This is a genomic window from Vulgatibacter sp. (assembly GCF_041687135.1).
GTDB lineage: Bacteria > Myxococcota > Myxococcia > Myxococcales > Vulgatibacteraceae > JAWLCN01.
Genome location: NZ_JAWLCN010000001.1, coordinates 788799 through 877739 on the forward strand (window position 1 = coordinate 788799; position 88941 = coordinate 877739).

Sequence of the window (88941 nt, forward strand, 5' to 3'; positions counted from 1 at the left end):
CGCCGCGAAGATGGTGAGCAGGTCGAGGCTGTGCTCCTCGAAGAGGTTCACCACGCTGTCGTTGCCCACGTAGATCAGGCCGAAGAGGTTGCCCTTCTCCATCAGAGGCGCGCACATCACGCTGCAGAGCTTGAGGTTGACCACGCTGGCGGCGGAGTTGAACTCGGCGTCGTGCAGGGCGTCGGAGACGATGAGCGGCCTTCTGCTCTTCACCACCTTGGCGACGATCGAGTCGGAGACGCGCTCGATCGCGTCCTCGATGTTCTGCTTGCCGAGGTTGCGGGCCACCTTCACCCGGAGCTCGCTCCCCTCGAAGAGGATGAGGAAGCCCTTGTCGGCGTTCACCACCTCGATCGCCGCGTCCATCAGGTTCTCGAGGACCTGCTCGATCTCGTAGTCGCCGAGGAGCCGCTCGGAGAAGGCGTGGATCTGCCGGAATGCAGCGAGGGCCTCGGCGGAGAAGCCCTTCGCCGGCGCGAGCTGCGCCGCCGCCTCGTCCTCGAGGAGGAGCTCGGCGCCGCCGACGCCGAGCACGTCGCCGCTGCGGAGCACCGCCTCGTTCTTCTTCCTGCCGTTGAAGAAGAAGTCGGCGTCGAGGGCCACCACGTTGCAGGCGTCGCCTGCCATCTGCAGGTGGAGCGCCGACGCGGGGACGGAGGGATCGGCGATCACCACGTCGTTGTCGGCGGAGCGGCCCACGGTGGTGATCCGCTTGATCAGCTGCACCGTGCGCGTGGTGCCGTCCGGAAGTCGCAGGGTGAGGGAAGGCATCGGGAAGCTCCGCAACTAGAAATCGAGGCCGAGGCCGAGGAAGCCGCCGTCGGGGTGGACGGAGACCTGCGGCGAGAGGGTGGTCGAGCCGGTGGCTGCAGGGGCGCGGGGCCGCGCCTGTCCGAGGGGCCGCACCGAGGGGCGGACCACCTCCGACTCGTAGTGGATCAAGGCGTCGGCGATGCCGTAGCCCCAGGCGCCGTAGAAGACCGCGGCGGAGGCCCACTTCACCGCGTCGAGGGTCTGGGCGGTGCCCACCTCGTTGCCGGAGAAGCCGCCGTCGTCCCGCATGTTCTCGATGGCGAGGTAGCTCAGGCCCGAGGTGAGGCCCGCCACGATCTGCACCGCGGCGAGCGCGATACCGGTGGCGTCGTCGCCGTTCTGGAACTGGCCGGCGCCCAGGGGAAGGAAGACGAGGGCGAAGTTGTGCCGCTCCACGTGGGCGCCGGCGAGGCCGCCGCTGCCGCCGCGCTGCTGCTCCTCGAGGAAGCGGCGCCGCGCCTCCTCCTCCGCCCGGCGCGCCTCCTTGGCGAGGCGGCGCTGCTCCCGGATCGGCGCGAGCTGTGCCTCGTGGACCGCCTTCACCTCTTCGAAGAATTGGACCGCAGCAGGCGGGGTGAAGAAGGGATCGAGCCGGTATTCGGGCTCGATCGAGAGGAGCTGGAGGAAATAGCGCTCCGCCTTCGCGAGGCGCTCGGTGCTGTCGCCGTAGAACCAGGCGAGGCCCGCCACGCGGTTCGCCTCGATCAGCTGATCGTCGCTGGCGAGCACGTTCTGTTCGAGGAGCTCCTCGACGATGTCCCGGGCCCGATCGTACGCGCCGTATTCGAAGTAGTCCTTGGCCCGGCGCAGATCCGCGTCGGAATCGGCGGATGCCGCCAGCGGCAGGGCGAGAAGGACGAGCAGGGTGAGGATGAAAGCCTTCAAGGATCCCGGGCCTCCAACGACACCCGCTGCGTGCGCGCCTTCTGGCCCGCCCGCACCACCACTTCGCCGCTCGCGGCAGCGAGCCCGGTCCGGCCCCGGGGCGGCAGCACCTGGAAGCGCACCGTCTTCACGTAGCGGTCGCGGCCGGGGTCGTCCTTCGAGAAGGCGACGGGCACGCCGCCCCGTGCATTCACCTGCGCCACCGTACCCTTGAACGTGCCCTCGAACCAGACCTCGGCCTCGGGCTCCTCGCACTCGATCTCGAACCAGCCGCTCTCCAGCGGCGCGAGGGCGACGCTGCGGCGCAGGGTCTCGTCGCCCGGGCGCAGCACCACCATCTCCTCCCAGGGCTGGCAGCAGGCGGGGTGGGCGAGGGCGAAGGTGTGCTCGCCGGCGGGGAGCTCGCCGCTCCAGGCAGGGGCGACGGTCTCGATCCGGTTGCCGTCGATGTAGAGGCTCGCGCCCTGGGGGACCCAGCGCAGCTGCACCCGCTGCATCACCACCGGGGCGGGGGCCGGGCGCTCGGCAGGCTGCTGCTTCGGCTCGGGCCGGGGCTCCGTTTCCGTCTTCGGCGCGCTCGGCTTCGGGGCCGGGGCCGCCGGCGCCTCGACCTCCGGCGGCGGCGCGGGGACCGCCGGCTCCGGCGGCGCGGCGGCGACCGGCTCGGCGGGAAGAGGTGCCGGTGCCGGTTCCGGGGGCGGCGCTGGAGCAGGCGCAGCTTCCTCCACGTCGAGGGAGCGAAGCGCGAAGGCCCCGCCGCCGACGGCGAGGAGTCCCGAGAGCGCGAGGGCGCCGATCCGCAGGCGCTTCTGCAGCTGCCGCCGCCTTCGCATCGCGCCGAGGTGCCGGTGCACCCGAGCGTTCCCCTCGTCGAGGGCGAGCACCCGGTTGAAGAGCGAAAGGGCCCTCGCGGGACGCTTCTCCGCCAGCGCCGCCTCACCCTCCGCCACCAGCCGCTCCACCAGGCGGCGCCGGGCCGCCTCGGCGAATGCCGCCGGATCGAGGAAGAAGGCCCGCAGCGTCTCGTCGATCCGCTCCCCGCCGAGCGGGGCCACGATCGGCTCCAGCGCCGCGTGGAGCTCCGCCATGCTCGCCGGCCGCGCCGCGGGCTCACGCTGCAGGCAGCGTTCGATCAGGGCGGCGATCTCGTCGGAGCACGCAGGCGCCACCAGCCGCGGGTCGACGTATTGCCCCTCGAGGATCTGCCGCAGGGTCTGGGTGGTGTTGTTGCCGGCGAAGGCCATCTTCCCGGTGACCATCCAGTAGAGGATCGTCCCCAGGGCGAAGACGTCGGCTGCCTCGCCAGCCTCGCGCCCCTCGATGATCTCCGGCGCCATGTGGAGCGGCGAACCCACCAGGGCGCCGGTCATGGTCATCTTCTCGTCGCCGGAGGTCATCCGGGCGATGCCGAAGTCCATGAGCTTGAGGGCGCCGTCCGCCCGCACCATCACGTTCTCGGGCTTGAGATCCCGGTGGACGATCCCCGCCTCGTGCGCATGGGTGAGGGCCTCGGCGAGGCGGGCCACCACCAGCGCCGCGATCTCCGGGAGGAAGAACCCGACCTCGTCGCCGAAGACCCGCAGCGTGCGGCCGGCGACGAACTCGGTGACGATGAAGGCCTCGCGGGCCTCGTCGCCGGAGAAGTCGTAGATCTCCACGATGCTCGGGTGGCGCAGCCGCGCCACCGCCCGGGCCTCCCGGGAGAAGCGCCGCCGGCTCTCCTCGCGGCTGGCCAGGTGCGGGTGGAGGACCTTGATCGCCACCTCGCGCTGCAGCGAGGTGTCGAGCCCCTTGTAGACGACGGCCATGCCGCCGCTGCCGACCTCTTCGAGGATCTGGTACCGGTCGATGCGGCGGGCGACCAAGGTCTACCTCTCGTCGCCGAAGACGATGCCGAGCTTGCGTGCGTCGCGCACCAGCTGGCCCTGCACGTCGACGAAGCGGGTGACCGAGGCGGAGGAGAGCGGCCTGGCGACGATGTCGTTGCCCTGCAGCGCCACCATGTGATCGAACTGCCCCCGCTCGATCAGCTCCACCGCGCCACAGCCGAAGCGGCTGCCGAGGAGGCGATCGTAGGCGGTGGGCATGCCGCCCCGGGCCAGGTGCCCGAGGACGGTGACGCGGATCTCGTGGTCGGTGACGTGCTGCGAGAGCAGATCCGCGGCGACCTTGCCGGCGCCGCCGAGGCGGACCACGCCGCGCCCCGGGATCGCCGCAGCCGATTCGGCGACGGCCTGCGTGCCGCCCGCCGGCGCCGCGCCCTCCGCCACCACCACGATCGAGAAGGTCTGCCCGCGGGCGCTGCGCCTGCGGATCATCTCGCAGACCGGCTCGATCCGGTAGGGCACCTCGGGGATGAGCACCGCGTCGGCGCCGCCGGCGATCGCCGCGTGGAGGGCGAGGTGGCCGGTGTCGCGCCCCATCACCTCGAGGACCATCACCCGGTCGTGCGACTCGGCGGTGGTGTGGAGCTTGCCCACGGCGTCGGTGGCGGTGGAGCGGGCGGTGTCGAAGCCGAAGGTGACGTCGGTGTCGGAGAGGTCGTTGTCGATGGTCTTCGGGCAGCCCACCACCGGGAAGCCCTTCTGCGCGAGCTGGTGGGCGATCTTGAGCGTGCCGTCGCCGCCGATGCAGACGAGGCAGTCGACGCCCAGGCGATGCAGCCGCTCGATCGTCTGGTCGGAGAGATCGGCCTCGACGAAGCTGTCGCCGCGGTGGACCGCGTAGCGAAAGGGATTGGCCTTGTTCGAGGTGCCGAGGATGGTGCCGCCGCGATCGAGGATCCCGCGGACGGCGGCGAGATCGAGGACCCGGGGCGTGAGTCGCTCCTCCACCACGCCGGTGAAGCCGTCCTCGAAGCCGACGACCTCCCAGCCCAGGCCGCAGGCCGACTTGACCACCGCCCGGATCACGGCGTTGAGGCCGGGGCAATCGCCGCCGCCCGTGAGCACTCCGATGCGCTTCGCCATGAGCCCGCCCCTGGGTGGATGAACCACCGCCCCCGGTGCCAGCGCCGGGGGGCCCGCGAAAGAAGGCCGCATTCTAGGCCCGGCGGGAAGGCTGGGGCAATGGGAACCGTGACATTCGCGTCAGGGTGCCTCCCGGCCATTCCGCTTCCGGGGGCAGCCGTGTTTCCATGGCTCCATGCACCTGCGGCTCCTTCCCCTCGCGCTCCTCCTCGCTGCGGCGCTGCCTGCGGCAGCGGGCGCGGACGTGCTCCGTCCCGCCCTCGGGGAGGCGGCGCTGCTCGGGCCCAGGCTCGAGCTGCCGGGGCTGGCGGTGCGGCCGCCGGCGGGGTTCGCGCCGCTGGATCTGGTGGGCGAGGAGACCGGGGCGCTGGCGCCCGGGGTGCCCGGGGCGCCGCGGACCCTGCTCCTCTCCCTGCTGCGGGAGCCCGACGCGACCTTCACCCTCTCGCGGATCGCCGCCCCCTTCGACGACCGGGCGGGATCCCGCGACCGGCTCGCCAGGGCGGCGCTCGATCACGCCAGCCAGGCCCTCGGCGTGGACCTGCGCCTGCTCTGGGCTGAGGCCGCGGGCGGGGGGGTCGAGCTCGCAGCGCGCTACAAGCTCGCGGGGCAGGAGCGGGGCCTGCTCCTCGCCTTCCTGCCGCTGCACGGAGAGACGCTGGTGGTCGCCCTCTCTGCACCGACCGAGGGGCTGGGAGCCCTGGAGCCCGCCTTCGCCGCGGTGGTGCGGAGCGTCGAGTCGATCGGGCCGCCGCTGGAGCCGCCGGGCCCGGAGCTCTGGCTCCTCGCCGCCGCCTCGCTGGTGGGCGGGGCGGCGGCGGCGCACGTGGCGCGGCGGAACGCTGCCCCGCGGAGCAAGCGGGGCCCGCGGGGCGCTTAACCGAACTCGATGCAGGTGCAGCTGGTGCGGTTGCAGACGCCGGTGGGGCAGCCGCCGCAGTCGGCGGGGCATTCGCAGGCGCAGGTGTCCGCATTCACGGTGCGGTTGCCGGTGCATTCGACAGCGCCGGCGTCGCAGACGCAGCTGCAGGAGGCGTCGTCCCAGGCGAAGCCGGGCGCGCAGCTCTGGGCCTGTTGGCATTCGCAGGCGCAGGCGTCCGGGTTGCACGTGGTGTTGCCGGTGCAGGCGCCGCCGCAATCCGGCGCGCAGCCCAGGGTGCAGGTGAGCCTGTCGCAGTACTGGCGGTTGTCGCCGGTGAAGGGCTGGCCGCAGTCCACCGGGCAGGTCCAGGTGCAGCTCTGCCTGTCGCAGACGAAGTTCTCACCGGGGCTGGGCTGGCCACCGCACGTCTCGTCGCAGGTCCAGCTGCAGCTCGCCTGGTCGCAGACGAAGCCGGGACCTGGCGAGGGACCGCCGCAATCCGCCGGGCACTCGCAGCCGCAGGCCGAGGGGTCGCAGCTCCGCTGTCCGCCGCAGCCGCCGCCGCAATCCGCCGGGCAGGCGAAGGTGCAGGTGGCGGTGTCGCAGGTCCAGTTCGGGCCCGGCGGGTTGCCACCGCAATCGGCGGGGCATTCGCAGAGGTCGGTGACCGGGTTGCAGATCTCCGGCGCCTCGCAGCCGCCGCAGGGCTCGGGGGTACCGTCCGGATCCGGCGAGCGATCGAGCCAGGTCCGGTAGCTCACGGCTACCGGCGCAACCACCGCGCTCTCGGTCCGGCAATCGCCGTAGAAGCTGATCCGGTTGAAGGCGCCGTCGTAGTCGAAGCCGTGGCTGCGGCTGCGGGGCACGTCGCCGGCGTTGCAGCCCGGGCCGCTCGCTGCGATGAGGCCCGCGGCGTCGACGGCGACCTTGAGGGAGGCGGAGATCGGGGGGCGCGAGAGCTCGAGCCGCGAGGTGGAGCCGATCACCGCGTTCACCAGCGTGTTGATGGTGGCGGAGATCTCCTGGAGGTTGGCGAGGTCGCCGATGATCCCGCCCATGCCGTTGATCACGCGGTGGTAACGCTCCGCCTGCGCCACGTCGTTGCAGCCGGCGTTGTGCTGCGCCTGGCAGGTGAGGATGCCGGTGAGGATCGCGGTCTGGTCGCCTGCGCGCGAAGCGTCCCAGTCGGTGAAGTACTGGGTCCAGGAGGACTCGGTGCCGCCGGACTGCTCCGGCTCGTCGGAGACGAAGACCACCACCAGCGTCGCGTCGGGACGGAGCTTGTCCGCCCGGCCCGCGGTCGCCGGCAGGAAGTAGCCGCTCCGCACCGAGGTGTGGCAGTTCGAGCCGCCCTCCAGCGCACACCGCACCGGGGCGAAGCCGTTCTCGCTGCCGCTCCCGCTGGTGCCGGGCGAGGCCGCCTGCCGGAAGGTGGCGATGTCGGTGGTGAAGTCGGCGAGCCGGCCCGAGCCGGTGCCGCGCTCGTCGAGGTCGGTGGTGATCACCGCGATGCGCCAGTCGACGGCGGCGCCGTCGAGCTGCTGGCCCATGGCGGTGGCTGCGTCGGAGAGCGCCGCCTGGTCGTCGTCCATCGAGCCCGAGTTGTCGATGACCCAGAGGAAGTCGATCTTCGGCCAGGGGGCGGTCTGGAAGCGGTCACAGGCGACGTTGGTGCCGTCCGGCGCCTGCCCCAGCGCGGATCCGTTGGCCACGTCGTCGAGGCGCCAGACGTTGTCGCCGGTGAAGGCGCTCGCCCGCACCAGCGAGGCGACCACCACCGCGCGGTTCGGCGAGCGGACCACGTACTCGACCTGGAGCTTGAACGGGCCGTTCGCGCCGGCGGTGCCGGTGAGGAGGCCGGTGGCACCGGGGACGATCGATCCGATCAGGCTGCGGGCTTTCGCCTTGAGATCGCCGGTGCCGGAGAGATCGTAGAGCGCACGCACCGCCGGGTAGCCGTCCCAGGTGGTGAAGGGCTGCAGCACCGGCGAGGAGATCCCGCCGAAGAGGGCGCGGACCGCCTGCTCCTCGGCGATGGCGTCGGCGCCTGCAGGCGCCTTCACCACCGCGAAGGCCGCCATCGGATCGGGCTGGCCGGCGCCCGCAGGGGCGAAGACCATCTTGCCCACGGCGGCGCCGCCGCTCTGCACGGTGGCCACCTCGGTGTAGCTGGGGCGCGTGGCGAGGAGCACGTCGGCCGCCGCCTCCACGTGGAGGGTCACCGGCGCGAGATTCTGGGTGCTGCAGGCCGCGACGGTGGTGGGGGTCGCATCCGCCGGGTTGCGGGGATCGAGCTCGCCGGCGTCGACCCTGCCGTTGCGGTTCGCATCCTCGGCGCCGTCGAGGATCCCGTCGCCGTCGGTGTCGGGATCGAGCGCGTCGCTGGTGGTGGTGGGATCGGCGTCGCCAGCGAAGGCGCAGGCGGGATCGGGCGAGGTGGTGCGCCCGAGCTCGACGCCGTCGAGGAGGCCGTCGCCGTCGCTGTCGGCGCGGGTGGGATCCGTCTCGGTGGCGTCGACGACGCCGTTGCGGTTCGCGTCCTCCTGCCCGTCGGAGATCCCGTCGCAGTCGGTGTCGGCGGAGAGGGCCGAGGTCTCGCCGAGGTTCACCCGCCCGTCCTGGTTGCGATCCTCGAGGCCGTCGGGCAGCCCGTCGCCGTCGGTGTCGGCACGGTTCGGATCGGTACCGGTGACGCCGGTCTCGACCGGGTCGGTGATCCCGTCGCCATCGCTGTCCACGTCCGGCACGAGGGGATCGGTCTCACCGGTGTCGACTCGGTGGTTGTGGTTGCGATCCTCCGCGCCGTCGAGGAGGCCGTCGCCGTCGGTGTCGGGGTTGCGCGGATCGGTGTCGCGATCGGCGGCGTCGATCCTGCCGTTGCGGTCCAGATCCTCGATGCCGTCGTTGATCCCGTCGCCGTCCGTATCGACCAGCAGGGGATCGGTGGTGGTGGAGGGATCCGCGTCGCCGACGAAGCTGCAGGCCGCGTGGGGCGACGTGGTGCGCCCACGTTCGAGGCCGTCGGAGAGGAGGTCGCCGTCGGTGTCGCGGGCGCGGGGATCGGTCTCGCCGGCGTCGATGCGGCCGTTGCGGTTCGCGTCCTCCTCGCCGTCGCCGAGGCCGTCGCAATCGGTGTCGGGCGAGAGCGGATCGGTCTCGCCGGCGTTGACGGTGCCGTCGCCGTTCCGTTCCTCGGTGCCGTCGAGGATGCCGTCGCCGTCCGTGTCCGCGTCGTCGGGATCGGTGCCGATGCGGACCTCGTCCGCGTCGAGGAGGCCGTCGCCGTCGCGATCCGGCTCGGCGGTGAGGGGATCGGTCTCCCCCGGGTCGACGACGCCGTTCCAGTTGAGGTCCTCGTCGCCGTCCTTCTTGCCGTCGCCGTCGGTGTCCGGGTTGCGGGGATCGGTCTCGCCGGCATCCACATTGCCGTTGCGGTTCCGGTCCTCGACGCCGTCGGGGATACCGTCGCCGTCGGTGTCCCGGCGCGCGGCGCTGGTCTCACCCGGATCCTGCTCGCCGTCGGTGTCGAGGTCCTCGAGGGCGTCGGGGAGGCCGTCGCCGTCCGAGTCGAGGGAGAGGGGATCGGTCTCGCCGGCATCGAGCCTGCCGTTGCCGTTGCGATCCTCGGCACCGTCGACGATCCCGTCGCCGTCGGTGTCGGGGCGGGAGGGATCGGTCACCGTCTGCGGATCGGCGTCGCCTGCGAAGCCGTCGCAGCGATCGTCCACGCTCGCGGTGCGGCCGGCTTCGATGCCGTCGAGGATGCCGTCGCCGTCGGAGTCGGGGTTCTGCGGCGAGGTGGTGCCACCCTGCGGGTAGACGGTGCCGAACTCCTCGGCGTCGGTGAGGCCGTCGCAATCCCAGTCGCTGGTCTCGCTCGCGGGATCGGACGGGTTCGGGGGCGGCCGCTGGGTGCCGCCGCTGCCACCGGCGCCGCCGCTGCCTCCCGTGCCACCGCTCCCGCCGGCGCCGCCGGGCCCACCGACGGCCCCGGTGCCGCCGGCGCCGCTGCCTGCGCCTCCGCTGCCAGTGCCGCCGCACCCGACCGCCGCGAGCAGCAGCGCGAGCGCCAGAACCGAAACGTGTCGTGCCATGGTTCCCTCACGCCCGGTGTGGCACCGGACGCCTCCTCGGCGCAAACCTGACACGGCGGATCGAAATGCTGCAATGGAGGCATTTGGCGCCGCTGTGGGGATTCCGGCGCCCGTGTGCGGCGGCGGGCCGGGGCAGCACGACGGGCGCTTCCGCGGCAGCCCAGGAACGCGAAAGGCCCCCGGCGCTGCCGGAGGCCTTTCGTTTCAGCCGCAGGGCGGGGCGCTTACGCCCGCACCTCGGGGGTCACGTTGCCGCCCACCTCGGGAACCGCCGGTGCCGGGTTCTCCACGAAGGGCGTCTTCTCGAGGGTGAGCTCGAGGACCTCGTCCAGGTTGGAGACGAAGTGGAACTCGACCTCCTGCTTCGCCTGCTCGGGGATGTCGATGGTGTCCTTCCGGTTGCGCTCCGGGAGGACGACCCGCTTGATCCCGGCGCGGTGGGCCGCGAGCACCTTCTCCTTGATGCCACCCACCGGCAGCACGTTGCCGCGGAGGGTGATCTCGCCGGTCATCGCCGTGTCGCCGCGGCAGTGGATGCCGGTGAGCAGCGAGACCAGCGCGGTGACGATGGTCACGCCGGCGGAGGGGCCATCCTTGGGGATGGCGCCTGCGGGGAAGTGGATGTGCACGTCGGCCTTCTCGAGGAAGTTGCCCTCGATGCCGAGGAAGCGGCTCTTGCCCCGGACCCAGGAGAGCGCAGCCTGCGCCGACTCCTTCATCACGTCGCCGAGCTGGCCGGTGAGCGTGAGGCTCCCCTTGCCGGGCATGCGCGTCGCCTCGATGAAGAGGATGTCGCCGCCAGCAGCGGTCCAGGCCAGGCCCGTCGCCACACCGGAGACCTCGGTGCGCTCCGCCACCTCGTTGTAGAACTTCTCGGGCCCGAGCATGTCGGGCACGTCGTTCTCGTCGACGAGGCGCTTCTCGGTGCGGCCCGAAGCGACCTCCACCGCCACCGAGCGGGCAACGTCGGCGATGCGCCGCTCGAGGTTGCGGACGCCGGCCTCCCGCGTGTAGCCGGTGATGATCTTCGCCAGCGCCGCGTCGGTGACCTCCGCCTGCTCCTCGGTGATCCCGTGCTCCTTGAGCTGCTTGCGGATCAGGTGGCGGCGGGCGATGTGCTCCTTCTCGTCGAAGGTGTAGCCCGGCAGCTCGATGATCTCCATGCGGTCGCGGAGCGGCGCAGGGATGGGCTCGAGCTGGTTGGCGGTGGCGATGAAGAGGATCCTCGACAGGTCGTAGGGCACGTCCAGGTAGTGGTCGCTGAAGGTGTTGTTCTGCTCGGGGTCGAGGACCTCGAGGAGCGCCGCGCTCGGATCGCCGCGGAAGTCAGCGCCGAGCTTGTCCACCTCGTCGAGGAGCATCACCGGGTTGACGGTGCCGGCCTTCTTCATCGACTGGATGATCCGGCCCGGCAGCGCGCCGACGTAGGTGCGGCGGTGGCCCCGGATCTCGGCCTCGTCCCGCACGCCGCCCAGCGAGAGGCGCACGAACTTCCTGCCGATGGCCCTGGCGATCGACTGGCCGAGCGAGGTCTTGCCCACGCCGGGAGGCCCGACGAGGCAGAGGATCGGCCCGCGCATGTCGTTCTTGAGCTTGCGCACCGCGAGGTACTCGAGGATGCGCTTCTTCACCTTCTGGATGTCGTAGTGGTCGGCATCCAGCACCTGCCGGGCGTTCTCGATGTCGAGGTTGTCCTCGGTCTTCTTCGCCCACGGCAGATCGGCGAGCCACTCGAGGTAGGTCCGCGCGACGGTGTACTCGGAGGAGGCGGCGGGGATGGACCGCAGGCGGTTCATCTCCTTGTGGGCCACCTTCTCGACCTCCGGCGGCAGGCCGACCTTCTTCAGGCGCTCCGCCAGCTCGTCGAGATCCTCCTCCTCCTCGTCGGTGAGATCGCCGAGCTCCTCCTTGATCGCCTTGAGCTGCTGGCGGAGGTAGTACTCGCGCTGGGTCTTGGACATCTCGCCCTTGACCTGGCTGTCGATCTTGCTCGAGAGCTTGAGGATCTCCCGCTTGCGGTTGAGGAGCTCGAGGACGAGCTTCATCCGCTGCTTGAGGTCGACGGTCTCGAGGACCTGCTGCTTCTCCTCGATGGAGACGTCGACGTTCGCCGCAATCAGGTCGGCGAGATGGCCCGGGTGGGTGATCGACTCGACGAGCTCGGTGGCCGCCGCGGGCAGCTCCGGCATCAGCTCGATCACCTCGCGGGCGAGCTTCTTCAGGTTGATGGAGAGGGCCTCCACCTCCACGTCCTCGCCGAGGGGCTGATCCTCCACCGGCTCGATCCGTGCCTTGAGGTAGGGGGCCTCCTGCACCAGCTCGGTGATCTTGAACCGCGAGAGCCCCTGGACGACGAGCGAGTAGTTGTCCTCGCCCATCTTCAGCAGCTTCACGATCCGCGCCACCGTACCCATCGGGTGCAGGTCACTGGCGCCCGGATCCTCTTCCTCGGCACGGCGCTGGGTCACCACACCGATGACCTGGTCATCCCGCACCGCGTCCTTGATCAGGGCGATGGTCTTCTGGCGGCCCACCGCGAGCGGGAGCACGCCACCCGGGAAGAACACGGAATTCCGGAGCGGAAGAATCGGGAGGACCTGCGGCAGCTCCTCCGTCGTCCCCGGCGGAATGCCCGCGATACCGGGCGTGGGGTTCTTCTTGTTTTCATCCGACATGCAGGTCTCGCTCCGTGAAGGGTTTTTCGCCCTTACCCCGAAACCGGGGGCTGGCCCGTCCTCATTCCGCTGCTGGCCGGTGGACATCGTCGGCTTCTCCGAGGAGATCCGGCGAGGAGAAACCGACCTTCTGCCCAGCTGATCCGAAAAATGGCCACGGTTCGCAGCTTGGCAACCAGACAGGGGGGCGGGCGCTGCTCTTTTGCGCCGCGCCTTCGACGAGATCGTCGGATGCGCGGCTTCGACGGTGGTCGCGGGGGCTGCGGGAAGCAGGCGGTAGCGCTGCAGCCCTCCGGGTCGGGCCCGGGAGCAGGAAGGGAGGCCGCGAGGCGTCGTCGGACCAACGTGTGTCCGCCGAACGACTTGTCAATGTCGCTTCGTTGCCGGGGCATTGGGGCCATGGTACGGCTCGGGATCTCCATGACCCACCGTTTTCCGCTGCTGGCCACGCTGGTGGTCGTCCATGCACTTCTGGCCCCGGTCGCCGCGGTCGCGGCGGAGCCTGCTGCCGAGGCTCCACCGGCGCAGCCTGCCGCTCCCACACCACCCGCACCGGAAGAGGACGTCGAGGCCCGGCTGGCCGCCCTCTGGAAGGAGGCGGACGCGCTCTACGCCGCCCGCCACCAGGCCGGGAATCTCGACCGCTCCGACGACGCCCTCGCCACCGCCGAGAAGCTGGCGGCGGGGCGCTACGAAACCCTCTGGCGCAAGAGCCGCAGCCTCTTCTGGCGCGGCGAGATCGCCTCGGAGGACGACGACCGAGAGCGCTTCGCGAAGCAGGGCTGGGACGTCGCCGAGGAGGCCTTGCAGGCAAAGCCGGGCGGCGCCGAGGGGCATTACTACGCCGCGATCAACGCCGGCACCTACGGGCAGGCCATCGGCATCCTCAAGGCGCTCACCCAGGGCGTGGAGGGGCCTTTCGTCGACCACCTGCGGGTCGCGATGAAGAAGGCGCCGAACCTCGACGATGGCGGGCCCGCCACGGCGATGGGGCGTTACCATTACGAGCTGCCGTGGCCGAAATACGATGGCGAGGAGTCGGAGCGCATCCTCCGCCAGGTGGTGGAGAAGCACCCGCGCAACCTGCGGGCGAAGCTCTACCTCGCCGAAACCTTGTTGAAAGAGGGCAATCCGCAGGAGAGCCTTGCTCTCCTCGAAGCGATCGAGGCGACGAAGGGCAGCGGGGACCCCGCGGAGACGCAGCTCGTGCGCAAGCGTGCGAAGCGGCTCGTGCCCAAAGTGAAGGACGAACTCGAGTGAGACCGATCCGCGTCGCATCACGGGATGCAGGCGCGATGGGGGCGAACGTGGTGACTGCCGAGGCAAAGAGCACGGGACTCGTGGTGAATCCTCCCTTTCCGATCCCCGCGAACCTGGTCCAGATGTTCCTCGATCAGGTGAAGCGGAATCCGGAGAGCACCGCGGCGGAATACAAGGCGGGCGGCAGCTGGCAGAAGATGAGCTGGCGCGCCATGGCCGAGCGGGTCCGGCGGATCGCCGACGGACTCGTCGCGCTGGGGCTGCAGTCCGGCGACCGGGTGGGCGTCCTCAGCTCGACGCGGGTGGAGTACCCGCTGGTCGATCTCGGGATCGTCGGGGCCTGCGGGATCTCGGTGGCCATCTACCACTCCAATACGCCGGCGGAGGTGCAGTACGTCGTCGAGGACAGCGGCCTCGCGGTGCTCTTCGCCGAGGACGAGACCCAGCTCGCCAAGCTTCGCCACGAGAAGGCGAAGATGCCGGCGTTGCGGAAGGTCATCCTCTTCACGGGCAGGCCCGGGCCGTCGGACGGCGATTGGGTGATGACGCTCGAGGAGCTCGAGCGGCAGGGGGAGAGCCACCGCCAGGCCGATCCCGAGGGCTTCGACCGCCGCGTCGCCGCCCTCGATCCGGAGCAGGCCGCCTGCTTCCTCTACACCTCCGGGACCACCGGCAACCCGAAGGGCGTGGTCCTCACCCACAAGAACTGGTGCTACGAGGCAGAGGCCGTCTCCCGCGTCGGCATCTTCCAGAACGACGACTCGATCCTCCTCTTCCTGCCCCTGGCCCACTCCTTCGCCAAGGTGATCGAGGCGGCCTGGTGGCACCTCGGCGCGACCATGGCCTTCGCCGAGGCGGTGGACAAGGTGGTGCAGAACGCCGGCGAGATCCGGCCGTCGCTCCTGCCCGCGGTGCCGCGGGTCTTCGAGAAGGTCTACAACACCGTCGTCGCCAACGGGACCTCGGCGCCGGGCGTGAAGGGCAAGCTCTTCCGCTGGGCGCTGGCCCACTTCGAGCGCTACGTCGAGGCCCGGCAGGCGGGGCGGAGCTACAACGGCGTCGGCTGGAGCCTCGCCCAGAAGCTCGTCTTCTCCAAGGTGGCGAAGACCCTGCGCGAGGAGCGGCTCGGCGGCAGGATCCGCGTCTTCGTCTCCGGCGGCGCGCCGCTCTCGAAGAAGATCGCCTACTTCTTCGACCTCCTCGGCTTCAAGGTCCTCGAGGGCTACGGCCTCACCGAGACCTCCGCCGCCACCTGCGTCAACCCGCCCCACCAGATCAAGATCGGCACCGTGGGGCCCGCGCTCCCCGGGACCGAGCTCAAGATCGCCGGGGACGGCGAGGTGCTCATCCGCGGCCCGGGCGTGATGAAGGGCTATTACAATCGGCCCGAGGCCACCGCCGAATCCCTCGATTCGGACGGCTGGTTCCACACCGGCGACATCGGCGAGCTCGACGCGGACGGCTACCTGCGGATCACCGACCGCAAGAAGGACATCATCGTCACCGCCGGCGGCAAGAACGTGGCGCCGCAGAACCTCGAGAACGCCCTCAAGACCGAGCCGCTGATCAGCCAGGTGATGGTCCACGGCGACAAGCGGAAATACCTCACCGCCCTGATCACCGTGCAGGAGGAGACGGCGAAGAAGATCGCCGCGGAGGCCGGGGTCTCCTTCACCTCCTACGCCGACCTCTCCCAGAAGCCGGTGATCCGCAACGCGGTGAAGGAGGCGGTGCAGCGCCTCAACGCGTCGCTCCCCTCCTACGAGTCGATCAAGGACTTCCGGATCCTCGAGCAGGACTTCGCCCAGGAGACCGGCGAGCTCACGCCCACGCTCAAGGTGAAGAGGAAGTACGCCACCCAGAAGTTCAAGGCGCTGCTCGACGCCATGTACGACGAGAAGGCGCACGACTAGTGGTCATCAACGCTGTCGGGACGCTCCCGCAGCCCGCGGCGCCGCGCACCCTCCGGTGGGCGGCGCTGCGCCGTTTCGGCCTGCCGCTTCTGCTCGCTTCGTGCGCGGGGCAGCAGCGGCCGCCGCCCGAGCCGCTGCCCAAAGGGGAGCTCGAACATTTCCACGGCTCGCGGGCAGCGGAGACGCTGGGCACCGAGGGCTGGATCGTGGTGGAGGAGCTCCGCCGGGATCTCGGGGCAGGGGACGAGGAGGAGGCGCTCGTGGTCGAGGGGCGGCTGCTCCAGGGGCCGGAGCCGGAGGAGCTGCGGCTCTCGACCTGGAGGCCGACGCCGGAGGGCTGGAGGCTGCTGGCGCGGAGCGAGGCGGTGCCGGGATCCTCGGTGGGTCTGCTCACAATCGCCAGCTGCGACGAGGAGCCGGTGCTGCTCTTCGCGGCCGTCGAGGAGGAGCCCGATCAGCGGCGCCACCGGCTCTACGTTTTCGAGGAGCTCCCCGAGCTGGAGAAGAGCCTCGGCGTGCAGCGCGACGTGGCGGCGGAGGGGGCGACGGGCTTCGAGGCCACCAAGGAGGGCTTCGGCTTCCGCACCGCCGAGGGGCTCGAGCGCTGGCGCTGCGACGACGGCGACTGGGTCGGTCCGACGCCCTGACGCCCGACTGCGTCAGGCGGGGAGCTCGCGGTCGAGCTCCTTGCGCCGGGCTTCCGGCTCCTGCACCTCGTCCGCTCCCTTCCCGTCGCTGGGGTAGGTGCGGATCCCGGGAGGCGGCAGGGGCCCGTGCTGCCCTTTCAGCTCCTGCCGCAGCTGCTGCACCAGGGCCTTGTTCCGCTCCATCTCCTCGGCGGTCTCGGGGAGCGGCTTCGTGTGCTTCCGGATCCGCTCCAGGGCCAGGCCCCCGAGGATCGCCGCCACGGTGAAGTTGAGGGCGCCGACCACCACGAAGCCCCAGGCCATGCCGAGCCAGCCGCCGAGGCCCAGCGCCAGCGCCACGTCGAGGAGCAGGAGCGCCGCGAAGGCGAAGGGCAGGGCGGTGGCCCCGAAGGCTGCGTCGAGGGCGTAGCGGCGCGCGTCCTCCCGGAGCTCGGCCTTGGCCAGATCCATATGATCGCGGACGAGGCGGGAGAGCGCGTCGGTGAGCCGCTTCACCTCGCGGCCGAGGGGCTGCCGTTCGCGATCGTCGGGGGCGGTGGTGCGCATCCTCGTCTCCTGGGTCGGCGGTCTGCCAAAGGTGGGTGGCGGGCGGCGATTCGGGGAGCGCCCTTTCGTGGGGGCTGCGGCGCAGGCGGGGGGCGGGAGCGGCTGCCGTGCCTGCGACGGCTGCCGGAGAGCGAGCGAAGACACTCCGGGTGGGGGGTTCACATAACCGCTGCCGCCCTGCCAACTACTCGCCTTGACGACCCGGAGGTGCGGGCATAGCATCGCCCGCCTTTTGGGGTAGTCGGTCTTCTTCCAGGGAGAAGGACCGACACCGTCGAGGAGAGGAGTTGGATATGAAGCGGTTTTTCAAGGGACAGGCGTTCGGGACGATGATCCTCGTCGCGACGCTCGCGCTGGGAGGGGGTCTCCTCGGCGCTGGCTGTGGTACGGACGATGACGACGAGAACGGCGCCGGCGGCGCCGGCGGTGTCGGTGGCACCGGTGGCACCGGTGCCACGGGTGGCACCGGCGGTACGGGTGGCACCGGCGGCACGGGTGGCACCGGCGGCACGGGTGGCACCGGCGGCACGGGCGGCACCCCTGCAGGGCCCCAGGAGTTCGACGAGTGCACGACGGTCGGCGAGACCTTCGGCAGCCTCGAGTGCACCGAGACCTTCAACGGCCTCATCTGGGTGACGCCTTGCGACACCAGCGCGGATTGCGGCAGCGACATCACCTTCTGCCTCGCGGCAGCCGGTGAGCCGTACTGCTGGTTCAACTTCTGCGACGAGGCCTCGATCTTCGGGCAGCAGGGCCTGATGAACGGCACCTACTTCAACCCCTGCGACTCCGAGAACGGCTTCATCGACGAGGAGCCGGGCGCCCCCGAGCCGACCGGCACCTGCGTGCCGCTCTCCGCCGGTGAGGGCGTGATCGGCATCTGCTTCGCCGCTGGCTCCTCGCCTGCCGGTGAGGATTGTCGTCCGGACGCGGACCGCCAGTCGGATGCGGCCTTCCGCTGCGCCGCCGGCTCGATCTGCCTCTCGAACGGCGCCGAGGCTGGTGCCTGCACCACCGACGACCAGTGCGACGACGGCTTCTACTGCGACGAGAGCGGTACCTGCTCGATCCTCGGCTTCTGCGGTGATCTCTGCAACTCCTCCACCGCCGCCGGCACCAGCCAGTACGGCGCCTGCGACATTGCCGAGGACACCTGCCTCGACATCACCTCGGGCGTGGACGAGACCACGGTTCCCGCGGACCTCGGCTACTGCTTCGCCGCCTGCGACCTCTTCGACGACACGGCCTGCGCCGCCGTCGAGGGCCAGGAGCGTTGGTGCCGTCCCTTCTTCACCGACACCACCCGGGCCGGCGCCAACGCCCTCGAGGGTGAGTGCCAGGACCAGGTCGCCACGCCCGTGGCGGTCGGTGACGAGTGCTCGCCGGAGTTCGACGGCGTCTCCGCCAACGCCTGCGTCGACGGCGCCCTCTGCCTCGACGACGACAACGACACCGCCACGCCGACCGTCTGCGTCGCCCTCTGCAACTGCACCGCCGGCTTCGACGCCGAGGGTGCCTGCACCGCCGCCACCACCGAGTGTGCGGACACCGAGGTCTGCGCCCAGGCCCTCGCGCGCAACGACCAGATCGGTCTCTGCGTGGTCCCGGCAGCGCAGTAAGTGCAGCAACACGGCCTGCCGGGGGGCGTGAGCTTCCCGGCGGCTCGAACGAGGCCCCTGTCGCGCTGCGGCAGGGGCCTCGCCCGTTGTGGCGCCGCGCGGGTCCGGGCGCCTGGCCGCCCGCCGGGCCCGCGGGCAGCTCCCCGGCCCGCTGCCGCCGGATTGTGCAGCGGGCGGCACATTGCCAACTTGGCGGGAGGAGGTGGCATGAGAGGTCGGCTCGCCGGGGCGTTGCTCGTCGCCGCGCCTGCGCTCGCTTCCGCGCAGGCCGAGACGGAGGTGGAGGCCCAGGCCCGGCCGGCGCCCAACATCGAGGTGCAGCTCTTCGGCGGCGTCGTCGGTTTTCCCGGGGAGGCGGCGGTCGATCCCGGCGCAGCCTATGGCGTCAGCGTCGGGCTGCGGCCGGGCAGCCTCCTCGGCGTGGAGCTCGGCTACCAGGGTGGCGCCTATACCGAGTCGGTGCCCGGCGAGGCGGAGCGGGTGGCCGCCCTGGAGAACGGGGCATACGGCCTGCTCAAGCTCCAGCCCGAGGCTGGACCGGTGGAGCCCTACCTCTTCTCCGGCATCGGCGTCGCCAGGATCAACGCCGTCGACGAGCCGATCGAGGACGGCGTCCTCCGGGACGACACCTTCGCGAAGGTGCCGGTAGGCGGCGGCGTCGACATCCGGGTGGAGACGTTCAGCGTCGGGGTGCGGGGGCTCTACGGCTTCGTCTTCGGGAACCGGGACGCGCTGCAGACCGACAGCGCCCGCGGCGGCGACCAGCTCCTCGGCACCGTGCACCTCGGCGCGCAGTTCTAAGCGTCGATCAGCCCCTGCCGGATCCCCTCCGCCACCGCCTCCACACGGTTGGTCACCTCGAGCTTCCCGTAGATGTGCTCGAGGTGGGTGCGCACCGTGGCGCGCGAGAGTCCGAGAACCTCCGCCGCCTCGCGGTTGGTGAGCCCCTTGCCGATGATCTGGAGGATCTCCGTCTCGCGGGGGGTGAGGGAGCTGCCGGGCTGCTGCACGACGTTGGGGCTGCCGAAGTGGCGCAGCAGCACCCGGGCGAGCGAGGGCTGGATCACCGTGCCGCCGGCGCAGACGTCCTGGATCCCCTCGACCACCCGCGGCAGCGCGGCGCCCTTGAGCAGGTAGCCCGCGGCCCCTGCGCGGATCGCGGCGAGGACCCGCTCCTCCTCCTCGAAGACGGTGAGGATCAACACCTCGGGCGGCGGGGCCAGGCGGCGCAGCCTGCGGGTCGTCTCGATCCCGTCGATCCCGGGCAGGCCGAGGTCGCAGAGCACGACCTGCGGCAGCGCTGGCGGCGCGAGGCGCAGCGCCTCCTCGCCGCTGCAGGCGGTGCCGACCAGCTCCACCGCAGGTGAGGTCTCGAGGAGCCGCACCTGCGCCGCCAGCACCGCGGGCTGGTCCTCGACCACGAATACCCGGATCCGCCGTTCCATTCGCATCCCCCTCTCAGCCGCTCGCACGGGCCGGCAGCTGCAGCTCGATGGTGGTGCCGCTCCCCGGCGCGGTGTGGATCTGCAGGGATCCGCCGCTGCCCCGCGCGCGCTCCCGCATGCCGGCGAGGCCGTAGTGGCCGGGGGGCGTCGCCGCGGGATCGAAGCCCACGCCGTCGTCCGTGATCCGCAGGCGCGCGCCCTCGGAACCGAGCTCGAGCCGCACCTCGATCGCCCTGGCGCTCGCGTGGCGGGCGGCGTTCTGGAGCGACTCCTGGAGCACGCGGAAGAGGGCGAGCTGTGCCTCCGGGGCGAGGCGCACGGGCGCCGCCGCAGCGGTGTTGCAGGCGACGGGCAGGCCCGTTCGCTCGGCGAAGCGCGTGCACAGCTCCTCCACCGCGCGGGTGGGATCGAAGTCGCCGCGGAGCAGCCGCACGCTGCGGCGCAGCTCCTCGATCGCCTCCTCCGCCGTGGTGCGCAGGCCGGAGACCTCGGCCCGGGCCGCGTCGTCGACCCGGGTGCCGGCGAGCTCCGCCTGGAGCACCAGGGTCGAGAGAGCGGCGCCGACGCCGTCGTGGATCTCCCGGGAGAGGCGGGCCCGCTCCTCGAGCACCGCCCGGGCCCTGCGGCTCTCCTCGAGGGCGGCGAGGACGCCGTGGGCCTCCTCGTCCCGCTGCTGCAGCCAGCGCAGGGCGGCTGCGGCGACCAGGGCGAGGGCGCCGTACCAGCCGAGGAGGAAGAGGTCGGTGGCTGCCAACGGCTCGGGGCGGTGGAGCCCCGCCGCCACGGGCAGGACGAGGAAGGCGGGGAGCAGGGCGGCGGGCCTGCGGAAGAGGAGGCCGAAGGCGGCGACCAGGGCGAGCTGCGTCCCCACCAGCGGGGAGAAGAGGCCGCCGCTGGCGAGGAGAAGGTGCGCGAGCACCGCCGCGTCGAGGCAGAGCGAGGCGAAGTGGGCCGGCGCCGCGAAGGGACCGGCGAGGAGGAGCCTGCTCGCGAACGTGCCGAGGGCGAGGCCGCCGAGGAGGAGCCAGGTCCCGTCGCCGTGGAGCCCGAGGCTGCCCGCCGCCCCGGGAACCAGCGCGATGGCGGCGAGGCCGGCGAGGAGGCCGGCGCGCACCGCAAAGAGCACCCTGCAGCCGCGCCGGAAGCGGACGAGGCGGTGCGCATCGAGCGCTGCGGGAGCGCTGCCCGGGGCTGCGAGCTGCAGGGACGCGGTGGGATGGGCCACGAAGGCCGAGCGTAGGAGGGCGCCTCTGCTGCGAGCAAGAGGCGCACATACGCCCTGTTCAATCCCGGTCGTTCAGGGGCAGGCCTTCGCGAGCTCCGGATGTTTCGCGATCACGTAGGGCAGCCGCTCCTTGCGCTCGCCGGTGCTCTCGTCGAAGAGCGGCGTGCCGCCGGTGTACATCGTGCCCTGGGGATCGCCGTATTCGTTGAGGCCGCGGGCCTGCAGCCACGCGTCCACGCAGGCCTCGCGGGAGGGGGCGGCCTGCGCCTCGCCGGCCGCACCGCCGGCGGCCTGCTCCTTCGTCCCGGCCTGGAGCTGCTGCTCCTGCGCCGCCGGCGCCTGGGCGCCGCCGTTCGTCGCCTCCTTGCTGCAGGCAGCCAGTGCCAGAACCACCAGAAGACTCCACTTCATCGCCGCTTCCTCCCGGGGCGCCTTGACCTGCCGGCGGCCCCCTCCGTAGAACCGCCGGACTACCACGTCCGCAGCGCCGGCCGTACGAGGAGATCGAAGTGGGCACCAGGGTGTTGGTCATCGGCGCCGGAGGCCTGGGCAGCTCGGTGCTGCCGCTGCTGGCGCAGGCGGGGGTGCCGCTCACCGTCCTCGACGACGACGTGGTCTCGCTGAGCAACCTGCAGCGGCAGCTCCTCTACCGCACGGAAGACGTGGGCAGGTCCAAGGCCGAAGCGGCGGCCGCGCGCCTCCGGGCGATGGTGCCCGGCGCCGACGTCGAGGCCCGCCTCGAGCGCCTGGCGCCGGAGAACGCCTTCGTGCTCGCACGGGACGCCCGCCTCGTCGTCGACGGCAGCGACAACTTCGCCACCCGCTTCCTCGCCAACGACGCCTGCGTCCTCGCGGGCACCAGCCTCGTCCACGGCGGCATCCTCCGCTTCACCGGCCAGGTGCTCACCGTGGTTCCGATGGCGGGCGGCTGCTACCGCTGCCTCTTCGAGGCGCCGCCGCCGGAAGGGAGCGTCCCCTCGTGCGCGGAGGCCGGGGTCCTCGGCGCCCTCTGCGGCGTCGTCGGCGCGTGGATGGCCGAGGCCGCCTTGCGGCTCCTGGCGGGCAAGGCGCCGGCGCAGGGGCTGCTCGTCTACGACGCCCTCGACGCCCGCGTGCGCCGGGTGGGCCTGGGGCGCGACCGCGCCTGCGCCGTCTGCGGCGACGCGCCCACGATCCGTGACCTCGATCCCGCCCACTACGCGGCGCCGGGCTGTGCAGCATGAGCGATACCCCCGCCATCTCCCGCGCCGTCGACATCCGCAGCCACGTCTGCCCGATGACCTGGGTCCGGGTGAAGCTCGCCCTCGAGCAGATCGGGGCAGGCGAGCACCTCGAGGTGCTCCTCCGCGGCGACGAGCCCCTGCGCAACATCCCGCGCAGCGCCGCCCTCGACGGCCACGTGGTCGTCTCGGCCGAGCCTGCAGGCGACGGCAGCCGCCTCGTGATCCGCAAGGGAGAGGTCTCGTGCTGACCGATGGGCAGATCGATCGCTACGCCCGGCACATCCTCCTCCGCGAGGTGGGCGGCAAGGGGCAGGAGCGGCTCCTCGCCGCGTCGGTCTCGATCACCGGACTCGCCGGCGCCGGCGGGTGGCTCGTCTCGTGGCTCGCCCTCGCCGGGGTGGGGCGGATCCTCGTCGCCGACGCGCGTCCCGTGGGCCCCGACGACGTGCTGCCGCTCCTCACCGCAGCCGACGTGGGCTCCCGCCGGGACGAGGCGATCGCCCGGGCGGTGCCGGCCTTCAACCCCGACGCCAGGGTCGAGCTCGCCGCTGGCGAGCCGGTCGATCTCCGCCTCGCAATCGGCCTGCCGCCGGGAGGCGACGCGGGGACGAGCCTCTGGCTCCACGTCGCCGGCGACGAGGTGCTGATCTGCCCCCCGGGCGAGCGGCTCTGCGGCGCATGTGCAGCGGCGCTCCGGGGGGACCCGCCCACCGCCACCGCCGCGGCGCTGGCAGGCTCGGTCGCTGGCGCAGAGGCCCTGCTCCATCTCCTCGGCAGGAGCGCCGGGAGGCGCGCCCTCCATTTCCGGGCGGGCGAGCCCTTCCGCTGCCCCCACGGCTGACACCCGTGCGCGAGGCCCTCGCCGCTGCTGCGGCCCATCTCTGCGCCACCTGGCCCCTCGAGGGCTGTGGAGCGGTGGTCCGCGCGCCAGGGGGCGCCTGCCATTTCGTCGCCATCCCCAACGTGGCGCGCACGCCCGAAGTGGCCTTCGCCTTCGAGCCCCGGGCGCAGCTGGAGCTCTTCCGCAACACCGCCGCCGGCGCGGTGGAGCTGGTGGCGCTGGTCCACAGCCACGTGGGGGCGCCTGCCGATTTTTCCGAGGAAGATCGGGCGGCTGCGACCACGGTTGACGGTCGCCCCCTCCACCCCGGCCTCGAGCATTGGGTCCTCGCCGTCTACGGCCCGCCGCCTGCCGTCGTCGAGGCGCGGGCTTTCACGTGGCGTGTCGATGGCTGGAGCGAGCGGCCCCTCGTCCCCCCGCCTGCTGCCGGGGCGCCAAGTTGTGCACGGCCGGCAAACCGACTATAAAAGTAGACTTTTCAAGGGCCTGGTGTCTGCTCCGCCCCGAACGGGGAGGGCGCGAGGACGGGGGGACCGACCTCACGTGGCCCGGGAAAAGCGAACACTCGCCGTGCGGCGGCTGGCCGCACCCCTCGTAGTCGCGTCGGAGGACACATGGAGATGCAGCCGGGATTCACCCTCTGGTTGACCGGGATGAGCGGTGCGGGAAAGAGCACCCTGGCCCGCTACATCGCTTCGCGGCTGCCCCTGATCGGGCGGCGCGTCGAGCTGCTCGATGGACCGGAGGTCGAGGCGCTCTTCCCGGAGGTGCCCCGCGCCTCCGCGAAGGAGCAGCTCGAGCACAGCACCAGGAGCCTCGGTTGGGCGGCGAAGCTGCTCACCCGCAATGGCGTCATCGCGATCGTCACCTCGCTCAGCCCCTACAAGGAGTCGCGGGAAGAGGTGCGCAAGGCGATCGGCCGCTTCGTCGAGGTCGAGGTCAATGCCCCCTGGGAGCAGCTGGTGGAGCGCGACCACCGCGGCTTCTACAAGCGGGGTACCGCCGGCGAAATCACCGACATCATCGGCTACCACGAGCCGTACGAGACCAACACCAACCCCGAGATCAAGGTCGACACGGGGACCACCACCGACGAGGAGAAGCTGGGCGCCCACGTCTTCGAGCGGCTCTTCTCCCACGGCTTCCTCAGCAGGAAGGAGCGGGACGTGCTGATCAACGGCGGCACCCTCGACTTCGACGACGAGGACGAGGCCGAGGTGGAGCAGGACGCCGAGGAGGCGCGCGCCGAGCTGATCGAGCGCCGGGTGGCGGCGGAGGCTGCTGCCCGCGCCGCTGCTGCGGGCGAGGCGAAGTCGGGGGCGAAGGCGGTGAAGCCGGCGAAGGCAGCGAAGGTGGCCAGGGCGAAGGCGGCCCCGGTCGCTGCGCCTGCACCGGAAGCGAAGGCGCCGAAGGCCGCCAGGCAGGCGGTTGCAAAGGCCGCCGCGCCGGCGAAGCCCGCTGCACCTGCGAAGGCCGTTGCCGCGGTGAAGGGCGAGAAGCCGGCGAAGGCCCAGAAGGCCGCCGCGGTGAAGACAGCGCCCGTGAAGAAGGCTGCCCCGGCTCCGGCGCCCGCGCCGGCGAAGAAGCCCGTGAAGGCCGCAGCGCCCGTGAAGGCGGCGAAGCCTGCGAAGGCGGCGCCTCCCGCCAGGACGGCGAAGCCGACCAGGGCCGCAGCACCCGCGAAGGCTGCGAAGCCGGCGAAGGTCCCCGTTGCCCCGGCGAAGGTCGCGCGGCAGGCGAAGGCCGCCAAGGTGGCCAGGCCTGCAGCCCGGGCCGCGTCGAAGCCCGCTGCGAAGACCGCAGCGAAGGCAGGCCGTACCCGCCGCTAGGCAGGACGCGCCGTGTCGCACCCGATGTGCCGCCGCCCGGATCGCCGGTCGGCGGCACTGCCGTTTCCGGACACGCGTGGACGATTCCCCGCGGCGCTGCTACATCCACCCGGCACGGCGCCCGACGCGCCAGCGGATGGACAGTGATGCAGCGCACCGACCTCGAATCCCTCGCCGAAGCCAGCCGCCCCAAGCTCGAGCGCATGCGCGCCCTCGTGCGGGAGCAGGGCAGCGCGCTGGTCGCCTTCTCCGGCGGCGTCGACTCGACCTTCGTCCTGAAAATCGCCCTCGAGCAGCTCGGCGCGAAGGCCGTGGCCCTCACCGCGATCTCGCCCTCGGTGGCGCCGCGGGAGCGCGAAGCGGCGGAGGCCATCGCCCGCCAGCTCGGCGCCGAGCACGTCCTCGTCGACTCCTCCGAGCTCGACGACCCCTCCTACGCAGCCAACCCGACCAACCGCTGCTATTTCTGCAAGAGCGAGCTCTACGACCTCTGCCGCGAAGTGGCGGATCAGCGCGGGATCCACACCGTCCTCGACGGCTTCAACGCCGACGACGCCGGCGATCACCGCCCCGGCCGCCAGGCAGGCCAGGAGCGCCGCGTCCTCTCGCCGCTCCTCGAGGCCGGCCTGAACAAGGCCGAGATCCGCGCCCTCTCCCACGCCCTGGGCCTGCCCACCTGGGACAAGCCGCAGCTCGCCTGCCTCGCCTCCCGGATCCCCTACGGCACCGCCGTCACCGCCGAGCGCCTCGGCAAGGTGGCCCTCGCCGAGGAGGCGATGCAGGACCTCGGCCTGAAGATCTTTCGGGTCCGCTACCACGACGACGTGGCCCGCCTCGAGATCGGCGAGGAGGAGCTGCCGCTGGTCCTCGCCGACACGGCGCTGCGCGCGACGCTGGTGCAGCGGATCAAGGCGGCGGGCTTCCGCTTCGTCGCCCTCGACCTCGAGCCCTTCCGCTCCGGCCGCATGAACGACGGCATCGTCCGCAGGGCAGGGGCGCTGCCGGTGATCGGCTGATCGAGGCTTCCGCAAAAGGCGCGGCGCCGTTATGGTCCGCCGCCGTGAGATGCACCAGCACCGCCAGCCTCGCTGCAGCAGCCCTCCTCCTCGCGCCGTCCGCTGCAGGCGCGGCGGAGTTCGAGTGGCGCCTCGATCACCGCAACCAGCCCTCGGTCCTGGGCGCCGTGCTCTTCGAGCAGCTGATCACCACCGCCGGTGACGAGTCGGAGGAGGGGAGCGATCCCGGCGCGGTGGCGGACCTCGCCCTCGGCCTGCCGGTGAACGAGGAGGGCGGCGAGGTCTTCCTCGGTCTGCGCCTCGGTACCGGCGCCGGGGAGCGCCGCCTCGTGGCGCCCCACCTCTTCTACCGCGCCTACGCCGGCGAGGAGGCGTGGAAGACCTTCTTCGACGCGGGCCTGCTCCTGCGCATCGAGCCGCTGCTCGTCGGCGCTGCCCGCCTCGGTTTCGGCCTGCAATACGACCTGCACGAGAACTGGGGCGCCTACCTCGCCACCGGCGCCTCCCTCGGCTACGGCGACGCGCTGCAGGTGGGCATCGACGTCGGTGCCGGCCTGCAGTTCCGCTTCGGCACGGCAGGTTGATCGGGCGCGCGCTCCGTCCGGTTTTCCACGGCTGCTTTTTTTGACCAGCCCCTGCCGGGCGGCTTCAATTCCCCGCGGGTGGGACACGGACCCACCGCACGGAGGAAAGCATGTCGCTCGACACGTCCGATTCGCAGCGCCTCACCTCGATGCTCATCCGCCTGCCGCCGCCGCTGGCCGACGCGCTCCGCGACCTCTCCCGGCAGACGCGGGTGCGGCAGAGCGAGTACCTGCGCGAGGCCGTGCGCGATCTGCTGGCGAAATATGGCCAGGAGGACGGCGAGCAGCTCCAGCGCCGCGCCAGCTAAGCGGCAGGGCGGAAGGGGTCGTCCTTCGGGGCGTAGAGGATCTCCTCGAGCATCAGCCCCCGCCCCGGCGACCGCGGCCCGCGCCACCTGTCACCCTTCGCCGCGAGGAGCGGCTCGAGGACGCCCTCCTCGAGCTTCCCGAGTCCGGCGGTGAGCGTGAGGCCGACCATGTTGCGGACCTGGTGGCGCAGGAACCCCGGCGAGCGGAAGACGAATTCGTAGCGGGCCCCGCCTGCTGCGCGCTCGGTGGTCTCCAGCGTCGCCCGCAGCAGCAGCCGCCGCGTCTTCCCCGACGTGCGCGGGTGGGCGAGCAGCTTGAAATCGTGCCAGCCCTCGAGCGCAGCGAGCACCGCGCGCATCGGCGCCTCGTCGAGCCGCTCCACCGACTCCACGTCGGGAAAGCCCCGCAGATCCGGCAGCGTCCAGGTGAAACGCTGCTCCCAGGCGGTGGGCGAGGGCCCCGTCGTCACCCGGTAGCGATAGACCTTGGCCTGTGCGGAGAAGCGGGCGTGGAAGGACCACGGCGCCTCCAGGGCCTGTCGGATTGCCAGCCCCCGCGGCAGGTGGCGGGCGAGCAGCGCCGGCAGCGCCGCAGCGTCGACGATCTCGCGGGTCCGGAAGGTGATCACCTGGCCCCTGGCGTGGACCCCCGCGTCGGTGCGGCCGCCACCCTCGATGCCCACCGGCAGGCCGATCGCCGCGAGCGCGGTCTCCACCGATTCCTGCACGGTCTGCAGGGGCGCCTGCTTCTGGAAGCCGGCGAAAGCGGCGCCGTCGTACGAGACGAGGAGCGCGTAGCAGTGCTTGTGCGTCACGGGCGCACCGTACCCCGGCAGGGCGGCGCATGCTATGGTCGCGAGCTCGACAATGACCCATCCCAACGCAGCAGCACCAGCAGGCGACTGGCTCTTCCAGCACGACGGCATGCTCTACGGGCCGGTGCCGGGCCAGCTCCTCTTCGACAAGATCGAGAGCGGCACCATCGGCCCCGACACCCCGGTCGCCCGGGACGGCGAGCCCTTCCGCCGCATCGGCGACGAGCCCGCCTTCGCGGTGCAGGTCGCCCGTGCCGCTGCCCGGATCCGGGTGGAGACCCAGGCCCGCGAGCAGGCCCGGCGCCGGAAGCGCCGCCGCATCGCCTGGCTCGCCTCGATGGCCGTGGCCGCCCTCCTCCTCGCCGGCGGGGCCGTCCGCCTCGTCCTCTGGGCCGAGGGGGCGGGGCTCTTCGCCCCGGACGAGGAGGCCCTCGCGGCCCTGCAGATCCAGGTCTCCCTGCCGACGTTCCGGGTGGAGCCGGTCGGGGCCGCGGCGCAGGAGGAGCTCCTCGACTACCTCGAGCCGGAAGGGGAGGCCGCCGGCGGGAAGAGCGGCGCCCGCGCCGCAGCCGGCAAGCGGCGCACCGGGCGGCAGGGCGCAACGGCCACCGTCGCAGCTCCCGAGCGGGACGGCCTCGTGGTCGAAGCCAGCTACGACCAGGCGGCGATCCAGACCGTGCTCGCCAGGGAGCAGCGCACCCTCTACCCCTGCCTCCAGGAGCAGGCCCGCAACGAGCCCTCCTTCCGGGGGGAGGTCCCCCTCTCCTTCACCATCGACAACGCGGGGCGGGTGGGGCGGATCTGGATCGACCGGGCCGGCGTCGAAAACGGGCCTCTTTTCAGGTGCTTCCAGAAAAAGATGGCGGCGTGGCGCTTCCCCGGGTTCCGCGGCGAACGCCCCTCGATCAGCCTCTCCTTCCGCGTCGGATCCTGACCGGCCGGGCTTTCCTGCCCCCAGTGTCGGAGGCTCCTGTTATTCTCCGCGCCGTTCGACAGCCAACCGTCGAGCGGGCGTGGGGCCCGCCGGTGGCTTCGGGGAGGTGGCGGCGATGGCCGGTGGCGCAGCAGCAGAGAAGATGATGGACGCAATCCCCGCCGGGAGCTTCCGGGCGGACGTCCTCGAGAGCGCCCGGCGCTTCAAGGCCTCCTGGCTCGATCTCGCCAGGCACCTCGTCCGGGTGAGGGGCGAGGGGATCTGGCAGGAGTGGGGCTACGCCACCTTCGAGGCCTATTGCGCCCGCGAGCTGCGGATCAAGAAGGCCACCGCCCAGAAGCTGGTCCAGAGCTACGGCTTCCTCGAGAAGCACGAGCCCGAGGTCCTCGAGGACGAGGACCGCGCCCGCAAGACGCCGTCCTTCGAGGTGATCGAGGTCCTCTCCAAGGCGGAGGAGCGCGGCCAGCTCGACGACCAGACCTACCGCGAGGTCCGGGAGAAGCTCTGGGAGCAGCCCGTGGCCCCTGCCGAGATCAAGCGGGAGCTGGCCAAGCGCTTCCCGGAGCCCGAGCCCGAGGAGCCGCCGGTGGACCTCACCGTGAAGCGCCTCGCGGCGCAGGCCCGCAAGCTCGCCCGCGATCTGTCCGGTTGCGGGAAGATCCCCCGGGCGGTGGCGGAGCGCGCCGCTGCCCTGGCGGAAGACGTCGAGGAGTTGTGCCGCTAGGCCCCCGAGGGGGTCCTCGCCCTCCCGGAAGGGGATGGCCGGGGCCTCGTCCGGTCGGGTGGCATCGCGAAGGCGTGCACTGGTCGACGGCACTGCGCCACAGGCAGGCGGACCTGCCCGGGACGTTGGCGGGTACCGACCCTATATTTTCGGCAGGGGCGTCCGCTACGCCGTTCGGGCGAATATCGGCGACGAGTTCCCTGTAGTAGGATTCTGAGCGAGAGGTCTGCCGTGCCTCATGCACGGCCAGAGCCTCCGGAGGCGCAAGTGAGCCGGAACCGCGAGCACCACCACGGGAACCTGTCCTGCTCCTTCTGCGGGAAGTCGCAGCGGGAGGTCCGTAAGCTGATCGCCGGGCCGACCGTCTACATCTGCGATGAGTGCATCAAGCTGTGCAACGACATCATCGCGGAGGAGAACGAGCGGGAGGAGGGCCGGCCGCAGGTCACCCTTCCGACGCCGGCGGAGATCAAGACCTTCCTCGACGACTACGTGATCGGCCAGGACTTCGCGAAGAAGGTCCTCTCGGTCGCGGTCTACAACCACTACAAGCGGATCCACTCCCGCAAGGGCGGGAAGAGCCGTCCCGGCAGGCCGGACGACGGGGTGGAGCTGCAGAAGAGCAACATCCTGCTCATCGGGCCCACGGGCTCGGGCAAGACGCTCCTCGCGCAGTCGCTGGCCCGCTTCCTCAACGTCCCCTTCACCATCGCCGATGCCACCAGCCTCACCGAGGCGGGCTATGTGGGTGAGGACGTCGAGAACATCATCCAGAACCTCCTCCACAACGCCGACTACGACGTGGAGAAGGCCGCCCGCGGCATCGTCTACATCGACGAGATCGACAAGATCTCGCGCAAGGGCGACGGCCCCTCGATGACCCGCGACGTCGGTGGCGAGGGTGTGCAGCAGGCCCTGCTCAAGATCATCGAGGGCACCCGCGCCAACGTCACGCCCCGCGGCGGCAAGAAATACAACCAGCAGGAGTACATCCAGGTCGACACCTCGAACATCCTCTTCATCGTCGGCGGTGCGTTCACCGGGCTGGAGCACAACATCCGGCACCGCATCGGCGTGAAGGGGCTGGGCTTCGGCGCAGAGGTCGCCGGCAAGCGCGCGGAGGATCACTCGCTGGGCGAGCTCCTCACCCACGTGACGCCGGAGGATCTGGTGAAGTTCGGGATGATCCCGGAGTTCGTCGGCCGCCTGCCGATCGTGGCGACGCTCATGGATCTCAACGAGGACGACCTCGTCACCATCCTCACCCAGCCGAAGAACGCGCTGACCAAGCAGTACCAGAAGCTCTTCGAGCTGGAGAAGGTGAAGCTCACCTTCGCCAAGGACGCGCTCCGGGCCATCGCCCGGGAGGCGATGAACCGCCACGCCGGCGCCCGCGGTCTCCGCTCCATCATGGAGAACGCGATGCTCGACATCATGTACGAGGTCCCCTACCGGGACGGTGTGAAGGAGTGCAAGATCACCGAGGGCGTGATCACGCGCGGCGAGCAGCCGGTGCTCTCCTTCGAGCGGGAGAAGAAGACGGCCTGAGCCTTCCCGGCCCGTGCCTGCAGGTCGACGCCGCCGCTTCCTCCGGGAGACGGCGGCGTCGTCGTTTCGGCGCAGCGCTGCCGTGCCTCGTTGCAGAATTGTGAACTTGGTTGCTACAGGGCGGAACGCCCGGTTTTCCACCGGTTGCGCCGTCCGCTCAATTGCAGCTGTGTGATATCGCCGCTAGACTCGCACCGTTTCCAGACCTCGACAGCCCGCTCCTCTCGGGCGGCGGTTTCGGGGGTGGGGGGAGCCGAGATGTCGCAGCCGGTTTCTGCGCCCGATGCACCGCGGATCCTCATCGTCGACGACGATGCGGCGGTCCGCGACGTCATCTCCGTGCTCCTGATGGAGGAGGGGTACGACTCCATCACGGCGATCGACGCGGACGGCGCCCTCGACGCGGTGGCGGCGGAGGATACCCACCTCGTCATCTCCGATCTGAAGATGCCGGGCCGCGACGGGATGTGGCTCCTCGACCAGCTGCGCAAGGACCACCCGGACACCGCGGTGATCATGCTCACCGGCTTCGGGGACACCGAGAACGCGGTGGAGTGCCTGCGCCGCGGCGCCGTCGACTACCTGCTCAAGCCGCCCAAGGTCACCGACCTCATCCGTGCCATCGAGCGGGCGCTGGCGAGGCGCCGGGTGGAGGTGGCCCGCAAGCGCTACCAGCGCACGCTGGAGCGGCGGGTGCTGGAGAAGACCTCGGAGCTCACCTCCGCCCTGCGCGAGGTCGAGAACGCCTACACCAACACGCTCTACGCCCTGGTCTCCGCCCTCGACGCACGCGAGCACGAGACCTCCGATCACTCGCAGCGGGTGGTTCGCTACACCACCGCCATCGCCCGGATCCTCGGGGTGGCCGAGCCGGAGCTCGGCGAGATGGCGCGGGGCGCGCTCCTCCACGACATCGGCAAGATCGGCGTGCCCGACGCGATCCTGCTCAAGCCGGGTCCCTTGAACTCCACCGAGTGGGAGGAGATGCGGCGCCACCCGGACATCGGCTTCCAGATCCTCCGCAGCATCCCCTTCCTCCGGCAGCCGGCGGAGGTGGTGCTCAGCCACCAGGAGCGCTTCGACGGCCGCGGCTACCCGCGGGGCCTGAAGGGCGAGGAGATCCCGCTGGGCGCGCGGATCTTCGCGGTGGCGGACACCCTCGACGCGATGACCTCCGACCGTCCCTACCGGCAGGGCACCACCTTCGCCGCGGCGCGGGCGGAGATCGTGCGCTGCGCCGGCACGCAATTCGATCCGCAGGTGGTGCGGGCCTTCGAGGAGCTCAGCGACGCCGACCTCGCCGAGCTGCGCAAGCGCCCCTCCGATCCGAAGCAGGGCTGGGGGCAGGTGCCGGTGGGGCAGGTGGGGCAGCTCGCCTCCGCCGTGGCCAACGCCGCAGCCGCTGCAGGGATGCCGGTGGTGGGGCTCGGCCTCGACCGCCGCGAGCGGGACCGCTCGAGCGAGCGGGTGGTGCTCACCAGCAACGGTTGAAACGAGCCCGGAGGTGAAGACGCCCGCAGCCCGGCCTCGAAGGCTGCGGCGCGGGCGTCTCGTTTTTTGCGGCGCTTCAGTGCGCGAAGCGGCGGGGCGAGAAGGGCAGGAGCGCTTCCGGCTCCCTGCCGGAGAGCACCGTCTCGGCGACGAGGCGGGCGGTCTCCGGCATGAGGAGGATGCCGTTGCGGTAGTGGCCGCTGGCGAGGAAGAGCCCCTGCGCCGCGGTGGCGCCGATGAGCGGCAGGCCGTCTGCCGGCGCCGGGCGCAGGCCCGACCAGCTCTCCACCAGCTCGGCGCCGGCGAGGGACGGTGCGGTGGCGAGCGCGTTCGTCAGGATCGAAGCGACGCCGCCTGCGGTCACCCGCTTGTCGAAGCCGACGTGCTCCATGGTCGAGCCGGTGAGCACGGTGCCGTCGCCCCGGGGCACCAGGTAGCCGCGGGGCGTGAAGACGATCCGCCGCAGGCCGAGGCCGCGCAGGGCGAGCTTGAGCATCTGGCCCCGGACCGGCTTCACCGCGTCGTGGGGCAGGCCGATCCCCTCCACGAGCGAGGTCCAGGCGCCGGCTGCCACCACCACCGCGCCGGCACGCACGGTCTCGCCGTCGAGCTCCACGCCGACCGCCCTGCCGTCCTCCACGAGCACCTTGCGCACCAGCGCCGCGCGGAAGGTGGCGCCGGCGCGTTGCGCCGCAAGGGGCAGTGCCTGCACCAGCTGCCGGGGATCGATCTGGGTCTCCTTCGGGAAGTGGAGCCCCATCGCCACCTCGCTGGCGAGGTCGGGCTCGAGGCGCCGCACCTCTTCGCCTGCGAGCTCCTCCACCTCGAGGCCGATCCGCCGCTGCCACGCCATCTTTTCGGCGAGGGGGCCGAGGTCGTCGCCGGCGAGGGCCACCTTGAGCAGGCCGCAGTGCCGGTAGCCCACGTCGATGCCGGTGCTCTCCCGCAGCTCCGCGGCGAGGGCGCCGTACGCCTCGCGGGAGGCGAGGCAGAGCCGGAAGAGCGGGCCGTCCGCCTCGCCCTCGATCTGGGCGCCGAGGATCCCGCCGGCGGCGCTCGAGGCCTCCGCCCCGGGGACGGCCTTCTCCAGCACGAGGACCCGCTGTCCCGCCTGGGAGAGCCGGAGCGCAATCGCGCTGCCCATCACGCCGCCGCCGATCACCACGCTGTCGTAGATCATGGCCGGCTCTCTAGGCCCGGGTGGGGTGGCTGTCAACCGGACCGCGTGCGGTCCATCGGGCAGCCTGCCGATGGACGGGCCCACCCGAAGGTGCATGGCGCAGCGCGGCGCCGTGATGCATCCTCGATCGGAAGCGCTGCGCGAAGGAGAGCCCGATGGTCACCACCCAGGCCGACACCGCCCGCCCGCCTGCAGGCGGCCCGCCCAACCTCGTCGACGGCGAGATCCGCAACACCGAGCCCGCCACCGGCAGGGCGCTGCCGCCGCTGCGGATCCATTCGCCGGCGGAGGTGCGGGCGGTGGTGGAGCGGGCCCGCGCCGCGCAGAGGCGCTGGGCGGCGCTCACCTGGAAGGAGCGCGAGAAGAAGCTCCTCGCCTTCCGTTCCCTCCTCGTCGACCGCGCCGAGGAGGTGGTCGAGCTCCTGATGAAGGAGAGCGGCAAGCCCCGGCTCGAGGCCCTCACCCACGAGGTCTTCCCGATCTCCGACCTGACCCATTTCTTTGCCAGGCGGGCGAAGAAGATCCTGAAGGACGAGTCGATCGGCCTCCACCTCTTCGGCCCCTTGAAGCGCAGCCACCTGCGCTACGAGCCCCGGGGCGTGGTCGGGGTGATCAGCCCCTGGAACTTCCCCTTCTCGATCCCGATGGGCGACGTGGTGATGGCCCTCGCCGCCAGGAACGCGGTGGTGGTGAAGCCCTCGGAGTGGACCCCGCGGATCCTCCTCAAGGCGCAGGAGCTGGTCTGGGAGGCGGGGATCGATCCCGACCTCTTCGGCGTGGTCCTCGGCGGCGCGGAGACCGGGGCGGCGCTCCTCGACGCCGGCATCGACATGATGATCTTCACCGGCTCGGTGGCCACCGGCCGCAAGGTCGGCGCCGCCTGCGGCGAGCGGCTCATCCCCTTCGTCGCCGAGCTGGGCGGCAAGGATCCGGCGATCGTCCTGCCCGACGTGAAGATCGAGGACGTGGCCCGGCAGGTGGTCTGGGGTTCCTTCGCCAACTCCGGCCAGATCTGCGCCTCGGTCGAGCGCGTCCTCGTCCACGAGTCGATCTACGAGCCCTTCGTGGCGCGGGTGGTGGAGCTGACGAAGGCGCTTCGCCAGGGCGATCCCGCCGCGGCGGGCAGGGAGCACGTGGACCTCGGCGCGATGGTGGTCCCCGGCCAGCTCGAGACCGTGAAGCGCCATGTGGAGGAGGCGAAGGAGAAGGGGGCGAAGATCCTCACCGGCGGCAAGGCGCACGTGGAGGGTGGGGCGCGCTTCTTCGAGCCAACGGTGGTGGTCGACGTCACCCCGGAGATGCGGATCTGGCGGGAGGAGACCTTCGGCCCCTGCCTGCCCATCCGCAAATTCCGCGACGAGGAGGAGGCGATCGCCGAGGCCAACGACAGCCCCTTCGGCCTCTCCGCCTACGTCTTCTCGAAGAACGTCTCCCGGGCCGAGCGGATCGCGAACCGGATCCACGCGGGCACGGTGATGATCAACGACGTGCTCTACACCCACGCGCTTCCCGAGACGCCGTGGGGCGGGGTGAAGCAGTCGGGGATCGGCCGGGTCCACGGGCTGCAGGGGCTGAAAGATCTCTGCGAGATCCGCCACGTGAACCAGCCGCGGGTCTCGATGCTCCCGCTCTGGATGTATCCCTACCGGGAGAAGACCTTCGGCCTCTTCGCCACGGCGATGCGCAAGCTCTTCAAGGGGCCGTTCGGTTAAGGCGCCAGCGGCAGCCGCACGATGAAGGTCGAGCCCTGCCCCGGCGCGCTCTCCGCGGCGACGGTTCCGTGGTGGGCCTCGACGATGCGGCGGACGAGGTAGAGGCCGAGGCCCCAGCCGCCGAAATGGCGGCTCGAGACCGCTCGCTCGAAGCGGTCGAAGATCGAGGGGAGTCGCTCGGGATCGATGCCCGCGCCCCGGTCGTGGACCTCGAGGATCGCCATGCCGTCGCTGGCGCCGGTGTGGATCCGGATCCGCTTTCCCTCGCCGAATTTGACGGCGTTGTCGAGCAGGCTCGCCACCACCTCGGCAACGCGGCGCCTGTCCCAGCGGCCCCGGATCGGCACCGGTGCATCCAGCTCGAGGGTCGATCCGCTCCGCTCGATGCTCTCCCTCGCGCTCTCGACCACCTCCGCCACCACGGAGGCGAGTTCCACCGGCTCGAGGTGGAGCTCGAGGCTCCCCGAGCCGATCTGCGAGACGTCGAGGAGTTGATCCACCAGGTGGTTGAGGCGCTTGAGCCCGCGCGCGGTGGTGGCCAGCGTCCGCTGGAGCGACGCATCGCCACCACCCGCGCTCCGCCGCAGCTGGGAGCCGATGGCGACCGACATCGAAGTGATCGGCGTCTTCAGCTCGTGGGAGGCGACCGACAGGAAGTCCTCCCGCACCTGGATCGCCTCCCGCGACATCCGGTAGAGCCGGGCGTTGTCGATCGCCAGCGCTGCCCGCCGGGCGAGCTCCTCCGCCAGTCGGAGATCCGCCTCGGTGTAGATCCGCCGGGCCGCGCCTGCGGCGAAGGTCATGGCGCCGAGGACGCGGCCCCTCGCAACCAGGGGCAGCGCCATCGCGCTGCGCAGCCCGAGGGAGCGGAGCAGCTCCACGTGTTTCTCGTCGCGGGCCACCGCGGCGAGGGCATCCCCCTCCAGCACTTCGTAGAGCCGGGGCTCGCCGGAGCGCAGCACCTCCCCGGCAGGCTGCGGTGAATCGAGGGTGGGGGGAAAGCACCGCCGCAGCTCCTCGAGCAGTGGCTCCTTGCGTGGCTCCGCGTGGGCCGCGGCCACCCGGCGGATGGCGCCGTGCTCCCCCAGCAGATCGACGACGCACCAATCCGCCAGCGCCGGCACCGCCAGGTGCGCGAGGTGCTCCAGCGTCTCCTCGTACTCGAGGGAACCGGCGAGGAGTACGCTCGCGTCGGCGAGGAAGCGGAGCGAGGCCTCGGCGCGCCTGCGCTCTTCGATCTCCTCCTGCACGGTGCGGAAGAGCCGTGCGTTCTCGATCGCCACCGCGATCTCCGGGGCGAGGAGCTGCAGCGTCCGCACGCGATCCGTGGTGAAGGCATGGGTGGCGAGGGAGTTGCCGAAGCAGAAGGTGCCGAGCAGCTCCTCCTTCCGCCGGATTGGAAAGGCGAGGAGCGAGCCCGCGGGCCTGGCCTGCAACCAGGGATCGTCGACGCTCCCGCTGGTGTCGTCGAGCACCAGCGGCGTCCGCTGCCTGCGGACCCGCTCGATCGTCGCGCGCGGGATCTCCTTTGCCTCCGCGAGTGGCGTCTGCTGCAGGCGCACCGGCCGGTCGGCGCTCCCCTCCGCCCGCACCACCGGAGCGCCGTCCTCCTCGAGGACGAGCACGCCGCGCTCGGCGCCGACCGCGCGGATGCAGACCTCCACGAGCCGCGGCAACAGCCGCTCGATGCGGATTTCGCCGGAGATGGTCTCGATCGCCTCCAGCATGCTGCGGACGTCGAGGCTGCCGCTTCCCTGCTGGGGCCCGCCGGGGCGTCCCTCGCGAAGGAGCGCCGCGAGTCCCGGCTCCTCGTCGAGGGCGCGAACCTTCCCCGTGGCGCCCCACCTGCCGTAGAGCGACCGCGCCTCGGAGAGGTAGAGGCCGGCGACGCGCTCCAGCCCCAGCGCGAGGAAATGACGTCCCGCCAGCTCGTTCGCGAGGGCGGCGTCGTGGAGCAGGCCACCGCGCCGCGCCGACTCGATCGACCGGTCGAAGAGAACGCCTGCGTCGACGTCGCGGCCTTCGACCCGGGCGATCTCCGCATCGAGGAGAAGGCGGCGGTGCCGGAAGTTGTCTGGGCAGCTCTGCTCCCAGACGAGGAACCGATCGCGCGCCCAGCGCGCGAAGGGGAGGTCCACCGGGCCGTCCGGATCGGAGAGCGCGAGCCGGGCCGTGGAGAAGGTGTGCTCGGTGGAAAGGGGATAGCCCCGCTGCCCCGCGAGATCGGGGAGCGCCAACGCCAGCTGCCGCCTTGCGTCGGCGAAGTCGCGGAAGAGCAGCGCCGCCTGCCCCCGGAAGATGCGGTAGGGCACTTCCGCCATCGCACCGATCTCCAGCACCCTCTCCTCGAGCGCGGCGTCCTCCTCCTCGTCGGCGCCGAGGCGCCCCGGCGCGATCGTCCCGCCCTGGAGGCTCCGCACCAGCTGCCGCATCGTGGTGAGGTAGAGCGCCAGGGGCTGGCTGCCGACGCGCTTGCCGAAGCTGAGGCCCTCGTCGATGTCGGCGAGGACCCTGGCCAGTTCGGTTCCCGCCAACCAGCCGGTGATGGCGATGGCGCTGCGGGCATTGACCGCCTCGCCCAGCTCGCCGCACTCCACCCCGAGGCGGAAGGCCTCCCGGAGCGCCGCCACGGAGAGCGCGTAGGATTGCCTCCAGGCGATGACCATCGTCGCCTCGAAGATCCGCGCGGTCGCCTCCGCCGGCAGGAAACCCGAACGGTGCGCCAGATCGACGGCGGCTCTGCCGAAGCGTTCGGCCAGCTCGAACGCGTCGCTCGCGGCGAGGAGCCGCGGGTAGCTGGCGAGGCAGGGAATGGAGAAGGGCGAGAGCCCCTGCTCGAGGATGTGGGCCACCGAGAAGGCGCTCAGAAAGGTATTGAGCTCGTGGTCGGCGACGAAGGCCGGCGCCAGCATCCTCGAGACGAGCAGCTGGAAGGCGCGCTCTTCCGGTGGCGCGTCGAAGGGCCGCTCGAGGAGAAACTCCGGCGAGCGCCCGGCGAGGAGGGTCTCGATCCGCTCCTGCTGCGCCGCGGTGGAGGCGGCGCGGTCACCGGCTGCGGGAAGCTCGATCCCGAGGAGCGCGCGCAGCGCCTCTGCGCCGATCTCCAGCGCTTCCTGCAGCCTTCCCGCTTGCATCCGCGCGGCGATCCGCTGGGCCTCGAGCGCCGACGACGCCTCGATCCCCGCGGCAAAGCGGCGGCCCTCCCTTGCCAGACGCTCGCTCAGCTCCACCTGGCCGCCCAGGTAGGCGTCCTCTGCAGCATCCCGGTGGAGCTGGTAGCGGAGCGGCCGCGGTGCCTCGATGCCGTCCAGCAGCTCCAGGGCGATGGTGAAATAGCCGAGCGCCGAACCGTGCGCCGCGCTCGCCCGCGCCCTGGTGCCTGCCCGCTGGTTGAGGATCGCGCGCTCGAGCCGCGCCGCAGGCCCCTCCGAGCGCTCGGCGCCGAGGTTGAGCTGATCCACCGCGTGGAAGATCCGCTCCTCGCCGCAGCTTGCGAGGAGCGCCCTGCCGATCCGGCGGTGCAGCTCGCAGCGGCGCGCAGGCTGCAACGACTCGTAGGCAGCCTGCTGCACCCGGTCGTGGACGAAGCGGAGGCGTCCCGCGCCTGCATCGACGAGGTGGCCCTCACGGGCCAGCAGGCCCAGGTGTTCCTCCAGCGAAGTGGGGGAGAGGGCGAGCAGATCGCGCAGCAGCGAGGGGAGCAACTCCGGCCCCACGCAGGCGGAGACCTGCAGCACCTCCTGTGGCCCATTCGGAAGCGCGCCGATCCGGGCGGCGAGCAGATCGGCAACGTTGGTCGTGATCCCCACCCGTTCGATCCGTTCGAGTTCCCAGTTCCAGGTTCGGTTGCTGGAATCGTAGAGCAGCAGCCGCTGGCGTTGGAGCGAGCGGACCAGCTGCCGCAGGAAGAAGGGATTCCCCCGGGTCCTGGCGGAGATCAGGTCGGCGAGTGGAGCCACGCGCTCCGGCGCCGCCCGCAGCGCGTCTGCGAGGAAGGCGCGGACCGCCGCCTCGTCGAGCGGACGGAGCTCGCATCGAACCAGCTGCAGGCCGAGGGATTCCAGCTTCGCGACGACGCGATGGAGCGCATGCCCCGGCGGCGTCTCCGATGGGCGCACGCTGCCGACCAGCAGCAGGTCGTGGGCGTCCGGATCGCTCGCGAGTGCCTGGAAGCCGAGGAGCGAGGCCTCGTCGGCCCATTGGAGGTCGTCGAGGAAGAGGACCAGCGGCTCGTCTCTCCGGGAGAGCCAGCGAACCAGCGCCTGGAAGGCGAGGCGGATGCGCTGCTCGGCCTCCGCCGCACCGAGGTTGGCCTGCCCCGCGGGCAGTTCGCCGACCAGCGCCCGCAGCTCCGGCACCAGCTCGAGCGGCGTCCGGCCCGCGGCGGCGAGGGTTCGCCGGAGCTCCTCGGGCGGGCTACCCGCGGCGTCGCCGGAGGAGAGGAGGGTGCGAAGCGCCTGTGCCAGCGGCTGGTAGGGGACGTTGGAGGAACGCACCGCTGCCTTGCCGGCGCCGAAGCGCGCCCCGCGCCGCGCCACCAGCGCCGCGAGATCGTCGACGAGGGAGGTCTTGCCCACGCCGGGCTCCCCTTCGACCAGGACCACCCGGACCCCGCCAGCCGCCGCGTCCTCGAAGGCCCGCAACAGCGCCGCCCGTTCCGCCTCGCGCCCGTAGAGCGCATGCGGCAGGGGCAGCTCGTGGATCAGGTCGCCGTGTCCCAGCTCGAAGGCTTCGACGTCGCCCTGCGCTCGCCACTGCCGGAGGGCCAGCTCCAGATCCGCCGCGAGCCCCTCCGCGCTCTGGTAGCGCCGGTCGGGCGCCTTCTCGAGGAGCTTCTGGGCGATCGCGGCGACCGCTGGTGGAACCCGCGGCTCGGCGATGGAGGCGAGGACCGGGACCTGGGCGAGGTGGGCGTGGACCAGCTCGAGGGGGTCGGCGGAGGGGAAGGGCGGCGTGCCCACGAGCATCGCGTAGAGGATCGAGCCCAGGGCGTAGAGGTCCGAGCGTGCGTCGACGGAACGGCCCATGTGGCCGGTCTGCTCCGGGGCGATCCATGCGAGGCTCCGTCCGAGCGCCGCCGGTTCGAGGGGCGGCGCGGTGCCTGGCGGGGCCGCCTCCTCGAAGTGGAGGAGGGTCGCGCGGTGGTGCGGCCCGAGCGCGACGCGCGCCGGCGCCACCGCCCCGTGGACCAGCCCCCGCGCGTGGAGCCTTCCCAGCGTCTGCGCGAGCTGGAGCGCGATCCCCAGTGCCTCCTCCACCGGAAGGTGGCCCGCCTCGAGCCGCTCGCGGAGGGTGGCGGGGCCCGCATCCTCGAGGACGAGGGTCCTGCAGGCCGGGCTGCCCTCGGTGCCGAGGAGCCGGACCGCGCCGGGCCCCTCGACCAGGCGGAGCACCTCCGCCTCGTGGCGCAGCAGCTCGCACCCACGTTCCGAGAGCGCACGCTTCACCACCACCTGCACGCCAGCCCGCCGATCCTGGCGGATGACGAAACGGTCGCAGCGGTGGCGAACCGCAATCTCGTGGCGCGCTTCCATCTACGTAGAGGAATGGTGGGTACGGCTGCCCGCGCGGGCACGGGCGGAGGCGCGCCGGGTGCCTGGCTGGTTGGCGCGCCGCGTCGGCCCCAAAGCCTTGACGACCCCACATGCCCCGCGTTAGCTACCGCGCCAACATCCAGGCATCCGGGGAGGCATCTCTTGGCCGACGTGTACGACGTAGCGATCATTGGCTCGGGCCCCGGCGGTTACGCCGCCGCCATTCACGCTGGCCAGGCAGGCCTCAAGACGGTTCTCATCGAGAAGCAGAAGCGCCTCGGCGGCACCTGCACCCTCGTCGGCTGCATCCCCACCAAGGCGATGCTCCACTCCGCCGACCTCATCGAGGAGATCCGCCACGCCGCCGACAACGGCATCGTGGTCCAGGGCAACCCCTCGGTGAACATGGGCGCCGTCCTCGCCAAGAAGAACAAGGTCGTGGAGCAGAGCTCCAACGGCGTCTCCTTCCTGATGAAGAAGAACAAGGTCACCGTCGTGACCGGCTTCGGGAAGATCGCCGGCAAGGGCAAGGTCGAGGTCACCGCCGAGGGCGGCGCGAAGCAGACCATCGAGGCGAAGAACATCGTCATCGCCACCGGCTCGGTGGTCCGCGAGTTCCCCGGCCTCGAGTCCGACGGCAAGGTGGTCCTCAACTCCGACCAGATCCTCGACCTCGACCGTGTGCCGAAGTCGATGATCGTGGTGGGCGCAGGCGCCGTGGGTATGGAGTTCGCCTCGGTCCACGCCGCCTTCGGCGCGAAGATCACCATCGTCGAGCTGATGCCCCACCTCCTCCCCATCGAGGACGAGGACGTCTCCAAGGAGATGGAGCGCGCCTACAAGAAGCGCGGCATCGACTTCCGCCTCGAGGCGAAGGTCGAGAAGCTCGAGCGCCTGCCGAACGGCGTGAAGGCCACCGTGGCGAAGAAGGACGGCACCACCGAGGTCCTCGAGGCGGAGCTCCTCCTCTCGGCCATCGGCCGCAAGCCCGTCACCGAGGGGATCGGCCTCGAGAGCGTCGGCATCAAGACCGACGGCCGCGGCTTCATCCCGGTGAGCCCGATGATGGAGACCAACGTCCCGGGCATCTTCGCCATCGGCGACGCGGTCCCCACCGCCATGCTCGCCCACCTGGCCACCCAGGAGGCGCTCACCTGCATCGACTTCATCGCCGGCCGCAATCCCCCGGCGCTCAAGTACGAGCAGTGCCCCGGCGCCACCTACAGCTCCCCCGAGGTAGCCTCGGTGGGCCTCACCGAGAAGGCGGCGCGCGCCAAGGGCTACGACGTCAAGGTCGGCAAATTCCCCTTCAGCGCCAACGGCAAGGCCCGCATCCTCGGCCAGACCACCGGCTTCGTGAAGATCGTCTCGGATACGAAGTACGACGAGGTCCTGGGCGTTCACATCATCGGGCCCCGGGCGACCGACCTGATCGCCGAGGCCTGCGCGGCGCTGCGCCTCGAGGCCACCACCGAGGATCTCGCCCGCACGATCCACCCCCACCCGACGGTGGCGGAGATCATGGGCGAGGCGGCCCACGCCACGCTCGGCCACCCGCTCCACATCTGAGCGGCTGGCAACGCGGGGCCGGCACGAAGCCGGCCCCACTGGCGGAGGGGAAGGAGAGAGGCCCGTGTCGGAGACGAAGCTCGTCAGCCTGGGAACGCCGCAGCCGGTAGCGACCGCGGCGAAGCCGCGCGCCAAGAAGCCCGAGTGGCTGAAGGTGCGCCTGCCGTCCGGTCCGGTCTACGAGAAGGTGAAGAGCACCCTCCACGACCTCAAGCTCGCCACCGTCTGCGAGGAGTCGCGCTGCCCCAACATCGGCGAATGCTGGGGCGGGGGCACCGCCACCGTGATGGTGATGGGTGATACCTGCACCCGCGGCTGCCGCTTCTGCAACATCGACACCTCGAAGACGCCGCTGCCGCTCGACCCCGACGAGCCGCGCAACCTCGCGACCGCCATCGCCAAGCTGGGCCTGCACTACCTCGTGGTCACCTCGGTGGACCGCGACGACGTGGCGGACGGCGGCGCCTCCCACTTCGCCGCCTGCATCACCGAGCTGCTCACCCGGGCGCCGGAGACGCTGCTCGAGGTGCTCATCCCCGACTTCGACGGCAGGGACGAGTGCATCGATCTCATCGGCAAGGCGAACCCGGCGGTCATCGCCCACAACGTCGAGACGGTGGAGCGCCTCACCCCCACCGTGCGCGATCGCCGGGCGACCTACCGCCAGTCGCTGCACGTGCTCGACCACGTCAAGAAGACGTTCCCGCACATCCACACCAAGTCGTCGATCATGCTCGGCCTCGGCGAGACCGAGGACGAGCTCCTCCAGACCTTCCGCGATCTGCGCGAGGTGGGCGTCTCGGTGCTCACCCTCGGCCAGTACCTGCGGCCGTCGGACTGGCACCTCGAGGTGAAGGAGTTCGTCACCCCGGAGCGCTTCGCCGAGCTGCAGAAGAAGGCCGAGGCGATGGGCTTCCTCTACGTCGCCTCCGGGCCGCTGGTCCGCTCCTCCTACAAGGCCGCCGAGCTCTTCATGGCAGGCCTGCTGAAGCAGGAGCGGACGCAGAAGAAGGTCACCAGCTTCGGCGTCCCCGTCGAGAGCTGAAGTTCCGAACGAACGGAAAGCACCGATGCCCGTCCTCAACCTGATCCAGGCAGTCAACGACGCCCTCCGCACCGAGATGCGCCGCGACGATCGCGTGGTGGTCCTCGGCGAGGACGTCGGCAAGTTCGGCGGCGTGTTCCGCGCCACCGCCGGCCTCTACGAGGAGTTCGGCGAGAACCGCGTCATCGACACGCCGCTCGCCGAGGGCGGGATCATCGGCGCCGCCATCGGCATGGCGATGTACGGCATGCGGCCGGTGCCGGAGATCCAGTTCGCGGACTTCATCTTCCCCGGCTACGACCAGATCGTGAACGAGCTGGCCAAGCTGCGCTACCGCTCCGGCGGCCAGTACACCGCGCCGATGGTGATCCGCACCCCCTACGGCGGCGGCATCAAGGGCGGCCTCTACCACTCGCAGTCGCCGGAATCGCTCTTCATCCACCACGCCGGCCTCAAGGTGGTGGTGCCTTCCAATCCCTACGACGCCAAGGGGCTGCTCCTCTCCGCGCTGCGGCAGGAGGATCCGGTCCTCTTCCTCGAGCCCAAGCGCGTCTACCGTGCCGCCAAGGGCGAGGTGCCGGAGGAGGACTACACCGTGCCGCTGGAGAAGGCGGCGCTGGTGCGCGAGGGCAGCCACTGCACCGTGATCGCCTGGGGCGCCGAGCTCCACGAGGCGACCATCGCGGTGGACGAGGCGAAGAAGAGCGGCATCGAGTGCGACCTGCTCGATCTGCGCACCCTGTGGCCGCTGGACATCGAGGCGGTGATCACCTCGGTGAAGAAGACCGGCCGCGTGGTCGTCGCCCACGAGGCGGCGCGCACCTGCGGCTTCGGCGCCGAGATCAGCTCGCTGATCCAGGAGCGCGCCTTCGTGTGGCTGGAGGCGCCGGTCAAGCGCGTCACCGGCTGGGACACGCCCTTCCCCTACACCCTCGACGACGCCTACCTGCCCCGCGCGCCCCGGATCCTCCAGGGGATCCGCGAGGTGGTGGACTTCGTCGCCTGATACCATTCGCCGCGCCTTTCGCAGCGCGGCCACCGGAAAGCACCGGGAGAACCAACGATGGCAAAATTCGAGTTCAAGCTCCCCGACATCGGCGAGGGCGTGGTCGAGGGTGAGATCGTCAAGTGGCTGGTCAAGGCCGGCGACGTGATCACCGAGGACCAGGCGCTGGTCGAGGTGATGACCGACAAGGCCACCGTCACCATCCCCAGCCCCAAGGCCGGCCAGGTCCTCCAGACCTTCGGCAACGAGGGGGACATCGCCAAGGTCCACGAGTCGCTGGTGGTGATCGAGACCGAGGGCGGCGCCGCCGAGGCTCCCGCCGCTGCCGAGGCGCCGAAGGCCGAGGCCCCCGCCGCCGCCCCCGCGATGGCTGCCGCCGCCACCGTCTCCACCGAGAACGGCAAGCGCGTGCTCGCCACCCCGGTGACCCGCCGCATCGCCCGCGAGCACGGCGTCGATCTCGCCACCGTCGCCGGCACCGGCCCCCAGGGCCGCGTCACCAAGGCCGACGTGATGGGCTTCGTCCAGGGCGGCGCGCAGAACGTCGCGGTGCAGCAGGCCAAGGCCCCGGTGGCTCCGCCCGCCGCCCCCGCGATCCAGAGCGGCGCCGGCGACGAGCGGATCCCGGTGCGCGGCCTGCGGCGCAAGATCGCCGAGAACCTGGTGCGCTCCAAGCAGACCGCGCCCCACTACCACTTCGTCGAGGAGCTCGACGTCTCCGAGCTGGTCGCCTTCCGCGAGCGGATGAACGCCAAGCTGGCCCCAAAGAACGGCGAGAAGGGCGGCGAGAAGCTCTCCTTCCTCCCCTTCCTCGTGAAGGCCGTGATCGCCGCGCTCAAGAAGAACAAGCGCGTCAACGCGGTGATGGACGAGCAGGCGAACGAGCTGGTGCTCCGCGGCGAGTACAACATCGGGATCGCGGTGGCCACGGACAACGGCCTCGTGGTGCCGGTGCTCCGCCACGCGGACCGCCTCTCGATGCGCGAGATCGCCCGCGAGATCGTGCGCCTCTCCGACGCGGCCCGGGCCGGCAAGCTCGCGCAGGCCGACATCGGCGGCGGCACCTTCACCATCACCTCCCTCGGCCAGACCGGCGGCCTCTTCGCCACCCCGATCATCAACCACCCCGAGGTGGCGATCATGGGCGTGCACCGGATGCGCAAGCGCCCGGTGGTCAATGACGAGGGTGAGATCGTGGTGCGCGACATGATGTACCTGTCGTGGGCCTTCGACCACCGCAACGTCGACGGCGCCGAGGGCGCGAAGTTCGCCTACGACGTCATCGAGCTGGTCACCGATCCCGAGAAGCTCATCGCGGAGATGGCGTAAATGGTCACGCGCGCGGCAGAGGCGAAGAAGGCGGTGGAGACGAGCCACAAGCTCGATGGCGCCGAAGCATTGCGCCTCTACCGCGCCATGGTGCGCATCCGCACCGTGGACGAGCGGATGATGACCCTGCAGCGGCAGGGGCGCATCGGCTTCTACGGTGCGTGCACCGGCCAGGAGGCGGCGTTCCTCGCGGTCGCCATCGCCCTCGAGCCCACCGACTGGATCTTCCCGGCGCTTCGCGAGTCGGCGGCGATGCTGCTCCGCGGCTTCCCGCTGGTTCCCTACCTGGCGCAGGTCTTCGGCAACTCGCTCGATGAGACCAAGGGCCGGCAGATGCCCTCGCACCCCGCGAGCCGCTCGGTGAACCAGGTGAGCTGGGGCAGCTGCATCGGCACCCAGCTGCCGCAGGCGGTGGGCGCGGCGATGGCCGCCAAGCTCCGTGGCGACAAGGCGGTGATGCTCGCCGCCATGGGCGACGGCGCCACCTCGTCTGCCGACTTCCACACCGCGATGAACTTCGCCGGCGTGTGGAAGGTGCCGGTGGTCTTCCTCTGCCAGAACAACCACTGGGCGATCTCGGTGAGCTCGAAGGGGCAGACCGCCTCGGAGAGCTACGCGATCAAGGCGATGGCCTACGGCATGCCGGGGATCAAGGTCGACGGCAACGATCCGAAGGCGGTCTACGCAGCGGCGAAGGAGGCGATCGAGCGCGCGAGGAGCGGCGGCGGCCCGACGCTGATCGAGTGCGAGACCTACCGGATGGGCGCGCACTCCTCGAGCGACGATCCGACCCGCTACCGCGATCAGGCCGAGGTCGACGCCTGGGCGAAGCGCGATCCGATCGAGCGCTTCCACGGCGAGCTCGTCGCCGAGGGCTTGTGGGACGAGGCGAAGGAGAAGGCGCTCCGCGAGGAGCTGCTCGCCGAGGTGAACCAGGCGATCGCCACCGCCGAGGCCGCTGCCGATCCCGCGGTGGAGACGCTCTTCGACGACGTCTACGCGAACCAGCCGTGGAATCTCGTGGAGCAGAAGAACGAATGCCTCGCCTCGCTCGCTGCGGAGAAGGCTTGAGCGAGCCGCGCGGTTGATGTTCCGGGGGGCGGCGCCGCGACGCGGTGCCGCTCTTCGTCTTTGGTGGGTCTGGAGGCGGCGATGGATCGGAAGCTGGTGGTGCGCCATCTCGGGCGCGTCGAGTACGAAGACGGCCTGCAGCTGATGCAGAAGCTGGCGAAGGCCCGCGACGAGGGCCGCGCTCCCGACACGCTCCTGCTCCTCGAGCATCCCCCGGTGATCACCAAGGGGCGCGGGGCCAAGCCCCACAACGTGCTCCTCACCGACGAGGAGCTCAAAGCCCGCGGCGTCGATCTCCACGAGACCGACCGGGGCGGCGACGTCACCTACCACGGCCCCGGGCAGCTGGTCGGCTACCCCATCCTCGATCTCAAGCCGGACCGGCAGGACGTGCGCCGCTACGTCCGCGACATCGAGGAGACGATCATCCGCACCCTCGCGCACTACGGCGTGGAGGCGGGGCGGATCCCGAAGTGGACCGGGGTGTGGGTCGGCGAGGAGAGCGACCCGGCGGCGGCGAAGGTCGCGGCGATCGGCGTGCACATCAAGCGCTGGATCACCACCCACGGCTTCGCCCTCAACGTGATCCCCGACCTCACCCACTTCGACATGATCGTCCCCTGCGGGATCACCGAGCGCGGCGTCACCTCGCTCTCCCGGCTGCAGGGCAGGCTCGTCGACCCCGACGAGGTGGCGAAGGTGGCAGCGGCCCGGATGGCCGAGGTCCTCGGCTGGCCGCTGGAGGAGCGGGGCTTCGATCTCGAGACGATCGCGGTGGCGCTGCTCCGGCCCGCAGCGGGGGAGCCCGAGGTGCTGGTGCTCCGCCGCACCGAGGCCCGCGGCGGCTTCGAGCAGATCGTCACCGGGCGGATCGAGGCGGGCGAGACGCCTGCCGAGGCTGCAGCCCGGGAGCTGACCGAGGAGACGGGGCGCAACGCTCCGCTCCACGACCTGCGCTACGTCCACGCCTTCGGCTTCGGCGACGAGCCCCTCTTCATCCGCGAGCACGCCTTCGGCGCGGTGGTGCCGCCGGGCACCGAGGTCCGCCTCGACCCGGGCGAGCACGCTGCCGCCGAATGGTTGCCGCTCTCCGCGGCCCTGGCCCGGCTGCCCTTCGCCGGCCTGCGCAAGGCGGTGGAGCGGACCGCGGCGCTTCCCGTGCTGCGGCGCTGATCCGGCGGGGGAATGCCCGCCCGGCAGGGGGCGGGGCGGGGTAGCGGGTTTGACACCCGGCAGGGCGGCCCTTAGTTCTGATCGAAGGGCCTCCACGGTCCGACCGGAGATTGCTTCTTGGCTGATTCGAGCTCCACGCAGGCCACCGGCGCCACGCTGAGCACGGGCGATCTCGCCCGGCGCACCGGGACCACCTTGCGCACCGTCCGCTTCTACGAGGAGGCGGGGATGCTCAAGCCGTCCGCAGTGGGCAAGGGCGGCAGGCGCCTCTACACCGAGCGCGATCTCGAGAAGCTGGCCCTGATCACCGATCTGCGCGAGCTCGACCTCTCGCTGGAGGAGATCAAGGGGCTGCTCCGGATGCGCGAGGGCTGCCACGACGCCCCGCAGCTCGTCGAGCGTTTCGGCAGCGCCCTCTCCGTGCAGCTCGAGCGGACGCAGCGCAGGCTGGCTGCCCTGCAGCGGCTCGGGGCGGAGTTCGCCGCGGCGCTCCAGGTGCTCGGCGGTTGCCGCGCCTGCGCCACGCCGCTCGAGGTCCACGCCTGCTCTCGCTGCGACGTGATGGCCCGGGAGGAGACGCCCCGGATCATCAAGGTCGTGGTCGGCGACAGCCAGGGCGAAGGCGGCGAGCGCTCGTAGTCCCGACCACGCATGCGACACGCCCGAACGGTGCGCAGCTTTGCCCTGGGCACCGGCTGTTGCCGGTGCGGACTGCTGCCAGGAGGGATCGCATGCAGGTTGAGCAGGGAGGCCTCGCCTATACGGTGTTCCACCCCGACGAGTTTCGTCGGCGCCTCGCGCACAACGAACGCTTCTCGATCGTGGATGCCCGGTCGGACGGCACCTACCGGAACAGCGGGCAGACGGTCGCCGGCGCGATCCGGATTGCGCCCGAGGACCTGAACCGGCGGAAGAACGAGATCCCGAAGGGGCAGACGCTGGTGCTGGTGGCGGACGTCGACGTCGCCGAGTCGATGGCGCTCGCGCTCCTCGCGGACGGCTACACCGACGTCTACCTGATCGAGGGCGGCTTCGACGCCTACGCCCGCGCCGGCGGGAAGACCGAGCCCGCGCGGGTTTAGCGCCGACCGTGTCAGGAGCGTGCTGGGGCCCCGCCGAGAAGGCGCACCAGCACCGGGTGTCCCGCCTCGAGAGAGGCGGGGCCCACCGGCAGCGTGGCGAGCGCCCGCTGCCCGACCAGGGAGCGCGTGAGGCCGCTCGATTGGTGGGGCGAAGCGACGAATCGCCCGCCCTGCAGGTTGCCTCTCACCCACAGTGCAAGGTCTGCGGATTTGCGGGCGGGCGCAGCCAGGGGCAGCTCCACCTCCGGCCTGCCGTGGCCCTGCAACCCCGCGAGGCGGCGCAGGCCGGGGCGTACGAAGATCTCGAAGGTCACCGAGGCGGAGGCCGGTTTTCCGGGCAGGAGGAAGACCGGCTTGCCGCCCGGGAGCCGGTAGAAGCCGAAGGGCTTTCCCGGTTTGATCGCCACCCGCCAGAAGCGTTCCTCCGCGCCGATCCCCCGCAAGGCGTCCTTGAGCAGATCGCGCTCGCCCACCGACGCGCCGCCGCAGGTGACGACTGCGTCGCAGGAGATGGCCGCAGCGGCGAGGAGCCGCTCCGCTTCGCCTGCGCGGTCGCGGGCGATGCCGAGGATCACCGGCAGGGCCCCCGCTTCGATCGCGGCGGCTGCGAGGGCGAAGGCGTTGCTCTCGCGGATCCCGCCCTCGCGCATCGGCTCGTCCGGCGCGAGGAGCTCGTCGCCGCTGGCGAGGATGCCGACGCGGGGGCGCAGGTGCACGGCGACGTGGCTGCGGCCGAGGGCCGCGAGCCTGCCGATCTCCGGCGGGAGCAGCTCGTGGCCCGGGGCGAGGGCCACCGTGCCTGCGGCGCCGTCCTCGCCTGCGGGGCGGACGAAGTCGCCGCGCCTCGGCTCCACGTGCAGCGTGACCCGATCGCCTTCGCGGGTGGTCTCCTCCTGCTTGACGATCGCGTCCGCGCCGGGGGGCAGCGGGGCGCCGGTGAAGATCCGCACCGCGGTGCCGGGGGCGATCGGCGCGCCGGGCGCCGAGCCGGCCCAGCGTTCGCCGGCGACGGGGAGGGTGGAGGGAGCGGGGCCTGCGTCGGCGGCGCGCAGGGCGTAGCCGTCCATGGCGCTGTTGTCCCAGGCCGGAAGATCGCAGGGGAGGGTGACGGTTTCGCCCAATGCCCTGCCGATCGCGTCGAGAAGCGCGACCCGCTCGGTGCCGAGCGGCTGCAGTTCCTCTCCGATCCTTTCGACCGCCTCTTCCCAGGAAATCATCGGCGTCTCCTTCCGCAGCGGCGGAGGATAGGGCGCCACGGCGGCCGGCGCGACCCGAGGTTTCCGCTTCCGCCGCAGCACACCGCCTCACGACGCACTTCCCGTGGGGCGGGAGATGTGCACATCAAGGGAGCGCACGGTCGAACGCAGGCGTGTCTACCCTGTGCCGCGTCGACCCCAAGGAGTGGGCTGCATGCCGAAAGACGAGAAGAAGACCACGCGCCGGACCGCAACGAAGGGCGACGCCACCAAGGGCGGGAAGAAGCCTGTGCGGACGACGGCGCGGGGGGCGGCGAAGGCCGCGAGCGCCGGTGCGGACGCTGCCGCAAAGAAGCAGCCGCCGCGCACGGCGAGCGGTGCTGCGAAGCCCGCCGCGGAGAAGAAGGCGCCGGCGCGCAAGGCCGCTGCTGCGAAGCCCGCCGCGGAGAAGAAGGCGCCGGCGCGCAAGGCCGCTGCTGCGAAGCCCGCCGCGGAGAAGAAGCCGCCGGCGCGCAAGGCCGCTGCTGCGAAGCCCGCCGCCGAGAAGAAGGCGCCGGCCCGCAAGGCCGAGGCTGCGAAGCCCGCCGCCGAGAAGAAGGCGCCGGCGCGCAAGGCCGCTGCTGCGAAGCCCGCCGCGGAGAAGAAGGCGCCGGCGCGCAAGGCCGAGGCTGCGAAGGCCGCCGCCGAGAAGAAGGCGCCGGCGCGCAAGGCCGAGGCTGCGAAGGCCGCCGCCGAGAAGAAGGCGCCGGCGCGCAAGGCCGAGGCTGCGAAGCCCGCCGCCGAGAAGAAGGCGCCGGCGCGCAAGGCCGAGGCTGCGAAGCCCGCCGCCGAGAAGAAGGCGCCGGCCCGCAAGGCCGCTGCTGCGAAGCCCGCCGCGGAGAAGAAGGCGCCGGCGCGCAAGGCCGAGGCTGCGAAGGCCGCCGCGGAGAAGAAGGCGCCGGCCCGCAAGGCCGAGGCTGCGAAGCCCGCCGCGGAGAAGAAGGCGCCGGCCCGCAAGGCCGAGGCTGCGAAGCCCGCCCCGGAGAAGAAGGCACCGTCGCGCAAGGCCGCGGCAGCAAAGCCCGCCGCGGAGAAGGCGCCGGCCCGCAAGGCCGAGGCCGCAAAGCCCGCCGCCGAGAAGAAGGCGCCGGCCCGCAAGGCCGCAGCAGCGAAGCCCGCCCCCGCGGCGCCCCCGGCGGCGATCGAAGCGGCGCCGGCCCCGGAGGCTGCAGCGCCCCCGGCCGCACGTGCGAAGACCCGCGCGGACCGGCGGACCCGCCGTGCCGGCGAGACCGAAGCCGCCAGGGAGGAGCGCCGCGCCGCCGGCCGCCGCAAGGTGGAGGCGGAGCAGCAGGCCGCAGCCGAGCGCAAGGCCGAGCGCCGACGCAAGGTCGAGGCGGAGCAGGAGGCCGCAGCCGAGCGCAAGGCCGAGCGCCGCCGCAAGGCGGAGGCGGAGCAGCAGGCCAGCGCCGAGCGCAAGACCGCCCGCCGCCGCGCCGGCGCCGAGCAGGAGGTGGTGCCGGAGCGCAAGGCCGCCCGCCGCCGCGGCAAACCCGCGGCCGTCGCACCCGTCGCCGCCCCGGGGCCCGCACCCGAACCTTCCCCCGCCGCCGAGCTGCCGCACCGCCCGCCCACGCCGATCGTCGAGGGACCGGTGGAGGGCAAGGGCCGCCACATGGTCGCCGACCCGCTCGCGGTGGCGGAGCTCCTCGGCGACGCCGCCGACACCGCAGCGCCCCTGAGCGAGGTGCTCCCGCCGGTGGAGCCCGACGAGGCCTGGCGGCTCGAGCACGAGCGCCGCCTCGCCGAGAAGGAGCAGCGCCGCGTCGAGCGGCAGCAGCGGCAGGCAGCGGAGCGCGCCGCCCGCAAGGCGGCCCGCGAGGCGGCGATGCCCGCCCCGCCGGAGCGGGTCAGCGACCGCGGCGCCGAGGTGATCGGCACCATCACCGTCCGCCCCGAGGGCTACGGCTTCCTCAAGCGCCAGGAGGGCCCCCCCGGCGACGACATCTTCCTGCCGCCCGACGAGCTCCGCGGCGTCATGGACGGCGACCGCCTCCGGGTGCGCATCGTCCGCGGCAAATTCGGCCGCGATGCAGGCCAGCTCCTCGACGTGCTCGAGCGCAGGCGCCGCCACCTCGTCGGCACGTTCTACCGCCGCGGCCGCACCACCTATGTGACCCCCGCCGATCCCACGCTGCCGCGCTTCGTCTCGGTGCGCGCCGCCCCCGATCTCGCCGAGGGACAGGTGGTGAAGGTCGGCATCACCCAATACCCGGAGCAGGAGGGGTTCGGCCTCCTCGGCGACGTGGAGAAGGTGATCGGCAGGCCCGGCGATCCGATCGTCGAGGTCCTCGAGGTCGCCTACTCCCACGGCTTCGCCGAGGACTTCCCCGCCGACGTGCGCGACGAGTCCGAGCTCATCCCCGAACACGTCACCGAGGAGGATCGGGTCGGCAGGCGCGACCTCTCCGGCCTGCGCCTCGTCACCATCGACGGCGAGGATGCCCGCGACTTCGACGACGCGGTCTACGTCGAGCGCCGCGCCGGCGGCTTCCGGCTGGTGGTGGCGATCGCCGACGTGGCCCACTACGTCCGCGAGGGAAGCAGGCTCGACGAGGAGGCGCTCAACCGCGCCACCTCGGTCTACTTCCCCAACCACGTGCTGCCCATGCTCCCGGAGCGGCTCTCCAACGGGATCTGCTCGCTCAACCCGCGGGTCGACCGCCTCTGCATGGTCGCCGACATCACCTTCGACTCCTCGGGCCGGCCCCTCGAGGCCGAGGTCTACGAGGGCGTGATGTGGTCCCACGCCCGCTGCACCTACGAACAGGTGGCGCGGATCCTCCAGGGCGAGATCGTGCCCGATCTCGCCAACGTCCACGACGATCTGCTCCTCGCCGGCGAGCTCGCCCGCAAGCTGCGGGAGCGCCGCATCGAGCGCGGCTCCCTCGACTTCGATCTGCCCGAGGCGAAGCCGATCCTCGACGGGGAGATGAACGTCGTGGAGATCGCGCGGCGCGATCGGAACGACGCCCACCGCCTCGTCGAGGAGTTCATGCTCGCCGCGAACGAAGCGGTGGCGCGCTACTTCGGCCACCGGGGCCTGCCCACCGTCTACCGCGTCCACGGCGAGCCGGACCCGACGAAGCTGGAGAATTTCGTCAACCTGGCGCAGGCGGTCGGCTACGACTTCAGCCTCGAGGCCGGGATCACCCCGGTGCGTCTCGGCGAGTGGCTCCGGCGGATCGAGGGATCCCCGCAGCAGAAGGCGCTCAACACGCTGCTGCTCCGCTCGATGATGCAGGCGGTCTACACCCCCGAGAACATCGGCCACTTCGGCCTCGGCGCGGAGCACTACCTCCACTTCACCTCGCCGATCCGCCGCTACCCCGATCTCATCGTCCACCGCCTGCTCAAGGAACATTGGGCCCGGGCCGGCAAGGTGCCGCACGGCGACGAACTCGACGCGATGGAGGCGCGCCTCGACGAGCTCGCGGCGCAGTCCTCGACCCGCGAGCGCGCGGCGATGGAGGCCGAGCGCGAGATCGACGCCTTCTTCAAATGCCTCTTCGTGCAGGACAAGGTCGGGGAGATCTTCGACGCGACGATCGTCTCGATCACCGACTTCGGCTTCTTCGCCGAGCTCGCGGATTTCCCCGTCGACGGGCTGGTGCGCGCGGAGGAGCTGGGCACGCAGTGGGAGCTCGACCACCGCCAGCACCGCCTCGTCTTTGGCAGCGGCTTCTCCTTCGGCGTGGGGGAGAAGGTGCAGGTCGAGATCGCGGGCGTCGATCTGGTGAAGCGCCAGATCGGCTTCGTGCTCGTGACCGATCAGAACGGCGAGGAGGTGCTGCAGATCCGTCCGCGCGCCTCGGGCAGGCCCCAGCGTGCAGGCGGCGCGCCCCGCGAGGAACGCGGTGCGCGGGATCAGCGCCGCGCCGGCGGCGCGCCGGCGGAGCGCGAGCGTGGCCCCGGCAGGCCCGGCGGCGGGCGCCGCGAGGATCGCGGCCCCGGCCGGTTCGGCGGCGGGCGCCGGGACGATCGCGGCCCCGGCCGCGGCCGTGCGCCGGACGGCGGCGGCTTCCGTGGCGGGCCTCCGCCCGCAGCTGCGCCCGGTGGCGAGGAGGCGGGGGAGACCCGCTCCCTCACCGAGGCGATCGACCGGCTCCGGGAGCGGCGCAAGGGCCAGCACGGGCGCGGCCCGGCGCCGGCGCAGCCACCACCGGAGCGGCGGGGCAGCCGCTTCGCCGCAGGGGATAGGCAGGCTGCCTGGGGCCCCCGCACCGGCGGCCCGCCAACGCCAGGCGGGGAGTCGCCCGAGGGCGGCAAGCGCAAGGGCAAGGGGCGCAAGCAGCGTCCCGGCCGCAAGGAGCGGCAGGCCCGCAGGCGGCGCTGACGGTTGAACGCGAGAGAGCCGATCCCCACCCGGGGATCGGCTCTCGCTTTTCCGGCTCGCGATTACCGCCGCTCGCTCGATCAGAACCTGCCGCGCAGCGCGTCCTCCACCTGCTTCTGCGCCTCGCGGCGGGCCTTCTCCTTGCCCCGCTCGACCTCCTTCTCCACCCGCCGCTCCACCTGGCCGGTGGGCAGCAGCGACCTCGCCACCGCCTCGCCGTCGAGGCCGGCCACCGCCGGATCCCGCAGGGTGCCGCCGAGCTGCAGCGGCACCGCCACCGGCGCCGAGGGCCGGAGCGAGCCGCCGGTGAGCTGCGCCACGAAGTCCGGCGAGAGCTGGGCGGTGCCGTCGAGGTCGAGGGCCCAGTCGAGGCCGATCCTGCCGTCGAGCTGCACCTTGCCGAAGCCCGTGTTCACGGTGATCGGCTGCTGCAGCACCATCCAGCCGTCGTCGACCTTCACCCGGGTGTGGAGATCGCGGAGGGTGGTGCCGACCACGTCGTCGACCGGGACCTGGCCCACGCGCTGCCCCAGATCCCGCAAGCCCTGCACGAGCGAGCTCGAGACCGCCTGCTCGAGGTCGATGGTGGCGAGCCTGCCGTCCTTCATCCCGAGCGCCGCAGCGCCGGTGAGCGCATCACGCAGCGCCTCCCAGTCGACGCCGGCGCCCACCAGGTTCACGTCGCTGTCGAGGGTGCCCGCCAGCGGCGCCGAGCCGGAGATCGCCTCCATCGCCTGCTGCAGCTGCACGCCGGCCATCTCGGCGTCGAGCTCCCAGGTCGGCACCACCGCCACGAGGTTGGCCGAGGTGCCGTCCGCCTTCACCGTGCCGCCGTAGAACTTCGCCTGCGCCTGCTCGAGCTTCAGCTCGCCACCCTGCAGCGTCGCCTCCGCCTGCACGTCGGTGGCGGTGAGCTTGCCGCTCACCAGCCGATCGATCTGCAGGGTGCCGCTCCCCTGCGCCTGCGCGAGGCCGCTGCGCACCGAGTCGGGCACGATCGGCCCCTGCTCGGGCGGCTGCTTCTCCGTCTCCGGCTTCTCGGGGAGCACGCCCATCAGCGTGTCGAGATCGAGGAGGGGGCCTGCCAGCGCGAACTCGAAGCGGGTCGGGCCGGTGCGCAGCGAGGCGGTGCCGCCGAGGTCGATCCCCGGCCCCTTCACCTCGATGTCGCGCAGGCCGAGCTGCAGCGCCTTCGTCTGCGGATCCACCGTGGCGGTGAAGCCGAAGCCGCCCTGCGCCGGCTCGCCGCGCAGCTGCAGCTCCCGCAGCTCGCCGGTGCCGGTGGCCACGTATTTCTCGCCCTCGGTGGCGACGTTGCCCTGCAGCTGCACGAGGCCGCCGGTGGTGACCTGGTCGAGGCCGGCGGGCAGCAGGTTCCGCAGCGCGCCCAGGGGCGCGTCGCGCACGCTCAAGGAACCGGTGACCACCGGCCAGGTGCCGGGACCGAGCGCGCCGAAGTCGGCGGGGAGCGGATCGACCTGGAGCTGCGCCCGCAGGTTGGGGGTCTCCGACTGCAGCGCCGCGCGCAGATCGAGCGCCATCGGCTCGCCGGGCCCCACGTTCTTCGCGGTCGCCTCGATCCCCTGCAGCTCCGCCACCGCGGTGCCGCCGGGGGCGCTGCGATCGATCACGCGCACGGTGCCGTCCTCGATCCGGATCCGGTCGATGACCACCTGCCGCCCGGCGCCCTGCTTCGGTTCCTCCAGCGCGCGCTGCTGCTCGAGGCGGTCGAGGATCTCCTGGAAGCCCCAGGTGCCGTCGGCGAGCTTCACCAGGTTGGTCTCCGCCCCCCGCAGCTCGATGCTCTCGAGGCGGATCTCCTTGCCGAGGGAGGTGATCAGGGTCCACACGTCGAGGCGGGCGCGGGCGCTCTCCGCTGCGACGAGGGGCTGCTCGCCCACGCCCTCGACCCGCAGCTCGTCGAGCCGCACCGTCGGGATCGGCAGGATGGAGACGTCGATCGGCCCCACCGTCACGTCCCTGCCGATCCGCTCGCTCACCTGTGGGAGCACCCGGTCGCGGACCCGGGACGCCACCGCCTCCGAGTCGACCAGCACCACCAGCGCCACCACGCCGACGACGAGGAGCGCCGCCACCGCTGCGAGGGCGATGAGCAGCGCCCGGAGCACGCCGCTGCCTTTGCGTGGAGCCTGCGTCGTCGTGTCGGCCATGGATCCTCCTTCCCCACAAGGTCGGAAGGGGAACGAGCCCGGGCAACCCTTCTGCGTGGCGGTGGGCCTGCCTCCTCGCCTGCCCTGCGGGAACACGAGGCGAAGAAAAAGCGGGCGGGCCATCGCCGGCCCGCCCGCTTCGCGCTCGCGCAGAAGGGCGCCTGCCTACGCCCGCAAATCGACCACGGTCACACCGTCGCCACCCTCGTGGCGATCGCCGCCGCGGAAGGTCGCCACGTAGGGCGAGGCTTCGAGCGCCTCGCGGATCGACTTCTTGAGCGCGCCGGTGCCGTGCCCGTGGACGATGAGGAGCTGGCCGGGCCCCTCGCTGTAGGCCCGGTCGAGGAAGAGCTCGATCTCGCGCACGGCGTCCTCGGCCCGGAGGCCACGCACGTCGCAGCGCGCCTCCGGCGCGGTGATCGCCGCAGCGGCCACCGCCTCGCCCGCCTGCACCGTGGGCTTCGCTCCCCCGCGGAAGCTCTTCCGGTTGCCGCCGGGCACGGCGACCTTCCCCGGCAGCGGGGTGAGCTCGTCCCGCTTCACGCGGGTCTTCAGGAGGCCCATCGCCACCAGCGCCTCGTCCTTGTAGAGCTCCACCACCTCCGCCTCGCGGCCGAGGGAGGCGACGTTCACGCGGGTGCCCGGGCGGATCTCCCGCGGCACCGGGCCGCCGCCCACCTCTCGCACCGCCTGGCCCCGGGCCTTCGCCTTCGCGCTCTCGCGCTGCAGCTCCTCGGCCCACTCCTGGAGCTTCTTCTGGCCGCGGACCGCGTCGCCGACGTTCTTCTGGGCGGTGAGCTTCGCGATCAGCTCGCCGACCTCCCGGCGTGCCTTCTCCACCTCCTCGCGCAGCTCCTCGCGGACCCGGGCCTCCGCCTCGCGGCGGGCGACCTCGGCCTCGACGCGGGCCGCTGCAGCAGCGGCCTTCGCCTGCTCGAGGTCGCTGCGCACCTGCGCCGCCGAGCGGCGCTCCAGCTCCGCTGCCCGGCGCTCCGCCTCGAGCTTCTCGAGGGCGGTGGAGAGGGCGCTGCCGCCGTGGAGGTTGTGCTTGGCCCGCTCGAGGACCTGGGCGGGCAGCCCCACCCGCGCCGCGATCTCCAGCGCGCTGGAGACACCTGCAGCGCCGAGCTCGAGGCGGAAGGTGGGCGCCAGGGTCTTCGGATCGAGACCCACGCGCGCGTTGGCGAAGCGCTCGTCGGCGAGCCCGATCGCCTTGAGCTCCTCGAGGTGGGTGGTGACGAGGACCTGCGCCAGTTTGCCCACCAGCTCGTGGAGCACCGCGCCTGCGAGCGCGGCGCCCTCGCGGGGATCGGTATCCGCCGCGATCTCGTCGACGAGGACGAGGCTCCCTTCCCGGGCGCTCTCGAGGATCCCGCGCAGGGTGGTGAGGTGCGCGGAGAAGGTGGAGAGATCCTTCGCCAGATCCTGGTCGTCGCCGATCGCCGAGTGGATCGACGAGTAGAGCGGCACCGTGCTCCCCGCCTCGGCGGGGACGGGCATGCCGGCGCGGACCAGCAGGGCGCAGAGCCCCACCGTGGTCAGGGTCACCGTCTTGCCGCCGGCGTTGGGGCCGGAGATGACGAGGGCCTTCTGCCCGGGGGAGAGGGAGACGTCGTTGGCGACGACGCGCTTGCCCTGGAGCACGAGCAGCGGGTGGCGGGCCGCCTTGAACGAGAAGGACGCGCGCCCCTCGCCGAGCAGGGGGCGGTTCGCCTCGAGATCGTAGGCGAGCTTCGCCTGCGCCTCGACCAGATCGAGTTGCCCGAGGATCTCGAGGGCCTGGAACAATTCGCCGGCGCGATCGCCCACGTCGGCGGAGAGCTCCTGCAGCACGCGGCGCTCCTCCTCCGCTGCCATCGACTCGGCGATGGAGAGCTCGTTGCCGAGGCCGACGATCTGCTGGGGTTCGATGAAGAGCGTCTGCCCCGAGTTGGAGGCGTTGTGGACGATGCCCGGCACCTTCGACTGGTACGAGGCGTTGATCGGCACCACGTAGCGGTCGTTGCGGATCGAGACGTATTCGTCGCGCATCCACTCCTTGAACTCGCGCTCGCCCATGATCTCTTCGAGGCGGCCCTTGATCTGGTGGTGGAGCGAACGCGCCTTGTCACGCAGCGAGGCGAGCATCCCCGACGCGCTGTCCTTGAGGCGGCCCGACTGCTCGAAGGCGGTCTCGATCCGCGAGGCGAGCGGCGTCGCCTCGGGGAGCTCGTGTCCCATCGCCGCCAGGAGCGGCGCCTCGGCGCGGTGCGCGTGGAGGAAGGAGCGGACCCGCGCCGCGGCGCGGATGAGCCGCGCCACCGCCACCAGCTGCGTCGCCTCGAGGATCGCGCTCTTCTGCGCGTACGAGAGGGCGTCGCGGACGTCCGCTGCGCCGGAGACCGGAAGGGAGAGCTCCTTGCGCAGGAGCTCCCGCGCCTCGTCGATGCGCGAGAGCGAGAGCTCGATCTCGTCCTTGCGATCGAGGAAGGGCAGGGTGAGGGCCCGCTCGTGTCCCCGCACGGTGGAGGTGCGGGCGGCGAGGGCCTCGGTGATCTGCGACCAGCCGAGGTCGCGCAAGGTGCTGGCAGGAACGATCGCGTGGGCCATGGACTCGGTAAGCCTCCGTGGGTTCGGCCTCTGTACAGAACAGCCGGTGCCTTGTCCAAGAGTCCCGAGCAATGCTACCCAACGAGACGTGAACCTTCGTCGCACCGTCGTCTCGATCCTCGCCGCAACGCTCCTCCCCTCCACCGCGCTCGCGCAGGCTCCGGGCCGCGACGCCTTCGCCCGGGGCCAGGCCTCCCTCGAGGCTGGCGACGCCGCCGCTGCCCGGGCTGCCTTCGAGGAGGCAGCGGCAGCCTCCCGCGGCTGGCTCCTGCCCCGGCTCGAGCTGGCGGAGCTCGCCGTGCAGCGGCGGGAGCGGCTCGCGGAGGAGCGGGCCGCGCTCCTCGAAGCGGCTGGCGCCGATTCGGACGTGCCCCGGGTCCACCGCCTCCTCGCCGAGCTCGCCGAGCTGCAGGGGGACGATGCCGCCGCCGCCGAATCCTGGGGCGCGGCGATCGAGCGCATGCCCTACGACCACGATCTGAAGCAGCGGCGCGCCGCCGTGCTCTTCCGGCTCGGGCGCTTCGGCGAAGCCGCGACGGATTGGGAGCGGGTGGTGCGGGCGCGCCCCGACGAGCCGCACCTGCGGGCCCAGCTCGCCGACGCCCTCGAGCAGGTGGGGCGCCACGAGGACGCGCGCACCCACCTCGACGCTGCGATCCGCCTCCTGCCCGGCAGGGAGGCGCCGGTGCGCAGGCTCGCCCGCTTCCTCGAGCGGCGGGGCGAGAAGCGGGAGGCCGCGGCGCTCCACGCGCAGGCCGACAGGCTCCGCGCCCGCCCGCAGCAGCAGCAGCGCAACCTGCGGCCGCTCCTGCCCTCGAAGCGTTAACGCGGCAGCACGAGGTAGAACATCGCGCCGACGTTGCCGCGGGGCACGCAGCCGACCCTGCCGCCGTGGGCGCGGACCACCTCCTGCGCCAGCGCCACCGAGATGCCCGCGGTGAGCTTGCGGGTGGTGATCGTCTGGTGGTCCCGGTCGAAGGCCAGCGCCGCCTCCTGCACGCTGGGCCTGTCGCCGTCGTCCTCCACCGCGATGAAGATCTCGGAGCTCCGGGCCTCCGCGATCAGGCGGACCTCGGCGTCGGTGGGCGTGCGCCGCACCGCTGCCTCGAGGAGCGCCCGCACCGCGCGCCGCATCTTGTCCTCGTCCACCGAGAGGATCGGCAGGCCGTCCTGCGCCGACCAGGCGAGCCGCACGCCCTTGTCCGTGGCGGCGGTGCGCACCTCCTCGAAGGCGAGGCGGAGCACCTCCTCGAGCGGCACGTTGGTCCGCTCCAGGGTGAGCTGCTTCTCGTCGGCGCGGCGGAGGTCGATGATGTCGTCCACCAGCCGCAGGCCGCGGTCGGCGTTCTTGGCGATCACCTGCGCCGCCCGCTTGATCCGCGGATCGAGGGGCGGTCCCTTGCCGCCCAGGATCATCCCGGCGTAGGAGCGGATGTTCGCCAGCGGCGAGCGCATGTCGTGGCTGGCGATCCCGAGGATCTCCTGCCGCCTGCGCACCCCTTCGCCGTCCTCCTCGTGGGCGACGAGCCAGAGGTGCAGCCCCTCGGGGATCTCCCGCCGCTCCAGGCGCAGGGCGCCGTCCTCCATGATTGCGATCCGCGCGCCGCCCGCCTCCGCCTGTTCCCGCAGGTCGGCGAGGCTCTTCGGCTCCGCCGCCCTGGCGGCGATGCGCGCGAGCAGATCGTCCTCGTTGCGGGCGAGGGCCGCGTCGCCGAGCAGGGCCTGCGCCGCCGGCGTCACGCCGAGCAGCTCGCCGGCCTGGTCGGAGAGCACGGCAGCGATGCCAGCGGCTTCGAGCGCCGCCCGCACCAGCTCCCGGGTCTCGTCCTCGCCCCGTTCTTCCCGTTCGCGTTCGGCCAAACCGCCCTCCGTCGGCTTTGCGCACCCCTTACCCCAAGGGTGATTCCCGGCGGGCCGGGAGAGAACCCCCGGCTGGGCCCGGCCCGGCGGGCAGGGCAGGACTTGCCCGTTTGCTGGTGATCCGGGCGGGCTTCCGGTGACAATGGGGCCCACACCCCCACGAACCGGAGGAAACGCCCATGCGCAGGACCCTCGTATGTGCCCTCGTCGTTGCCGTCGCCCTGGCAGCGTCAGGATGTGGCAGCGCCAATACCTGTGAGGGAACCTGCGGCGGTGGCGGAGGGCAGGGGGGCGAGCCGGGCATCGTTGCCGGGGGCGCTGCGATCCCCGACCCCTCGGGCGCCGCGGACTACGTCCTCTTCTTCGGCGACGTGGCCACCGGCGAGCGCGCCGTCGCCACCTTTCCGCTGGAGAACGTCGGAGCGACCAACCGCCTGATCCACGTCGGCGAGATCGCCTCGCCCTTCGGCCTCTCCGGCGGGCCGACGATGCTCCCGTCCGGCGGAACCGGCGCCCTCGAGTTCACCTACGCGCCCGGCATCGCCGCCCGGCACGAGGCGACGGTGGCGATCGACGACGGCGATCGGAGCTTCTCGGTGCGCCTGACCGGGCGCTCGGAGCCGGGGGCCCTAGACTGTCCCGAGCGGATCAGCTTCGATGCGGACGTCGGTGTCGAGGCGACGACGACCGTCACCTGCACCAACGTGCGCGCGGTGCCCTTCGGCCTGCGGGCCGCGGTCGACGCGCCCTTCGCCGTGACGCCCGAGCAGGCGGCGGTGGAGCCGACGAAGACGGTCGATCTGGAGCTGGCCTGGACGCCGGACGCCGCAGGGAGCAGCACCGGCACGCTGCGCCTCGAGGACACCACCGGCAGGGAGCTGGCTGTGGTGGAGATCGCCGGCACGGCCTACGCGGGCCCGCGCTTCTCCTGCGACGCCGGCCCCTTCGACTTCGGCTTCCAGGCCATCGGGATGCAGCCCGAGCGCCTCACCATCCATTGCACCAACACGGGCGATCGCGCGGCGGCTTCGATCGCCACCACCTCCGACGATCCGGCGTTCGTCGCCACCGGCCCTGCGGGCGCCGTGGACGCCGGCGCCTCCTTCCCGGTCGAGGTGGCCTTCGCTCCGTCGGCGGAGGGGAGCCGCAGCGGCACGGTGGCGATCGAGTCGACGCCGCCCGGGGGGAGCGCGGAGGTGCCGGTGGTGGGATTCGGCAGGCAGCTGGCCCCCTGCGCGATGGCACTTTCGCCGACCGCGCTCCGCTTTCCGCGCGTGGCGCCGGGCCAGATCGTCGCCCTCGACCTCGAGCTGATCAACGACGCCCCCCACGCCTGCGCCGTCCGCGGCCTCCAGCTGGTGGACGGGAGCGGCGCCTTCTCGATGCCGGAGGACGTGCCCGCCAACTTCGACCTCGACGCGGGCAGGCGGGTGCGCTTCCCCGTCACCTTCTCGCCGACGGCAGAGGGTGAGTTCGCCGCCGCGGTGGAGATGCGGGTCTCCGATCCCGCGCAGGAGCAGCGCTCCCTGCCCATCGCCGCGGTCGCCGGCGATACCTGCCTGCAGTTCGAGCCGGCGGTCGTCGACTTCGGGATGGTGCGGCAGGGCTGCAGCGCCAGCCGGTCGGTCGCGATCCAGAACACCTGCACCTGGCCGGTGCGGATCCTCGGCGTGGATCCACTCCACGCGTCGGAACCGCAGAGCCCGGGCGCCGGCTTCTCGTTCGATCCCGCCGTGGTCCTCCCCGCCACCCTGGCAGCTGCAGGGACCCGAAACTTCGAGCTGGGCTACGCCAACCGGATCCACGGCGCGGAGAACGGCGGCCTCGTCCTCGACGTGGGGCAGGAGGGGGAGCTCTTCCTGCCGATGCGCGGCGCCGGCGACCCCGACTTCGAGCGCACCGACAACTTCACCGCGGGCGCGCGCAAGCTCGACGTGCTCTTCGTCGTCGACAACACCGCCGACGCCGCCACCGTGCAGCAGGCCCTCGTCTCCCACGTGCAGGCCTTCCTCTCCCGTGCGCAGGCCGACGGCGTCGACTGGCAGCTCGGCATCACCACCGCCGGCTTCGGCACCGGCGGGCCGGGCTGCAGCGGCACCGTGAACGGCGCGGAAGGGGGCCGACTCTTCCCGGTAAACCGCAGCTCGGATCGGATCCTCACCCCGCGGGTGACCGGCTACGACGCCCTCTTCGATTCCTACCTGCAGGCCGGCACCTGCCAGAGCACCGCGAGGGCCTTCGACGCTGCGGTGCGGGCGCTCTCGCCCGGCGTGATCGACGTGCTGGACGTGGTCGCCACCCCCGAGCCCCTCGACGGCAACCTGGGCTTCCTCCGGGCCGACGCCCACCTCGCGGTGATCTTCGTGATGGCGGCGGACGACGAGAGCGGCACCGGGATCGCCGCCACCTACAACTTCCTCGCCGGCGTGAAGGGCGTGGACCACCCCGAGCTCCTCTCGGTCCACGTGCTCGCGCCCGGCACCTCGTGTGGCGGGTTCGATCCTGCAGGCACCCGCCTCGAGGGGCTGGTGGCGGTGACCGACGGCGCCGTGGTCGACGCCTGCGCCGCCGACGTGCCCATGGCGCAGCAACTCGGCGCCGCTGCCGCCTCCTGGCCCACGGCCTTCCTCCTCGAGGCGCTCCCCGAGGACAAGAATGCCGACGGCGTGATCGACGACCGCGGCACCTCGCCCGATCTGGTCGTGCTCGTGGACGGGGAGCCGGTGCCGAGCCGGAACCTCGCCGGCGACGTGGTCTGGGATTTCAACTCGGCCCTGGGCAGCGTGCGCTTCCGCGTGCCGCTCGCAGCGGGCCAGCAGGTCGAGGTCCGCTACGCCGAGGATTGCCGCTGATGCCTGCAACGATCTCCACCGGAGCCATGCGCATCTACCGCACCGACTTCGTCCCCACGCGTCTGGCGGCCCTTCTCCTCCTCGGCCTGCTCACCGCCTGCTCCGACCCTGCGGCCGAGGAGCCGGCGGCAGGCTGCGCCGCCCACACCGCGTGCGACTCGGGGCTCTGCGACACCGGCACCGGGCGCTGCCTGCCTGCCTCGACCGCCCTGGTGCCGATCGCGACCCCGGGCGAGGAGACCGATCTCCTCCTCGATTTCGGGGCGGTGCGGGTCGGTGCGGAGGCCAGGCTGCAGCTGGCCTTCCGGAACGACGCGCCGGTGGCCCTGGAGGCGACGCTCGCCGGGCTGGAGGGCCCCTTCTCCGCAGCCGTGACCTCGATCGTGGTGGAGCCCGGGCAGGAGGGCGTGCTCGAGCTCACCTACGAACCCGCTGCAGCCGGGCGGGACGAGACGATCGTCACCGTCGCCTCACACCGCACCAACTGGGCGCTGGAGTTGAAGGGCAGGGGGGCGGCCCCGTCCCTCGACTGCCCCGAAGCCCTCGACTTCGGCTTCGCCATCGGCCCCGACACCCGCAGCCGGACGCTCCGCTGCGCCAACGACAGCGGCCTTCCCCTGGTGCTGGAGGCCGCGGTGACGGGCGGCGGCTTCGCCCTCACGGGCGCCGAGACCCGCGAGGTCGAGGCGAACGAGCTCTTCGATCTCGAGATGACCTTCACGCCGGTGGCCTTCGGACCGCAGGCGGGCGAAATCGTCCTCCGCGAGGCGGGCGGGGCGGTCCTCCGGGCGATTCCGCTCACCGCCAACACGCGGGAGTCGGCGCTGCTCGTGGTGGACGAGGGCTGCGTGGCGTTCACGAGGACGCCGCTCGGCGCCTCGACCGAGGCAGGGATCCGGCTGCGCAACCTCGCCACCGAACCGCTCACCGTCCGTGCCGAGGTCCAGGGGAGCCCGGTCTTCTCCGTGCCCGAGGAGATCACCCTCGGTGTCGGGGGGACGCCGGAGAGCGAGGCGGTCCTGCCCATCCACTTCGCTCCCACCACCAGGCAGGACCACGAGGCCGTGCTGGTGCTGGACGCCGACGGCGTCGAGCAGCAGCTCTGTCTCAACGGCCCCGCCGGCGGGCCCCGGATCGTCTGCACGCCCTCGCCGCTCGAGCTCGGGATCCACGCCCTCGGCCTCCCGGGCAGCAGCGAGCTCACCTGCACCAACGCCGCCGCCGCCGGGGCGTCCGAGGACGTGCTCTACGTCGAGTCGGTCACCACCAGCGGTCCCACCCTCGCCGCGACGATCGTCGGCGGCGCCAGCCCCACGGGTTATGCAGGCAGCGAATCCTTCACGCTGCACGTGACCTCATCGCCCCTCGAGCCCGGCGCGTTCACTGGCCACGTCACCGTGGCCAGCAACGACGCGATCGCGCCCCGGCTCGAGATCCCCGTCGCCGGCGACGCGATCGCCACGCCCGGGTGCACGCTGCGGACCGAGCCCTCCTCGGTGATCGATTTCGGCAGCGCCCGCGTCGGCACGCCGGTCGAGGCCGACGTGCTCCTCGAGAACACGGGCACCGACCCTTGCGTCCTGGTGCAGCAACCCTTCGACGACCTCGGCATCTACACGCTCGAGCTGCCGCGGATGATCGACCCCGGCAAGTCGGCCCTCGCCCGTGCCACCTTCGCGCCGCAGCTCCTCGGCGGCAGGGAGGCGCAATTCGCCTTCCGCGTCTCCGATCCCGCGAGGAGCAGCCGCACCCTCTGGCTCTACGGCGTCGCCGAGACGAGCTGCGTCGAGTGGTCGGTGCAGCCCTTCGACATGGGCGCTGCCCGCCTCGGCTGCAGCTCGGAGGTGGAGACGATCCGCGCCACCAACGGCTGCCTCCACGCCGTGCCGGTGGAGGCGATCGAGATCGCCGGCGCCCCCGCGCTCTTCACCGCGACGGCTGGCGCGACCCTGCCGATGCAGCTGGCGCCAGGGGCCTCGCTCGAGGTGCAGCTGCAGCACCACGCACCCCTCGGCCTCGACGGCACCGCTGGTGCGGGGATCTGGCTCCGCAACGGACAGGCGGCGGTCTCGCGCACGCTCCAGGTGCAGAGCACGGCGAACGATGGCGCGGTCGCCGAGCATTTCACCTTCGCGGGCAGGGAACTCGACATCCTCTGGGTGATCGACACCGGGGTGGGCATGGCGGGCGTCCAGGATGCGATCGCCGACCAGCTCGCCCACTTCCTCGCGCCGAACCTCGGCGCGATCGACTGGCGCATGGCCGTCACCCGTGCCGACGGGTCGGGCCAGCTCCACCGCGGGAGCGGCGCCGCTCCCACGTGGCTCGACGACTCGATGAGCGATTTCGCCACCCGCTTCTCCGAGTACGTGCACCAGGGGAGCGCCGGCGCCAGGGCCCTCGGCCTCGAATCGCTCTACCGCGCGCTGCCCCATCTCGCGCCACGGCCCGGCGCGCAGCTCGCGGTGGTCTTCGTGAGCGACGTGGAGGACCAGTCGCCCGAAACCTCCAACTTCTATGCGAACGCGGCAGCATTCGCGGGCTACGAGCGGGTCACCTTCCACGCCATCACCGGTGGCGCCACCGGCTGCGGAAGCGCGGAGCCCGAGAACCACTACAGCGCGATGCTCGGCGGCGAGGGCGGCTGGATGTCGATCTGCTCCACCAGCTGGCAGACCGACTTCGCCGGCCTCGGGGCGGTGGCCTTCGAGCTCCCCGCCTTCCTCCACCTCCGCGATCCGCCGAGCGACGTCGACGCCGACGGGATCGTCGATCTGGAGCTCCTGCACCAGGGGACGGTTCTCGAGCCCACCGACGGCATGGGCACGGTCCAGTGGACGCTCCCCGACCCGCGCCGGATCCGGATCGAGCCGGTGGCAGCGCCTTCGCCCGGCGACCTCCTCGAGGTCCGCTACCAGCTGGAGTGCTTCTGACGGCGCCGGGGACCGCTCTTGCTCTCCGGGGGCGGATCCCTTGACCACCTCGGGGGTGGATGCTTTCCTTCCCGGTCTACCGGTTGATTGACGAATCAAGGAGCGCATCCATGGCCGATCCGACGGTGAAGGAGATCCTCGAGCAGCAGATCCCGCAGCGGCTCGAGACCAACAACAACCTCGCCTCCGACATCGACGCGGTGGTGCACTTCAACATCACCGGCGACGGGGGCGGCACCTGGACCCTCGACACCACCGGCGGCAACCGGAAGGTGGAGCACGGCGCCCACGGCGAGCCGAAGATGGTGATCACCTGCTCCGACCAGGACTTCGTCAAGATCGCCACCAAGCAGCTCAACGCCAACATGGCGGCGATGAGCGGCAAGCTGAAGTTCAAGCCGATGGACATGGGCCTGGCGATGAAGCTGGGCAAGCTGCTCGGCTGACGCTTCCGGGACTTCCCGCGACGGCCCGCCTGCGCATGACGCCGGGCGGGCCGTTTTCGTGCGCACGGAGGCGACGCGATGACGCTGCCCCTCGAAGGCCTGCGGATCCTCGACCTGTCGCGGCTCCTTCCCGGCCCCTATTGCACGCTGCTGCTCGCCGACCTCGGCGCGGCGGTGGTGAAGATCGAGGACCCGCAGGGCGGCGACTACGTGCGGCAGATGCCGCCGCAGCTCGGCGAGGAGGGGAGCGCGCTCTTCCACGCCCTCAACCGCAACAAGAAGAGCGTCGCCCTCGATCTCCGCACGCCAGCAGGGCGCGAGGCGCTCCTCGATCTCGCAGCAGGGGCCGACGTGCTGGTGGAGAGCTTCCGCCCCGGCGTCCTCGACCGCCTCGGCCTCTCGTTCGACACCCTCGTCGAGCGCAACTCCCGGCTCATCCTCTGCTCCATCTCCGGCTTCGGGCAGAGCGGCCCCGACCGCGACCGGGCGGGCCACGACATCGGTTACGCCGCACGCGCGGGGATCCTCGGCTTCGCCGGCGAGCCCCACGGCAGGAGCGAGAGCTGGCCCGGCGTGCAGATCGCCGACGTGGCGGGCGGCTCCCTCTCCGCTGCGGTGGCGATCCTCGCGGCGCTGCGGGAGCGGGATCGCACCGGGCGCGGCCGCCACCTCGACGTGGCGATGACCGACGGCGCCCTCGCGCTCCTCCACCTCCACCTCGCCACCACCTGGGGCGGCGGCGGTCCGCTGCAGCGGGGCACCGGTCCCCTGAACGGCGGCTACCCCTGCTACGGCCTCTACCGCACCAAAGACGATCGGCAGATGGCCCTGGGCGCCCTCGAGCCGAAGTTCTGGCTCGCCTTCTGCGCGGCGGTGGAGCGCGAGGACCTCGGCGTGCGCGGCTACGACCGCGAGGCCCGTGGCGCGGTGGAGGCGCTCTTCGCCTCCCGCCCCTTCGAAGAGTGGCTCGCGCTCGCCCGCGCCACCGACTGCTGCCTCGAGCCGGTGTGGGAGGGGGACGAGGTCGAGGCCGATCCCCACCACCGGGCCCGGGGGCTCTTCTTCGACCTGCCCGATCCGCGCCTGCCCGGTGGCTCGTTGCGTTCGCTGCGCACGCCGGTGCGGATCGGCGAGCCGCCGCTCCAGCCCGCCCCGTTCCTCGGCGCCGACACCCGCGCCGAGCTCGAGGCAGCCGGCGTCTCAGCCGCTACCGTCGACGCGGTGCTGGCGCTGCTGCGGTAGGCGCAGCTCCGGGAGCACGATCCCCACCAGCAGCACGGCGATCCCCACCCACTGCAGCGGGCCCACCCGCTCCCCGAGGATCGCGGTGGAGAGCAGCACCGCGATGGGCAGCTCCGCGGCGCCGAGGATCGAGGCGAGCCCCGGGCCGATCCGCGGCACGCCGAGGTTGAAGCAGACGGTGGGGAGCACCGGGCCGAAGAGGGCGAGGAGCAGGCCGTGCTTCCAGAGGCCTGCGGGCAGCGAGCCGTCGACGAGGAAGCGGGGCGGGAAGACGACGAAGGCGAGGAGCACCGAGCCGCCCACCATCACCAGGCTGCGCAGCCAGGGCTGCACCTGGGCCTCCACCCTGCCGCTGCCGTAGATGAACGCCGTGTAGGAGACGGCGGAGGCGAGGCCGAGGAAGATCCCCCGCAGGCTCGCCGTCCCGCCCGTCTCCTCGAGCAGGCCGCTCGCCAGGGCGGTCCCCGCGAGGAGGAGGCCCACCGCGGCGATGCGCAGCGGGGCAGGGGGCTTCCGGTCCACCACCGCCTCGAGGAGCACGCCCATCCACGTGAACTGGAAGAGGAGCACCACCGCGAGGGAGGCGCTCACGTATAGCAGCGCGGAGTAGTAGAGCACCCCGGTGAGCCCGATGGGCACGCCCACGGCGAGGAGGGGCAGCCACTGCCCGGGCCTCGCGCCACCGCGCCCCCTGGCGAAGATCGCGGCGAGGAGCGCCACGATCCCGAAGCCGAAGAGCATCTGCGAGCCGACCACCTGCTCGACGCCGAAGCCCTCGTCGTAGGCGCGCTTGACGATGGTGGAGAGGACGCCGTAGCTGCAGGCGCCGAGCGTCACCAGAAGTACGTACCGAACCAACCGCAGACTCCGACCCGCCCCGCGACCGAGGCCTATACCACGCGCCGCCCCGGCGCGAGCTCCGCCGGCTCTTCGTGCGGGCGCCCCCGCCCGCCTGCTACGCTCCGTCGCAACCTCCGGAGGAAGCATGCGCCGCCAGCTCCCGATCCTCGTAGCCGCCACGCTCGCCGCCTGCTCGTCGAACGATCCGGACGCGGGGAAGAAGGGCCCCGTCGACACCGGGACCCAGCCGATCTGCGCCATCGATCTCGCGCCCTTTCGCACCGGCGGCGCGGGCGCGGCGAGCGCCCGCCGCATCGCCGGCGAGGCCGACCTCGTCGGCGGCGAGGCGGCACAGGGCGTGGTCGGCGATTTCCTCCTCGAGAACGACCGCCTCCGCGCGGTGGTGCAGGGCTCGGACCGCACCATCGGCGTCAACCCCTACGGCGGCAACCTCATCGACATCGACGTGGTCCGCGATGGGGAGCCCGGCCGTGACGTCCTCGGCGAGATCGCGCCCTTCTACAACCTCGGCCGGACCACCGACCCCGAGGCCGAGGCGGACGTCTTCGTGCTCCACGACGGCAGCGACGGCAGGGCGGCGGTGGTGGCGGTCAACGGGCGCGACACGGTGAACGACTACGTGGCGGTGGGGAGCCTCCTGCGCAACGCGCTCGGGGGCAGCGACCTGGCGATCGACGGGGAAAAGCCCGTTCCCGCTGCGATCACCTCGTATTTCGTCCTCGCGCCGGGCAGCGGCCACCTCGTCCAGATCACCGCCTTCTGCAACACCTCCGGCGAGACCCTGGTCCTGGGCGTCGGCGATCTGGTCGATTCCGGCGGCAACGTCGAGGCCTTCAATCCCCACCTCGGCGACGGCTGGGGTTCCTCCTCCACGCCGAAGGACGCGCCCTTTCTCGCCTGGGTGGGCGCGACCGGCGGCTACGCCCTGGTGCCCGGCGACGGCAACCAGAAGAACCAGGTCCTCTCCACCTCCGGCGTCACCGGCACGCTGCAGGGCTCCTCGTCGCTCTTCGAGTACACCGGCAAGCTGGACCTGCAGGCCCCGCCCTCCGGCGCGCTGATCGTCCCCGCCGGCGGGCGCGCGAGCTACGAGCGGCGCATCGTCCCCGGCGCGAGTCTCGCGGCGATCACCGCGGAGATCGCCGCGCTCCGTGGCGACGAGACCGGCACGGTGCGGGGCACGGTGCTGGCTGGCGATCGCCCCGCCGCTGGCGCCCGCGTCGCTGCGGTGCGCACCAGCGGGGGCAGGGAGATCACCGAGACGGTCTTCGTCGCGGACGAAGCCGGCGCCTTCGAGGGAAGCCTGCCTGCTGGCGACTACCGGCTCCTCGCCAGCCTCCCCGGCCAGCTCTCCGGGGAGCAGCCGATCCGCGTCACCTCCGGCGGCCCTGCGGCAGCGACCCTGGAGCTCGGGGCCACCGGCACCCTCACCGTGCAGGTCCGCGACGCCAACGGCGATCTCCCGACCGCAGGCCGCGTCCACGTCCTCTGCGCGGGACCTTGTGCCACGCCCCGCGACGCCGAGACCCGCTTCCGGGACGTCGGCGCCGATCCGCTTCCCGAGGGTGTCTTCGCCATCGGCCACGCCGACCTCTCCGGCACGATCCGCTTCGAGCTCCCCGCGGGACCGTGGGAGGTGCTGGTGAGCCGCGGCGCCGAATACGACACCTTCCCCGCCGACTTCCCCGACACCGGCCACGGCCACGCGGTCGCCGTCGGCGCAGGCGAGACCGCCGAGGTGGTGGCGCCGGTGGCGCGCGTCATCGACACCACCGGCTGGATCAGCGCCGACTTCCACGTCCACGCGATCAACTCCCCGGACTCGCCGGTGCCCAACCGCGACAGGGTCGTCTCCTTCCTCGCCGAGCAGGTGGAGGTGCTGGTCCAGACCGATCACGAATACGTGACCGACCTCGGCCCCGAGGTGGAGGCCCTCGGCGCCACCTCGCAGATCCGCACCATCGTCGGGACCGAGGTCACCACCTTCGACTACGGCCACGTCAACGCCTTCCCGCTCACCGTCGATCCGGGCCAGCGCAACGGCGGCGCGATCGACTGGGCCGGCGGCCGTGGCCCCACCCTGACGCCGGCGGGAATCTTCGCCGCGGCCAGGGAGCGCGGCGCCGAGGTGGTGCAGCTCAACCACGCGCGCAGCGAGGGCAACTCGATGGTCCACCTCGACGCGCTCCGGGTCGACACCGCGACGCTGGCCACCCACGCCGATCCGGTCTTCTTCCGGATGGAGCCGAACGGCGAGGATCCGGCGGTGGACTCGAAGCTCTTCTCGAAGGACTTCACCGCCATCGAGATCCTCAACGGCTTCAGCGAGGGCAACTTCCGCGCGCTGCTCAACGACTGGACCACCTTCCTCGGCCAGGGTTTCGTGGTGACGGGCACCGCGGTCTCCGACACCCACAAGCTCGCCTCCTCCGGCCCCGGCTCCCCCAGGAGCTGGGTCTTCCTCGGCGACGACGATCCCGCAACTGTGGACGTGGCGGCGCTCGCCGCGGCGGTGAACGCGGGCAGGGTGGTGGGTGGCTCGGCGCCCTTCGTCACCGTGGAGGCTGCGAGCGGCGGCGCGACCGCAGGCGTGGGCGAGACCCTCGCCACCGGCGGCGGGGAGCTGGAGCTCCGGGTCGTCGTGCAGTCGCCGCGCTGGGCGAAGTTCAACCGGATCGAGGTCTTCTCGTGGCGTCCGGAGGCCGCGGCGGTGAACGGGATCTGGAACCCGCTCCTCCCGCCGGACGCGGTGGCGGTGCAGGCCGACGGCGCCGCCGCCAGCGCGCGGATCGACCTGGCGGACCCGGCCTTCACCGTCGACGGATTCGAGGGCGGCGGCGATCATCCGGCCTACCGGGTCGAGCGGACCTTCCGCTTCGCTCCTGCAGCCGACACCTTCTACATCGTCCTCGTCCGCACGGTGACCAAGGCGGCGGACGGCCTGGAGGAGGGGGAGGTGGTGCCGCCCACGCTCTCGCCCATCGCCTACGACACCGGCGGCAGGGCGGCCCGGGCGGCGGCCTTCACCAACCCGATCTTCGTCGACGTGGACGGGGGCGGCTTCGACCGCTTCCCGCTCCTGCAGGCGATGGAGCAGGGGCTCGTCCCCACAGGCGCCCCCGGCCGGGCGGCAGCCCCGCCTCCCGCCGACGAGGCCGCCTTCCACGAGCGGCTCGAGCACCTGAACCACCGGCACTGACCCGCTCGCGTGCGACCGCCGCCCGCCCGGCCGTTGCCGGGCCGGTGGCGGTGTGTCAAAACACGAGGCCTATGTCGTCCCTCTCCTCCGAGCGCCAGACGATCCTCTTCTCCGCCGTGGCCCTGGCGATCTTCCTGCTCGTGACCGGGCTCTATCCGGACATCGGCAAGACCCGCACCCCCACGCGGCAGATCGCTGCCGGCAAGAAGATCCCGGTGAGCATCACCCTGGTCACCGCCGACGCCAACGACCTCGCTTGCGCGGGCAACGACGAGGTCGGCGGCGCCCGCTGCGCCTTCGACGAGGACGGCAAGCCCTGGGCCGACGCGGGAGAAAAGCCGGTGCTCGCTCCCTACATGACCGTCGACAACGTGCTCTTCCTCATCCCCGATCTCTGGAAGGAGCCGGCGCTGGCGAAGAAACTCGCCGCCGACCCCCCCTCGATCGATCGGGAGCGCCTGCGCCGCTTCACCGCCAAGTGCGAGCTCGAGGCCGTGGAGAAGGCGAAGTCCTTCTACGTCCGCTGGGTGCCCACCATGGAGTGGCAGCACAACCGCGAGGCGTGGGTGGGCCGGATCGCCGGCTGCTCGATCGACTGACCCGGACGTTTCACACCCAGAGCGCCCGCGGGATGTCGCGCCAATCCTCGGCCAGCACGCCGGGGGCCAGGGGCAGCAGCATCGGCAGGGCGTCGTCGTCGCGGGGCACCCGCCTGCCTGCCTCGGGCTGCAGGGGGAGCGAGGGCGTCTCCCAGATCCGGACCTCGGCGAGCCCCGCCGCCAGCGCCGCTGCGGAAGCGGCCTGCACCAGCTGCTGCGCCGCGCCGGGATCCGCCGCCTCCGCGAGGAGAATCGCCAGCCGCTCGTTCTTGTAGTCGGCGGCCCAGAGCGCCCGCGCGCCGGGGAGCTCGACGCCGCAGGTCGCCGGGAGCCCGCGTCCCAGGGCCTCCGCGTAGATCCGCGCCCGCTCGAGGTGCCAGTCGATCTGCGCCGCCGTGGGCCAGGCCACGAAGGGCGCGTCCGGCAGGGCGAAGCGGGCGAGGGCGCCTTCGACCTCGTGCTCTCCGATCCACCGCGCCTCGGCAGGGGCTGCGGCGGCGGCCTCCACCGCGAAGATCCGATCGTGGCAGAGCCGGGGCTCGTAGCCGGCCCGCTGGTAGAGGGTCGCTCCGACCTCGGAGAAGAGAAGGATCGCGTGGGCCCGGGGCTCGCACCGGCGCAGCTCGGCGGAGAGCGCCTGCATCATCGCCAGCGCGTGGCCCCTGCCGCGGAGCCGCTCCTCGGTGAAGACGGAGGCGACGCCGAAGCCCACGCCCTCCTGCTCCGCGCCCTCGTGCCGGCGCAGGCTGCGCATCCGGAAGGTCTCGCAGGAGGCGAGGACCGCGCCCGCCTCGTCCTTCCAGAGCCAGGTGGTCATCCCGCTTCCGCACCACGGATGGGCGCGGAGCCGCTCCTCCCGCCTGAACCAGGCAGCCTGGGAGATCCGCTGGCCCCACGCGCGGTGGGTGAGCGGATCACGGGAGCGCTTCTCCTCTTCGGTGGCGACGACGAGCTGCACGGCTTCCCTCCTGCTTTGCGGTTGCCTCGCGGCGGCCGGGGCTGCACCTTCGCCTCCAAAGCGCTGGCTTGCAACGGGCGAAGCTGCGCAGAATCCGCTGATTCGGAGGTCTCCCGGCCATGATCGATCACCTCGGCGCCCCCGCGGTCTGCTGCTGCGCGGAGGGTGCGTGAGCAAACGCTTCCGGCGGACGCCGCGACCGAAGCAGCGGCGCTTCTCGATGATCCGCGATTTCCAGCTCGCGGACCTGGTGACGCTCCTCAACGGCTTCGCCGGCATGGGCGCGGTGTTGGCGACGATGAAGTTCCTCGCCGAGGGCGAGCCCGCCTTCCTCTGGCTCGCCTTCGCGCTCCTGCCGCTCTCGCTCCTCTTCGACATCGCCGACGGGCGGATCGCACGCTGGCGCCGGAAGAGTTCGCCGCTGGGGCAGGAGCTCGATTCCCTCGCCGATCTCGTCTCCTTCGGCGTGGCGCCTGCGGGCCTCGCCTTCGCGATGGGCATGCAGGGCGGCTGGGACGCGCTGGTGCTGATCTACTTCGTCGCCTGCGGGATCAGCAGGCTGGCGCGCTACAACACCACCGCGGCGGCGATGAGCGACGACGCAGGCAAGGTGAAATATTTCGAGGGAACGCCGATCCCCAGCAGCCTGCTCCTCGTGGCGCTGCTGGCCTTCCTGGCGATGAAGGGTTGGTTCGGCGCGCGGCTGCCCTTCGGCGAGCTGCTGGTCGGGCCGTGGCGCTTCCACCCGCTGGTGCTGCTCTACGCCCTGAGCGGCAGCGCGATGATCAGCAAGACGCTGCGGATCCCCAAGCCCTGATCGTCCACTCCTCGAACGAAGAGCGGCGGCGCCCCCGGGAGGGAGCGCCGCCGCTTTGCTTCCGCGAACGCGAGGCGATCAGATGCCGATCGCCGGCTCGTCGGGGAGGCCGTCGCAGGCGTCGTCGCTGGCGTAGAAGTTCGTGTCGTAGGTGACCTCGATCGTCGTGTCGGTGCCCACCTCGCCGAGGTCCTGGAACCAGATGGCGTCTGCCGCCACGCCGCCCTGGCCCGCAGGGATCGGGCCGCAGGTGTGATCGCCGCTCACGTCGGCGTAATACTTCAGCACGTACTGGGTGCCGCTCGTGAGCGCATCCTCGGTGGTGAAGGAGAAGGTGCCGGTGGTGTCCAGCACCTCGCCGCCCTCGAGGGCCACGTTGCCGTCGCGGTCGAGCACCGCGTAGCCGAACCACATCTCGGCGTTCGGCGTGAAGCCGGTGCCGGAGAAGGTGAAGTCGACGGGCTCGCCGCCGCCGGAGCCGCCGGCACCACCTGCGCCGCCGGAGCCGCCAGCGCCACCGGTACCACCAGCGCCGCCGGCTCCACCGGCGCCACCCGCTCCGCCGGTACCACCAGCGCCGCCGACGCCACCGGTCCCGCCGGTGCCGCCGACGCCACCCGTGCCGCCGTTGCCACCCTCGTCGTCGTCGTCGGTGCCGCAGGCCATCGGGCCTGCGAAGGCCAGGGCTGCCGCGAGGCCAAGGGCCACCAGAATCCGCTGCGTCATGTTGCTCCTCCCCAGGGAGTCGAATCGGGTTGCGTCCGTTGCTGGACGTGACCGTCCATACCGCATCCCTGCCGCGGTGCAACCTTCGTGTGGTCGGGCAGCACTTCCGCCGAGCGGTTTCTCGCGACCTCGGGATGCTTCGCGGGATCGCCCGACTCTCTCCGGGAGGCTCGGCGCCGCCATCGGTCCCACGGGCGCACGGCGGGGGTGGGCCGCCGTTCGCTTCTGGAACGGCTGGAAATACGGACACCTGGGACCTTTTTCCCCGGCGCCCCCTACGGTAGGCTTCACACGTCGCCGCCCGAGGACCCGCAGATGCTCCGCCGCCTGTTGCCACTCGTCGCCCTCGTCCTCGCCGCCTGCCCCGCCGAGGACGAGCGGCCCCCGCTCTCCCGCGAGATCTTCGCGCCCCTCGGGCAGCCCTATCCCTTTGCCACCGAGGCGCAGCGCGACGACTTCGCCAGGGGGCTCGAGGTGGTGGAGCGGGTCTGGACGGAAGCGGACGGCCTCGGCCCCCGCTTCAACGTCGTCTCCTGCGGCAGCTGCCACCTCAAGCCGGTCTTCGGCGGCACCTCCGGGCGCTACCGGAACTTCTACCTGATCGGCCGCACCGGCGAATTCGGCTTCGAGCCCGGCCCCTACGGCGGCATCGCCCACGGCTACGGCCTCGGCGAGGAGCGGGTCCGCCCGCCCATCGGCAGCGACATCACCATCGCCGCCCAGCGCAACGCCTTGCCCTTCTTCGGCACCGGCCTCATCGCCGAGCTCCCCGAGCGCGTGATCCTCGCAGGCGCCGATCCGGAGGACCGCGACGGCGACGGGATCAGCGGCAGGCCCAACTACGAGGACGGCTTCGTGGGCCGCTTCGGCCGCAAGGCCCAGACGGTGAGCATCGAGGGCTTCATCCGCGGCCCGATGAACAACCACCTCGGCGTCACCTCCGCCCCCTTGAGCGACTACGACAAGGCGCGCCTGCCGGTCCCCTCCGCGGTGGGCGCGAGCAGGGCCGGCCTCGGCAGCGTGCGCCAGGGCCAGGTGGCGCCGCCGGGACGGCCCCTCGTCGACGAGGATCTCGTCCCCGATCCCGAGCTTTCGCCACCCGATCTCTTCGCGGTGGTCAGCTTCGCCATGCTCCTCGCGCCGCCGCCGCCCGACGCGCCGACGCCTGCCAGCGAGCGGGGCAGGGCGCTCTTCGGGCAGCTCGGCTGCGACGCCTGCCACACCCCGGCCCTCGAGGGGCCGCGGGGCCCGATCCCGCTCTACTCGGACCTGCTCCTCCACGATCTCGGCCCGGAGATGGCCGACGGCATCGAGATGGGCGAAGCCACCGGCGCCGAGTTCCGGACCCAGCCGCTCTGGGGCATCGCCGCGTCGGCGCCCTACCTCCACGACGGCAGGGCCGACACCCTCGAGGAGGCGATCCGCTGGCACGGCGGGGAAGGGGAGAAGTCCCGCGAGCGCTTCGAGGCCAGCACGCCGGAAGAGCAGGCGGATCTCGTCGCCTTCCTCGTCTCGCTGGGCGGCGCCGCCGAGCGCACCGACGGCCTCCTCCCGCAGGAGGCGCCCATCCCCGCACCGGGAGAGCCCGGCGGACCGCTGCGTGCCCTCGACGCCGCCGAGGAAGCCCGCTGGCTGGAGGGCCGGCGCCTCTTCGACCGGGACACACACCTGGCCGAGGGGCTGGGCTCGCCGCTCTTCAACGCCGACAGCTGCCGCTCCTGCCACGGCCACCCGGTGATCGGCGGCGCCGGCCAGCTCGACGTGACGGTGATCCGCGCGGGCAAATGGGTGCTCGACACCTTCTTCCCGCCGCAGCCCGACGGCACCATCCTGCCCCGCCTCTCGGCGCCGTGGGTGCCGCGGCTGGAGGCGACCTACGACGTGATCGAGCGCCGCAAATCCCCTTCGGCGCTGGGCCTCGGCCTCGTCGAGGGGATCGCCGAGGCGGCGATCCTCGCCAACGCCGACCCGGACGACGCGGATGGCGACGGGATCCGCGGCAGGGTCTCGCGCCTCGCGGACGGCAGGCTCGGCCGCTTCGGCTGGAAGGCCGACGTGCCCTCGCTCGCCGAGTTCGTCCGCGACGCCCACTCGAATGAGCTGGGCTTCACCGTCGCTGACGCCGAGGGACTCTCCTTCGGCGCAGCGCGCGACGAGGACGGCATCGCCGATCCCGAGCTGGCGCTGGCGCCGCTGGAGGCGATGACCTTCTTCCTCCAGCAGCTCGCGCCCCTCGCCCCCACCGCCGACGAGCCGGAGGGCGCAGCGCTCTTCGCGCGGATCGGCTGCGACGCCTGCCACGTGCCGGCGCTCGACGGCGTGCCGCTCTACAGCGACCTCCTCCTCCACGACGTGGCGCCTGCAGGGTACAAGGGCATCCCCACCGAAACCACCGGCGGCAGGGAGTTTCGGACCCCGCCGCTCTGGGGCCTCTCGCGCACCGGCCCGTGGATGCACGACGCCGGCGCGCCCACGATCGAGGACGCGATCTACCAGCACAGCGGCACGGCCCTCGCTTCGCGCAGGGCCTACGACGATCTCGCACCAGGGGAACGCGCCGCCCTGCTGCGCTTCCTGGGTTCGCTGTGATCCGCCCCTTCGCTCTCGCGGCGATGCTCTTCGCCAGCTGCGCCGTTCCGGATACGCGGGACGGCGGCTGCGAGGAGAGCCCGGAGGCGCTGGTGCAGGCGCCCGCGGCCACCGTGCGCAGCGGCGACGCGTCGCTGCCGGTGGAGATCGCCGATTCGGACGAGAAGCGCATGCGCGGGCTGCAGCACAGGCGCTGTGACGTCACCGGCCTGCTGCTGGTCAACGAGGCGCCCGGCACGCCGCTGCCGATCTGGATGTGCGAGGTCTTCTTCGACCTCGACCTCGCCTTCGTCCGCGATGGGATCGTGGTGGCGGTCGCCGAGGCGCCGCCCTGCGACGCGCCCTGCGAGAACTGCCCGATCTATGGAGAGGGCGTCGCCGTCGATGTGGTCCTCGAGACGCCGGCAGGCACCTTTCCGCTGCAGGTCGGCGATGCGGTCGAGGTGCGCTGAAACGACGAACCCCCGCGCCTCGGGAGGAGGGCGGGGGGCCGCTTCGTCACCGGGGAGAAGCGCTTACGGCTGCTCGGAAGCGAGGGCGCGCATCGCGGTGACGATGTCGTCGCTCTGCGGCACGGAGGCGCGCTCGAGCGGATCGGAGAGGCCGATGCCCGGCACGTGCTTGCCGGCCACGAGCTTCGGCGCCGCCATCAGCTTGAAGAAGAGCTCGTCCACCGTGCGGCGGATGAGGTGCTCGCCGAAGTTGGTGATCTCGGTGTCCTCGTTCACGTAGAGGACCTTGCCGGTCTTCTCGATCGAGGCCTTCACCATCTCCCAGTCGTAGGGCCAGATGGTCCGCAGATCGATGAGCTCCACCGAGATCCCCTCGGCCTCGAGCTGCTTCGCCGCCTCGGCGCACATCGGCACGGTGCGGCCCCAGCTCACCACCGTCATCGAGGTGCCTTCGCGGACGATCTTCCCCTTGCCGATCGGCACCGCGTAGTACTCGAGGTTGGGCCACTGGGCCTTCCACTGCGAGCGGTCGCCGAGCGGCGCGTCGATGAGCTTCGAGAGCTCGCGGGCCTCGGTGGGCTCGCCGGGGATCAGCTCCTCGCCGCGGACGCGCATCAGCGCCTTGGGCGGCAGGTACATCACCGGGTTCTCCTCCTGCACGGCGGAGAGCAGCAGACCGTAGGCGTCGAGGGGATTCGACGGCATCACGATCTTCCAGCCCGGGATGTGGCTCATCATCGCGTCGAAGGAGTGCGAGTGGTAGATGGAGCCGCGAATGCCGGCGCCCACCGGCGTCATCACCACCATCGGCAGATGCCAGTCGCCGTTCGTCGCCCAGCAGGTGTTGCCCGCGAGCTTGAGCAGGTCGATGGTGTTGAAGACGTAGTCGGCGAACTGGATCTCGGCGACGGGGCGCTGCCCCGCCATCGCGAGGCCCATCGCGGCGCCGATGATGCCGCGCTCGTCGAGCGGCGTGTTCCAGGTGGTCTTCAGGCCCTGCGTGCAGGTGAAGACGCCGCCGAGGGGAGCACCGACGTCCTCGCCGAAGATGTCGGTGACGCCGAGGTTCTCCTCGCCGTAATGGAGGGCCATGCGGATGGCCTGTGCCATGTTCGCCATGACTACTTCTTCTCCCAGTAGATGTTGTTCCAGATGCTCTCGGGGGCGGGCAGCGGCTCCTCGCGGGCCTGCTTGGCCATCGCCGAGATCTCCGCGGTCCAGCGCTCGCGGACCTCGTCCATCGCCTGCCGGGTCATCACGCCGCCTTCCTCGAGCTTCTGCTCGAACTGCGCGATGCAATCGACCTCGCCGGTGACGAAGTTCGCACCCGACGCGGAGGAGTGGCCGTAGAGGCGGGAGACGGTGGCCTCGAGGAGGAAGGGCTTGCGCTCCTTGCGCACGTACTCCATCGCCTCCTGGAGCTCCCGGTAGGCGTTCACCGGGTCGTTGCCGTCGATCACCTTGTTCTTGATCCCGAAGGCGCTGCCGCGATCGGCGATCGAGCGGGCGCCCTGCTGGGTCGAAGAGGCGGTGGAGATGCCCCACTTGTTGTGGGTGACGATCATCAGGATCGGCAGCTCCTTGCCCGGGCGCGACGACCAGACCAGGCAGGAGGCGAAATCGCCTTCGGCGGTCCCGGCGTCGCCACCGGTGACGATGGTGATCGAGTCGCCGCCGTGGCGCTTCTGGGCGAGGCCCGTGCCGATGGCGGTCTGGTACTGCACCTCGATCGGCGAGGTCACCGGGGTGAGGTTCCACTCCGCCTTGGAGAAATGCCCCGCGAAGTTGCGGCCGCCCGAGTAGGGATCGGTCGCGGTGTTCTTCATCTGCCGCAGCGCGCCGATCGGCTCCTCGCCCATGGCGAGAAGGGTGGCGGACTGGCGGTAGTGGAAGTGCAGGTAATCGTGGTCGATGCCCTTGCCCTTCTTGATCAGCAGGCCGAGGGGCACGTTGAAGGCCTCTTCGCCGGGGCCGCCGATCCAGAAGTAGCCGTCGCCCTGCTTGTACATCTGGATCAGGCGCTCCTCGAGGACGCGGGCCTTCACCATCAGGTCATGCATCCGGACGAGCTGCTCGGGGGCGAGCGAGGGCCCTGATTTGGCAGAGTCGACCAAACGAGGACGGGACATGTGGAGTCTCCTGGCCTAAAGGGGCGCGACCCCTATAACCGAAAAGGCTTCCGGGTTCACCCCCAACTCGCTGGTGCATCGCGTCAGCCGCGCCAGAGGCGGGCTGACGGCGCCGGGGCTCTTCGCTAAGGTGCCTGCATGTCGCACGCCGCCTTCGACCCGCGCTCCCTGCGCCCCGCCTACTCCGCCTTCCTCCGGGAGGGCCGCATCCTCCTCACCGGCCACTCGCACCAGGCCTGGCCGGACGTGGCCCGGGCGGCGCAGGCGCGCGTCTTCGACGACGCCGCCGCCTTCGTCGACGACAAATGGGGCGCGGCGATCGACCCCATCGTGCAGCGGGTCGCCAGGGGGGTCGCCGAGCGCCTCGGTTACGGGCAGGGCGAGGGGATCGCCTTCGGCCGCTCCACCCACGAGCTGGTCTTCCGCCTCCTCACCTGCTGGCCCTTCGGCCCCGAGACCCGGGTGGTCACCACCACCTCCGAGTTCCACTCCCTCGACCGGCAGCTGCGCCGGGTGGAGGAGGCGGGGGTCCAGGTGCGTTGGGTCGACGGCTGGGAGCGCGCCACCCTGGCCGAGCGCCTGGTCGAGGCGATCGTCCCCGGCACCTCCCTGGTGGCGGTGAGCGCGGTGCTCTTCGAGGATTCGTTCGTGCTGCCCCACCTCGAGGCCATCGCCAGCAAGGCGCAGGCGGTCGGCGCGGCGCTCCTCGTCGACGCCTATCACGGCTTCAACGTGGTGCCGCTGCCGCTCGCCGATCTGCCGGGCGAGGTCTACGTCACCGCCGGCGGCTACAAATACGCGCAATTCGGCGACGGCGTCTGTTTCCTCCGGGTGCCGCCCGGCAGTGAGCGCCGGCCGATCTACACCGGCTGGTTCGCCGACTTCGGCGATCTGGCCCAGCCCCGGGGCGAGGGCAGGCGCCCGGTGGGCTTCGCCGGTGGCGCCGCCAATTTCGCCGGCGCCACCTACGACGCCTCGGCCTTCTACCGGGCGGCGGCGGTGCTCGATCATTTCGAGGCCCATGGCCTCTCCGTCGAGGCGCTGCGGGGGATCTCCGTGCGGCAGACCACCCGGATCCTCGAGCGCCTCGACGCCCTGGACTCGACCGCGGTGGGCCTCGAGCCGATCGCAGCCCGGGATCCCGTCCGGCGGGGCGGCTTCGTGGCGATCCGCACACCCTTCGCGGGAAAGCTGGTCGAGGCGCTCCGGGCCCGGGGGGTCTTCACCGACGCCCGCGGCGACGTGCTCCGCCTCGGGCCCGCGCCCTACCTCGTCGACGAGGAGATCGACGCAGGCGTCGCCCACGTGGTCGAGGCAGCCGGCGCGCTCGCGCGGCGCTGAGGTTGAGAGAACTTGTACCTACAACGCGGCGGCCGGTAGCGTAGCGACCCATGTTGCACCTCGCCTGGATCGCCGCCCTCTTCCTCCTCTCCTGTGGCTCGGTCACCGAGCCGTCCGAACCAGCCGCCGTCTGCACGCCCGCCTGCGGCGGCAGCGTCTGCGGCGACGACGGCTGCGGCGGAAGCTGCGGCACGTGCGACGAGGGGCTGCGCTGCGAAGCCGGCGCCTGCGTGCCCGACGGCTGCACCCCCGCCTGCAGCGGCAGGGCCTGCGGCGACGACGGCTGCGGCGGGAGCTGTGGCACCTGCGACGAGGGGCTGCGCTGCGACGCAGCAGGTGCCTGCGTTCCAGGCGCCTGCGTGCCGGACTGCGGGAGCCGGGTCTGCGGCGACGACGGGTGCGGGGGCAGTTGCGGGAGCTGCTCCGGCGAGGACACCTGCGAGGACGGCGCCTGCGTCTGCGCGCCCGACTGCACCGGCCGCGTCTGCGGCGACGACGGCTGCGGCGGCAGCTGCGGCACCTGCGAGGGCGGGCTCGTCTGCAACACCCGCGAGGGCGCATGCTCCGACACCTGCTCCGCCGATTGCGCGGGGCGCGTCTGCGGCGACGACGGCTGCGGCGGATCCTGCGGGAGCTGCGCGGGCGGCGATTCCTGCGACGGGGCAGGGCAGTGCGTCTGCACGCCGAGCTGCGAGGGGCGCACCTGTGGCGACGACGGCTGCGGCGGCAGCTGCGGCAGCTGCGATGCGGGGCAGGCCTGCGGCGACGCCGGCCGCTGCGCCTGGCCGGAGCGGACCCTCTCCGGCCACGTGATGCCGATCTTCGAGGCCAAGTGCACCTCGTGCCACGCGGGAAACCGCGCGTCCGCGGACCTCGATCTCTCCTCGGCGAGCCTCGCCTGGGCCGGTCTGGTGAATACACCTGCGAGCTGCGGCAGCCGGATGCTCGTCGAGCCGGGGCTGCCGGAGGAGAGCTATCTGGTGGCCAAGGTGACCGGCGTCGGGATGTGCAGCGGCGCGAAAATGCCTGGGGGCAGCGTGCCCGACCTCACCAGCGGGGAGATCGCGACCCTCCGCGCCTGGATCGGCCGCGGCGCTCTGGCCGACTGATACCGGCGGTGCGTGTCGCAGCGCGGCGCTGCAAAAGCGTATACAGGCCCTTGCCGATCGACTCCCCTTCTGGCGTACGCTGGTGGCCGGGAAATCGGCGGTCGTCGCACGGAACCGCCGGGGGAGAACCGACATGACCTCGAAGCACGAAGGGCGCTGCGCCACGCTGGCGCGCGCGGCAGGGCTGTTGTGCGTGTTGTTCTTCGTCGCCTGTGGCGGCACCACGGATTCGCCTGGCGGTGAGGCCGGCAGCGGCGGCAGCGGCGCGACCGGCGGCACCGGCGGCGCCGGTGGCACTGGCGGAACCGGCGGAACCGGTGGCACGGGGGGCACCGGCGGTACCGGCGGCTCGGTCCACCCGCTCTGCGACGCGCCCCGGACCTACGAGGACTTCGTCGCGCCGATGATGGAGGCGAGCTGTCTCGGCTGCCACTCGGCGACGCGCACCGGCTCGGCGCGGGGCAACGCGCCCGTCGGCGTCGACTTCGACACCGAGTCCGACGTGATCCGCCACGCCGAGGGGATCCTCACCAAGCTCAAGACCGGCACCATGCCGCCGAGCTCGCCGCTGGAGACGTGCCTCATCGACGGCCTCGAGAGCTGGTACGACGGCCTCGCCTGCATCCCCGACTGCACCGGCAAGAGCTGCGGTGAAGACGGCTGCGGCGGCTCCTGCGGCACCTGCGACGACACCGAGGCCTGCGACGCGAGCGGCCAGTGCGTCTGCGCGCCGGATTGCACCGGCCGCACCTGCGGCGACGACGGCTGCGGCGGCTCCTGCGGCAGCTGCGACGAGACCGAGACCTGCGACGAGAGCGGGAGCTGCGTCTGCGTTCCGCAGTGCGACGGCAGGACCTGCGGGGACGACGGCTGCGGCGGGAGCTGTGGCGACTGCACCGGCACCCAGGTGTGCGACACGCTGCAGGGCACCTGCGTCGATACCTGCACGCCCGATTGCGACGGCCGCGCCTGCGGCGACGACGGCTGCGGCGGCACCTGCGGCAGCTGCACCGCACCCGAGACCTGCAGCGAGGTGGGGGAATGCGCGTGCATCCCCGACTGCACCGGGCGCGAATGCGGAGCCGACGGCTGCGGCGGCTTCTGCGGCGACGCCGGCGACGGCACCTGCCCCGTCGGCGAGCGCTGCAACGGCGTCGGCCAGTGCGTCTGCCAGCCCTTCTGCGCCCCCGGCGCCCAGTGCGGCGACAACGGCTGCGGCGGCTCCTGCGGCACCTGCACCGGCGGCCAGGTCTGCGACACCGCCAGCAACCTCTGCGAGTGGGACGCGACCGTCTCCTGGGCCAACGACGTCTACCCGATCCTCCAGGCGAGCTGCACCAGCTGCCATTCCGGCAGCTCGCCGAGCGCGGGCCTCTCCCTCTCGAGCGCAGCGACGGCCTACGCCAACATGGTGAGCGTCTCCGCGAGCGGCTGCACCAGCAGGACCTTCGTCTCGCCGAGCTCGCCCTCGACCAGCTACCTCGTGGCCAAGGTGAAGGGGAGCCCGGGCATCTGCGGTTCCCGGATGCCCTACGGCGGGACGGCGCTCTCCAGCGCCAACATCCAGATCATCGAGAACTGGATCGGCGCCGGCGCCCTCGACAACTGATCAGCGACGGAGCGGCAGCCGGATCCGGAAGGTGGTGACCTTCCCCGGCTCGCTCTCCGCGACGAGCTGGCCGCCGTGGGCCTCCACCAGCCCACGGCTCACGTAGAGCCCGAGACCGAGCCCCGGCTGCGCACCCTGCTGCGCTGCCGGGGTCCGGTGGAAGCGATCGAAGATCCGCGGCATCTGCGCTGCGGCGATCCCCCCGCCCTCGTTCGAGACGGCGATCTCGATCGCCTGGGCGAGGCGGTGGAGTTGCACGGTGATCGGCGTCCCGGGATAGCCGTATTTTGCCGCGTTGGTGAGGAGGTTGAAGAGCACCTGCTCGATCCGCGCCGCGTCCACCGGCAGCGGCGGGAGCCCCTTCTCCAGCCCCAGCTCCACCGGATGATCGCGCATCTCCGGCGCGGCCCTCGCCACGGCGTCCCGGACCAGTGCCTCCAGATCGGTCGGGGCGAGGTCGAGGGTGAGGCGCCTGGTCTCCAGCCGCGAGACCTCGAGCAGATCGCCGATCATCCGGTCGAGCCTGCGGGCAGCGGTGCGGATGTGCTCGGCGTGTTTCCGTACCTCGGCGGGCCGATCCGGCGCCTTCGCGATCACCGCCGCGAAGGCGCTGATGGTGGTGAGCGGCTGCCGGAGGTCGTGGGCCACCACCGAATTCCATTCCTCCCGGATCCGCTCGAGCTCCTTGGCATCGCTGATGTCGTCGAGCACCTCCGCCGCGCCGAGTATCGTTCCCCGCGGCCCGAGGATGGGCGTGGCGCCGATGCGCAGCGGCACCAGCCGGCCTCCAGGCGAGCGGAAGCGGTACTCCGCCGGCTGCACGATCACCCCTCCCAGCGCGATGGAGCAGGGAAGCTCCTCGAGCAGGAGCTTCCTGCCGTCCACCGTCTCGAGGCAGCCGACGAGCTGCTCCCTGCCCCGGGCCGGATCGATCTTCATGCCGGTGATCGCCTCGGCCCGGCGGTTCGCCTTCATCGTGCCGCTGTAGGCATCGAAGAGGAGGATGCCGACCGGCGAGCGCTCCACCACTTCCCGCAGCCACCGGTGCTCCGACTCGAGGGCGCCGAGGAGGCGCTCCCGTTCCGCCTCCGCCACCTTGCGCCGCTCCACCTCCTCGAGGAGCTGCCCGTGGATCCGGGCGTTCTCCATCGCCACGCCTGCGTGGGTGGCGAGCAGCACCGCCGCTTCCTCGTCGATGTCGGTGAACGCCGCGCCACCGATCTTCTCGCCGAAGTAGAGGTTGCCGACGCTCTGGCCCTGGAAGCGGATCGGCACGCCGAGGAAGCTCCGCATCTCGGGATGGCCCGGCGGGAAGCCGCGAAAGCGCGGATCGACGTGCAGATCGAGGAGCCGGATCGGACGACCCTCCCGCGGCACCGCACCCAGGAGGCCCACCGGCCGGGGATCCCTGCCGATCGCGTCGCGCACCGCCGGAGCGACGCCGCTGAAGGCCCAGGGGGAGAAGGGCATCGCGGCATCGTCCCCCTGCGTGATCCCGAGGGCCGCGTAGCGGGCGCCGACGATCGCCCGTCCCTCGTCCACCACGATCTGGAGCACCGCCTGCAGATCGAGAGTCCCTCCGATCCGAAGCACGGCCAGGCGGACCGCCTCCTGCAACGCCTTGCGCCGCTGATCCCGTTCCCGGAGCCGGGCGTTCTCGAGCGCCACCGCGTAGACCTGCACCAGCGATTCGGTCGCCGCGAGCTCGGCGGTGCTGGGGCGATCCGGCGCGCTCCGGAGCCAGGAGACGACGCCCGCCACCCTGCCTTCGAGCACGAGGGGGGCGGCGACGATGCTCCGCGCCCCGGTGGTCGCGAGGAGCCTGCGGGCGATCGCGTGCTCGTCGCCCAGGTCGGCCTCCGTCCCCACCTGGATCCTGCCGGTCCGCGCGGCCTTCGCCGCGAAGAGCGGCGCGTCGAAGGGCACGTGCCCCATCTGGTGCACGAGCGCGGCGGGGACCTCCCGCCAGGCGACGAGGCGCAGCGCGTTGCCTTCCGCGAGGAAGAGCTGCGCCGCTCGAGCGCCCAGGGCCTCGCTCTGGCCGACGATCTCGGCGAGCACCGAGGCGAAGTGCTCTTCCGACGCCACGTGTGCCGCTGCGCTGGCCACGGCCCGCGCCACCCGGGCGCGATCCTCCGCCAACCGCTGCGGCAGCCCCTCGAGATCGAGCGGCGCGTCCGGCCGTGCAGGTCCCCGCTCTTCGTCGCTCAAGGTCGCCCCCGCATCCGTCAAGCATCCGACCGGCGCCTGCGAGGATCAACCCACCGGTCGGCCCGCTAGTGCTTGTCGACAGTTTCGCCCCGCCCGGACGGGGCATTGCAGGGAGAGATACGGGCGTTCAGTGTGGCGTCATGCTGAGCGCTGCGCCACGCCGAGGCCTTACCGACAAACAGTGGGAGCGAATGGCGCCACGATCGTGAAAGGCCACCCGCATGCCGCCGGCGCTCGGACAAGGAGGGCGGGCGAAAGAGCCAGGCCCATGGACCATCACGGGGCGGCTTCACCACAAAGGTTCAGGCCGAAGTCTGGGACCGCGGAAGGAGGGTGCGCTACGTGCTGACTGGCGGCGAGGTGAACGACGTGACGCAGGCGGACCGGCTGCTACGGGGCCTGCGCGGGCGAGCGGTCGTCGGGGGCCGTGCCTACGACAGCGATGCCCTCCTGGCGTCCATCGCCGCCCAGGACATGGCGGCCGTCGTTCCTTCCCGCAGGAACCGCAAGGTGCAGCGGCCGCTCGATGCCGAGGCGTACGCGCAGCGCTACGTGATCGAGAGGCTCTTCGGCCGGCTGAAGGCCTTCCGGCGGGTTGCGACCCGCTACGACAGGACCGCATCGTCGTACGGTGCGGTGGTGGCATTGGCCTCGGCGCTGGTAGTGCTTTCGGGGTGGACGGCGTGAGCGCGACCCGCCACACCACCTTCTGCTTCACACTGCAGCCGACCGCTGCCCAGGAGCAGGTGTTGTGGCGCCACGCGGGCGCGGCTCGCTTCGCCTTCAACCAGGCGTTGCGCCTCGTGAAGGATGCGCTCGAAGCGAGGAAGGTCAACGCCGAGGTTCAGGTGCCGTGGTCGGGATTCGACCTCATCAATGCGTTCAACCGCTGGAAGAGGTCCGCCGAGGCAGGGCTCGACGAGCAGGGAAACGCGGGCCTCGCCTGGCGCGGAGAAGTAACCCAGCAGGTCTTCGAGGAAGCTGCAGTCGATCTCGGGTGCGCACTCCAGGCGTTCTCGGCCCGTCGCAAATCGGGTGGCAAGACCGCTGGTTTCCCTCGATTCAAGAAGCGCTCCGACGCGCGGCAGTCGTTCCGGATCCGAAGCAAGGGCCGGGGCGAGAGGGCCGAGATCCGAATTGGTGCCGAAGGGCAGGCCCGCAGCATCCGGCTGCCCAAGGTCGGAACGTTGGGGGTGCGCGAGGACACCCGCAAGCTGCGGCGCATGCTGCGGAACGGGCGCGCGAGGATTTTGTTCGCCACCATCTCCCACCAGCTCGGCGGCCGCTGGCGGGTGAGCCTCAACCTCGAGGCAGCCCCGCTGCATCCAGCGCTGCAGCGTGCAAGCGACGAGGCTCGTGAGCCGGTTGGCATCGACCGGGGGCTGCAGACCTTCGCCGTGCTGGCCGATGCGAGGGGGCGGGAAGTCGAGCGCATCGACGCCCCGCGTCCGCTGCGCAGCTCGCTGCCGAAGCTGCGGCGGCTCAGCCGGAGCTTGACCCGCAAGAAGAAGGGCTCACGCAACCGCGCCAAGGCGCGCATGCGTCTCGCGAAATTCCACCAGCGCATCGGGAATGTACGCCGCCATTTCGTGCGCCGCGTTTCGAGTCGGTTGGCCCAGACCCACGGCCACCTGGTCCTCGAGACGCTGTCCACGGCGGGGCTGATGCGGACCCGACTGGCGCGCTCCCTCGCCGACAGCGCCTGGGCGA

Annotated in this window: 66 protein-coding genes (1 of these 66 cut by a window edge); 43 read left to right on the plus strand and 23 right to left on the minus strand. The window is 71.9% G+C overall.

What is annotated here, in order from left to right; genetic code table 11:
- The 4 genes in view from ACESMR_RS03615 to ACESMR_RS03630 are tightly spaced (at most 15 nt apart) and all read right to left on the minus strand, a layout consistent with a single transcriptional unit that may run on beyond the window.
- Positions 1 to 771, minus strand: partial view of a sigma 54-interacting transcriptional regulator gene (locus ACESMR_RS03615; RefSeq protein ID WP_373045115.1) — the beginning only. 1029 nt of this gene lie to the left of the window's left edge; 771 of the gene's 1800 nt are visible here — the first part of the coding sequence; it begins with the start codon at positions 769 to 771; its stop codon lies off the left edge, out of view.
- A gap of 15 nt (positions 772 to 786) precedes the next feature.
- On the minus strand, positions 787 to 1698 hold the full coding sequence (locus ACESMR_RS03620; protein WP_373045116.1) for a hypothetical protein: 912 nt from the start codon (positions 1696 to 1698) through the stop codon (positions 787 to 789).
- Complete coding sequence (locus tag ACESMR_RS03625) at positions 1695 to 3563, minus strand: serine/threonine-protein kinase (RefSeq protein ID WP_373045118.1); 1869 nt, start codon at positions 3561 to 3563, stop codon at positions 1695 to 1697. The genes ACESMR_RS03620 and ACESMR_RS03625 overlap by 4 nt, the downstream gene beginning before the upstream one ends.
- Positions 3564 to 3566: 3 nt before the next feature.
- Positions 3567 to 4667, minus strand: a complete 1101-nt coding sequence (locus ACESMR_RS03630) for a 6-phosphofructokinase (protein WP_373045119.1) — start codon at positions 4665 to 4667, stop codon at positions 3567 to 3569.
- 175 nt (positions 4668 to 4842) lie between these two features.
- Between ACESMR_RS03630 and ACESMR_RS03635 the strand changes: the two genes are divergently transcribed.
- On the plus strand, positions 4843 to 5547 hold the full coding sequence (locus ACESMR_RS03635) for a hypothetical protein (RefSeq protein ID WP_373045121.1): 705 nt from the start codon (positions 4843 to 4845) through the stop codon (positions 5545 to 5547).
- On the opposite strand, the gene cglD is transcribed toward ACESMR_RS03635, so the two are convergent.
- Both cglD and lon read right to left on the minus strand, forming a co-directional pair.
- Entirely contained in the window at positions 5544 to 9623 is a 4080-nt protein-coding gene (gene cglD, locus ACESMR_RS03640) for an adventurous gliding motility lipoprotein CglD (protein ID WP_373045122.1), read from the minus strand. The genes ACESMR_RS03635 and cglD overlap by 4 nt on opposite strands.
- A 224-nt stretch (positions 9624 to 9847) precedes the next feature.
- Positions 9848 to 12298 carry an endopeptidase La gene (gene lon / locus ACESMR_RS03645; RefSeq protein WP_373045124.1) on the minus strand — a complete coding sequence of 817 codons (2451 nt, stop codon included), beginning with the start codon at positions 12296 to 12298 and terminating at the stop codon, positions 9848 to 9850.
- Between the two features lie 420 nt (positions 12299 to 12718).
- Between lon and ACESMR_RS03650 the strand changes: the two genes are divergently transcribed.
- The 3 genes from ACESMR_RS03650 (at position 12719) to ACESMR_RS03660 (ending at position 16118) form a co-directional block, all read left to right on the plus strand.
- Positions 12719 to 13558, plus strand: coding sequence for a tetratricopeptide repeat protein (locus ACESMR_RS03650; RefSeq protein WP_373045125.1), 840 nt, complete (start codon positions 12719 to 12721; stop codon positions 13556 to 13558).
- Between the two features lie 122 nt (positions 13559 to 13680).
- Complete coding sequence (locus ACESMR_RS03655; RefSeq protein ID WP_373045224.1) at positions 13681 to 15471, plus strand: AMP-dependent synthetase/ligase; 1791 nt, start codon at positions 13681 to 13683, stop codon at positions 15469 to 15471.
- Positions 15471 to 16118, plus strand: a complete 648-nt coding sequence (locus tag ACESMR_RS03660) for a hypothetical protein (protein ID WP_373045127.1) — start codon at positions 15471 to 15473, stop codon at positions 16116 to 16118. The genes ACESMR_RS03655 and ACESMR_RS03660 overlap by 1 nt, the downstream gene beginning before the upstream one ends.
- 12 nt (positions 16119 to 16130) lie before the next feature.
- On the opposite strand, the gene ACESMR_RS03665 is transcribed toward ACESMR_RS03660, so the two are convergent.
- Complete coding sequence (locus ACESMR_RS03665) at positions 16131 to 16664, minus strand: phage holin family protein (RefSeq protein ID WP_373045128.1); 534 nt, start codon at positions 16662 to 16664, stop codon at positions 16131 to 16133.
- Positions 16665 to 16957: 293 nt separating this feature from the next.
- Between ACESMR_RS03665 and ACESMR_RS03670 the strand changes: the two genes are divergently transcribed.
- Both ACESMR_RS03670 and ACESMR_RS03675 read left to right on the plus strand, forming a co-directional pair.
- Positions 16958 to 18283, plus strand: coding sequence for a hypothetical protein (locus ACESMR_RS03670; RefSeq protein ID WP_373045130.1), 1326 nt, complete (start codon positions 16958 to 16960; stop codon positions 18281 to 18283).
- Between the two features lie 207 nt (positions 18284 to 18490).
- Complete coding sequence (locus ACESMR_RS03675; RefSeq protein WP_373045131.1) at positions 18491 to 19084, plus strand: hypothetical protein; 594 nt, start codon at positions 18491 to 18493, stop codon at positions 19082 to 19084.
- Here ACESMR_RS03675 and ACESMR_RS03680 read toward each other — a convergent pair.
- From ACESMR_RS03680 to ACESMR_RS03690, 3 genes are all read right to left on the minus strand, one after another.
- The gene (locus ACESMR_RS03680; RefSeq protein WP_373045133.1) at positions 19081 to 19728 is read right to left on the minus strand and encodes a response regulator; all 648 of its coding nucleotides are present in this window, start codon (positions 19726 to 19728) and stop codon (positions 19081 to 19083) included. The two genes, ACESMR_RS03675 and ACESMR_RS03680, sit on opposite strands and share 4 nt — an antisense overlap.
- 13 nt (positions 19729 to 19741) lie before the next feature.
- Positions 19742 to 20953, minus strand: coding sequence for a sensor histidine kinase (locus ACESMR_RS03685; protein ID WP_373045134.1), 1212 nt, complete (start codon positions 20951 to 20953; stop codon positions 19742 to 19744).
- Between the two features lie 72 nt (positions 20954 to 21025).
- Positions 21026 to 21364, minus strand: a complete 339-nt coding sequence (locus tag ACESMR_RS03690) for a hypothetical protein (RefSeq protein WP_373045135.1) — start codon at positions 21362 to 21364, stop codon at positions 21026 to 21028.
- A 98-nt stretch (positions 21365 to 21462) separates the two neighbouring features.
- Between ACESMR_RS03690 and ACESMR_RS03695 the strand changes: the two genes are divergently transcribed.
- From ACESMR_RS03695 to ACESMR_RS03730, 8 genes are all read left to right on the plus strand, one after another.
- Positions 21463 to 22176 (plus strand): HesA/MoeB/ThiF family protein, encoded by a 714-nt coding sequence (locus ACESMR_RS03695; RefSeq protein ID WP_373045137.1) that lies wholly within the window; start codon positions 21463 to 21465, stop codon positions 22174 to 22176.
- Entirely contained in the window at positions 22173 to 22424 is a 252-nt protein-coding gene (locus tag ACESMR_RS03700; RefSeq protein WP_373045138.1) for a sulfurtransferase TusA family protein, read from the plus strand. Before ACESMR_RS03695 ends, ACESMR_RS03700 begins: the two co-directional genes overlap by 4 nt.
- Complete coding sequence (locus ACESMR_RS03705) at positions 22418 to 23017, plus strand: HesA/MoeB/ThiF family protein (RefSeq protein WP_373045140.1); 600 nt, start codon at positions 22418 to 22420, stop codon at positions 23015 to 23017. Before ACESMR_RS03700 ends, ACESMR_RS03705 begins: the two co-directional genes overlap by 7 nt.
- Positions 23018 to 23022: 5 nt before the next feature.
- Positions 23023 to 23484 (plus strand): Mov34/MPN/PAD-1 family protein, encoded by a 462-nt coding sequence (locus ACESMR_RS03710; RefSeq protein ID WP_373045141.1) that lies wholly within the window; start codon positions 23023 to 23025, stop codon positions 23482 to 23484.
- A gap of 147 nt (positions 23485 to 23631) precedes the next feature.
- Positions 23632 to 24846: an adenylyl-sulfate kinase gene (locus ACESMR_RS03715; protein ID WP_373045142.1), complete on the plus strand. Its 1215-nt coding sequence runs from the start codon at positions 23632 to 23634 to the stop codon at positions 24844 to 24846.
- 146 nt (positions 24847 to 24992) lie between these two features.
- Complete coding sequence (larE, locus tag ACESMR_RS03720; RefSeq protein ID WP_373045144.1) at positions 24993 to 25862, plus strand: ATP-dependent sacrificial sulfur transferase LarE; 870 nt, start codon at positions 24993 to 24995, stop codon at positions 25860 to 25862.
- 44 nt (positions 25863 to 25906) lie between these two features.
- A complete protein-coding gene (locus ACESMR_RS03725; RefSeq protein WP_373045145.1) occupies positions 25907 to 26446 on the plus strand; it encodes a hypothetical protein in 540 nt (179 codons plus the stop codon).
- A gap of 110 nt (positions 26447 to 26556) precedes the next feature.
- The gene (locus ACESMR_RS03730) at positions 26557 to 26754 is read left to right on the plus strand and encodes a ribbon-helix-helix domain-containing protein (protein WP_373045146.1); all 198 of its coding nucleotides are present in this window, start codon (positions 26557 to 26559) and stop codon (positions 26752 to 26754) included.
- On the opposite strand, the gene ACESMR_RS03735 is transcribed toward ACESMR_RS03730, so the two are convergent.
- Complete coding sequence (locus ACESMR_RS03735) at positions 26751 to 27569, minus strand: tRNA pseudouridine synthase A (protein ID WP_373045148.1); 819 nt, start codon at positions 27567 to 27569, stop codon at positions 26751 to 26753. The genes ACESMR_RS03730 and ACESMR_RS03735 overlap by 4 nt on opposite strands.
- Before the next feature lie 52 nt (positions 27570 to 27621).
- On the opposite strand from ACESMR_RS03735, the gene ACESMR_RS03740 reads away from it, so the two are divergent.
- The 4 genes from ACESMR_RS03740 to ACESMR_RS03755 all read left to right on the plus strand — a co-directional run bounded on the left by ACESMR_RS03740 (position 27622) and on the right by ACESMR_RS03755 (position 32266).
- Positions 27622 to 28503 carry an AgmX/PglI C-terminal domain-containing protein gene (locus ACESMR_RS03740; protein ID WP_373045149.1) on the plus strand — a complete coding sequence of 294 codons (882 nt, stop codon included), beginning with the start codon at positions 27622 to 27624 and terminating at the stop codon, positions 28501 to 28503.
- Between the two features lie 115 nt (positions 28504 to 28618).
- On the plus strand, positions 28619 to 29227 hold the full coding sequence (locus ACESMR_RS03745) for a hypothetical protein (protein ID WP_373045151.1): 609 nt from the start codon (positions 28619 to 28621) through the stop codon (positions 29225 to 29227).
- A 267-nt stretch (positions 29228 to 29494) separates the two neighbouring features.
- The gene (clpX, locus tag ACESMR_RS03750; protein WP_373045152.1) at positions 29495 to 30775 is read left to right on the plus strand and encodes an ATP-dependent Clp protease ATP-binding subunit ClpX; all 1281 of its coding nucleotides are present in this window, start codon (positions 29495 to 29497) and stop codon (positions 30773 to 30775) included.
- Between the two features lie 258 nt (positions 30776 to 31033).
- Positions 31034 to 32266: an HD domain-containing phosphohydrolase gene (locus ACESMR_RS03755; protein WP_373045153.1), complete on the plus strand. Its 1233-nt coding sequence runs from the start codon at positions 31034 to 31036 to the stop codon at positions 32264 to 32266.
- A gap of 76 nt (positions 32267 to 32342) precedes the next feature.
- Here the strand turns inward: ACESMR_RS03755 and thiO are convergent, their stop codons facing one another.
- Entirely contained in the window at positions 32343 to 33446 is a 1104-nt protein-coding gene (gene thiO, locus ACESMR_RS03760; protein WP_373045154.1) for a glycine oxidase ThiO, read from the minus strand.
- Positions 33447 to 33601: 155 nt separating this feature from the next.
- On the opposite strand from thiO, the gene ACESMR_RS03765 reads away from it, so the two are divergent.
- Entirely contained in the window at positions 33602 to 35158 is a 1557-nt protein-coding gene (locus ACESMR_RS03765; protein ID WP_373045155.1) for an aldehyde dehydrogenase family protein, read from the plus strand.
- Here the strand turns inward: ACESMR_RS03765 and ACESMR_RS03770 are convergent.
- Positions 35155 to 40692, minus strand: a complete 5538-nt coding sequence (locus tag ACESMR_RS03770) for an AAA family ATPase (protein ID WP_373045157.1) — start codon at positions 40690 to 40692, stop codon at positions 35155 to 35157. The genes ACESMR_RS03765 and ACESMR_RS03770 overlap by 4 nt on opposite strands.
- Before the next feature lie 171 nt (positions 40693 to 40863).
- Between ACESMR_RS03770 and lpdA the strand changes: the two genes are divergently transcribed.
- The 8 genes from lpdA to ACESMR_RS03810 all read left to right on the plus strand — a co-directional run bounded on the left by lpdA (position 40864) and on the right by ACESMR_RS03810 (position 48967).
- The gene (gene lpdA, locus ACESMR_RS03775) at positions 40864 to 42261 is read left to right on the plus strand and encodes a dihydrolipoyl dehydrogenase (protein ID WP_373045226.1); all 1398 of its coding nucleotides are present in this window, start codon (positions 40864 to 40866) and stop codon (positions 42259 to 42261) included.
- 88 nt (positions 42262 to 42349) lie between these two features.
- Positions 42350 to 43306 (plus strand): lipoyl synthase, encoded by a 957-nt coding sequence (gene lipA, locus ACESMR_RS03780; protein WP_373045228.1) that lies wholly within the window; start codon positions 42350 to 42352, stop codon positions 43304 to 43306.
- Positions 43307 to 43331: 25 nt separating this feature from the next.
- Complete coding sequence (locus ACESMR_RS03785) at positions 43332 to 44312, plus strand: alpha-ketoacid dehydrogenase subunit beta (RefSeq protein ID WP_373045158.1); 981 nt, start codon at positions 43332 to 43334, stop codon at positions 44310 to 44312.
- Positions 44313 to 44369: 57 nt separating this feature from the next.
- Positions 44370 to 45641 (plus strand): dihydrolipoamide acetyltransferase family protein, encoded by a 1272-nt coding sequence (locus ACESMR_RS03790; RefSeq protein ID WP_373045160.1) that lies wholly within the window; start codon positions 44370 to 44372, stop codon positions 45639 to 45641.
- Positions 45642 to 46712 (plus strand): thiamine pyrophosphate-dependent dehydrogenase E1 component subunit alpha, encoded by a 1071-nt coding sequence (locus tag ACESMR_RS03795; RefSeq protein ID WP_373045161.1) that lies wholly within the window; start codon positions 45642 to 45644, stop codon positions 46710 to 46712. It begins immediately after the preceding gene.
- 81 nt (positions 46713 to 46793) lie between these two features.
- Complete coding sequence (lipB, locus tag ACESMR_RS03800) at positions 46794 to 47885, plus strand: lipoyl(octanoyl) transferase LipB (RefSeq protein ID WP_373045162.1); 1092 nt, start codon at positions 46794 to 46796, stop codon at positions 47883 to 47885.
- 117 nt (positions 47886 to 48002) lie between these two features.
- Complete coding sequence (locus tag ACESMR_RS03805) at positions 48003 to 48524, plus strand: MerR family transcriptional regulator (protein WP_373045164.1); 522 nt, start codon at positions 48003 to 48005, stop codon at positions 48522 to 48524.
- A 92-nt stretch (positions 48525 to 48616) separates the two neighbouring features.
- A complete protein-coding gene (locus ACESMR_RS03810) occupies positions 48617 to 48967 on the plus strand; it encodes a rhodanese-like domain-containing protein (RefSeq protein WP_373045165.1) in 351 nt (116 codons plus the stop codon).
- A gap of 11 nt (positions 48968 to 48978) precedes the next feature.
- Here the strand turns inward: ACESMR_RS03810 and glp are convergent, their stop codons facing one another.
- Positions 48979 to 50184, minus strand: a complete 1206-nt coding sequence (glp, locus tag ACESMR_RS03815; RefSeq protein WP_373045167.1) for a gephyrin-like molybdotransferase Glp — start codon at positions 50182 to 50184, stop codon at positions 48979 to 48981.
- Between the two features lie 193 nt (positions 50185 to 50377).
- Between glp and rnr the strand changes: the two genes are divergently transcribed.
- Positions 50378 to 54538 (plus strand): ribonuclease R, encoded by a 4161-nt coding sequence (gene rnr, locus ACESMR_RS03820; RefSeq protein WP_373045168.1) that lies wholly within the window; start codon positions 50378 to 50380, stop codon positions 54536 to 54538.
- An 80-nt stretch (positions 54539 to 54618) separates the two neighbouring features.
- On the opposite strand, the gene ACESMR_RS03825 is transcribed toward rnr, so the two are convergent.
- Together ACESMR_RS03825 and ACESMR_RS03830 are read right to left on the minus strand one after the other, a co-directional pair.
- The gene (locus ACESMR_RS03825; protein WP_373045170.1) at positions 54619 to 56709 is read right to left on the minus strand and encodes an AsmA family protein; all 2091 of its coding nucleotides are present in this window, start codon (positions 56707 to 56709) and stop codon (positions 54619 to 54621) included.
- 165 nt (positions 56710 to 56874) lie between these two features.
- Positions 56875 to 59298 carry an endonuclease MutS2 gene (locus ACESMR_RS03830; RefSeq protein WP_373045171.1) on the minus strand — a complete coding sequence of 808 codons (2424 nt, stop codon included), beginning with the start codon at positions 59296 to 59298 and terminating at the stop codon, positions 56875 to 56877.
- Positions 59299 to 59386: 88 nt separating this feature from the next.
- On the opposite strand from ACESMR_RS03830, the gene ACESMR_RS03835 reads away from it, so the two are divergent.
- Positions 59387 to 60124, plus strand: a complete 738-nt coding sequence (locus ACESMR_RS03835) for a tetratricopeptide repeat protein (protein ID WP_373045173.1) — start codon at positions 59387 to 59389, stop codon at positions 60122 to 60124.
- Here the strand turns inward: ACESMR_RS03835 and ACESMR_RS03840 are convergent.
- Positions 60121 to 61158, minus strand: coding sequence for a sensor histidine kinase (locus ACESMR_RS03840; protein WP_373045174.1), 1038 nt, complete (start codon positions 61156 to 61158; stop codon positions 60121 to 60123). The genes ACESMR_RS03835 and ACESMR_RS03840 overlap by 4 nt on opposite strands.
- Positions 61159 to 61337: 179 nt before the next feature.
- Between ACESMR_RS03840 and ACESMR_RS03845 the strand changes: the two genes are divergently transcribed.
- From ACESMR_RS03845 to ACESMR_RS03860, 4 genes are all read left to right on the plus strand, one after another.
- Positions 61338 to 64010: a choice-of-anchor D domain-containing protein gene (locus tag ACESMR_RS03845; protein WP_373045176.1), complete on the plus strand. Its 2673-nt coding sequence runs from the start codon at positions 61338 to 61340 to the stop codon at positions 64008 to 64010.
- Positions 64010 to 66943 carry a choice-of-anchor D domain-containing protein gene (locus ACESMR_RS03850; RefSeq protein ID WP_373045178.1) on the plus strand — a complete coding sequence of 978 codons (2934 nt, stop codon included), beginning with the start codon at positions 64010 to 64012 and terminating at the stop codon, positions 66941 to 66943. Before ACESMR_RS03845 ends, ACESMR_RS03850 begins: the two co-directional genes overlap by 1 nt.
- Positions 66944 to 67053: 110 nt before the next feature.
- On the plus strand, positions 67054 to 67389 hold the full coding sequence (locus ACESMR_RS03855) for an SCP2 sterol-binding domain-containing protein (RefSeq protein WP_373045180.1): 336 nt from the start codon (positions 67054 to 67056) through the stop codon (positions 67387 to 67389).
- Between the two features lie 78 nt (positions 67390 to 67467).
- Positions 67468 to 68631: a CaiB/BaiF CoA transferase family protein gene (locus ACESMR_RS03860; protein ID WP_373045181.1), complete on the plus strand. Its 1164-nt coding sequence runs from the start codon at positions 67468 to 67470 to the stop codon at positions 68629 to 68631.
- On the opposite strand, the gene ACESMR_RS03865 is transcribed toward ACESMR_RS03860, so the two are convergent.
- The gene (locus ACESMR_RS03865; protein ID WP_373045182.1) at positions 68590 to 69489 is read right to left on the minus strand and encodes an EamA family transporter; all 900 of its coding nucleotides are present in this window, start codon (positions 69487 to 69489) and stop codon (positions 68590 to 68592) included. The two genes, ACESMR_RS03860 and ACESMR_RS03865, sit on opposite strands and share 42 nt — an antisense overlap.
- A gap of 127 nt (positions 69490 to 69616) precedes the next feature.
- On the opposite strand from ACESMR_RS03865, the gene ACESMR_RS03870 reads away from it, so the two are divergent.
- Together ACESMR_RS03870 and ACESMR_RS03875 are read left to right on the plus strand one after the other, a co-directional pair.
- Positions 69617 to 72691, plus strand: coding sequence for a CehA/McbA family metallohydrolase (locus ACESMR_RS03870; protein WP_373045184.1), 3075 nt, complete (start codon positions 69617 to 69619; stop codon positions 72689 to 72691).
- A 71-nt stretch (positions 72692 to 72762) separates the two neighbouring features.
- Positions 72763 to 73290, plus strand: a complete 528-nt coding sequence (locus tag ACESMR_RS03875; protein WP_373045185.1) for a hypothetical protein — start codon at positions 72763 to 72765, stop codon at positions 73288 to 73290.
- Between the two features lie 10 nt (positions 73291 to 73300).
- Here ACESMR_RS03875 and ACESMR_RS03880 read toward each other — a convergent pair whose 3' ends face one another.
- Entirely contained in the window at positions 73301 to 74248 is a 948-nt protein-coding gene (locus ACESMR_RS03880; protein ID WP_373045187.1) for a GNAT family N-acetyltransferase, read from the minus strand.
- Between the two features lie 220 nt (positions 74249 to 74468).
- Between ACESMR_RS03880 and ACESMR_RS03885 the strand changes: the two genes are divergently transcribed.
- On the plus strand, positions 74469 to 75065 hold the full coding sequence (locus ACESMR_RS03885; protein WP_373045230.1) for a CDP-alcohol phosphatidyltransferase family protein: 597 nt from the start codon (positions 74469 to 74471) through the stop codon (positions 75063 to 75065).
- 78 nt (positions 75066 to 75143) lie between these two features.
- Here the strand turns inward: ACESMR_RS03885 and ACESMR_RS03890 are convergent, their stop codons facing one another.
- Positions 75144 to 75791 carry a hypothetical protein gene (locus ACESMR_RS03890; RefSeq protein WP_373045188.1) on the minus strand — a complete coding sequence of 216 codons (648 nt, stop codon included), beginning with the start codon at positions 75789 to 75791 and terminating at the stop codon, positions 75144 to 75146.
- Between the two features lie 315 nt (positions 75792 to 76106).
- Here ACESMR_RS03890 and ACESMR_RS03895 point away from each other — a divergent pair, with 315 nt between their 5' ends.
- A complete protein-coding gene (locus ACESMR_RS03895) occupies positions 76107 to 78380 on the plus strand; it encodes a di-heme oxidoredictase family protein (protein WP_373045190.1) in 2274 nt (757 codons plus the stop codon).
- Positions 78377 to 78832 (plus strand): DUF192 domain-containing protein, encoded by a 456-nt coding sequence (locus ACESMR_RS03900; protein WP_373045192.1) that lies wholly within the window; start codon positions 78377 to 78379, stop codon positions 78830 to 78832. Before ACESMR_RS03895 ends, ACESMR_RS03900 begins: the two co-directional genes overlap by 4 nt.
- 63 nt (positions 78833 to 78895) lie before the next feature.
- Here ACESMR_RS03900 and ACESMR_RS03905 read toward each other — a convergent pair whose 3' ends face one another.
- Together ACESMR_RS03905 and ACESMR_RS03910 are read right to left on the minus strand one after the other, a co-directional pair.
- The gene (locus ACESMR_RS03905; protein ID WP_373045193.1) at positions 78896 to 79951 is read right to left on the minus strand and encodes an alpha-ketoacid dehydrogenase subunit beta; all 1056 of its coding nucleotides are present in this window, start codon (positions 79949 to 79951) and stop codon (positions 78896 to 78898) included.
- Between the two features lie 2 nt (positions 79952 to 79953).
- The gene (locus ACESMR_RS03910) at positions 79954 to 80961 is read right to left on the minus strand and encodes a thiamine pyrophosphate-dependent dehydrogenase E1 component subunit alpha (protein ID WP_373045194.1); all 1008 of its coding nucleotides are present in this window, start codon (positions 80959 to 80961) and stop codon (positions 79954 to 79956) included.
- A 138-nt stretch (positions 80962 to 81099) separates the two neighbouring features.
- Between ACESMR_RS03910 and ACESMR_RS03915 the strand changes: the two genes are divergently transcribed.
- From ACESMR_RS03915 to ACESMR_RS03925, 3 genes are all read left to right on the plus strand, one after another.
- Complete coding sequence (locus ACESMR_RS03915) at positions 81100 to 82302, plus strand: aminotransferase class V-fold PLP-dependent enzyme (protein ID WP_373045196.1); 1203 nt, start codon at positions 81100 to 81102, stop codon at positions 82300 to 82302.
- Positions 82303 to 82352: 50 nt separating this feature from the next.
- A complete protein-coding gene (locus ACESMR_RS03920; protein WP_373045197.1) occupies positions 82353 to 83411 on the plus strand; it encodes a hypothetical protein in 1059 nt (352 codons plus the stop codon).
- A 133-nt stretch (positions 83412 to 83544) separates the two neighbouring features.
- A complete protein-coding gene (locus ACESMR_RS03925; RefSeq protein ID WP_373045198.1) occupies positions 83545 to 85020 on the plus strand; it encodes a hypothetical protein in 1476 nt (491 codons plus the stop codon).
- On the opposite strand, the gene ACESMR_RS03930 is transcribed toward ACESMR_RS03925, so the two are convergent.
- Positions 85021 to 87231: a GAF domain-containing protein gene (locus tag ACESMR_RS03930; RefSeq protein ID WP_373045199.1), complete on the minus strand. Its 2211-nt coding sequence runs from the start codon at positions 87229 to 87231 to the stop codon at positions 85021 to 85023.
- Between the two features lie 150 nt (positions 87232 to 87381).
- On the opposite strand from ACESMR_RS03930, the gene ACESMR_RS03935 reads away from it, so the two are divergent.
- Together ACESMR_RS03935 and ACESMR_RS03940 are read left to right on the plus strand one after the other, a co-directional pair.
- Positions 87382 to 87918, plus strand: coding sequence for an IS5 family transposase (locus ACESMR_RS03935; RefSeq protein ID WP_373045232.1), 537 nt, complete (start codon positions 87382 to 87384; stop codon positions 87916 to 87918).
- A partial coding sequence (locus ACESMR_RS03940) for an RNA-guided endonuclease InsQ/TnpB family protein (protein WP_373045200.1) occupies positions 87915 to 88941 on the plus strand: 1027 nt, incomplete at its 3' end. The genes ACESMR_RS03935 and ACESMR_RS03940, both read left to right, overlap by 4 nt.

Excerpts from the sequence above, each read along its gene's own strand:
- lipB (WP_373045162.1), top strand. The coding sequence starts at position 46,794 with ATGGATCGGAAGCTGGTGGTGCGCCATCTCGGGCGCGTCGAGTACGAA.
- ACESMR_RS03920 (WP_373045197.1), top strand. The coding sequence starts at position 82,353 with ATGTTGCACCTCGCCTGGATCGCCGCCCTCTTCCTCCTCTCCTGTGGC.
- ACESMR_RS03785 (WP_373045158.1), top strand. The coding sequence starts at position 43,332 with ATGCCCGTCCTCAACCTGATCCAGGCAGTCAACGACGCCCTCCGCACC.
- ACESMR_RS03885 (WP_373045230.1), top strand. The coding sequence starts at position 74,469 with ATGATCCGCGATTTCCAGCTCGCGGACCTGGTGACGCTCCTCAACGGC.
- ACESMR_RS03665 (WP_373045128.1), bottom strand. The coding sequence starts at position 16,664 with ATGCGCACCACCGCCCCCGACGATCGCGAACGGCAGCCCCTCGGCCGC.
- ACESMR_RS03630 (WP_373045119.1), bottom strand. The coding sequence starts at position 4,667 with ATGGCGAAGCGCATCGGAGTGCTCACGGGCGGCGGCGATTGCCCCGGC.
- ACESMR_RS03850 (WP_373045178.1), top strand. The coding sequence starts at position 64,010 with ATGCCTGCAACGATCTCCACCGGAGCCATGCGCATCTACCGCACCGAC.
- ACESMR_RS03795 (WP_373045161.1), top strand. The coding sequence starts at position 45,642 with ATGGTCACGCGCGCGGCAGAGGCGAAGAAGGCGGTGGAGACGAGCCAC.
- ACESMR_RS03825 (WP_373045170.1), bottom strand. The coding sequence starts at position 56,709 with ATGGCCGACACGACGACGCAGGCTCCACGCAAAGGCAGCGGCGTGCTC.
- ACESMR_RS03860 (WP_373045181.1), top strand. The coding sequence starts at position 67,468 with ATGACGCTGCCCCTCGAAGGCCTGCGGATCCTCGACCTGTCGCGGCTC.
- thiO (WP_373045154.1), bottom strand. The coding sequence starts at position 33,446 with ATGATCTACGACAGCGTGGTGATCGGCGGCGGCGTGATGGGCAGCGCG.
- ACESMR_RS03870 (WP_373045184.1), top strand. The coding sequence starts at position 69,617 with ATGCGCCGCCAGCTCCCGATCCTCGTAGCCGCCACGCTCGCCGCCTGC.
- ACESMR_RS03915 (WP_373045196.1), top strand. The coding sequence starts at position 81,100 with ATGTCGCACGCCGCCTTCGACCCGCGCTCCCTGCGCCCCGCCTACTCC.
- ACESMR_RS03925 (WP_373045198.1), top strand. The coding sequence starts at position 83,545 with ATGACCTCGAAGCACGAAGGGCGCTGCGCCACGCTGGCGCGCGCGGCA.
- ACESMR_RS03715 (WP_373045142.1), top strand. The coding sequence starts at position 23,632 with ATGGAGATGCAGCCGGGATTCACCCTCTGGTTGACCGGGATGAGCGGT.
- ACESMR_RS03650 (WP_373045125.1), top strand. The coding sequence starts at position 12,719 with ATGACCCACCGTTTTCCGCTGCTGGCCACGCTGGTGGTCGTCCATGCA.
- ACESMR_RS03830 (WP_373045171.1), bottom strand. The coding sequence starts at position 59,298 with ATGGCCCACGCGATCGTTCCTGCCAGCACCTTGCGCGACCTCGGCTGG.
- ACESMR_RS03765 (WP_373045155.1), top strand. The coding sequence starts at position 33,602 with ATGGTCACCACCCAGGCCGACACCGCCCGCCCGCCTGCAGGCGGCCCG.
- ACESMR_RS03690 (WP_373045135.1), bottom strand. The coding sequence starts at position 21,364 with ATGAAGTGGAGTCTTCTGGTGGTTCTGGCACTGGCTGCCTGCAGCAAG.
- lon (WP_373045124.1), bottom strand. The coding sequence starts at position 12,298 with ATGTCGGATGAAAACAAGAAGAACCCCACGCCCGGTATCGCGGGCATT.
- ACESMR_RS03745 (WP_373045151.1), top strand. The coding sequence starts at position 28,619 with ATGGCCGGTGGCGCAGCAGCAGAGAAGATGATGGACGCAATCCCCGCC.
- ACESMR_RS03635 (WP_373045121.1), top strand. The coding sequence starts at position 4,843 with ATGCACCTGCGGCTCCTTCCCCTCGCGCTCCTCCTCGCTGCGGCGCTG.
- ACESMR_RS03670 (WP_373045130.1), top strand. The coding sequence starts at position 16,958 with ATGAAGCGGTTTTTCAAGGGACAGGCGTTCGGGACGATGATCCTCGTC.
- ACESMR_RS03755 (WP_373045153.1), top strand. The coding sequence starts at position 31,034 with ATGTCGCAGCCGGTTTCTGCGCCCGATGCACCGCGGATCCTCATCGTC.
- ACESMR_RS03675 (WP_373045131.1), top strand. The coding sequence starts at position 18,491 with ATGAGAGGTCGGCTCGCCGGGGCGTTGCTCGTCGCCGCGCCTGCGCTC.
- larE (WP_373045144.1), top strand. The coding sequence starts at position 24,993 with ATGCAGCGCACCGACCTCGAATCCCTCGCCGAAGCCAGCCGCCCCAAG.
- ACESMR_RS03855 (WP_373045180.1), top strand. The coding sequence starts at position 67,054 with ATGGCCGATCCGACGGTGAAGGAGATCCTCGAGCAGCAGATCCCGCAG.
- ACESMR_RS03845 (WP_373045176.1), top strand. The coding sequence starts at position 61,338 with ATGCGCAGGACCCTCGTATGTGCCCTCGTCGTTGCCGTCGCCCTGGCA.
- ACESMR_RS03740 (WP_373045149.1), top strand. The coding sequence starts at position 27,622 with ATGACCCATCCCAACGCAGCAGCACCAGCAGGCGACTGGCTCTTCCAG.
- rnr (WP_373045168.1), top strand. The coding sequence starts at position 50,378 with ATGCCGAAAGACGAGAAGAAGACCACGCGCCGGACCGCAACGAAGGGC.
- ACESMR_RS03895 (WP_373045190.1), top strand. The coding sequence starts at position 76,107 with ATGCTCCGCCGCCTGTTGCCACTCGTCGCCCTCGTCCTCGCCGCCTGC.
- cglD (WP_373045122.1), bottom strand. The coding sequence starts at position 9,623 with ATGGCACGACACGTTTCGGTTCTGGCGCTCGCGCTGCTGCTCGCGGCG.
- ACESMR_RS03810 (WP_373045165.1), top strand. The coding sequence starts at position 48,617 with ATGCAGGTTGAGCAGGGAGGCCTCGCCTATACGGTGTTCCACCCCGAC.
- ACESMR_RS03890 (WP_373045188.1), bottom strand. The coding sequence starts at position 75,791 with ATGACGCAGCGGATTCTGGTGGCCCTTGGCCTCGCGGCAGCCCTGGCC.
- glp (WP_373045167.1), bottom strand. The coding sequence starts at position 50,184 with ATGATTTCCTGGGAAGAGGCGGTCGAAAGGATCGGAGAGGAACTGCAG.
- ACESMR_RS03700 (WP_373045138.1), top strand. The coding sequence starts at position 22,173 with ATGAGCGATACCCCCGCCATCTCCCGCGCCGTCGACATCCGCAGCCAC.
- ACESMR_RS03910 (WP_373045194.1), bottom strand. The coding sequence starts at position 80,961 with ATGTCCCGTCCTCGTTTGGTCGACTCTGCCAAATCAGGGCCCTCGCTC.
- ACESMR_RS03680 (WP_373045133.1), bottom strand. The coding sequence starts at position 19,728 with ATGGAACGGCGGATCCGGGTATTCGTGGTCGAGGACCAGCCCGCGGTG.
- ACESMR_RS03875 (WP_373045185.1), top strand. The coding sequence starts at position 72,763 with ATGTCGTCCCTCTCCTCCGAGCGCCAGACGATCCTCTTCTCCGCCGTG.
- ACESMR_RS03655 (WP_373045224.1), top strand. The coding sequence starts at position 13,681 with ATGTTCCTCGATCAGGTGAAGCGGAATCCGGAGAGCACCGCGGCGGAA.
- ACESMR_RS03770 (WP_373045157.1), bottom strand. The coding sequence starts at position 40,692 with ATGGAAGCGCGCCACGAGATTGCGGTTCGCCACCGCTGCGACCGTTTC.
- ACESMR_RS03790 (WP_373045160.1), top strand. The coding sequence starts at position 44,370 with ATGGCAAAATTCGAGTTCAAGCTCCCCGACATCGGCGAGGGCGTGGTC.
- ACESMR_RS03730 (WP_373045146.1), top strand. The coding sequence starts at position 26,557 with ATGTCGCTCGACACGTCCGATTCGCAGCGCCTCACCTCGATGCTCATC.
- ACESMR_RS03905 (WP_373045193.1), bottom strand. The coding sequence starts at position 79,951 with ATGGCGAACATGGCACAGGCCATCCGCATGGCCCTCCATTACGGCGAG.